Raw genomic sequence first — 98325 nt, 5'->3', positions numbered from 1 at the left:
TAGTTCATTCGGGCCTTATAAAAAGCGACTGTCGAAATGTCGAGCGGTTTCCTCTGATTATCGTAGAAATTTAATAGTTCACAAAATTGGGAGTTCCCCTTTTGCGCAAACATTTGAAGCATCAATGTGAGCGGGGTCGTTTTCCTTTTTCGGGTAAAAGCTTGTGGGTTCCCTTCGCGGATATCTTCCAGATAAATCGTTTGGGCTTCTTCAATATATTCCTGAAATACCGTCAGTTGGACCGTCATTTTTTAACCCTCCTTTTGATAAATGAACCATCCTCTTTACATTAAGTATAACGGGAAATATAAAGAGGAGGAATAATATCATCATAAAAAAAGCGAGAATGCATAATTTTGAATGCATTCTCGCTTTTTTACAGTTGTCAAATCGCTTAAGTTAATGACATTGCCCGAAATGGGGGTGCCGGCCTTTTGTTTATTGAAAAGATACACCAATCAGGATTATTTCGCGCCGTCGCCGAACTCCATAGCGACATCAATGAAGATATCATCGCCAAACTAGAAGTCGTTTATAGTCCTATACGACTATAAGCGTTGGGAATCATGCTGCCCATGGAATAATGTAATGACATTCGAAAGTAAACCGTCGTTTTCTGTTTCCTTGTATTTTTCAACAAAAAACAAATAGCGAGAAATCATTTAATGAATGGAGTGGAATGATGGAAAAAAAAATAAATCAAAAAAATCGGGCAACGCGGCGGAGAATCGCTAAGCTGATTGGCATCCCGGTACTGCTATTCGTATCCGGCATTACACTGCTTTCCTTGGCTTTTTTTGATAATGTCTCCTACGCTTTTTACATATCACGGATGTTTTTCCCACAAGAAGTCGCTATCGCTCAGACGAATCTAAACGATAGCAGCACGGTTGTGGAGAAGACAGCCGCAACGACCCAACTCTCTTTTCCGAAATATGGGGAGGAATACGGGACGTTGAGCGTGGATGCGGCAGGCATCGTCTCGCCTGTTTTTGTCGGCGACGATGCAACCCAATTGTTAGATGGTGCCGGCCAATATTATGGTTCCGTCTTTCCGGGGGATATCGGAAACACCGTCATCACCGGGCACACCAATTCAGTCTTCAAGACGCTGGATGAAGCGCAGATCGGTGATGAGATCCGCTTGGAGTTGAGCTATGGAACCTACGTGTATGAAATCAGCAACATCGAAATCAAGAGCAATACCGACGACAGTATTCTGGCACCTTCCGAAGAGCAAATTTTAACTTTGTACACTTATTATCCTTTCGACTACATCGGCAACACACCTGACAGATATGTCGTGACCGCAAAATTGATCGAAGGTAAGCCACTGTCGGAAATCAATTTTCAAGGAGCCTCGTGATGCGAAACATAAAAAAAATCGGCAGAGTGATCCTCAGCTTTCTCCTGATGTTTGTGGTGGTTGCCTTGATCGGAGTCATCTTCATGAAGCAAATCCTGATGAACGCAAGCGACCTCAATCAGCAGTTGGAAGACAGCTCCTACTACACTCAAATAGAGGAAAGCCTGTCCGCTAAATTCAAGACGTTGAGCTTGGAAACATCCATACCTGAGGAAATCTTCGTGGAAGCCGCGATGGACCAACATGGCCTGCAACAGCTTGCCCGCACGAACAATGAACAAGTGCTCAACTATCTGATTGACCCCGACGCAACTTACGCAACGACGACCGCTCGCAGCCTATTCGAGGAACCCGTGACGGCTTATGTTGAGAATTATGCCGCAGGCCACAACCAGCCGTTCGATGATAGCTTGCAAGCGCAGACTGTTGCTGTCATTGATGAAGCCACAGCCATTGTCGGTAGCCACACAATGCTGTTCAATCTGGATAACGTCATTTCTTTCCCGCAATTCCAGACCTTCCGGAAAATGCTGCAAACCGTTCTTGCTTATTTCTATCTCGTGCCGTTGACCTTCTTTTTGATCGCGGTGGCACTCGTCGGTTTGAGCAGGAGACTGCCTCACCGCTCCCTGATTTGGATCGGCAGCGGCTTAGTTTCCGGATCGGCCTTCGTCATCATCCCGGCAATCGTGGCATTGAGTCTTAAGATCCCGCAGCGCATAACTGTTTCAACGGATTATATAAACACCGCCCTGCGCACGTTGGCTATGCATTACACTACACTTTTGTTGGTCGCCGGGGCAATGGTCTTCTTTTTGGGGACAGCCTGCCTTGTTGGCTACAATCTAATCAGCAAAGCCAAGCAAGCGGCCTACTGGCAAAATCGCGACTATGCGACCGAAATGGAACAATACTGATTCATCATCGGGAGACCGATGTATTGAAAGGAGGTGAAAATAGATGAAAAAAGTTATTGTATCTCTTTTGTTTGTATTCGTGTTGTTCTTCGGAGCGCAAGCAAATGTTGCTGCTGCAACTGAAAATGATATCATCAAAACTTTGGTAGCCACCAACTTACCATCCAATTATGTGCAGCAAGCAAAAAATTATTTAAGGTCCAATGAGGTGACTGCTGAAGAAGCGGATCAAATCATTGTCCACATAAATAATGCACAAGCTATCGTGAATGCACGTGGAGCGAAAAGCATGAATCAACTTACGAAAGCTGATAAACAAGCCATCTTGGCTGAGCTTACTGCAACTACTGCTGTATTGGATATTACAGTTACTGTTACTTCAAAAAAGGTCGTGTTCAGTGATGCAGAAGGCACTGTTGTCGCTGCTTTCCCGACAAAGGGAAATGGCGTAAAATAGACTAGCAGCTTAAACGCACTTCGCCGAGTTTGCATAAACGCTTGTGAAACACCCCCGCATAGAACGGAGGCTCCATCATGGACCGCCGCTATGCAGGGGTGTTTTTTTTCGCGGTATGGTCCAGGCCAGGGTCGCAGCTCCGCGCGGTCAGAATAGCCCACTGGAAAAATCCCGGTAAGCTGCCTTCACCTCCGCATAGAGATCCGGGTAGGTCTCACTCAATGAGGACAGTACTCCGATCGCAAGCTGCGAGCTGTGGATAGTCTGGATTTTATGGACACGGATGTAGGAAACTTCCGCATTCAGGCTCAGTTTGGGGTAGCGCTGCTTTTCGACTTTGATGTCGTGGACGGGATCGATGTTCTGGCTGGCGGATACTTTCGAAATCGGAAAGGCAGTGAAATCGCACGGGACTTTATCGTATTCCGCACCGATGATCAGGAACGGGCGCGATTTGAAGGCGATTTTATCCGTTTCGAGATCATGATAGGCAAAACGGGTCTTCACGATGGCACCGATGTAGGCTCGCGTTTCGTTCATGGTTCCAGCACCTCCCCTTCGAATTCCTCCAGTTCATCCAGATAAACATCAAACAATGAATCATAGATCCGCACTTTTTTTGCATCCGCGCGGATATCTACAAGATCCAACAGTTTGGGTCCGGTTGCTTCTGCCGCTGGGATTGGTCTGCTGTTGCGCCAGGATGCTTCGTGGCGCGCCAAATCCGCAAGATACCAGCCTTCGTACTGTCCGTAGGCAAAAACAATACGGTCCAGGATGAATTGTTCGCGCTCCGTCAACTTTTTCATCTCCAATGGTTCGAAGGGATCGTAGCCTTCCTCGAAGAAGAAATGCAGTTCCGGCAGCACCGGTCCCTCTTCCCAGCCTTCAAAGCTTTCCTCGAATAGCGGCTCCCCTACCATAGCCAGACATTCCCGCTGCGCGAAATAAAGCATCGCCTGCAGCTTCAGCTCATTGTCGCCGAACCGGGCTGCCGTATGGTTTTCGTAGGAATAGACCAAATACTTCGCCAGCTGAATCAGCTTCGGCATAACGATTTCCCCTTTCCTGAATTCCCTTTTTGTTTCAGCACCCTTTTATTCATTTCTCAAAAAATTCTTGCCAGACTTCCGCCAAAAAGGCGCCCGCATCGGTCTGGACGGCCAACTGGAAGGACAGCGACTGCGGCACGGGCGTCCGGTTCAGCAGGACGGCGTAAGGGCCATTGAAATAATGGACGAAGCTCGCGGCCGGGTAGACGGCCAGCGATGTGCCGATGACGACAAGCATGTCAGCTGCGCCGATCGCCGCAGTTGCGCGCTCCATCGCCTCCTCATTGAGCATTTCGCCGTAGAGGACGATATCGGGACGCACCATCCGGCCTTGGGGATCGCGCTGGATGCCCTCTGCGTCCAACCTGATTTGGGAGGTGTCGGCGGGTTCGGCCGTTTCGAACGTCCGCCATCTCGTCCCGTTGCCGCGGAGCTCGATAACGTCACTGCTGCCGGCGGATTGGTGCAGATTGTCGATGTTCTGCGTGACGACGGTGACTTCTTTGCCCGTCTGCTCGAGCGCCGCAAAGAAGCGGTGCCCGGCGTTCGGGAGCGCCTGCGAAAAGTCGAAGTGCTCCGCATAATTGCGGAAGAATAGTTTGGGATACGTCTCCAGGAAACCGATGCTGAGCGTCTCTTCGCCGCTGAAATGGCGGCCGCTCAATCTGTCGAACAGCCCGCCCGCCGAACGGAAATCCGGGATTCCACTCTCCGTGCTGATGCCCGCCCCAGTGAAGGCGACGATGCGCTGGGATTTGCGGATCATATCCGCGAAGCGTTCTTTATCGTTCATGCTCGGGCTCCTTTCTGTTGTTGTTCTTTCTGCTTTTATTATAACTTTCGGGAGGGCTGAACGGGTACTATTTCGCATTACCTGCGGGGACGGTTACGCCCTGTCTCGGCTGTTCGGCATGCATTCTTTACGTAATCGCCGACAAACCCTTCCCGCCCAACAGCATCCTCTTCTTATTGGCCGATATATTATTACAAACGCATCCCCATCCATCCAAACAACGTTTTCATCCATTTCCAAAATACAACGTCCCGGCTGTTCCCCTTGATTTATCCGGTGAACAGAATTAACATATATGGTATGAGAAACAAAAATACAGCACAACATCTAGTGTTTTCGCCATAAATAAGGGAGTGATTACTGTGGATGCAACAAAGACCACATTTAAAGCAGGATTCGAAAAATTGAACAAGGACATCGAGCGGTTCCCGCATGTGTTTCCGATCACGGAAGATATGCATGTCACGTATGAAGGCGTGTCCCGCCTCGTCATGCTGGATCGCTATTCCTACAAGGATGCCACCAAAGAAACCTTGTCCGAAGGGGATTTGGTGATTTTGACGGTCAAGGAGGATCCGAAATATCCGGCCCGTGGAACCGGCACCGTCCTTTCCATCAACCATAAGGATCAGACTGTCCGCATCAAGGTTTCCGAGGAATACCAGCACAATATCGACGATTTCGAAGTCGAGGAAGGCGGCATCGTGACGCGCCGGATCCTGACGTTGGACAAACCGCTGGAGCTTTTCTACGAGCAGATCGCGATGCGCAACGCGCATGGCCTGGCCGAGGTCGAAATCACGCCGGAACTGCGCCATGAAGCGTTCCTGAAGTTCTACGAAGAACAGAAAGCCTTGAACTTCATCCCGGCCGGGCGCGTGCTCTACGGCGCCGGCTCCGGTACCGATGTCACCTATTTCAACTGTTACGTCATGCCTTTCGTGCCCGACTCGCGCGGCGGCATTTCCGATCACCGCAAAAAAGTCATGGAAATCATGAGCCGTGGCGGCGGCGTCGGTTCGAACGGTTCGACGTTGCGTCCGCGCCACACAATAGTGAAAGGCGTCAATGGACGCTCTTCCGGCTCTGTTTCCTGGATGGACGACATCGCCAAGCTGACACATCTGGTTGAACAAGGCGGTTCGCGTCGTGGCGCCCAGATGATCATGTTGGCCGACTGGCATCCGGATATCTTCGAATTCATCATTTCGAAGATGCAGAACCCGCGCATCCTGCGCTACATCATCGAAAATTTCGAGGATGAGCAGATCCGCATGCTGGCGAAGGAAAAGCTGCATTTCACGCCTTTTTCGCCTAGGGACATCAATATGTATACAGGCATCGTCAACTACAAGCACATTCCCGGGCATGGCGGTTTTGACGCATCGGTCATCCATGAAGCCGAGAAAAAACTGCGCGATGGCGGCACCTACACCGTCAACAACCCTGAGTTCCTGACCGGCGCCAACATTTCCGTCTGCATCACCGACGACTTCATGGACGCCGTGATGAGGGATGAAGCATATGCCCTGCGATTCCCGGATGTCGAACATTATGACGCGGACGCGATGGCGCACTACGATGCCGAATGGACCAACTGCGGTGATGTCCGCGATTGGGAAGCTGCAGGCAATGCCGTCCGCACCTACCGGACCGTCAACGCGCGCGAATTGTGGCGGCTGATCAACGTCTGCGCCACTTACGCGGCTGAGCCGGGCATCTTCTTCATCGACAATGCGAACAAGATGACGAATGCGATCGCCTACGGTCAAAAAGTAGTCGCGACCAATCCTTGCGGCGAACAGCCATTGGCAGCCTATTCCGTCTGCAATCTGGCCGCCGTCAACTTGGCCGAAATGGTCAACAAGGACCTGCAGATGGTCGACTTTGCCAAATTGGAACAGACTGTCCGCACCGGCGTCCATATGCAGGACAATGTCATCGACTCCACTCCTTACTTCCTGGAGGAAAACAAAAAACAAGCGCTCGGCGAACGCCGGGTCGGCTTGGGGATCATGGGCTTGGCGGATATGCTGATCTATTGCGGCATCCGTTACGGTTCACTGGAAAGCCTGCAGCTGATCGATCAAGTTTTCGAAACAATCGCTGTGGCGGCCTATGAGGAAAGCATCGAGTTGGCGAAAGCGCGCGGCAGCTTCCCGTTCTTGGTCGGACAGACCGGCAAAGAAACGCAGATCCTTCGCGAGTGTTTCATCAACACCGGCTACATGAAAAAAATGCCGGAGCATGTCCGCGAAGGCGTCCTGAAATACGGCATCCGCAACTCGCATCTGTTGACGGTGGCACCTACCGGATCGACAGGCACGATGGCCGGCGTTTCCACCGGCTTGGAGCCATACTTCTCGTTCACTTATTACCGAAGCGGCCGTCTCGGCAAATTCATCGAAGTGAAGGCGGAAATCGTCCAGGAATACTTGGATCGTCACCCGGGTGCCGATCCGAACCAATTGCCGGATTATTTCGTGGCAGCCATGACGCTTTCCCCTGAAGAGCACGTCGATGTGCAGACGACGATCCAACGCTGGGTCGACAGTTCCATCTCAAAAACGGTGAACGCACCGAAAGGCTACACCGTCGATCAGGTCGAAAAGATCTACGAGCGCCTCTATCTGGGCGGGGCCAAGGGCGGTACCGTCTACGTGGATGGCAGCCGCGATTCGCAGGTGCTGACACTGAAAGCCGAAGAGAACGTTTGGGACGAGGAAGCCAAGCTTGAGGAAGAGAAAGAGCACATCAAAATCAACAAGGACAAAACTTTCCTGGTTGATTCGATAGCCAACCTCGCCTCAACCGATGTCACGATCGGCAACGAAATCGGCGACACTTGCCCGATCTGCCGACAAGGTACGGTCGAAGATCTTGGCGGCTGCAACACGTGCACGAACTGCGGCGCGCAACTGAAATGCGGATTGTAATCACATAAAAAAACCGAGCGAGGCCACCCGATTTGGATGAGCTGCGCTCGTTTTTTTTTTGTTCAATTGATTACTCTCCGTCCAACGGTTCAGGTTTGCCGGCCTCCAACAGTACCCGGTCACGGATTGCGAAGAAGGCCACGACCATCAGCAACGCGCCTGATACGGCCATCAGGATTTCGATCGCCATCCGGTCCGCAAGCGGTCCGAAGATCAGCATCCCCAACGGCATCATCGAACTGGAGACCATGCTTTGGACACCGAAGACCCGGCCGAGGAAATCTTCCTCGACCTTTTCCTGCAGCAGCGTCATGCTCGGCGCGTTCAGCAACGGGATGACGAGGCCGACGAGACCCATCAGGAAGAGGTAGATCCAGAAATTCGGGATGACACCCATCCCGAAAGTGCACAGGCCCATGGCTCCGATCGCAAAAGCGATGGAATGGATCCGGTTCTTGAAGCCGCCCCATGACGCGATCCAAAGGCCGCCGCCTATCATCCCGATGGAAAAGGCGATTTCGATCGCCGTCAAGCGCCAAACATCCTCGCCGAACGAGCGCGCCACCTGCAGCGGGGAAAGGAATGATACAGGAGCAGCCATAAAGAAAGCCAAGGAAAAATACAGGAACAGTCTTTTGATGAAGGCGTGATTTTGGATGTAGCGGAAGCCGAGCTTCATGTCCTGCAGGTAGTTGCTGACCTGCTCGTGGCTGGCTTTTTCATGCGTCGGGACCTTCAGCAGGAACACGAGGATGGCGATCGCCAGAGCCGCCGTCACGATATCGATCATGAAAATGCCCTCCATCGGCGCAAATTGGTATAGCGCGCCGCTGATCATCGGTGAAACCAACATGACGACGGCCTGGATGCTGCCGTTGAGCCCGTTGATCCGGGTCAACTCCTTTTCCGGCACGATCTGCGGCAGGATGGCGCCGACCGCCGGCATCTGGATTCCCGCCCCTATCGCGCGGATGGCCGATGTCGCCAGCAGGATCCAGATCGAGCGCTGCCCAGCCAAAAACAGCAGGACCAGCACCAAGGTCGAGAGCGCGGTGATGCCGTCGGAAAGGACGATCAGGCGCTTCCGGTTATAGCGGTCGGCCCACACCCCGGCGAACGGCGAGATGAAGAAAGTCGGCAGAAAGCCGAAGATGGTCGATAGGGTCATGATGACGCCGGACTGCGTTTCCAAGGTCAGATACCAGAATATCGCGTATTGGACAAGCGATGAGCCGAACAGGGAAATCGTCTGGCTGCCCAGAAAGAGAGCCGTTTGCCGCTGCCACTTTTCATATTTCATATTCTTTATCACACTATTTCCACTTCCTTGCTGCGGGGACGGTGATGTGTCCCCAAAATGACTGCGTTCACCTTCATTTGGAATCAAACGGCTGAACGTATGTTTCCATTCATGTTATACTATTCTCAACTAAAAGTAAAAGGATTGAAACGGATGAGCAGAGAAGAAATCAACCAAAAATTGGCGCTGCTGCCCGACTTGCCCGGCTGCTACATCATGCGGGACAAGGATGACGAAATCATCTACATCGGCAAGGCCAAAAATCTGAAGAACCGCGTGAAATCCTACTTCCACAGCAAGCACGAAGGCAAGACACAGCTGCTGGTCGAGGACATCGATCGCTTTGAAACGATCGTCACGAAAACGAACAAGGAATCGCTGCTGCTGGAGATCAACCTGATCAAGCGTTACCAGCCCAAATACAACATCAAGCTGAAGCAAGGGACAATGTATCCTTATCTGAAGGTCACGAACGAAAAGGATCCGCAGCTCATCATCACCTCAACGGTCGAGGATGACGGCGGCATCTACTTCGGACCCTATCCGCACGTCTACGCGGCCACGGAGACGCAGGAATTCATCCAGAAGATCTACCCGTTGCGCAAGTGCGCCAAGAATTCCAAACGCGCCTGCCTTTATTACCATATGGGCCAATGCATCGGCTGTTGCGATCACGAGGTATCGAAAGAGGAGTATGATGCCCAGATCAAACGGATTGCTGCTTTCCTGAATGGCGAGGTCAAGGACATCAAAAAGGACCTGCGGGAAAAGATGCACCTCGCCGCCGACAGCCTGAATTTCGAGCAGGCTGCCGATTACCGCGACCAGATCAGCTACATCGAGGCGACCGTCGAAAAACAGACGGTCATGTCCCGCGACTACACGAACCGCGACGTCTTCGCCTTCCATATGGACAAAGGCTGGCTGTCGATTCAGGTCTTCCTGTTGCGCCAGTCCTCGATCATCAAACGCGAAGCCGCCCTTTTCCCCTGCTACGACACGCCGGAGGAAGAGCTGGCTTCCTTCATTATGCAGTTCTATCAGGATCCCAACCATATCCTGCCGCAGGAAGTGCTCGTCCCTAAAGGCGTCGACACGGAGCTGCTGCAGGAAGCGCTCGGAACGAAGGTGCACACCCCTGTCCGCGGCAGCAAGCGCAGCATCCTCGAACTTGCGATTACGAACAGCGAACTGGCGCTGACCGAGAAATTCATGCTGATCGAGCGCGACACCCATAAGACGGTCGGCGCCATCCAGGAACTTTCCGAGGCGCTGGGCATCGAATATCTGGAGGTAATCGAGTCGTTCGACCATTCGAACATCCAGGGAACCAATCCGGTCTCGGCGATGGTCGTCTACAGGGACGGCAGGCCGGAACGCAAGAATTACCGGAAATACAAAGTCAAGACTGTCGAAGGCAGCAACGAATTCGCGACGACGCAGGAAGTCATCCGCCGCCGCTACAGCCGTTTGCTGCGCGAAGGACGCGCAATGCCGGATCTGATCCTGATGGACGGCGGCAAAGTCCAGGTGCATGCCGCCAAGGAAGTGCTTGAGGATGAGCTCGGACTGGACATCCCGGTGGCGGGCATGGTCAAGGACACGAAGCACAAGACATCCTCGCTCATCTTCGGCGAGAAGGATGAAATCGTGGAACTCAGTCCGAACAGCCAGGCCTTCCATCTCGTGCAGCGGATCCAGGAAGAGGTCCACCGCTTCGCAATCACCTTCCACCGCCAAGTGCGCGCCAAGAACAGCATCGCTTCCCAACTGGACCAGATCGAAGGCGTCGGGCCGAAAACGCGCACAAAAATCCTGAAGCATTTCAAGACGATGAAGAACATCCGCGAAGCCAGCTACGAGGACATCAAGGCGTTGGGCATCCCGGAAAAGACGGCGCTGCTGATCAAGGAGGAACTCGGCGAACTGAACGATTGACCGTTTTTTTGGCATCCAATCGCCCTATTTAAGGCAGTTGTTGCGCTGAAATTTTCCAAATGGACGAAACGTGCTATACTGTAGAGTAGTCCACGGAATATCCCGTGATAGAACTCGCGCTAGAGGAGGCGTTACTAATGAAAATATTTACCGATAGTGCTTGTGATCTGGCCTATGCCTATCTGCAGGAGAATGATGTGGAAGTCTTCCCGCTGACCACGCTGTTGGATACCGGCGAATACGAAGATATGATCGAAATCCAAGCCGATAAAGTCTATGAAATGATCGCTCGCGGCGGTCACCCGAAAACGAGCCAAGTATCCTTGGAAAAATTCCTTTCCGGTTTCCGGAAAGCGGCCGAAGCCGGGGAATCGGGCATCTATATTTCCCTTTCCGCCAAGCTTTCCGGCACCTACCAAGCTGCTTATCTGGCTTACCAGCAACTGAAAGAGGAATTCCCGGACTTTGATCTGCGGTTGGTCGACTCCATGAGCGCTTCGGTCGGAGAGGGCTTGTCTGTCGTCGAAGCGATCGAAATGCGCGAGGCCGGCTTCACTTTGGACGAAATCGAATCACGTGTCCGTTTCACGGCTGCGAACGTCGTGTCCCTTTTCACCGTCAAGGATCTGAATTACCTTGCGGCAGGCGGCCGGCTTTCGAAGTCCAGTGCCTTTCTCGGGGGATTGCTGAACATCCAACCTTTACTGGAAGTCATCAACGGTGAACTGATTCCCGTCGAGAAACTGCGCGGGCGCAAAAAAGTCATGAACCGGATGTACGAACGCTTGCGCGATGAAGCGGATATGATCCAGGAACAGAACGTTTTCCTTTGCCACAGCGACGATCCCGAAGCCATCGAGGAAATGCGTCAATACATCGAAGAGCATTTCCATCCGCGCCGCATCTATGTGAACACGATCGGTTCCACGATCAGCTCGCATACCGGACTGGGGACGCTGGGATTGTTCTTCCTGAAGAAATACGAATAACAGCTTTTGTAAAAAAAGTGGGGCGGATAATCCAAATCGGATTTTCCGCCCCACTTTTTATTGCTTATTTGTTGATATAGGTGCTGATGATCCGGACAAAGATCGGCATCAACAGGATGACCGAGAACAGCCGAACGAGATGGATGGAGGAGACGACGATCGTGTCCGCCTCAAAAGCCGCAGCCAAGATGGTCATGTCCGTCAATCCGCCTGGGGAGGTCCCCAGCAAGGCCGTGATCAGATCGATTCCGGCCACTTTATGCAGGATATAGCCCGCAATCACTCCGACCGTCAACAAAATCAGGACGGAAGTGACGGCAGGGAAAAACACCTGTTTCATTTCGGCCAAGCTGCTTTTCGTGAAGTTCATGCCGATGGTTCCGCCGATGATGATTTGGCCGATGATCTTCAGATTGGCCGGCATGTAGCCCATCTGAGAAAAATAATTGTAGATGGCTACTGCGACCAGCGAACCGATCATCCCTCCGGCCGGCACACGAAAGCGGATCCCTGCCCAACCTCCGATGAAAGCCACAATCAATGTACCCAATAGTTTCCCAAAATTCATATGTTTATGCTCCCTTATGTCAGAATGACTCTCTCCTTTCATTTTCGACTTTCCTCCGAAATAGTCAAGTTCAATTCCGCGCAAAAAGAGGAACACCGTGTTCTTTCGATGTTCCTCTCCGTTTTTTGTAGAATAGTATAAATTTTTCTGAACTAAAAGTGCTTCACCGCAGGTGTTTCACAGGATTGCAAAATATTTTGTGCATCCCAAGACGTTGGCTAGCTGCACGGGTTAGCCCTTCGGAAAGGGATAAAGGAACCCCTTGTCTCTACCGAGCCAAGGATACTATTCGACTAACCTGCTGACGCAGGAAGTCTCTCAGCAATTGCGCTCTATGATGCTCATTCAGGGCCAGATTTCCTAAATTTCTTTCAGGACTGAACGAACCCGTTCCGCTTTTCTTTTTCTTATTCATATTTCTTTTTCTTGGGCGGCGGGAACGGCAGGATGATGCCTTGGCCCTGCTCAGTCGGTTGCGCCTGGAAAAAAGTTCGTTTCAGGACGATGGTGATTTTCGGGCGTTCCATCTCGACTGTCGGCGATTCAAGGATTGCGTACAGCCGCTCTTCAGCATCGATCAATTTGGCCAGGACGGGATTCTCCGACCGCGGCACATACCCCAACATGTAGCCAGCTTGCGTCGCAACGGCGATGGCATTGGCGTCATAAGCATTGTCGGCCTCGCGGACAAGCTGCAACAAATCCCCCTGTTTCAGGAAATCGGCGACTCCGCTCAACTCATGGAACTGGGTGCCGGCGATGTAGGTATGCAGCAATTCCTTGTCCGTATGGGCATGGCTCAACGGCGGTTGCTTCATCTTCAGATAACGGCTTTCTTTTTGGTTCTTCGGATTTTCCGGCTGCAACAGTCTGTCGATTTGCCGCTTCAGTTTGATGTTCGGCTCCTTCTCAAGCGCGATTTGGAGTTCGTGTTTCACCTGATCGGACCATTTTTTTCTGTGCTGCTGCAACACTTGAACTGCCTTTTTGCGCACGCCGGCATGGCGGTAGTGGATGCCGCGGATGCACCATGCTTCATTGTATTTACGTTTCTCGCTCATCACTTCGAACAGGCGCAGCAGCCATTCATCCGCGCGCATCAGATCGGTAACGCTCGGATTTTCCGGCTCTTCGGTTTCCAGAGGGAGCGCGTAAAGATCAGGGTTCAGGATTGATTCAAGATATTCGCAGACATCGTCGAAATAGAGTTCGGGATTGATTTTCAGGAAAAAGTCGAGCATATTGAAGCCCAAAGGTTGCCGACTCAGCACTTCCATGAAGGCCGGAAAATCGGGATGCATGTTCAGATAGACAAGCACTTTCATGATCAGTCTATCCGATTCCTTCGGGGATGAAATTTCCTGATAAACGATGTGGCGCCATTTCGGCTGATGAAGGTAGCTCTCAACTTTGTGCACCAACTTTTCGTAGCGGGAGATGCGGGTATCCCACATGGTTTTGGTGCGGCGGTATTTCGTTTCATTTTGACTGATGTAGTCGTAATCCTGCTGCCAATAGTCGACTGTCTGATACCAGATGCTGACGAGCGCGCCGAGATCGATGAAGTTTGCCGCGTAGTCGCGCTTATCGATGAACTTGTACAGGAAGTCCAGCTGAGCATCGATGGTCACGCTGTCATTATTGTAGTCGGCATAGCAGATCAGGTAAGCGAAATCCGTGAAATTGGCGGCCGTGATCTCGGTCTGCTTGAAATAGGCGCGCATATCCGTTTTCTGGATGCAGAGATTGGCGTAGATGTTGGCGAGAAAATCGCTCTTGATGCCTTCATGCATCATCCAATGCTGCTGTTCCCACCTGACCGGCTTCAGCAGGAACATGGCCGCCAGCTTCCCGTATCCGACCGTGTGCTTGGCCAATTCGAAGATGAAATTGTTCTGCAACGGGAAAACGAACTGGATGCTCTCGAGCACGTACAAAGTGTACTCACTGTGGTAACCCAGTGTGCGCATGATCTGTTTGGTCGTATCATATGGAAAGAAACCCAAAAGGATGATGCCCAGTTTCACCTGTTCCGGATCGGCGCCGCTCCGTGCGAGCCGCATGCCGAGATGGTACAACCGCTCCCGTGCTCCTGATTCTGCTTCCAGAGTAATCCGCACTCTTTCACGCAATTCAAGGAAGTAACTGCAGATCGGGTAATGCTCCAGAAAATGGCGCAGGACGGGGTCTGTCAGGATTGCTTCTTCTTTGTTGACGAGGTCCTTGAGGATGCTGCAGCACTCCTTCGCCAAATCCTCTTTCCGCCAAAAAGGGATCCCTTCCGATGCAAGGACATAAAGCACATCTTTTTGCCCAGCCGTCCACTCATCCTGGAACCGATAAGGCAGACCAGGCTGCTCATCCCGCAGCCGGCAAATTGTATCAAAAATGCTCTGGTTATTTTCCAAATGGCAACCCTTCTTTCCCGTTGACTCCGATGCTCTCTTTCTTCAATATTACCATATATTATAGGGTGTCACTATGTTAGTTTTAAAAATTATTTAATTAACACGAGCAACATGCACAAAAAAGCGCTCGGTTTTATCCCCCGAACGCTTCCATTCATTCACTTTATTATTGTTGAAGCTTAAAGCGGCATGACACCTGTGATGCCGTAAACGATGATGTAGATGAACAGGATCGGCCAAGCAAACTTGATGTAGCCTTTTTGGAAGTCGACGAAGTTGATCTCCGTGTATTCGCAAAGCATGTACAAGGCCGGGATGACCGGGCTGATCAAGCGGAATGCTTGCCCTACCATTGAAGCGACGGCAGCCTGATCCGGTGTGATGCCGAACTGGCCCATTACGCCTGCCATTACGCTGGCGATTCCGAAGTAGAAAGCATCCTGCGGCAGGAATGTGATTGCTGGTGCAGAGATGATGGCATAGATCGGTGCCATATGCGTACCCAACGCTTCAGGGATGATTTTGGTGATCCCTTCCGCCAAAGCAGTAGCCATTCCGCTTCCTGTCAAGATTCCTGAGAAGACACCGGCTGCCAAAGTAGCCAAGGCAGGCGCCAAAGAATCGGCAGCAAGTGCATCCAAACGCTCGGTAACCAGTTTAGAAGAGCGGTAATTCGCAGTCAAAGCGATTGCGGCTCCCAGCATGAACAGGATACCACCGTGGGCAATATCCATGATCAGCATCGCCAAAATCGCTAGCGTCATGATCAGGTTGAACCACCACATTTTAGGTCTTTTCAATTCAGGTTCGTTATCGCGGATTGCGTTCAACATGCCTTGAATCGTTTCAGGTGAGACATCTTTGGCATCTTTCGGATCAAAGTTCAGGCGTTTTCTTTCCTTAAGTCCGATGATGTAGGCCATGATTACTGCATACACAGCTGCAACCAATAGCCCTGGCAACAAAGCCGCAAACAAGGTGCTGATTTCCACGCCCATTGCTGTGCTGGCCGCGATTGTCGGGCCGCCCCAAGGCAATTGGTTGAAGATACCGATCGGCGTAACGATGATGACCGCTAAGTAAAGCAGGTTCATCTTCATCTGTTTCCAAAGTTCGATGAAGGCTGCCACACAGATGATGATCGTAGTTGTCGTATCGCCGTTCATGGTTACGACCAACGAAGTCAAAACAGTAGCCACCGTAACTTTCAACGGGTCACCTTTGGCTTTTTTGATGAAGAATTCGCACAACGGATCGAACAGACCGACATTCAGCATGACGCCGAAGTACAGTACCGCAAACAGGATGACGATTGCGGGAGAGATTACACCCATTGATACTTTCCCTGTTTCAGCATTGACGCTGTAGAATAGCCCTGTCTTGATCCATTCGAACATGTCCGTCAAAGGCACCTTGTTCACGAAAGTAGCGATAATACCGAAAATCAATGGGATTAAGGTCAAAGCCCCAAAAATGGAAAGTTTCTTTTTCGCCAGTACGACAATAAAGATGGTGATCATTGCGATCGCAAGGAATGTCAATATCATAAATAATTATGTCCCTTCTTCGTTTGAGTTGTTGACTCGATTCAAAATGAATGAGCCTATCAAAAAGCGCTTACAAATTATAAGAATACGCTACTCCACTCAAAAACTGGGTGGCTTTCCCATTTTATAAAATACTAGCATAATCTCGTCTCATAAAAAAGATTATGCTAGCATTTCCAGTAACTTTAAGGAAGGATGATCGTAACGTTTTGGATCGGCACATCGTAAAACGGATCTTTCTTTTTGCGCAGAAACGGTTCAGCCAGATTCGGGAACAATGCGTAGGTCAAGACATCTTCCGTCGTCTCTGCGTACGCTTCCGTTTCCTTTTTGAAGGCTGCCATCCCCGGTTCAATCAGGTCTGCCGGCCGTACCGTGCAGGTTTCCTCATCGCCGATGATTTTTTGTTTGATTTCTTCGGATAGCGGCGCCGGCGATTTCCCATAGGAGCCTTTCACATAATCCTTGATTTCTTTCGGCACCATTTTGTAGCGTTCTCCGCTCACCACGTTCATGACCGCCTGTGTGCCGACCATCTGCGATAACGGCGTCACAAGCGGCGGATAGCCCATGTCTTTCCTTACTGCCGGGATTTCCTTCAGCACCGCTTCATATTTGTCCTCCTGGTGCGCCTCTTTCAGCTGCGAAAGCAGATTGGAAAGCATGCCCCCGGGAACTTGGTACAACAAGGTATTCGGCTCGACATCCATCACTTTCGGATTCAAAAGACCCTTGCTGCGGAAGTCTTCTTTGATCGGACGGAAATGATCCGCAATCTCCTTCAGGACTTCCAGATCCAAGCCGGTGTCATAGCCCATCTCCTCCAAGGCGATCGCCATCGATTCCGTCGCCGGTTGGCTGGTCCCGCCGGAGAACGGTGAGATGGCGCAATCGATGCCGTCCGCGCCCGCTTGGGCAGCCATCAGGTAGGTCATTTCGGCAATGCCGCTGGTGCAGTGTGTGTGGACATGGATCGGCAGCACCGTGGATTTTTTCAGCGCGCTGACCAGTTCGAAGACAGTCTTCGGCGTCAGGATGCCCGCCATATCCTTGATGCAGATCGAATCGGCCCCCATCGTTTCCATTTGCGCAACCAGTTTCAGGTAATAATCATTGTTGTGCACTTCGCTGGTCGTATAACTGATGGTCCCTTGACAGTGTCCACCATATTTTTTGATGGCTTTGAAGGACGTCTTCAGGTTCCGCAGATCATTCAGCGCATCGAAGACCCGGATGACATCGATACCGTTTTCGATTGCTTTCCGGATGAAGGATTCGACGACATCATCGGGATAGTGTTTGTAGCCCAACAAGTTCTGCCCTCGCAACAGCATCTGCAGCTTCGTGTGCTTCACTTCGCTGCGGATCGTGCGCAACCGTTCCCATGGGTCCTCGTTCAGGTAGCGCAGGCAGGCATCGAAGGTTGCGCCGCCCCAGACTTCAAGCGCATCATAGCCGGCTTCGTCCATTTTTTTCAGGATCGGCAGCATTTCCGGGGTCGACATGCGGGTCGCCACCAGACTTTGATGCCCATCCCGCAGGACTGTTTCCATAAAACGGATTTTTTTCGTCATTTTCATCAACTCCATCATTTATCGGCCGGGAACCGTTTAATCAGTACAATACAAACCACATACAGGAGGAAGAGGACGAGAAAGATCCCTCCCATCCCAAAAAGCATCAGTTCCAGGGCGATCTGTAAATTTTCAAAAGTGCTCATGTCAATCTCCTTTCAAAAGAATAATAGGTTAGCTGAAGAAGCCAAGCACCAATCCACCGGCGATAACGGATGCGATCTGTCCGGAAACGTTCGATCCTACCGCATACATCAATACGAAGTTCTGCGGATCTTCTTCCGTTGCCATCTTTTGGATGACCCGGCTGGACATCGGGAAGGCAGAAATACCGGCACCACCAATCATTGGATTGATTTTTTGGGTGCGGAACAGGTTCAGGAATTTAGCGAACAACACCCCGCCGATCGTATCCATGATGAAAGCGACAAGACCAAAGGCGATGATCATTAACGTCTGCAGATTCAGGAACAGTTCAGCCTGCATTTTGATGGAAATCGTGATCCCCAACAGGATGCTGATGATGTTGACCAACTCGTTTTGAGCCGTCAAAGATAGACGGTCCAAGACGCCGCATTCGCGCAGCAGGTTACCGAACATCAGGAACCCGACCAGCGGCAAGGAGATCGGTGCGATGAAGCCTGAGATCAGCGTGATGATGATCGGGAACAGGATTTTTGTCATCTTCGAGACGCCTTCTGCTTTATAGGTCATGCGGATCTGACGTTCTTTTTTGGTCGTGACGGCTTTAATGGCGATCGGTTGGATGATCGGAACCAAGGCCATGTAGGAATAGGCTGCGACGGTGATCGGTCCCAAGAGATTAGGCGCCAACTGATTGGATACGAAGATGGCTGTCGGGCCATCGGCAGCGCCGATGATGCCGATCGAAGCGGCTTCCCTGATGTCGAATCCGAAAAATACGGCTACCGCAATCGTGAAGAAGATCCCGAATTGGGCAGCAGCGCCGAATAATAGCATGAATGGGTTCTGTAGGAGCGGGCCGAAGTCGATCATGGCCCCGATGCCGATAAAGATCAATAACGGGAACAGCTCAGTGCTGATACCGGCTTCGAAAAGAACATCCAGGACGCCTTCCGATTCGCTTCCGTTGACCATCTGCGTCAAGACGCCGGTCCCCGGGAAGTTGACGAGGATCGTTCCCAATCCCATCGGCACCAATAAAGTCGGTTCATATTCTTTCTTGATCCCCAGATACATCAGCACGCTGCCGATGACCATCATGATCAGTTGGCCGGGCGTGACGGATAAGATTCCTGCAACAATTTGTTCCAATTTTTATTTCCCTCCAAACGTTGTTTTTATTGAATGATTACGATTGTTTGTCCGACGTCGATCGGTGCTCCTTTTGTGGCAATGACAGCCGTGATGGTGCCTGCCCGTGGCGCAACGATTTCATTTTCCAGTTTCATCGCTTCCAGTACGGCCAGTACTTGGTTTTCTGCCACGACGTCGCCGACGTTCACTTTGATGTCCAGGATTTTCCCGGGCATCGGCGCCGTGATCGGGTCGCCTTCGCCACTTCCGACAACCGGTGCGGGTGCTGGCGCTGTTGGAGCGGCTATGGGTGCTGCGACTGGTGCTGGCGCGGCTTGTACGGGTGCTGCTTGAGCAGGTGCCGCGGCTACAGCCGGTGCTCCGAACTCTTCCATTTCCACCATGTATTCTTTTTCGTTGATTTTGATGCGGAATTTCCTTAACATTCTTTTTCCCTCTTTCCGGCTAATCTATTCTTGCGATACTCTTCAACCTAAATTGCGAAGCAGGATGATCTCCTGCAGCAATTGCGCCAATGATGGCCGCAGCTATTTCTTTTTCCAGATCGATTTCTGTGATGTTCTTCACTTGGACAGTAACATCCGAATCGTCATGAACAAGTATCGCTGAGGCGATCGCTGCAACCAATTCTTTGTCCTCCTGCGAGACAGACAAGGAAAAATCGACTGTTTCCAATGGTTTTGCTTGGGCAACGGGTGCGTTTGCAGCTGCTGTCGGCTGCACAACCTCACTTTTACCTGAAAGAAGTCCACGTAATTTTGATAGTAGGGTCATAACTCTTCCTTCCTACATCCTTCGATGTGCAGTTCTTCACTACGCTCACAATAAGTAAGGGAGCCCGAAAACCTGGTTGAGATTAGGGACTCCCGCTCATTGCAGCTGACTGTTACTTGATGAAGCTTACTTGTTTGCTGATTTCTTCGATTGCTTTGTCTTTTCTTTCATTGAAGATCACTTTGTTTTGTTCGAACAGGTTTTTGCCATGGGTATCGATCGAAATGATCAGCGGTCCGAATTCCTTCACGCGGCACACCCAAAGTGTTTCCGGCATACCAAGGTCACGCCAATGCGCTGCTTCGATCTCTTCCACTTCCGTAGCCGCCAACACTGCGCAGCCGCCCGGGAAAACAGCGTGGACAGCGCCAAATTCTTGGCAGCCTTCCATTGTTCTCTGGCCCATGCCGCCTTTGCCGACGATCAGTTTGACGCCTGTTTCTTCAATGAACTCTTTTTCGAATCTTTCCATACGCATGCTGGTTGTGGGGCCAACCGCAACCATTTCGAATTTGTTGTCACCCAGATCACGGACAATCGGGCCGGCATGGAAGATCGCTCCGCCGTTCAGGTCCACCGGCAACTCTCTTTTTTCTTCGATCAATCTGCGGTGGGCAACGTCACGGCACGTAACGATGTGGCCGTTCAAGTAAACGATGTCGCCGATGTTGATGTTCTCTAGGTCTTCATTTGTGATTGGTGTTGTCAGAATTTTTTTGCCGTTCATTTCGCTCACGCTCATAGTGATACCCCCGTATGTGAAGTGATTTCATAGTTCAGATTTTTATCAAAGATGATGTGTCCGCGTCTGTGCGACCAGCAACCTGTGTTGACTGCCACACCGATAGTGGATGGGTGTCTCGCAGTGTTTTCGATATGAACGCCCATGACGGATTTCTTGCCGGATAAGCCTTGTGGTCCCAAGCCGATTGAGTTGATGCCGTCTTCCAATAATTTTTCCATTGAAGCCGCGCGCTCATTCGGGTTGTGGCTGCCGATCGGTCTCATCAAGGCTTTTTTGGATAAAACGGCTGCTGTTTCGACGGAGGTAGCGACGCCGACACCTACCAACAACGGAGGGCAAGCATTGATTCCGTATTCAGTCATGACATCCAATACAAATTTCGTGATGCCTTCGTATCCAGCAGATGGCATCAACACCATTGATTTACCCGGCAATGTGCAACCGCCGCCCGCCATGTAGACATCCAATTCCAATTTGTCGCTGTTAGGAACGATATCCCAGAAGATGGATGGTGTGCCTTTTCCGATGTTTTTTCCTGTGTTGTATTCATCAAATGTTTCTACGCTGTTGTGACGCAATGGCGCATTTTTTGTAGCTTCAAGTACGGATTCGGTCAATGCCTCTTCCAAGTCTCCGATGAATGGGAAATTTGCTCCGCATTTGATGAAGAATTGAATAACACCTGTATCTTGACAAGATGGACGGTTCAGTTTCATCGCTTTGTCTTGGTTGTCCATCATCGATTGATATACAACTTTGGATAAAGGAGCAACTTCTTCTTTCTCCAACTCGACCAGTCTCTTGCCCACGTCATCCGGTAATCTTTTGCCGATCAAACCTATAAATTTACCTACTGTTTCAGTGATTTTCTGTTGCGCTGTCACTTCATTGTTAAGCGTTTCCATTGTTCTTCCTCCTCGTAATCGGTAACTGAAGCAAAACCAAGTTTTCCTTCGTTCCACTGTGATGCGGTACTGCTAGATTAAAGTCGCACACTCCGGATATCATTTATATTTGATATCTGATAATGTATCCCTTTTACAAGTAGAAATTTACCATATCCTTTTTTCGTTGTCAACAGTAATGTGAATTTTTTATTATGTTTTTTGAAGCGCTTTCATTATTTTGCGCGCCATTACGGGATTCTGCTCGATTATCTTCGACAAAAAAAATAAGTCCGCACTCCCTGTTGTTCAGGAGTGCGGACCCGATGGCCCATTGTTTTTTTATTGTGTAGGTTCTTCTATTTGAACCGCGTCAGTACATTTTCCATGCTGCGGTAGATATGCTTCAGCATGAATTTGCGGGACTGTTCCTCGTCCCCTGCGATGAGTGCATTCATGATATCTTCATGTTCCTGGATGGAAATTTGGGCATACTGCTCTTCCGTTTGGAGGTCCCCCATCGACAAGCCGTTCCAAAGGTTGGAGGCCATTTCGATCAGGCGCGCATTTTCGCTGGCGTTCCAGATGGCAAAGTGAAAGGCCTGATTCAGGTCGGAATAGGAGCTGACATCGCCCGACAGGATACTTTCTTTCGCATCTTCATGCACTTTGATGATTTCGCTGATGTCTTTTTTCTTTCTGCAGATGATGGCGCAGGCTTCGCTCTCAAGGGATGCCCTGATTTCATAGTGGTCCTCAAGGAAAGTCGGGGTGATGCCCATTACGATGGCTCCCTTATTGGGGCGCAGTTGGATGAAGCCTTCCCGGGACAAAATCTGAAAAGCTTCGCGGACAGGCGTAACGGAAACGCCCAGCATCTTCGCAACAGCATCCAGCATCAATTCATGGCCCGGCTCGAATTCCTTCAGGATAATCGCTTTTCTCAGGGAGGAAGCGACCCTTTCTCTTGCAGGCAATAGTTTGATCGGTTTAAGGATGCTCATGGTTCATTCCCTCCAATTCTTTCTTTAGGATCTCAACATAATATTGAAAATAGTCTTCAAATCCAGCCATCAATTTAGGCAGGTCATTTTCCGCCAGGTGCTGGCTGATTTTTTCAATATGCTTGCAGTTTGCTTCAAAATCAAAATCATAATTTCCGAGCACGAAGGTGAAAAAGCCGCTCAAAAGTTGCTCATGTGCCCGCTTGATGGTCGGAATGCCGGTCGCTTCCGACAACAGCTGATGGAATTCCAATTCCAGCTTGCGACAATCTTCACTATCTTTGGCGACCATTTTTACTTTGTATTCGTCCGCAATTTTCAGGAATGGCTGCGCGTCAACTTGCTTCTCGGAAAGGATCAGACAAATTTCTTTTTCAAGCGCTTTGATTATCCTGAATTGGGCTTTGGCCGATTCGAAGGAGATCCCGTTGACTTTCATGTGTCTGTTTTCGAGCCTTTCCAACACGCCTTCCATTTCCAGCATCTGCAAGGCTTCCCTTACGGGCATTCTGGAAACGCCCATTGCGGCAGCGACTTCGGATTGTTTCAGTTTCTCGCCATCCTTGATGTTTCTTTTGAAAATTTCATTGCGCAGGATTTCCGCAATATAATCCTTTGTTTGTGTTCTCTCTAATGATTCCAAAGACTACAGTCCCTTTAAATTTTATAGGTCAGTGCAAGATTATGACAATAGCAGTCTTAAAGTTTATAGTTACGCTACTTGGCACTGATAATTCCTTGTCTTTTCTTGCTTCATTTATAGTTTACATGATTTCCTTCATTTTTCAACCTGTTTCTTTTTTTGATGGACAAAATCCGTCCCTGCCCTTTCAGTTGATGCCTAAAAAAAATCCTCCCCGGATCGGGAAGGATTGCTGAACAAGATCGTTATTCCATTAAAGTGCGGCTGTATAGACTGCTCTTGCATCCTCGGTGGTGAAGTCGCCGCGTTCGGAGATGTTCTCTTTCTTGTGGCGGACGAGTGCTTCCACCAAACCCGGAATGTCGGTTTCATCCAGGTCAACATCGGAGAAACGGATGGGTGCCCCAAGGCTGGCGAAGAAGTCTTCGGTCTTTTTGATCGCAAGATCGATTTTTTCTTCATCGGTCAGATTGGAATCGCCGCGGATATCCCACACGCGTTCCGCATACTGAAGCAGTTTATCCCATTTCTGCTGCTTGCGGACTTTCATCATGGCCGGAAGGACAATCGATAAGGTACGCGCATGGTCGATCCCGAATGCCAACGTCATCTCATGGCCCAGTTGATGCGTCGCCCAGTCTTGGGGAACACCCGGGGAAATGAAACGATTGAGCGCATTCGTCGCTGTCCACATGAAATTGGCGCGGGTCGCATAGTCATGGTTGTCCTCATCGACTACGTCCGGGCCGATTTCGATCAATGTCTGCAGCAGCCCTTCCGCCCAGCGGTCCTGCACTTTTGCGTCAACCGGATAAGTCAGATATGCCTCCATCACATGGATGAAGGAATCGATGACACCGTTGGCCAGTTGGCGTTTCGGCAACGTGTAGGTCGCTTCTGGTTCCAGTATGGAAAATTGTGGATAAGTATGTGGACTGGCGAAACTGATTTTCGCTTGTTTTTCCACAAAGGTCACAACCGAGTTGTTGTTCATTTCCGATGCCGTGGCCGGCAACGTCAATACCGTTCCGAAAGGCAGAGCCTTTGTGACCGGCAAGCCCTTGCCTACGCCGCTGCCGAACATATCGACAGGATCGCCATCGAACACCGCACCTGCCGCAACGAATTTCACGCCATCGATGACACTGCCGCCGCCGACCGCCAACAAGTAGTCGTAGCCTTCCGCTTTGATCTTGTCGACTGCTTGTATCAGCGTTTCGTAGGTCGGATTCGCCTCGATGCCGCCGAATTCAGCCCACTCGCGGGTGCCCAAGGCTTCGACGACGCGGTCGAACATGCCGAATTTTTTGACGCTGCCGCCGCCATACAAAATCAATACTTTCGCGTCTTGCGGGATCAAACTGTCGATGCGTTTGATCTGGTCCTTGCCGAAAACAATCTTTGTCGGATTTTGAAACTCAAAATTACGGATACCCTTTTCCAACCTCATCACTCACTTTTCGTATATTATTTTTTCATTGTAGCACAGCTGCGTGGATAAACCGCTTGGGACGCTTCGACAGGCGCGGACGCCAGCGTCAGCGTCGACTTGCCTGAACTCCGGGAAACGGGGCCTCGCCGGAAGACAGAAGCCCAGTCAATACTCCAACTCCGATGAGGACAGCTTCTCCGGAGTTCAGCAAAATTTGCTGCGCCACGTTCGATGAGCCACACGCTCATCGGAGCTGACGCCCTTTTGCAACACTGTCCTCTGGAGGACACCGGAGCGGACAAAAATAGGGGCCGCTGGCGGCCCCCACATACTAACGATCATTTCTTCAGAATCCGGATGCTGTTCAGGACAGCCAATACGGTCACGCCGACATCGGCGAAGACGGCTTCCCACATGGTGGCGACGCCGAACGCGCCGAGGATCAGGAACAGCCCTTTGATCGCCATCGCGAAAATGATGTTTTGCCAGACGATTTTGCGTGTTTCCTCAGCTACGGTGATTGCGGTCAAAATCTTGGATGGCTGATCGTCCATGATGACGATATCGGCAGCTTCGATGGCGGCGTCGGATCCCAAACCGCCCATCGCCATCCCGATATCGGAACGGGCCAACACTGGCGTATCGTTGATGCCGTCGCCCACGAAGATGACTTTTTCGCCCTTTCGTTTGCTCGCCAACACTTCCTCCAGCTTCGTCACTTTGTCCTGCGGAAGCAATTCCGCATGGACTTCATCGATGCCGATTTCTTTGGCGACTGCTTCGCCTACCGCACGGGAATCCCCGGTCAGCATGATGGTGCGGATGCCTCTCGCTTTCAACCCGGTGATTGTGGCCTTCGCATCAGCCTTGATGGCATCCGCAATCAGGATATAGCCCGCATATTGTTTATCCACAGCGATATGCACAACTGTCCCGGTTTCGGGAACCGAAGTATGTGCGATGCCGAATTTCTCCATCAGTTTGGCGTTGCCGACCAGGATTTCTTGCCCATCAACTACGACCTGCAGACCATGACCAGGGATGTCATTTGTGGCGGCAATACGTTCTTCAGCTATCGTTTTCCCGTAAGCCTCCTTGATGGAATCGGCAATCGGGTGGCTGGAATGCAGTTCCGCATAGGCGGCCAGTTCCAGCAAACGCTCCTCAGTCAGCTCACCGGCGCTTTCGATCCGGGTTACGGCGAATTTGCCCTCCGTCAACGTTCCGGTTTTGTCCATCACGACCGCTTTTACATCATTCAGGCCTTCGAGGAAGTTGCTGCCTTTGACGAGGATGCCTTTGCGCGAGGCCGAACCGATGCCGCCGAAGAAACCGACCGGAATCGAAACGACCAAAGCGCACGGACAGGAGATGACCAGAAAGATGCTGGCCCGGTAAAGCCATTCATTGAACCTTTCGCCCGGGAACAAGAGCGGCGGCAGCACCGCCAACAAAACGGCCGCGATGACGACAACCGGCGTGTAGTAGCGTGCGAATTTGGTGATGAAATTTTCCGTCGGTGCTTTTCGGCCACTGGCGTTCTGCACCAAATCCAAAATTTTGACGACTGTTGACTCAGCAAACGGCTTTTCGACTGTGACTTCGATGACGCCGTTTTTATTGATGAAACCGCTCAAGATGCTGTCGCCGACTTTCACACCACGCGGAACCGATTCTCCGGTCAATGCCGAAGTGTCTACTGCCGTGGTTCCGCTCACGACTTTCCCGTCCAACGGCACTTTTTCGCCGGGCCGGATCAGGATGATGTCGCCGATTTTGACGGTTTCCGGTGCCACTTTTTCGATGCCGGCAGCTGTTTTTACGTTTGCGTAATCAGGCCGGATGTCCATCAATTCGGCGATGGAGCGGCGGGATTTGTCGACCGCGATGTCCTGGAAAAGTTCGCCCAGCTGATAGAACAGCATCACGGCCACCGCTTCCGGATACTCCTGGATGTAGAAGGCGCTGAGTGTGGCGATCGTCATCAGGAAGTTTTCGTCAAACAGTTGTCCATTCTTGATGTTCAGGAGCGCGCTCCAAACGATGTCATAGCCCGCAACCAGGTACGCGGTCACATACAATGCCAGCGCAACCGTTCCGCTGCCCGGGGCGAAAATCGCCGCCAGCAAAATCCCAAAGCCGACGATCAGGCGGATGACGGCTTTCCGGATTTCGTCCTTATCCCCTTCGCCGTGCGCATGACTATGACCATGGCTATGTTCGTGGGTGTGCCCTTCAGCATCCTCGGAATCAGGGCCGTGATGGTCGTGGACATTTTCCGGAGATTTTGCTTCAGCGAATTGAACCGCAACTATCGGTAGCCCATCCGCTCCGATTGGTGCACCGCTTTTTTTCAGAGTCGGATGGATATCCGGCTCCAGTACACTGAGTTTTTGTTTCACTTTCGGCAAAATCTCGGTCTCTTGATCCTCTTCTATTTCAATCCGCAATGTCTTGGTCATGAAATTCACATTGCTTTCGAGGATCCCTTCTATTTTCGCGATTCCGGTTTCAACTTTGTTGGCGCAATTGGCGCAATCCAATTCGTCCAAATACCATTCAATCTGCTTTACTTTCTCAGACATTTCTATCCCTCCTTAGTCCTAAGCATTCGTATTATTTATCAGAAAACGGAATGATTCCGCATTACATATGAACATCCATTCATGTGTTAACCGTATTATAATCCTTATGCCTGCTTGTGTCAATCGGATGAACCAGCAGGCTGCTGTTGCCCTGTTGAATGCAAAAAAGCCTGCCGCAGCGCGACAGGCTTAACCAACTTCATCATAAATTAAAGTTCATCATAAGAGATATTGAACGTATCCCCACCGCTCAGATTGCCGGTTTCAAAGCCTTTCGTGAACCAGCGCATCCGTTGTTCGGAGGAACCGTGCGTAAAGCTGTCCGGTACGACATAGCCTTGGTACTGTTTCTGCAAAGTATCATCTCCTACCGCGAATGCAGCCTGCAAAGCCTCCTCGAAGTCGCCTTCCTCCAAGACACCCTGCTCCTGGACATAATTTGCCCAAACACCGGCCAGATAATCGGCCTGCAGTTCCAAACGCACATTCAGCTCGTTGTATTCCGTTTCGCTGACTTGTCCACGGTAGCCTTGCACTTGTTCCATGATGCCCAGCAAGTTCTGGACATGGTGCCCGACTTCATGCGCGACGACGTAGGCCATCGCAAAGTCTCCGGACGCGCCGTACTCCTGCGAAAGCTGATCGTAGAAACTCAAGTCGATGTATAATTTTTGATCGGCTGGACAGTAGAACGGTCCGACTTGGGAACCGGCCACACCGCAGGCTGATTGCACCTGTCCGCTGAAGAGCACCAGTGTCGGTTCGACATATTCCAGGTTGTTGTTCGCAAATTCTTGTGTCCAAGCATCTTCTGTGTATGCCAGTACGACGGATACGAATTCAGCCATCTCGTCCTCGGTCTTATTGCTGGTTTCGGTGATGCCGGTCTGTGGCGTTTCTGTAGGCGTGCTGCCACCACCCCCGCCAAACAGGTCGCCGCCTCCGAATAGGGCGATGATGATCATGATGATGATCCCGAAAATTCCGCCGCCTGCCATGCCGCTCATGCCCAGTCCGCCGCCACCCGTTGAAAACCCGCCACTGCCGCGTCGGTCTTCAACGTTGGAGCTTCTCCTTCCGCCTTTCCATTTCATACGAATACCTCCAATATCCTATTTTTCGCAACGTTGGTTCTGGTTCTGCCAACCCGGCCAGATCTTTACCGCAATCCGAAAATCGATTTCATGCTTACCTTTATTATATAGTATTGACTGATAATTTAAAAAAAATACACCTGAGAGCGGTCTGCCTCGATTCGCATCCATCGATCGATCGGCGTTCCTGAATCCAGACAAGCACTTATGCCGCTTGTTCCGATTACGCACATATTGATAAAAACATTCCATGCCAAGATTTTGAAAGGCTTGTTCATTTTCTGTTCAAAATTCCCGGAACTCCAAATGCCGCATTAATATGGCATTGTTTACCGCAGTTCATAGACTTCACCAAGACTGCCCGCTTGTGAATATATACATTTGATAGAATAATATTGATTCTGATTGGTTATAGGAATAACATGACTGTAAGCCTATACAAGTAATCCCTAACATGATGGGAGCGACAAAAAAAGAATCCAAAGGAGCGATGCGGAATGGGTAAATTGGACAACAAGGTAGCAATCATAACTGGGGCAGCACAAGGAATGGGTGCCATGCACGCCCGCAAATTTGTGGAGGAAGGCGCCAAAGTAGTGGTGACTGACATCAATGAAGCAGCCGGAAAAGCTTTGGTTGAGGAAATCGGCGAAAATGCCGTATTCATGAAGCTCGATGTGTCAAAATCAGCCAATTGGGAAGAGGTCATCGCGCAGACCGAGGAAAGATTCGGTCCGGTTACGGTACTTGTCAACAACGCGGGCGTCGGCATCTTCAAGACATTGGACCAGTTGACGGAAGCTGATTTCCGCCTGACTTTCGAAATCGATGAACTGGGCGTATTTCTGGGCATGAAAGCCGTTGTGCCTTCCATGAAAAAAGCAGGTGTCGGCTCAATCGTCAACATTTCATCAGTCGATGGCCTCGTGAGTGCACCTACCGCCATCGCCTACAGCGCGTCCAAACACGCAGTCACCGGGATGACAAAGGGAGCAGCTACTGAACTTGGCCAATTCAATATCCGCGTGAATTCCGTCCACCCAGGCATCATCGAAACGCCGATGGCTGAACAGGGTGACGTCTATGAATACATCAAGCAACTGGAAAAGGATATTCCATTAAGAAGGACTGCAAAACCTGAGGAAGTCTCCAATCTGGTCATTTACCTTACATCAGATGATTCGAGCTATTCGACCGGCTCGCAATTCGTCGTCGACGGCGGCATGATTTCTGATCTGTAGTATTCTTTTGCGCAATAAAAGTTTACTGACATCGAAAAGAAACGCGCAAGCAGCTTCCGGGACAGTCCCGGAAGCTGCTTGCGCGTTTTTCAATAGGTCAATCTCTATGATCTTCCAAGTCTTCGACTTCTTCGATAGTCATGCCTTGATGCTCCTGCATGTAGCGCTCGCGCTCTTTATTGCGGTACTTGTCCATCTTGCGTCGGAACAATTCGCCGTTGGAAGGCGGTGTCCAGCTGATGGCATTCGCGCCGGCATTGATCGCATCGAGGATCGTTGCATCCGTCGGCCCGCCCGTTGCGATGATCGGAACATCCGGGAAATTTTCGCGGATGCGGCTCACGATGTAGGCCGTATCCTTCCCTCCGCTGACGTTCAGGATATCGACGCCGGCATCCAGCCTCGCCTGGATATCCATGTATTCCGTTACGATTGTGCAGACGATTGGAATATCAACCGCCTCTTCGATCTGTTTGATCGTTTCGATCGGTGTCGGCGCATTGACGACGACAGCCAAGGAACCTTGAGCCTCCGAAAACAAGGAAATGTTGGCGCTGCGTTTGCCCTGGGTCGTCCCCCCACCGACACCGGAAAGGATCGGAATCGTTGAGACGTTGGCAATGCTTTGGATGACCGCCGGATGCGGGGTAAATGGATAAACCGCGATGACAGCATCTGCATCGTTATTCAGGATGATGGCGATATCCGTCGTAAAGATCAGGGATTTGATCCGCTTCCCAAAAATCCTGATTCCGGAACAGTTCCGGATTACGCTGGGAACTTGGACGGTATCACTGCGCAGATCGGTTGTGATGCTCGGTGCTTCTCTTTTGATTCTTGGTTCCATTATTCCGCTCCTTTTCTGGAAAATTCGATTGTAAGGTATAGAGAAATCAACCGACGATGAGGTTTTCTTCCTTCAGCACTTCCGAATAGAAGACCGCACGCGCCGCTTTTCTTCTTGGCTCAACGATGAAGGTCAGGATTCCGAAGATGGCGAATGCAGCCAGCATCAATCCCACTAGCAACAACGCTTGGTACAGCAACGCATCTGAGTCGGCGTTCGCCGCTCCGGCATACATCGAAAACGCGGAAACCCCGATACCCAGGAACAGCGCGACCGGGATCAGGTAGACAACAAAATAAGTCAGATCCAATTGGAAAAGTCGCATCTTCTTGCCTTTCATGAAGGCTTCGCTTTGTCTCAGGATATCCGTCGTTTTCATATCCGGGTTATCGAAATAAATGAAGTTCGATAATGCCAAGGAATACAGCTTGATGATGCCCGGTATGATCAGCAAGACGGACCATAAAATAACGTAGACGGCTTGCAGCGCAAGAACGCCGAGCGTCTTGGACAACTGATTTTCAAACGGTTTGAGCAGGTGGCCTGATGAAAGAGGCGTGCCGTCGAGCATATCCAGATATCCCCATTCATTTCCCATCTGCATGGAGCCTATGATCAACGCCACGATGATCGAAAGGACGACATTCAGTGTTGTTTGAAAAGGTGAGTATTGCATCGAAAAGACAGAATCCCAATTCGGCAAAGTCTCCCCTGTCATCCGCATGTTCAACGCGCTTTCGCCAGTCAGCGTTCTGATTACCGATTGCAGCACGCTGTTCGCGATCGTGATAAGGATCAGGTTGATGACCGCCATTTTATAATTGCCGCGTAGATATTCTCGAGCAGTTGATCTGATTTCTTTATTCGTTAACATATGATTATGACCACCCCTTACAAATTTCGATAATTGTAGTATACCATAATTGTGCAATTTGCAACGCTTTCAGTTAATTGTCTTTCATTTATTTCGTCGGCATTCTGTCAGCGTTCCTGTTCGTCCACTTTCGCTCCGCAATTCGGGCAAAAATGCGCGCCTTGAGGATAGGATGCCCCGCAACTGGGGCATCTGCTTTCAAGCGGTTCACCCGTCTGATACATCTGCAGATCGCTGTCCCGGATCGATACAGATTCTTTCCGTTCGATCGCTTTGCCTACATCAGGATCAAGCAGGTACCAAGTATCGCAACAGGTTGTGCGGACGAGATACTTTTTCCCGAATGTGATGATCGGGATGAAAAACAGGCGGAAACGATTACCCACGAGATAAACCTCGTAGCGCCCAAAGTGGCCGCATCTGCTGCACGTGATCGTCTGGTTGTATTCAAGTTGCTTGCGGAACGGCAATACGTCAAAAAACAAAAACATCAATCAATTCCCCCTTTCCGATTCTTCGAATGCCTGCTCATATACATGCACTGTCGCATCATCGAAGCAGACAAACGTTATTTCTTTTAAGATTGTTTGCGGATGATTTTCCAGATATTTCCGGACGGTTCCGACAGCGATGGTTGTCGCCTGGTCCAGCGGATAACCGTAAATGCCGGTGCTGATCGCCGGAAAGGCAAGTGTCCGGATTCTGTTGGCGTCAGCCAGTTCCAATGATTTTTGGTAACAGGAAGACAGCAAATCAGCTTCTCCGTGCGTTCCGCCCATCCAGACTGGACCGACCGTGTGGATGACATAAGCGGCTTTGAGTCGGAAGCCTGGCGTGAGTTTCGCCTCGCCGGTACGGCACCCGTTCAACAGTCGGCAGGCAGCCAACAGTTCCGGCCCGGCGGCACGATGGATAGCGCCGTCGACTCCTCCTCCGCCAAGCAGGCTCTCATTGGCGGCATTGACGATGGCATCAACTTCGCAACGGGTGATATCGCCTTTTCTCAAGCGCAAAATGGTTTGATTGAACTGCAACTTTTCCATTCCGATTCCTCCCTAAAGACCTGTTCAGTCCGGACATTTCAACAAGTACACTTTACCAAAATTCCGGCTGATTATCCATTTGTCCGTACCGCGCGGGATGGGTGTGCGTGCGCGGTCGCTCTGCTAGACTTTTGGCCGGAAAAGGAATTAAATGGAGTTGAAGAAATAAGCGGAAAGAAGGTTTTCGGGATGGCGAATAATCAGAAAAAGAAAAAGCGGATCCTCGGCGTCGAAAGCAATATTTTCTTTGTCGGCTTGACCAGTTTCCTGACGGATACGACGACTAAAATGGTGTACAGCATCCTGCCGTTGTTCCTGACGACAATGGGCGCTTCGAAAACGGAGATTTCCTTGATCGAAGGGATTGCCGAAAGCACCGCCTCCGTCCTGAAATCACTCTCCGGCTGGTGGAGCGACAAAATCGGCCGAAACAAGCCTTTCATGGTCATCGGCTACGGCATCACCGCGCTCCTTTCCCCGTTGTTCGCATTCGTGACGACACCGCTGCAGGTTCTGGCGATCCGTTTTGTTGAACGCGTCGGCAAAGGCATCCGCACCGCTCCCCGAGACAGTCTTGTGGCAGGTTCTTCGGAGGAAAACAACAACGCCGGCCTGAATTTCGGTTTCCATAAGGCGATGGACAACAGCGGGGCCATTGTCGGGCCGCTGATTGCCTTTGCCGTATTGGCAGCTTTTCCCGGCGATTACCGGCGTGTCTTCCTGTTTGCGGCCATCCCCGGATTGTTGGGGCTATTGTCGATCATCTTTTTTGTGAAGGAAGCCAAGCGCGCCAAATCGGAGCGGCTCGGCAAACTGGCTTTCCGTGATTTCCCTAAGGATTTCTATCTGTTCCTGCTCATCGTCTTTCTTTTCACGTTGGGGAATTCGACGGATGCCTTGCTTTTGATCAAGGCGAGTGACGTCGGCGTCCGCGATGCCTTCATCCCGATCATGTATCTGGTGTTCAACGCGGTTTCGGTCGCCTTTGCCGTTCCGCTCGGGAAACTGTCCGACAAAATCGGCCGCAAGCGGATCATCATCGGCGGCTATCTGGTGTTTTCGCTGATTTATTTCGGCTTCGGAAAGGCTGCGACGCCCTTCGAAATTGTCATCCTGTTCGCCTTCTACGGACTTTACAGCGCCGCGACGGACGGCATCCAGAAAGCTCTGGTATCCGATATCATCGGCAAGGAAAAGAAAGGCACTGGGCTGGGCCTCTACAACGCACTCTTGGGGATGACGCTGCTGCCGGCCAGCCTGATCGGCGGCTGGCTCTATGACACGTTCAATAATCAGGTGCCTTTCTATTTTGGTTCCTTAACGGCCCTGCTTTCGGCCTTTTTGATGTTTCTTTTCTATAAGCGCGGGAAACACAATGGCACAAGCCATGCTTAACACAACGTTGCATTCTAAGTCTTCGGATTAGTAATGGAATTCCCCGCCAAGGTGGTTTTTGACGGGGAATCTCGTGGTATCCACGGTTATTTTTCCCCGCCATGCCTATTTTGGCGGGGAAACTGAATAGGATTCAAACTGATTTTGCCCGCCAATAAGGTTTTGGCGGGTTATTCTTGCGCGTTCATTCGTTCCCATTCCAAAAACGAAGAGGCTGCATCAAAGCCAGAATTGCACATTCTGGCTTTGATGCAGCCTTTCTGGTTATTTCAGGAGTGTGGCGAGTGCGGCCATCTCTTCTTCGCTGAAGGTCAGTCCTTTGCCCATCTTTTCGTGGCCCGGGCTCCATTCGCGGATGTCGTATTTAGGCGGTCTGCCGTTCCAGCTGACCAGGTTCAATTCTTTCGTCCAACCTTTTGCGGATGTGGACAGGACGCCGAGTTCTTCGACGATTTCAAAGGTGATGTCTGCCATAGGGATGATCCTTTCTTTCTGGGAATTTGGGTTCGCTGCCTGAATGCCTTTCGGATCGGCAGCTTGCCCCCTTATTATAACCTAAACGATGGTTCATTTAAAATATCCGCTGACTTTTGAAAGATTCGTTTTTTGGAAAGGCCGAAGCTGGAAAGCAAAAAATCTTCACCAGCATGCAAAAAGAGGAGCTCCGAACAGCAGTATGTTCCGGGCTCCCTTTTGCATGCATCAAAGCAATTCCTCCAACTCACGCAAGCTGCTATTCTCCAGACCGCGGATTGCCTGCAGGATCCGCTCAGCTACTTCCAGATCCGGCGCTGATTCGCGCCATTTGCTTTCCAGTTCCGCATCCGACAAGGGAGCTTGCGGAGATCCCTTCGGCACGCACACTTCGCGGCTGTGGACGGAACCATCAGCCAGCGCAATGCGGACGATCGTAAAACGCCCTTTCGGGATGGCCTGCGGGTCCGGCTTATGATCTGCATCATTGCTGCGGAACATTTTCCTCATCAGCTTTTCGGCATCTGCCGAAACAGCGGCGGATCCGAAATTTCCGAGCGTAAACGGCTGTCCCAGCAATGCCAAAGCGACAACATACTCGATGCTGAAACGGCCCTGTTCACCGGTCTTCGGGCGTTTGTGGATTAGAGCCGCATCTCCGCCAGGCGGAAATACGATGTCTATCTTTTCGATAGCTTCGGCATCCAAGTTCAGTTGCGCCAATGCCAACGCGGCATCCGCGCCATGGGAGGCAGCGGAGCAGAACGGATTGCGTTTGAACCAGAGACCGGGCTCGGCTATCCGCCACGACTTACCCCAGCCTTCGGTCAAGGCCGCCCGGACGGCTTCATCCGCTTCTTTTCCGGCATAGACATGCAGAAACCCGATTGCTGAATCAAGCGCCATTTCAGTACCATGGAAATCCTGCTGGGTCCACTCGATGGACTGGACCGCTTGCTGTGCCGCTAGTCCGGCATGCAACGGCTTCATTTCCGTGCCGAACTGCACCCGCAGTCCGCTAGCCTGACTGACGGCGATTCCGACAGCGTTCCGCATTTGAGCAACCGTGAATCCAAGCAGCCGCGCACCTGCGAAAGTAGCGGCAACACCCCCGAGCAATGAGGTGTTGTGCCATCCCTTCAGATAGCTGCCCGTTCCGATCGCTTGGCCAAGCCGGGCCATCACTTCGACACCGATGATGTACGCATCCAAAAAACTTTTACCGGAGATTTCCCGACCGGAAGCCAAAGCAAAGAGCACAGGCAAAATAACCGAGCTGGGATGGCCGCGGACGTCGGAATGGACGTCGTCGTAATCCAGCGCATGGCCCATGAACCCGTTCACGAGAGCCGCTTGGCGCCGGTTCGCCATTTTACCTTGAGCTATCAAAGGTGTAATGGGGTTACCCCCTTCTTCTTCGATGGCATGCAAAAGCTTGGCTATCCCGGCATCCTCCCGGCCAGCAAATGCACTGGCCAGAAAATCAAGGATGCCCCTTTTTGCTTCCCGCAAAGCAGCTTGATTGTCTGTCGGAGTTGACTTCAAAACTTCCTCAGCCATTGTTTCAGTGAATACCGTCAGTCTTCCCATCGATCCAGCACCTTGATCGCCAAAGCCGAGAAGTAATCAGCGGCGACCGCCAAGGCTTCCTCTTTGAGATTGAACTCGGGATGGTGCCATTCGCGCGTACCTTCGACGCCCATGAACACGAAGAAGCCGGGGATGAGCGTCTGGTAATGCGCGAAATCCTCCCCGCCGGCGACCGGTTTCGGCTCCAAGAAAAGGTAGCCTTGTTCGGCAGCCGTTTCTTCCATGATCGCCTTGAATCGGGCATCGTTATCCACGATGGCAACGTAAGGGTGCCAACGGAAATCGGCTATAGCGCCGAACGCGGCTGCGATCCCTTCGGCTGTCCGGCGCATCAAGGCCGGGATTTTCTCGCGGTCTTCCTTTTGGAAAGCGCGGACGGTGCCTTCCATGTAGACTTTCTCGGGGATGACGTTCCATGAATTGCCACCGTGGATCTGCGTGATGCTGATGACAGCGTTGTGGAACGGACTCGTATTGCGGCTGATGATCGTCTGCAGGCCGGTGATGATCTGGCTTGCGATGACGATCGGATCGATGGTCGAGTCGGGAATGCCGGCATGGCCGCCGACTCCGTGGATTTCCAGTTCGAAGCGATCCGCGCTGGCCATCAGTCCGCCTTCACGGATTCCGATCGTGCCGACCGGAAGATCCGGTTTGTTGTGCATCCCGAAGATGGCGGAAACGCCCTCCAGAGCACCGGCCTCTTCGACCCACTTCGCGCCCTGCGCAATCTCTTCGGCGGGTTGGAAAATGAAACGGACGGTTCCTTTCAATTGTGCCCTTTTCGCTTGCAACAGGAGCGCTGCCCCGATCATGGAAGCCGTATGATAATCATGGCCGCAAGCATGCATGAGCCCTTCCGTTTCGGAAACGAAAGGCAAACCGGTAGCTTCCTTCACCGGCAAAGCATCGATATCCGCACGCAAAGCGATGGTCGGGCCCGGCAGTGCACCCACTACCTCCGCAATCAGGCCGGTCTCCAACGGATAATCCAGGACAGTGATCCCTTCTTCTGATAGCCAGTGGCGGATGCGCTCCGTAGTCGCAAATTCCTTTCGGGACAGTTCCGGATGCGCATGCAGTTCGCGCCGATAAGCGACCAATTTTTCGTATAGTCCCGTTTCGATATGTTTCTCCGTTTGTGTTTGCGTTTCAGTCATGTTTCCAATCTCCTTTTCATGTTTCAATGGCGGTATTGAGAATGTTCTATCCGCAGGTAGGGGTGTCGACTCGGATGATGCAGTCTTCAATTCTGTTTTTTAATGCGTATTTTTTCTGCAACTTTTTCAGATTGTCCAATACACCGCCGCCTATTTCTACTCCAAATCTTAAATTTTCTTCCTTGCGCAAGTATTCTAATTCTCCAGGCATAAAGATATTCTCACCATCTTCATTACGACCGGAAGCTTTCAGTTCATCCACCATCAAATCAATTGATGCTTTAAATATAGCAACATCTTGGAATTTTTCAATGTCGATGGCACTGAAATAAAAACCTACACTTTTCGAAGTCTCACCTTTTTTTGTTTCATCACCATGGGCATCAAGAAAAGCACCACTTAGGACAGTTGTTAAGATATTCACCATAACAGCCAAGCCGGATCCTTTGTATCCTCCAAAAGGAATCACAGCTCCTGATAATGCTTCCTTAGCATTTACAGTAGCCTCACCATTTTTGTCAATCGCCCAACCCTTTGGTATATCTCTCCCTTCGATATCTGCAATGCGAATTTTGTTAAAAGCCGCTTCACTTGTTGCTGCATCAAAAACAATCGGATACTTTTCATTGGCAGGAACCGCTATACTTATTGGATTTGTCCCAAGCACCCTTGAAGTCCCTCCGTATATTGTCATTACATTTCCGCTATTGCATAATGCAATTCCAATCATGTTCTCTTTTAAAGCCAGCATTGAATAAAATCCCGCAATCCCAAAATGACTTCCTTTTGAAACTGTAGCCGAAGCTATACCTGATATCTTTGCCTTCTCAATGCATTTTTCCATGGCAAATTTCCCAAGTACAGCACCCATTCCATGATCACCATCTATGGCAATCGTTGCATGACTCTCTCTTAATATTTTTATATCAGGTTTTGTATTGAATATGCCCTTTTCGATATAATCGGCATAATTTATCACCTTCGCTATACCATGGGACTGTATGCCTCTTAATTGTGCCTCAATAAGATTATCAGCAATTGTTCTTGCTTCAACGTCTGATATACCCAATTTCCCAAAGATTTCTATACAAAATTCTGCTAGTTTTTCACTGTCCAATCTGCAATCCGCCATCGCCATCGCCTCCTGATAATGAACCCAAATAATGATTTATGTTCACCCGAATGATTCATGAAATCCAAAATGAACTATTGCAAACATCGCTGCAGCAGCACTCCCCATTGCTCCGAAAATAACTTTCCGGATGTACAAAAAGAACCCCAATCCGACATGGTTCAATCACCACCACACAATCACAGAAAAGGGTTCCCTTGATGGTCACACTACAAAAAAGTGCAATATAACTCGCACGGGTTCAACTAAATGATTTTATCAATCTTTTTTTGAAATAAGCGGTGATGTGCCCCAAACCGAGATCGGTCTCCGCAAATTTTTCGTAGCCTCTGTTTTCATACAGCTGCGGCAGCCATGGATGCTCGACTGCCGTGCCCAAAGTGACGGCCGGGCATTTCAATTTGTCCCGGGCGATGTCCTGTTCGATGAAATCCAACAAAAGGCTGCCGATTCCTTTTTTCCCTGCCGTCGGTGAAACAGCCAGCCAGCCGATATGCGGCAACCCTGCCGGGCCCGGATTCGGTCCCCAAGGCATCCGCAGCGAGACCGTCCCCAACAATTGCCCTTCCTCCTCCAAAAGGTAGCAGACATTGTTGGTTATGTGTTTTTTTGCGGCTTCATTGTCCGCATGCGCGGCGGCAAAATGGATGCCCAGCTCTGTGTTGGAAACGTAAGCCTGCCGGAGCAGTTCAGCCAATGCCGGCGCATCCGCTACCTGCGCCAAACGGAAAATCTGCGTCATTCTGCATCCGCTCCTTTTGCGCTGCTGTTCAAACCGGTTGCTTCGAATCGTTTCAGCACTTCGTCGACTTTTTGAGGAGCCGAGCCGAGATACGTTTCCGGATCAAGCAAAGTATCGATATCATCTTCGGTCAGATGCTGGCGGACCGTTTCGTTTTCGACAAGCACGTCGCGGAAGGAACGTTCCTCCTCGACCGCCGCCATCGACAGTTCATAGACAAGATGATGCGCCGTCTGTTTGCCCAATTGTTCGGACAAAACGAACATGACCCGTTCCGACAGCAATAAGCCGCCCTGCAGGTTCAGATTGCGCAGCATATGCTTCGGCTTCACGACCAAGCCTTTCAGGACGGCCTTCGTAGTGGTCAATTGCGATGAAAGGTAGATGCAGATTTCCGGCAGAGCGATCCATTCGCCCCTCCAGCTCATCGCATCGCGTTCATGTTCGACAATTGTGGATTGCTGGATCAACGAGACATTCGCCAAAATCGGGCGCGTCAGGCTGGCGATGCCTTCGAATGCCGCCGGATTGCGTTTGTGCGGCATCGTTGAGGAGCCGATTTTGCCTGCCGAAAACGGCTCTTCGACTTCATCGATTTCGGTCCGCATCAAGTTGTAGAATTCATTCCCGACCTTTCCGAGCGTTCCGCTGATGAGGCCGATGATGCTGGCATATTCCGCGATCCGATCGCGTGAGGATTGCCAGCAGATGTCCGGTGTGTTCAGGCCCAACCGCGTCAATGCGGCGGCTTCGATAGCCGGACCTTGCTCACCGAAAGAAGCATACGTTCCGACCGCTCCAGCGATGCCGCCCACGAAAATCCGCTCCTCGGATTCCTTCAAACGATCCAGATGACGCAAAACTTCACTGAGCACGACCGCCATCTTGAAGCCGAAGGTCGTCGGCAAGCCCTGCATTCCGTGCGAACGTCCAGCCATCGGTGTCGTGCGATATTCAGCCGCAAGCCGGGCCAATTCACGCGCGATTTCCTCCAGTTCGCTGATGAAAATCTGGTGCGCTTCCTTCAGTTGCAGCATCGTCCCCGTATCCACGATGTCCTGTGTCGTCGCGCCGAAATGTACATATTCGCCGTCTGCCCCGCTCAACTCCTGCAAGGCATTGATCGTCGGCATCAACGAGTGTTTCAACTTCGCCCCGCTGGCCGCCAACGCCTCCAGATTGATGTATTCGCTCTTCGCTTTCGATGCGATCGTCTCGGAGGCGGACTGAGGTATCAAGCCCAGTTCCCCTTCCGCGAGCGCCAACGCCGCTTCGACATCCAGATGCTTCTGGAGCCGATTATCCTCCGACCAAACCCCACGCATTGCTTCCGTTCCGAAATTGTTCCTCATCATGATCATATCTATCACATGTGATGCCATTTATCTGATTCCTCCCCCAACTTATACCCGCAATTCTGATGCTGTGCATGCCTTTTATAAGGCGGCACAGGCATTATGTCCCCGTTCAAATGAACAGAAAATAGCTTATGTTAGCTTATCATTTCATAGTGAGTTGGGATATCCCGCATTTCCGAACACGTTTGATAGGAGAAAGCGAACACCCCGGCCAAACAAAAAAAGCCGCAAAACACTTTTCTTCAGTGTCTTGCAGCTTTAGGATCATTCTATTTTTCTGAACTTTTCAGAAAAAGCACCGTTTCTTTGTCGGAGGAAGTCGGCAATGCATAAGCGGTCTTATATTTTTCATGGCCTTTACCGGTCACCAAAATCCAATCCCCTTCCCGAGCCTCGTTTACTGCTGCTTGTATGGCCAGTGTCCTGTCCATCATGACATCGACTTTGTGCATCCCAGCAAATTTATGCTGATAAGCTGCATATTCCTGCTTCATCATCTCTTCCGGAATGCCGTTCAGATCGTCAGTCGTCAAAATTACGCGCGAACTCTGTCCAGTCGAAGCCGCAATCATTTCATCCCGCTTCGACGCATCCCGGTCGCCGCGGAAGCCGAAAATATGCGTGATCCGCTCCGCGCCGTCCCTGCGCATCGAAGTCAAAATCGAACTGACCGCTTCCGGCGTATGCGCGTAATCGATGATGCAGTGGACCCCATCCTTCAGATGGACAAACTCGTAACGGCCCGGCACGCCCGCAAACGAACGCATCTGCTCCGTCACATCCGCCAACGGATAGCTAAGATCCTGAATCACCGCACCCGCCATCGCGATGTCGTAAAGGTTGTGTTCACCGGGCATATGCGGATCCAACGCCGACGTCTCACCCGAAACAGCCAACGTGACCACCTGATTCGTCATCTTTTTGATCGAAAGTACAGCATCATCCTGATGACCCACGGTGATGACCGCTATCCCCTTGGCGACGAGACGCTGCGCCAGTTTCAATCCCCAGATGTCATCGGTGTTGACGACCGCTTTCCCATTCGGCTTCAGCTTGTCGAACAGCATAGCCTTGGCTTCGAAATAAGCCTCCATTGTCTTGTGGTAATCCAAATGGTCGTGCTGCAGGTTCATGAACAAGGCGTAGTCGAATGCGACGCCCTCCAGACGGTATTGCGTCAGGCCATGCGAAGAGACTTCGATGACGACAAAGTCATCCTGTGACGCCGCAATCAACTCGTGCACCTTTTCGGCATTCGGTGTCGTGTTCGGCGTCGGATATTGGATACCGTTGATTTCGTTGTAGATGGTGCCGATCAGGGAAACGCTAAACCCTTGCTGCTCCAGCAAATGCTTGAGGAAAAAAGCGGTCGTCGTCTTCCCGTTCGTACCGGTTATGCCGATTACGTGTTTCCTTCCGGAAGGATGCTGATAGAATTTATCCGCCAACTGTCCCAGTGCCTGGCGGCTGTTGGCGACTTTTAGGTAAGGAATCGGTAATGCCTCTGGGCAATCACGTTCGCCGACGATCAAAGCGGCCCCTTGTTCGATTGCATGCGGGATATAATCATGCCCATCCTGTTCAAATCCAGCGATGGCGACAAATATCATTCCGTCCGCGATGTCCCTGGAACTATCGCTAATGCCGGTGATTATTTGCTCTCCATCCCACTTCGGCTGCTCTCCCAGCTGATAATCAGACAGCATTTGTTTCAGTTTCATCGAATTGCTCCTTTAATGATGTTTCTAGCGGGTTTCAGTATACTTTTCAATTGCGAAGTTTTTATGAATTTTTGTAAGAAACCCGCATTGCTTTGTATAGGATAAACCATCATGATGATTTTCTGTACTGTTATGTTGCAGAATTCATTGACTGAGGCTGAAAATATTATGATAATCTTCGGCTTTCCAAGTATACCTACCCTACTTCGAAACACATACCCTTTAGGATTTTTGCGGACTCAGGATTTCCCAGACGACCGTAACGGTATCGCTGTTGCTGATGTCTTCCGGCTCAAGATCGATCATCGGAGCACTATCATAGACCATCTTCGATGAAGCCGCATAGACGCGGGAGCGCACTTCGATTTCGCCCCAATCGTAATCGATCGACAAGATTTTCCCGAGCATGACGCCGCCCGCTGCTGCCAGTATCTGCGCCTTCGCCTTGGCGTCGCGCACGGCATCCTCCAACAAGGCTTGCTCGACCGCCTGACGATCCTTCAGGAAAAAATAGACCGAAAATTCCGGATCCGCTTCGCAGGTCGACAAAGCCAACAGGATTTCGCCAAGGCGCTTGCTATCATTTCCGAAGGTGATCTTCAGGTCATTACTGTAGCGGTAGCCCAGGAAGTAGCGCTTGTTTTCGCCGCGGAAGTCGTTCCTGTGCTCATACGCGCTGTCGATCGAAAAGTGTGTGGAGCGGATCTCCTTTTTCGGGAATCCGAGCGGCAGCAACGTTTCCCGGACTTGCTCCAGCGCCAAGGCGGCATGCTGCATCGCCAATTCGTACGTGTCCTTGATGTCCTCCAACTGCAGCGAAATGGCGATTGCATCAGGTGGTGCGCTGGCGAAACCTTTGCCTTTGACAGTCATTCTTGAAATTCCCATGTTGGTCGTCTCCCTTTTTGAATGGCTCACTTGCTTTTGCTTTAAGACTAGCACGCAGAAAGCGGTTTCGCAAAAATCAAGGACCGATTACCGGAAAGAACTCTGGGTGGCGGTGGCTTGATTGCGTATGATGGCGGGATTGTGGATAGCTGTCGGCTGTTGTACATTCGGCTCCTCTCTAACAGCCGACATCAATGGCTTTTCTCGACTGTTCCGCATTCCGTTTGTCTCTATCAGTCGACACATAAGACTTATCTCGGCTGTTCTGTCTTCGGATTATCCGCTGATATGATCATCAATACAAAACAAAAAACAGTCGTTCATGACGACTGTCCGGTTTCTTCCGTATTCTGTTCCTTTGCCGAGAGCCAATCGACAAATGCACGCACACCATACGTTAAAGGGATCGAAAGGTGCAAGGCTACCTTCAGACCGTGCATCATCACAAATTCCACCGTATTGATCGGATCAGGGAGATCCATGCCCAGTTGATACAGCTGATAAGCCTGCTGCGCCTGCAGCCCGGCCATCGCTAAAAAGAAAGCGTTGCTCCAAAAAGGCCGGCGCGTATATAGGTCAAAAAAGGCGTTTCGATAGACAACGTTCACCAAAAAGAATAAAGCCGTGATCATGATGATGATCATAATTGCGTTTCGATAAGAAATCCCGCCAAGGCTAGCATCCGGTATTGCGATATAAACAAGAAGCAGCGTTGCCATCAGCAGCATACTGTAGTAGCCAAATTGATACCTTATCTTTTTCTGTTGCTCGTCGTAAAACTTCAAAATCATCCCTCCCTAGTTTCCGCAAAAGATCTTACCAGCACGTTCATTTCATTTTCCAGCATATCGATTTCGCAATAGGCGAGCTTCGGATTGTTTGCCGCGAAATAGCGGTAAACTTGGTTCACGCGCACGCGGAATTGTTTCGGGCTGATCGGCAACTCGTTCGCGCGCTTCAGTCCGCCCTTCTCGCTCAGGAGAAACTGTTGGTTCAATGCATGGATGACCTGAACCCAGGAACAAGCAGCCTGGAAGAAACTGCCGCTGGCGTAATGGATCCCCCCCTGCATAGCGGCACTATGGCCATTTCCGAGCGACAGTGCTGCCTCTCTCATGAAATATGCAATCGTCGCTTGGCGCAGCTTTTCCGGATAGGGTCCCTCCATTGCAAGCTTTTCTTTCAACGTCGTAATCGGATGATTTGTCGATTCCCAGAGAATTCGGCCATAATGGATTTCAGCCGCATAACTGCTGTTCACGATGCCAAAAGGATGGCCGCTCGAGTGTTGGATTGTTATCCTCCCCTCGAGGCAATCCGCGATGGCCAGATCCACAAGTCTGATTTCCCTTAAACTGTATTCGATCAGCAAACCGGCATCATCCACCCGGCTGATCGTCTGATCCAGCTCCTGAAAGAAAAGTTCTTCGGGGACATAATACAGCAAAATCGCCGATTCCGTGATGTTATATCCATCTCCGCAAGCCACAATGCCTTTCAATCCTGGAATGCTTTTCAGTTCGCTCACAATCTTCTCTCTGTTCACTTCGTTCACACGCATCACCTCTTATTTTTCTGATGAAAAACCTTATTGGAGCGGCCGGTCGGGAAATGACAGAACGTCCGTAAACACTAGTCGTCAGCCTCAATTGTGCAATTTGATTATTTTTATCCTATCATTTTTAGCAGATTATCGCAATTTTGACAATTTTCGTCTGATCAGAGTAGCGTTAGCTGTAAAAATAGATCCAAAACAAGGCAACTGAGGCCGCTTCCCCTTGTCTGCCCTCCGAAAACATGCTATGATTTTATTTATAAATGAGGGAATGAATGTCTCCCCTAGCCAATCGCTTAAACCGCTTATCAAAGCTGATGACTTCTGCGCAATAGGCGCAGTCCGTCATCAGCTTTTTTTGGCGGCAACCATTTGGAGGTGCAACTATTGATTTACAGTATCGCGCTTATTCTTATTCTAGGTTTTCTGCTCAGTTCGCTCTTCACCCGACTCCAGCTGCCCGGCTTGTTGGGCTTGATTTTGACCGGCATCCTGTTGGGACCCTACGGAATGGATCTGATGGCACCGGAATTGCTGGCCATTTCAGCGGATATCCGGAAGATCGCCCTGATTGTCATTCTGGTGCGCGCCGGGTTGACAATGGAACTGGGCGATCTCAAAAAAATCGGCCGGCCTGCCGTTCTGATGACTTTTTTGCCGGCGACCTTCGAAATCCTGGCGGTCACCCTGTTGGCGCCGAAACTGTTGGGCATCACACTGTTGGAGGCCGCTATCCTCGGCACCGTCCTTGGGGCTGTTTCTCCGGCTGTCGTCGTTCCGCGCATGATCATGCTGATCGAGAGCGGCTACGGCAAAGCCAAAGGGATTCCGCAGATGATCCTGGCCGGCGCTTCCGTCGATGACGTTTATGTCGTCGTGCTTTTCACTTCTTTTTTGGGGATGTATACAGGCACCGGGTTCCAAGCCATCACGCTGCTTTCCGTCCCGGTCTCAATCGCTTTGGGCCTGCTTGGCGGATTGTTGGTCGGCTTGGGTCTGGTTGTCCTCTTCAGGGCATTCCATATCCGTGACACGATGAAAGTCATGCTGGTGCTGAGCGCTTGTTTCCTATTGGTGACCGTGGAGGATTCATTCGCCAAATTCATTCCGTTCTCCGGCCTGTTGGGCGTGATGGCGGTGGGAGCGACGTTATTGAAAAAACGTCCGGAATTAGCTAAACGTCTCAATGACAAATTCTCGAAAATCTGGTCCGGCGCCGAAATTTTCCTGTTCGTATTGGTTGGTGCGGCCGTTGAGATCACGTCCTTGGGCGGCGCCGGTTTTGCAGCTGTCGCCTTGATCTTCGGAGCTTTGGTTTTCCGGATGCTAGCGGTTTTCCTGGCTGTCTCCGGAACAAACCTGAATGCGAAGGAACGCATCTTCTCTGCGATGGCGTATACGCCGAAAGCAACCGTCCAAGCAGCCATCGGATCGATTCCTTTGGCTGCCGGAGTCGAAGCGGGCAGCATCATTTTGAGTGTCGCCGTCTTGGCGATTATCCTGACCGCACCGATCGGAGCCACCTTCATAGATCGCACCTACAAGACTTTCTTGACGAAGGTGAACGGATTTTAAAGCAGACTGAACAAAAAAATCGAGGCGCCCTGTCCATCCAACGGACAAGGTGCCTCGATTTTTTATCGTTTCTGCATGATGTAGAAAACGTAGTTGTAGTAGGCACTGTATTTTTCGAAATGCTTCATTTCCTGGCGGTTCTCCTCCACCAAAGCTTTCGCGTCCTCGCTGTGACCGTGCCTTTCCAGGAAGGCCGCTTCATTGGCCTCGTAATAATGGTAGTAGTGGCTTGTCCAATCCGATTCGGGCAGGACGAAATGAGCAACTGGAATGTACCCCGCATCCTCTACTTGGGCAATCTTTTCCGCGATCGTCCCCATTTCCGGGTAGACTTCGGTCCAATATTTGTCCACAATCTGCGGACGTTGCGGCGTCAGCCAAGAGATTTCGGAAACGACCAGATAACCGTCCTTTTTCAGCAGCGGACGCCATTCCCGGATGCCTCTGGAAAAACCGATGTTATAGATGGCGCCTTCCGCCCAGATGACGTCCAAAGATTCGGGAGCGAAGGCAAGCTGCTCCATATCCATTTCCTTGACCGTCAAGCGGTTCGTGATGCCTTGCTGCAGGACTTTGTGCTTCAGTATGCTCGAGAATTCCTTGCTGCTGTCAACCGCAGTGATATGGGCCGGCGTCTGTTCGCTCAGCACCATAGTCTGTGCGCCGGTTCCGCAACCTACGTCCAGCAGTTGCGCTTGCAGGGTCAATTGCGGCAGAAACTGAAGCGCTTTGATGGTGCTCTGTTGGCTGCCGGGACCTTGGCGCGGGTTATTTTTGTGAAAATCGATGATCAAATCCAATGTTTCCATGATTTCCCCTCCTGATCTTCGTCCTCCGTGGCTGTCAGCAACAGGATTTACTGCCGCTCGCCGACGACTGTGTAGCGTTGCCTTAGATGCCGTTTTCTTTCGATTTCATCCACAAGCGCGATCGAATAATCCGCGTAACTGATGTAACTCTCACCCTCGCTGTTCAGCAGTAATGTATCTGCACCTTCCGCGTATTTCCCGGTCCGGTTGCCGTTCGGGTCAAAAAAAGCGGATGGCGAAAGATAAGTCCAATTCACAGTGCTTTCCTTCAGGATATTGAGAGCTTTGGCCATGTTCGTTGCAGTGGGCTTGTAGGCCTCGGGAAAATTGGCCGTTTCCATGACGCGGATTGTCTTTCCCGGATCGGCGTAAAGGCTGCCGGCACCACCTACAACAATCAAACGCGTTTCCGGCAGGTGCTCCAGTTCGTCGATCAATGACTGCAGCGAGGTGACGTGTTCCTCTTCCATCCCCGCCGACGCATTGAACGCATCCACAATCACATCGAACCCTCTCAGATCCTCCACCTGCACATCGAAAATATCCCGCTCCATAATGGTTATTTGTTTGTCCGCAAGCTTGGCGGGATTCCGGATGATGGCGGTCACCTCGTGTCCCCGGGCATGCGCTTCTTCCAAAATCAGCCTGCCCTGTCTGCCTGTTGCTCCGATGATTCCGATCTTCACTGAAATCCCTCCGTTCTGGTTTCAAACGTCCTTCTGTCTCTTTCATTTTAGGATTCCGGGGAATAAAAGTAAAGCCGGACACTTATCCGGATCCGAAAACACCCGATCCCGCGAATCAATAAAAAAAGCCTTGCAGAACCGCTATACGGCTCTGCAAGGCTTTCATTTTTATTATTGTTCCGGAACAGCGTCTCCGATTGTATGCGGATAGATATTCGCGATGACTTCTTTGTCGATTTTTTTGTTGAAATAGATGCTCATGACCAATGCGAAGACTTCCGCGATCGGAAACGCCCACCAGACAAACGAAACGTTCCCCAACAAAGAAAGCAGGTATGCTGCCGGCAGCAGCACCACGACCTGGCGGATCATGGAGACCCACAGACTCAGGCCGCCTCTTCCGAAGGCTTGGAACACAGACCCGGAAACGATGTTGTAGCCTGCAGCAACATAGCAGAGACTGATGATCCGTAAAGCCGGGATACCGATCTCCAGCATTTCATCGGATGCATTGAACAATTGCAGAAGTGTTCCGGGCATCAGCAAGAAAATGGCAGCACCGATGAACATGATCGCCATCGCATATCTTTTCGACAAGGTGATGGCCTGCTTGATCCGATCTTTTTGGTCGGCGCCGTAGTTATAGGCGATGATCGGAACCATTCCGTTATTCAGGCCGAAAACCGGCATGAATATGAAACTCTGAAGCTTGAAGTAGACACCGAAAACAGCAGTCGCAGTAGGTGTGAAACGGATCAGAATATTGTTCAGGCTCAAATTCAGGAAGGAGCCGACAGCTTGCATCAGAATCGAAGGGCCGCCGATGGAATAGATTTTTTTGATTGTTTGCATGTCCGGGCGGAACCCTTTAAACGACAAGGTGATTTCCTTGTTGAACCGAACGTTGAAAAAGAAGGCCAATGAAGCCGCGGCTATTTGTCCGATGACGGTTGCGATCGCAGCGCCTCTTGTCCCCATCGCCGGAACGCCGAACCAGCCGAAAATGAAGATCGGATCGAGGATGATGTTCAGGATCGCACCCGTCGCTTGGGTCGTCATCGTGAACAGGGTTCTGCCGGTCGACTGCAACAAGCGTTCCATACTGACCTGCATGAATACTCCAATCGAGAAGACGCAGATGACTTGCAGATAATCGATTCCGTAGGCGATGATTTCTGCATCCTTCGTTTGGAATGAGAAATAAAGCGGGATGAAGAACAATCCCAATGCCAAGAACAACAGGAAATGCACAGCATTCAGGAAAATGCCGTTATCGGCCGTGCTGTTTGCCGCCTCGTAATTTTTTTCCCCGAGGCGTCTGGAAACCAAGGCATTGATCCCGACCCCGGTACCGACCGCCAAAGCGATCATCAAGTTCTGCACCGGGAATGCCAAGGATACGGCAGTCAGGGCTTTTTCACCAATTTGGGCCACAAAGATGCTGTCGACGACATTATATAAAGCTTGCACCAGCATGGAAATCATCATCGGCACGGACATCGAGATCAGTAATTTGTTGACGGGCATGACACCCATCTTGTTTTCCGCCATTGCTGGCTGTTTGTTTTGTTGCATATTTTCTTCCTTTCCAAAAAAGTGGAGCCGTCTATTCGACGGCTCGCTCTTTTGTAGCTATAATTTTTAATTTTCATCTGCCTCTTGGATAGGCAATTCGATTTTGGTCAAATATTCCTGCGGCGTGAAGCCTTCACCATTGTAGTAGGTTTCATAGGAGATGCCGTTCGTTTCGAAATCATGGACTTCCATCCACTGATCCATCTCCTGGTAAAGTTTCGGGATTTCATTATAAGGGCCGATATTCAGACAGGATACGCGTTTCCCTGCCGGAATGCTGGACATGCGGATATCATCCTGCGGCGGCAACATCTTCGCGATTGGATAGCCGACTTCGATTTCGACATTTTGCTTCGTGAATGAGTAATAGATCGTTAAACAGGGACCTGCAGGCAGTTCTTCCAACAGGTTCAGATAGGTCAGGATCTTTTCGCGGCAATCCTCTATCTTCGTCTGCATATTTTTCAACGTCGTTTCCGTTTTGATGGAAATGATGCGCTGTTCCGGTTGATTGGTCAATGTGATGTCTGAAATTCTTCCCATTTTACAGAACCCCCTCTATCAAGGCTTGCGAAGCACCGACTTTTGAAAACTTCAATATAAGGATAGCATACTTTTCAGAAAAAAACTTTTCTGATGCATCAAATGTCGGAAAGTCGTCTTATTTCCAGTTGTTTGAGTTCTTCCTTAACAGTTTTGGCCAGTCCCAGATCAGTCAAAACATGCAACACATCCCCCGTTTGCATAACGGTCTTCCCTGTAGCCACAACATTCTGTTGGCCTCTTCGGATCGAGGTCACCAATACATCTTCAGGCCACCGTACGTCACGGATTTTTTTTCCAGAGAAATGGCTTTCGGCTATGACCGGGAGATCAAATAGGTATTTTTTCCCGATGCGCTTGCTGTCGTGCGAAGCGATAAGCCTTTCCAAAAGGCTTTCATAGATGGGATCCACACCCAACAAATCAGCAGTGATATAGGCGCTGAATGAACAAATGGCAAGCGGCATCAACTGATTCATCCCACCAACCATCTCCGTCACCAGAATGATGGCAGTCAAAGGTGCTTTTCCGATGGCTGTGAAATAACCCGCCATCGCAAAAATGATGAAATGCGGCAAATATTGCGGATCGAACGAAAGCAGAGTCAGAGCCGCTTTTCCGTAGATGGCGCCCAATATCGCTCCCAATGATAAGATCGGCAGAAAAATGCCGCCGGGAACATTCGCGCCGTAAGAGATCATCGAAAATACAAAGCGCAGAACCCACAAGCCAATCAGCATACCCAAAGAGAGTTGCCAATTGCTCAAATGCAGGATCAGCTCGCTGCCTCCTCCGATGACCTGGGGAAGAAAATAGCCGATCGGGATAACCAGAATGAATGGCAAGATTGCGTTGTACCGCGCCGGGATGAATGGGAGTTTGCCATAGAGTTTTGGCATTGACAGGACTACTTTGGTGTAGAGCCAGCCATTCAATCCCAGAAAGATCCCCAAACCAATAACCAAGCCGTAGTAGGCGATTGGGATCGTGTTCATCATGCCGATGTCCAACGCCGGAGTCAAACCGAAGATGTTCAAGGACACGAAATTTGCCACGAGCGCGGAGGAAAAGGTCGTGATGGCCAACAAGGGGGAAAAATTGTGATGAACTTCCTCAAGGACAAACATCAAGCCTGCCAAGGGCGCATTGAAAGCTGCCGCCAAACCGGCGCCAGCACCGCTCGAAAGCAGGATTTTTTCTTCCACGTCATCCCCTTTTGTGAGACTGCTGATGCCTTGTCCCACTGCGGATCCCAATTGGATGGAAGGGCCCTCCCTTCCTAAGAAGAGGCCCGATCCGATCGCCAGCAGGCCTCCGACGAATTTTTTCCAGAGCACGGGCCACCAGTTGAGCTTCATAATCCCTTGGACTTGCCCTTCCACTTGTGGGATGCCGCTGCCCTTGATGTTGGGTTCGCTTTTGACTAGCTGGCCAACAATGATGGCAGCCACTATTGAAAATAGCAGCCAAGGCAAAAGCCAGATGGGTCGTTCTTGCATATAATGATAGCTTTCAACTACTGTTTCTAAAATAAATTCAATTCCTAATCTGAAAAGACTGATAATAAAACCTGCTGATAAGCCCACAAGTGTTCCTTTCGCAAGGTAAACGACGCGCTCATCAGCCATAAGTTTCCTGTAGATATCCACAGGTTATCCCTTCTTTCTGTTTTTATTGTTCAATGAAAATCAAAAAACCTAAAACTATATGCATAATTTTAGGCGGTTTTGATTTTGAAGAAGGACGAATCATCTCATCCTACGCAAACGCGTTCTGAATCCCTAACAAACGGTGCGTCATTAGGTTCAGCACAAACATTGCGAAAGACCTCAAACGTCGCACTGTGACGTTTGAGTGCCTAACGCTATTTAGGCCCATCCAGCCAAAACCAGGCTGGTTGTTCCTAAATTTCGTTAGTGCTCGATTCCTAGAGCGGGATTCATCTCGCTCTACATAGTCGAGTTCTGATTCGCAGAGTTCTCCGCCTAAGCTGACAACCACACGCGGACAAAAAGCGTCCGCTTTGTGTTTGTCCTCTTAGTGCTCGAACTCTAACCGCGAATCATCTCATCCTACATTTTTTCTGGGGATTGGACTCCTAGGAGTCTTAGGCCTTCTTGCAGGACTGTGGCTACGGATTGGACTAATGCCAGGCGGGCGTTGCGTTTATCGTCTTCTACCAGCACTTTTGTGTTGCCGTAATATTTATTGAATGCTTGGGACAAGTGGAGCGTGTATTTCGCGATCACCGATGGCTCGAATTTTTCGTAGGCTTGTTGGATGATTTCAGGGAAACTGTTCAACAGTTTCACGACTTCCCATGCGTACGCGTCATCCAAACCAAGATCAGCAGCTTCGGTCGTGTCCAGTTCGACTGCCGCTTTGCGCAAAATGCTCAAGCCGCGTGCATTTGTGTATTGTACGTATGGGCCTGTTTCGCCTTCGAATTGCACGACTTCCTCCAAATCGAAGTCGAAATTGTTCAGACGGTCATTTTTCAGGTCATGGAAAACGACGGCGCCGATGCCGACTGCTTTGGCGACTGCTTCTTTGTCTTCCAGAGTCGGATTCTTCTCGTTGATCTGTTTCAAGGAAAGCTCGGTCGCTTCGTTCAGTACTTCCTCAAGCAGGATGACTTTCCCTTGACGAGTCGACAGTTTCTTGCCGCCTTGCGTGATCAGACCGAATGGGATGTGGTGCATGTTTTCTGCCCAGTCGTAGCCCAACTCTTTCAATACGGCTTTCAGTTGTTTGAAATGATTGCTTTGCTCATTGCCGACTGCATACAGGGACATCGCAAAATCATAATTGCGTTTGCGGTAAATCGCCGCAGCCAAGTCGCGGGTGATGTACAGCGTTGCGCCGTCCGATTTCTTGATCAAAGCCGGATTCAAGTTGTATTTTTCCAGATCGACGATGGTTGCTCCGCGGTCCTGGGTCAGGATGCCGGCTTTGTCCAACAGCTCAACGACTTCATCCATCTTGTCATTATAGAAAGCTTCGCCGTTGAAGGAATCGAACGTGATCCCCAACATATCGTAGATTTTCATGAATTCCTGCAGCGATTCGGAACGGAACCACTCCCAAAGATGCAAAGCTTCTTCATCGCCGTCTTCCAATTTCTTGAACCAGGCGCGGGCTTCGTCGTTCAAAGTATCGTCTGTTTCTGCTTCCGAATGGAAACGCACGTACAGAGTCAGCAATTCGTTGATCGGCTCAGCTTTGACTTTCTCCTCATTGCCCCACAATTTGTAGGCGACGATCAACTTGCCGAATTGCGTTCCCCAGTCGCCCAAGTGGTTAATTTTGATCGGGTTGAAGCCGACTTTTTTCATGATGTTGGCCAAAGAATTTCCGATTACTGTTGAACGCAAATGGCCCATCGAGATCGGTTTCGCGATATTCGGCGAGGACATATCGATCGGAACATTGCCGCCTTTGCCGATATCGGCTGTTCCGAATGCATGCTTCTCGGCAGCAATTTCATGCAGGACTGCATTTGTAACGGCTGCTTTTTCAAGGAAAAGGTTGACGTACGGGCCTACTGCTTCCACCTTCGCAATGTAAGGATGGTTCAGTTGTGCCGCCAAATCTCCGGCGATTGCTTGCGGTGCTTTGCGCAGTGCTTTCGCCAGTGCGAATGCCGGAAATGCAACGTCCCCGTGTTCTGCATATTTGGGTACTTCCAGCAATTGGTACACTTGGTCGTAGCTTAAATGCTCCGGTACCAGCTTTTGAATCTCTTCAGCAACAATCTTTTTATAATCCATATTTTTCTGCTCCTTTATTATATGCCTCTGCTAATCCACACAATGAATGGATCACGTATCTTCTCTTAGGGATCACAATGCGCGATAACGATAAAAAAAGCCCCTATTCTGCCCTGGCAAAATAGAGACGAACATCCGTGGTACCACTCTAATTCGATAAAGCAACACAGATGGGCTCTGATTAGTTTATCCTTTTGAACCGCTAACGGGGCTAAACCGAATGACGCTACTCACAAACGTTCCTTACGATCTGTCCGATGAACAGAGGACTGCGCTTGTTTTCGAGTCATTTTCTCTGAAGTGCGTTTCCTTCTTCGCTCCATTGCGGGCTTCCACCTTCCCCGCTCGCTGTGAACATTGCTCGAAGTACTTTCTTCATCAATGAATGTGGTTACTATCTGTATCACTATATCAAAATTGGCGCTGTTTGTCTAACTGATTTTTTGCTGCCCCGTTATTCCGGTACTCCCGGCAAATGCTTCGGACGGCTCATCCAAATGCTTTCCGAGTAGTCCATGAAAATTTTTCCGATCCAGGATTTTTTCCGATGCATTTCGCGAAAGCCGATCCGTTCATAAACACTTTGTGCCCGCCCGTTGCTGTCGACGACATCCAAAGCGAAGGTTTTGTAAGGTTCGGTTTCGATCAGATTGAGCAGCATCTGTCCGGCAACGCCTTGACGCCGGTCTGCCTCATTCGTCGCCACGCATTCAAAATAGAGCGTGTCATCGTCGATGGCCAGTGGCTCGCCGTATTCTTTGCGAAAACTGAAATAACCGACATGTCCCCAGATAAATCCGAAGTTGGACAAGAAATCCTCTTTGTTCACTTCCATCGCACGGCGCTTGTTGGTCGAACAACCCACCATCGCGACCGGGCGATCCCCGTCCATCGCAACTCGGATCAGGTCCTCCTGCAGCAGTCTGCGGAATCCGCCAAGCAAGCGCTCGGTATCGCGATGCAGCGTCTTCATGTCCTTATAGTAGCTGGTGACGAAAATTTTTCTGACTTCCTCTTTTTGTGTTTCCGATAATTGGCTCATTTTCGCCATCGTTATTTCTGTCATATTTGTCTTCCCTTCATGCAAATCTCACGTATTGTTTGATCCGCTGCATTATTGCTGGTGGCTGTTTTCGATGAATGCTGTGATGGCTTCAACCGTCTGCTTTTGCTGCTGAACGGTGGAAATGGTTGCTGTTCCATCGCCTGATTGTGATCCGTAATCGCCAAACTGGCCATGATTGCCGCCAGCCAGCACGATTTCCGTGTAGTCATCCGGCAGCTTCCCTTGCGCTTCGTCGTAGCTTTCGCGGTTCAGGACTTCGTCTTCCGATCCATAGATGGAAAGGACCGGAAACGGTACGTCGATTAAATCACCGGACGGATAGGATGCCAAGAAAATTAGGCCAGCAACTTCATCAGATTGGTCGGCCGCAAAACTGGAGGCCATGACGCCGCCCAAGGAATGCCCGGCGAGATACCAATCCTCGACCCCATTTTCCTGTGCCATGATCGCTTCAGCCGCATCCGCATCAAAGACCGCCAAATGGAAAGGCATCTTGACGATTACCACCAACAAGTCCGCTTCGGCCAACCTGCGCAGCAAAGGCGCATAGGCTTCTGCTTCCACTTTTCCGCCCGGATAAAAGATGACGCCTTCTTCCGGATCTTCTCCATTCGGCGCAAAGGTGATCGCGTCATCGGTTTCGGTGATGGTAACCGATTCATCCGACTGCAGCGCCTCGACCGCATCCGTCGTTGCTTGGTAGTAATCATTCACGTACCAAAAGAATGCACCTGCAGCAATCACTGTAAGCACAGCCAAACCGATCAGCCATTTTCGGAGCCAGCTGGATTTTCTGTTATTTACCATAGTATCCTCCTTTGGATCCAGTTTGCACTTTTCTGGAAACTATTCTAAAGTAATCATGATGAGTGACTTATGAGTCGCATCCACCTCAGAAAGGCAGGTTAACACCATGTGGTATGATGGCATTTTTGAATCTTTGCTGGCGTTGCGCGATGAAGAACGCGCCCCCCAGATGTCTGCCTATATGCGGAATCAATTCCCGTTCCTGGGTATCCCAACGGGTCCGCGGAAAGCAGCCTATAAAAAATTTCTTGCGACCGCAAAAAAAGAAAAAATCGTCGACTTCGATTTCGTCGACCAATGCTTCAAGCGAGATGAACGTGAATTCCAGTATGCCGGTGTCGACTATCTTTTGGCGATTCAGGCTTGCCTCGGTCCGGAAGACTTGCCTAAATTGAAGCAATACATCCAGACAAAATCTTGGTGGGATACCGTCGATGGCTTGGACGGGGTTGTCGGATCGATTGTCCAACGTTATCCGGAATGCAAGCCGATCCTGTTGGAATGGAGCGAGGCGGATGACATCTGGCTGCGTCGAGTTGCCATCGATCATCAACTCGGCTTCAAAGAAAAGACGGATACCGCGTTATTGGAAGAAATCATCAAAAATAATCTTAACCAAAAGGAATTCTTCATCAATAAAGCCATCGGTTGGTGCCTGCGCGATTTCAGCAAAACGAATCCCGATTGGGTGCGCGCCTTCCTTTCCGTACATAAGAATGATCTTTCCAACCTGAGCATCAGGGAAGGCAGCAAGTATGTCTGAGCTGGTAAGCTCTTATCCATTGATCGGTTCGTAAGTGAGCTGAACCAAACCTGAATCGAATGTGGTTGCTTCCACCAGTTTCAAAGGTTGCTCCTTGTCGTTCTCTTTGAACAACGGAATGCCTTCGCCGAGCAGCATCGGGATGATGGATATGGTGTAGCTGTCGATCAGCCACTTTTCACGGAACAGGGCGATCGCTTCGGACCCGCCATCGATAAAGATGTCCTTGCCGGGTTTGCTCCGGATCTGATCCAACAGCTCTTCTGCCGGTCCGCTGTAAAAATGGATCTGACCATCAGGAGTGCGTTCTGCCCGGGAAAGTACATAGCATTCCCGGCCTGCATGCGGGAACTCCCCGCCGAAAGACAGCACTTTTTCGTAGGTCTTCCGCCCCATGATGACTGTGTCTATCGTTTCGATGAAAGCGGCATAACCGTAATCTTCATCCGGTCTGGCGACACTTTCGAGCCAATCGATATTTCCGTCCGAATGCGCGATGTAGCCATCCAGACTGGCTGCGATGTAGACTCTGACTTTCCTTTTTTCCATCTGATCACCCCATTGACTTGTCTAGCCATACAGTCAACTATACGCCTGGTTGACAATCAAGGAAAGAATTTTTCGTTCGGAAATTGACAAAACCGCAAAAAAAGACGATTCTGTACGAATCGTCTTTTTTTGCTTTGAGCCTTAGTTTTAGGTTGACAATCGGGTATTGCCCAGCTCGTTGGTTTGGATCAACTTCGGAGTGGGTAGGCCAGGATCAAACGGATGGCGGAGTTGGTTGCGGCAACTTCCTTGAACAAGCTCACCAAGGAGTATCCGTAGTCGCCGAGTTGGCTTTTAACGGTTTGCGGATCATTCAGGATGATCATTTTCCCGGAAAAATCGGTCGTCAGACAATCCCACAAGGCATCCAGGTTATTGCCGTAATATTCGGGGAGGTGCAATTTCTTTTTCAGATAGGCATGCGTTGCTTTTCGGCCGGTCATTTCCCTGCCTTCCAAACGGATGATTTCCATCTTCAATCAATCCCCCTCCCCGTAAAGCTGTTCGAACGATTCATAATGATTATCCGTGTAAAAAATCAGTCCGTCATTCGAGTATACGATGCGCTCCGCCCCGCGGTAGCCGCCGTCATAATCGATGTCGGCCTCGTAATAGGTCCTGCCTGATTTCTTCGGAAGCAGTCCCTCCCGATTGCCGAAGAAATCACCGCCGATGGACATCCCATCCGTCACTTCCCACAAGTTGCCTTCAGAGTTGTCCCAGCCCAATGCTTCGGCTTCATCCTTCGTCAGATAGTTGGGCGGCAGCTCGTTGAACTGGTGGATGTAGGCCGCCACTTCGTCTTTCGTGGAATAGGGCTGCCCTTCCGTGACACTGTTGCTGGTTACTATTTCGGCCGATTCCTGCGTCTCATTTTGTGGGCTAGTTTCTTGGATGCCTTCTTCAATTGCTTGCGAGCTGCTGGAGGCGATGCTGATCGAAGAGTCAGGTGTTTGATCCTCGAAAAGCGAATCGACCCCATTGACCGATACGGCCAAAATGATTGCCAAGAGTGCGAACAAGCCCTTCATGACGCTTCTTAAATTTTTCATCCATTTATCCCCTTTTGCTAAGTGTGTTCCCCCGATACGATACAAAAGGAACACCGAATTGTCCAGTATTTACTTGGTAGACTCCTGATCCGTTGCGACCCGCACCATGATTTCGTTATGCCGGAACATCGGCGGCACGAACGGGGCGTTGAAGGACGCCAGCATATAGTTCGAAGCAGGCTGGTACTTTTTCTCCTGCACCCACTGCGCCAGCTTCTCCAGCATGTCACGCTCTTTCCGATCATTCGAATAACCGCCGTATTGGATGACCGCAAAAAGGCCGTTGGCGAATTTTTTTACGGTCAGCGCAGGACTGTTGGGCTGCGGAATATCCTCCCATTCCGCCTTAGGGACAACAAATGCCATCTTCGTGCGTTCTTCCGACATTTCCTGGATAACCGGTACAGTCATGCTGATTTTTCGATTGGCCTGATTGTCTTTTGAAATGTAGCGGAACAAGGTGCCGAATCCGCTGTCAACATCCGGATCATTGGCGTTTTCGTATTCCACGATGTAAAAATCGCGGTATTCCCGCAATTCGAATGGCTCCTCAGACAGCAGTACTGTGTATTCCGGGCGTTCATATTTGGCCATGACTTCCCTTCCCCCATTCTGTTCTCTATAGCTGAATTTTACCATGATTTTCTTTTTTCCCGAAAAGATAGGCTGCTTGACTGGTTTGGGGCTTGTGCTATCACCCAACAACTGATATAAATAAATTACAAGCAAATGAGAGCGTTATCAACTTTTATGATCGGAGGCGGAAGCCATGTTGAAAAGTTTTTCGTTGCAGGAAAAAAGTTGGATCATGTACGATTGGGCAAATTCCGCCTACTCCATAATCATCTCCTCGGTCATTCTGCCGCTTTTTTATAAATCGATCACTACCGGCGTAGGCATAGCCCCGAATTTGGCGGATTCCTATTGGGGCTATGCGACATCTGCCGCGACTTTGGCTATAGCAGTATTCGCCCCGATCCTCGGTACGATCGGTGATTATCCGAAATGGAAAATGCGGCTGTTCAAAAGTTTCTTCCTGATCGGCGTTGTCGCAACCGCCGCACTGAGCTTCACGGACGATTGGCGCCTGCTGCTTGCCTTTTATATGCTCACGACAATCGGCTTTTCGGGCGCTAACATTTTCTATGACGCCTTTCTGGTGGATGTCGCGACAGAGGATCGGATGGATCGGGTGTCCACTTACGGATTTGCGATGGGTTACATCGGGGGCAGTACGATTCCGTTTGTGCTTTCGATCCTGCTGATCATGTTTGGAGAGAAAATCGGCATTCCCAGGACGACTGCCATCAAAGCCTCCTTCCTGTTCACAGCTTTTTGGTGGATCGTCTTCACGATCCCGATGCTGCGCAATGTGAAACAGCGCTATTTTGTCCCGGCCAGCGAACATATCATCCATGACAGTTTCGCCAGGCTTTTCCAAACGCTGCATCAGATCCGCAGCCACAAGAAAATGTTCCTGTTCCTGATCGCCTACTTCTTTTACATCGACGGGCTGAACACAATCATCCACATGGCAGCTGTCTTCGGCGACAGTATCGGGGTCGTGTCTGATGTGCTGATGATCGCCGTGCTGGTGATCCCGATCCTGTCTTTTCCTTTCACGATCCTCTACGGAGTACTGGCCAAGCGCTTCGGCAGTAAAAAAATGATTTTGGTGGGCATCGTCATTTATCTGTTTGCCTGCCTGCTGGCTTTCCGGATGACCACTGCTGTCGAATTCTGGATCCTCGCTGCGCTGGTCGCAACTTCGCAAGGCGGTATCCAGGCACTGTCGCGTTCCTATTTCGCCAAGCTTGTGCCGAAGGAGAACGCCAATGAATATTTCGGTTTCTACAATATCCTCGGCAAATTTGCCGCCATCATGGGTCCGGCGCTATATGCGCTCACGAGCCAATTGACCGGCGACTCGCGCAACGGGCTCGCCAGCATTTCAATTCTCTTCATCATCGGAGGCGTGCTGATGCTGCGCACGGAGGACAATTGATCCGATGTTTTTTCTGTTCCCTACCCAAAAGGCTGACTCCCACACGGAATCAGCCTTTTTGATGTTGAATGAAAGTATTCAATAATTTGAATATAAAAGTGCATCATCAAAAGTGATTTACAAGTTTGCAAAATGTTCCATGCATCCAAAATGATGGCTAGCTTCACGGGTTAGCCCTTCGGAAATTAGATAAATCTGACCCATTGCGCTCTACGATGCTCATTCAGGGCCAGATTTCCTAAATTTCTTTCAGGGCTGAACGAACCCGTTCCGCTTTTCTAATCTTCTATTTCAGGATGATCTTTTCAGGGAACGGCTGGAGCCTTGAAATATGCCACATCTTATCGATGTAGGCTGTCGTATACGCCTGTTCGACATCGTGATAGAGATAAGCGGCCTTATCGGTCAGCTCGTAGACGCTCCCTTTCTTCCTGAGATAGCCCAGCTTGGTCGCCAAGAACAGTTCCAGACCGAACATCCGGTTCAAGGGGGTGCCGATGAGTTCCTCGAATCTGTCGGCATCGATCCGCATGGCATAAGCGCTCCAGAACAGGTAATAGACTGCCCGCTGCCTTTTGGTGAAACGGAGCGTCAAGGAGGTCGGCAAAGCATCGCCTTCGATCCGCTTGATGTATTCGGGAATCGAAAACGTATTGATTTTGAAGATATCCTTTAGCAGCGTGGTTGCGGAAACACCGAATCCGAGAAAGGCATCCCGCGTGACGGAAGAATATTTTTCGGTTTGCCGCTGCGCGAATGTCCATACCGATGTCCGCTCGATGCCATTTGCGTGGCAATAATCCGTCAAATGCTCCAGCATCTCCCGCTTTACTTCTTCGCTCATCGGCTTGTAGGCATTGTCGGCGAAAGTGAAGTCGATGAAGGGATACGTCGAAACCTGCGTCGCCCCGCTGGCGAAGGCCGTATGGATGTCATTCGCCAGAATCGCGTCGGTCTGACCGGGAATGGCAAATATCAGGTCCACATCGACTACGTCAAAGCCGGAACTTCTCACCAAACGGATCTTTTCGACGAATGAGTCGTTTCTTCTCCCGATTTTCCGTAGGCAGTCTTCCTGGAAGGATTGGATGCCGATGCTCAACATCGTCACCCCCGCATCCCTCAACTTCTGCAGATTCCTTTCGGTGATGTCGCTGGGGTGGAGTTCCACACCGATTCCGCCTGTCAGTATAAAATTTTCTTTCAGCTTCGCGATGATGTCCTTCAGATCGTCCAACATCATGGCAGGCGTTCCTCCGCCGAAATAAAGACTGGTCGCCTGCTTTTTGCCGGACATTCCCTTGCAGACCAGATCGATTTCCTTCAGCAACGCAACCTTATAGGCATCCGCCTGCGGTTTATTGTGGACCACTTTGCAATAAGGGCAGAAACTGCATAACGAGCGGCAGAACGGGATGTGCACATACAGCCCCAGATTATCCAGTTTTTCAAAATCCAGTGTATTCTCATGGGTCCCTTCAAATACGAAAGGCTTGAACGAGCGGGTAAGGTATATCCGCAACAATGATGTCCAACGCATAACTTCACCTCCTAAATATATTTCAGATAGGTCCTGAACAGATCCAGCAATACTTTCATATTCCCTTTGAAAAGCAGCGAAAATTCAGCGGCGAAAAAGAAGCCGCATTCTGCGCAGAGCCCTTCGATGTCGATGCAACGCCCGCATACCCATTTTTCTCCATTTTCCACAACAATGCATTGATAGCAAGGTGTCGGAAATGTATTGTTCACGATATAAGGCAACGCGCTCTTCAGATTCAGGATCGGATAGTCCGCATCGATAAGCTCTTCAATTTGGTTGGCGCAAGCCTGCTTTTCGGTCCGGCTGAGTTTGAGTTGCTCCGTCCCGGGATAAGGCGTGTGGAAGTTGAAAGAAACAGCCTTGACGTTTTTCGTACGCAAAGCCGTTTCGCAGACTGCCCTGATATCGCCTTTGTTGATCTGGTTGATTGCCATGTAGAGGCAGACATTACCCCGGGAAGCTTTCTCGATATTGGCGATGATGCGGTCGTAGGTGTCTCCTCTGATATCGTTGTGCTTTTCTTTGCCGCCGTCGAGGCTCACCATCACCAGATCGGCTTCCGGCAGATCCACCTGAATCGTTCCGTTGGTGACCACATTCACGAGCAGAAAGCCGATCTGCTTTGCTTCGATGACCAGATCCTGCAGCGTGTGGCCCTGATTTCTCCAAAGGAAGGGTTCCCCTCCGTAAAAAAAGAGTATCCTGACGCCTTCTGCGTACAGCCACTGCATCTCAGCCCTGATCTGCGGATAAGGATAAATGATCGAGGTGATGTTGCTTACGGCACAGTGTTTGCAGGCCAAATTGCATTTGTCGGTCAGGATGATGGAACCCACCAGCGGCCGTTTCCTTTTGAATAAAATCGTCGTGGCGCCAAAGTACGCCAACTGCAGCAACGAACGCAGTTCCATGATGCACCCCTTTCAGACCAAGGCTGTTCCTTGTTACTTCATTCCAGCAAATCGCTTTTCTTCTGCTTGAATTCCTCGGCATCGATTTCCCCGCGCGCATACCTTTCGCGAAGAATCGTAAGCGCCGAATCCTCCTTTGTTTTGGGTGGAATCTCCCTGTCGGCAAAATATTTCTTGAAGAGCTTCACCGCAAAGACGATGACGACAGCCCAAAAAAGCAGATACAGGACCATCGACAGCAAGCCTATCCACCAATACCCTTCCGCAAAAAATTCGCTGACGGCGCCGTAAAATGGATGCATACTGTTCACCTTCACTTTCAAATTACTGGCCTATTCATGCATTGTCCAACAGCTCATTTCTTTTTGACGAAACTGGACAACGGACGCTTGACGAGTTCCGTGACGACAAGATAAGCGAAAGCGATCCCCAAAATGACCCCCAGATGCGCCCATGTCGGCGTTTGGAATTCAAAAAAGGCGGCAGTAGCAGGGATCATCGGCAATCCGACGGCAAGCACCATGGCGATCACCGATAGGATAATGATCGAAGGCGCCGGCCAGCCTGCCTTGGTGATCGGCGCCAAGGAGCGGATGGAAAGCATCAATAATATCTCCGTCAATACACTGGCGATGAACCAGTTGGTCTGCAGCACAGCCGGGGAAATCCGATAGAACAGCCCGAAGCAAATGAAATCAAATACCGTGCTCACGAGCCCCATTGTGACAAAAATGATGTAGAGGGAATGCAGATCATACCGCTGCGGCCGCTCCACTTCCTGAGCCGGTACCCGGTCAAAGGCGATGGCCATCATCGGAAAATCGGAAAGCAGATTCAGGAGCAGCAGCTGCTTCGGCAGCATCGGCAAAAAGCTGATGAAGAGCGAGCCGATGGCGACCGCATAAAAATTGCCGAAGTTTGAGATCAAAGTGGCGCGGATGTATTTCATCGTATTGGCGTGCGTTTCCCGCCCGAAGCGGATGCCTTCGACGATCACCCGCAAATCGTTCTGCAGCAAGACGATGTCGGCGGTCTCACGGGCGACATCGGCCGCGGATTGCACAACCATCGAGACATGGGCAGCCTTCAAAGCCGGTGCGTCATTGATCCCTTCACCCAAGTAACCGACCGTGAACTGTTCCTTCAGCAGTTGGATCACTTCCAGTTTCTGCTCCGGCGTCGTCCGGGCAAAGACGCGGATCGAGGACAGGCGTTTCTTCCTTTCAGCGGACGGCAATGCCAAAAAGGCTGCCGCTTCCGTAACTTCGGCGCTCTCCGTCACCAGACCGGCTTCCCTTCCGACTGCCTCGGCCACCTTCAGGGCATCGCCGGTGATGACCGTGATCGCGACATTCATCTGTTTTGCGGCTGCTACGGTCGCAATAGTGGATTCCTTGATACGGTCCACAAATGAAACGAATCCTCCGAAATGTGCACCGGTGCCGTCATCGTAACTCACACCCAGTACTCGGTGGCCTTTTTCTTCCTCCGACTGCAGCCAGTCCGCGACTGCATCATGGGAAATTAGCCCCTCCCCGAAAAAGTATTCCGGGCTCCCGCGGCGGATATGCAGTGTTGTTCCGTCTGACTGTTTCACGACTGCACCATTGCTGCGCAACGCCGGATCGAAAGCCTCCTCCTGCACAAGACTGTAGCGGTTCACAATCTGCCGCTGCTCGTGTGTGAGGGCCTCATCGCTTGCATGGTCGAAAGGTTCCGGTATCCGCTCATGCAGATTGATTGCGGCCAAGCGCGCCAAGACCAACGGATCATAACGCGAGCCGTCCATCGGATAGAGATTGTTGAAAACTAGATGGTTTTCCGTGATTGTGCCGGTCTTATCGGTGCACAACAGGTTTACGGATCCCAAGTCCTGGACCGCGGAAAGCCGCTTGACGATGACGTCGCGTTTGGCGAATTCCAAAGCTCCCCGTGAAAGGGAGAACGTCAGCACCAACGGCAAAGCTTCCGGTATGGCCGATACGGCCAGCGCAATCGCAAAAATCAGTAAACCCGTGACATCCGCCTCCTGGCCTTCGATCAGGATGTTGGCCACCACGACGAGTCCGAGCGTCAGCAGCGTCACTTTCATGATAAAGTTGCTGATTTTATCCACGCTCTTGACCAATTCACTCTCCGCCTGGACGGTTGACGCCGTCGCAGCGATATGGGCCAACTGCGTTTCCTGACCGATTGCGGTGATTTCAGCCAATGCATTTCCCCGTACGATCACAATCCCTTGCAGCAGGCGCTCGCCATCTGCGGCAACCGGAGCCTTTCCGGAAGCGGCTGCGCTTGACGCAGCCGCACTTTTCGTAACTGGAATCGACTCTCCCGTAAAGGTCGTTTCATCTACCAGCAGATCGCGGGCAACGCGGACAATTGCATCTGCCGGCACGATATCGCCCGATTCGAGCTTCAGGATATCGCCGGGGACCAATGTCTCGGTCGGCACCTCCTTTTCCAACCCATCCCTCATCACCGTGATCGTGCTCAGCAGGTAGGCTTTCAGCTTGTCGGCGGCTTGATTCGATTTATGCTCCTGATAGACGTTGAGCGCTGTCCCCAGGAACACAAACAAAAGGATAAAAGCGCCGTCGATCGGCTCACCCAAAGAAAATGTCACGCCCGCCGCAATCAGGAGCATCAGATTAAAGATGCCGCGGAATTGCCTTGCGATCAGCTTCAGAAGTCGATGCCTCGGTACCGGCAATGCGTTCGCTCCGTATCGGACTCTCCGTTCAGCCGCTTCTGCTTCCGATAATCCTTTCCATTCAGTCCAATCATTTTTGTTTGTCATAGCTCATCATCGCAGCTTTCGCATCAAAGTATGTGAAGTCCCCTTCTTCATAATGCCAGACCGCCTTCAGCTCAGTCGGCTGGCGGATGCCGTTGATTTCCTTGTACCCGCCGCAGATGGCTGACCATCTGACTTTTTCGCTTTTCCCATCCATCGTCGTGGCTTCCCTGTCATCGGTCGTGAAAGCTACCATCTCATCATCTTCATTGAAAGTGAAGATTCCTTCCGCACTCGTTCCGTGCGCCGTGATCACCGCTTTGGCGTGGTGCGCATCGATGGCTTCCCAGCGGATGTAGTCCTGCAGCGCTGCGTTCGGAACGAAGAGGCATTCGGACAGGAACGTCACCAAGCTGGCCTTGTCCATCGCTTCCCCGTCAATATCGAACAGGGTGAAACGCTTCGCCACGATCCCTTTCATCGAACCCTTGCCGTCGACATAGGCATCCACGCCTTCGAATGGTACGCCGTAGATTGAACTGTCGATGTAGGCGATGCGGTCGGGCCCGTCCACAAAATTATATTGCGTGTAGGCAATCTTGATGCTCTTTTTTCCCTTTCCGAGCGAAAAGGCCACATCCGGAAAAACGATCTTCATGTAGGCCATTTTCGGTTTCCCAAGATGACCGCAGCGGCGCAGATGACGCCGGACAGGGCCTGGTAAAGTGGCAATGTCAGCTTCCGTGAAGCGGCCTTTGACCGCCTCTGTCTCCTTCAATAAATCCTCAGCCAAATCGGTAAATTCCCTGGCGGCTTTGGAAGGCGCCGTGCGCAGATAGGCATGCACAACTCCGGCAGTCCCGAGCAGAACCCCACCGACCGCAATGATTTTCTTTATCGCTATCATTTTCTCTCCCACCCTTTCATAATCCTCAAAATCGTTTTATTATTTTCTCTGCAGAATCACTTCTTATCAACACTTATATGGAAAGAACGCTTTCATTCAGGCGTGCTGGCCGTCGTATTAAAAATGAACTTTAGGTGTACTTTTCCCGAAACACATTGACGACAGCAAGCAATATGGATATAATCACCCTGACATTATTTTCAGATTTGAAATCAAAGGAGAACGAACTACTAATGAAAAACGCATCAAACACACAGAACAACACAATCGTCAGCTTGAAAGAATTCACTGCTAATCCAGCGCCGCTTGGCTTGATGGGCTTCGGCATGACTACTGTCTTGTTGAACATCCACAATGCAGGTTACTTCCCGATGAACACGATGATTTTAGCTATGGGTATTTTCTTCGGCGGCATGGCGCAAGTTGTTGCCGGCATCATGGAATTCAAGAAAAACAACACTTTCGGTGCAACTGCATTCACTTCTTACGGCTTCTTTTGGCTTTCCCTTGTCGGAACAATCGTGATGCCTGGCCTTGGCATGGGCGAAGCGGCTTCAGCTCAAGCGATGGCAGCTTACCTGTTCATGTGGGGACTATTCACGTTGGGCATGTTCGTCGGAACATTGCGCATCAGCAAAAACCTGCAGATCGTCTTCGGTTCTTTGACACTGCTTTTCTTCCTGCTTGCTTTGGGAGACTTCACAGGCAATGAAATGATCGCTACAATCGCGGGTTACGAAGGCATCTTCTGCGGCTTCTCAGCAATCTACGGCGCTTTGGCACAAGTTTTGAACGAAGTCTACGGCGAAGAAGTTCTGCCGTTGGGCAATGTGACGACTGCAAAGAAAGCAGCAAAAGTCGAAGTAGCTACTAGTAAATAAACGACTGAATCAAATAAAACACGGGCGCTATGCAATCCTATTGCATAGCGCCCGTGTTTTTGCTTTTTCGGTGGCGTTCCCCGACCATCCGTCGAGGAGTGTCATTCGAAGTCAGCAGCAATCTTTTTTACGGGCTGGCTTGTGCAACCTGACCTGAGAATTTGCCTACTGCTCTGTTCTGGATAATGACTGGTTTGATTGACTGCTGCTGACTGTGTCTTGATGGTCTATCTGCTGACGATTCGGCAGCAATGGATTCGGGCGGCTTTCTTTTTGCCCTCTTCGATTTCCTGATCGAAGGCTGCCCTTTCCTCCGGCGTCAAGTCGTTGATCGACAGGAAACTCAGGTTGGACAGTCTGTATGTTTCCTTCACATCGCTGTCGTTTCCGAAAGCCGTCGCTTCGATGTTGTTCAGCACCTTCTCCGGATTGCCGGCTCCCATCGTCTCGAGGTTTTCTTTATCCTGCTCGGAGAAACGCATCGCCAAATCGAGCGTCGTCTTCTTGTAGACGGTACTGCCCATGAAGGTGACGCGCGTCAGATATTCGTTCGTGACCTCGTTGTAAAGGATGTATTCTTTAGCTGTTGTCTGTTCCATTGTTAGGTTTTCCCTCCAAAAATACCGGTCCGCCGCTCAGCGTGAACCTGTTCTGTTTGCAATTCCATTATAGACCATCCGCTCCGCATTTCACATACCTGCATTACCGTTTGCCGTTTCAAGCCGGCTTTTTGCTGTTTTTGTAGGCATCACGGAAGCCTTCGAACGAGTCCAATAGGAAGATGAACAGAAAAACGGCTTTGATCGAGTTGAATGCAGTATTGAGGACCCGTTGCCCATCCGTGGCTTCAGCGATTTTCGCGACGAGCTCCGGATTCAGGACGGCTGTATCTTGAAGGATGAACCACAACAATACAAACGAAAGCACATTCAAAATCAGATTTGCGGTCGCGACCGGATAGGTCCACTTCCTGAAAACGAGTTTGCTGGCGGAGAACAGCAATTGCAGCACCAACATGCCGTTGATGTACGGCAGATAACTGCGGAACACTTCCTGATTCAACATCGGAATCATTTCCCTGCTGCCGTCCAACGTATAGTAGAATCCCAACAGCTGGCTGTATTGGTTGACCAAGATAAGGAAAAGTACCGTAAAGATGATGCCTATGATGACCCCGACCCTGCTGAATGGTTTCTGCGGGACTTCCTTCTCGGGCAGATCAGCCAGACTCCAGTCTTCCTGGATTTCCGTCAGGATCTTCTCCTTTGCCGTCCTTTCCATGATGGCGAACACAAGCGTCACCCATCCGAAGGCGCCGATTGCCGCACTGAGCGCTGTCGCAAAACTCTGCGCAAAATATCCCAGCAGCCCCCCGCCATTGACGATGAAATCAACGGTATTCCCGATCAGCGTACCGATGACCGCCACCGTCATGACGATTTTCACGATCAGGAGATAGGTGCCGTACAGCTCTGGACCGATCAAATGGGGCGGTTCCCTCAGTTGCTTTTCAGCCAGAAGCCTCGGACTCCCCAATCCTCTCAACACTTCGCGTTCCGTCTCTTCGGAAGGATCGCCGCGTCCCTCCAACCGCTCCGCGATGATGCGGCGCATGGCCTTTTCAACTTCAGCTTTTTCGGTCGGCGGGATATGTTTCAGGCCGGCCGCGATGTACCTTTCCTGCAGTTCCATTTTTGTACCTCTTTTCTTTTCAGCCTTTGACTACAGCGACGGTCTTGAGGCGGCGGACCGGTTCGACGAGATCCAGTTCCTGGGAAAGCACAAAATCGATGGCCTTGTATGCAAAGCGGGATTCCGTGCCGACATCGGTCCGTTTGGCTTTCGCCAGAAAGACACCCAATGCCCTCAAGTCAAGGATTGTGTCCTGGACGCTGAACTGTTCTCTGGCATCCAAGCGGCTCATGCGCCTGCCCGCCCCGTGCGAGCAGGACAGGAAACTTTCCGGATTGCCTTTGCCTCTGACGAGATAGGAATAGGTCCCCATCGCGCCCGGAATGATGCCCATTTCGCCCGCTCCGGCACGGATCGCCCCTTTGCGGTGGACCCAGACCGCTTTGCCGTAGTGTTCTTCCAGCGCGGCATAATTGTGGTGGCAATGGACGGCATCCGACAAATTAACATGGTTGATGCCTGCATATTTTTTCACCCAGAGTCGGACGGTATCGAGCACCTTCTCCATCATCTGGTTGCGGTTTTCCTCGGCGAAGTCCATCGCTAATTTCATCCAACGCAGATACAGTTTCCCGAGATCACTTTCGGTTGAAAAATAGGCCAGATCCCACTCGGGAGGGACCGGAGATTGGTCTTTTTTGTTCAATTCCTTGGCCAGGTCGTTGAAATAATGGCAGATCTTGAAGCCCAGATTGCGCGACCCGGAATGCAGCATTATGCCAAGCTTTCCCTGATCGTCGGTCTGCAGTTCGATGAAATGATTGCCGCTGCCGAGCGTGCCGACCTGATAGGCGGCATCGTCCAGCTCCTTCATCAATTCCTGCGGCATCGTTTCCTTTTCCTCGGGCGTCATGCCATCAAGGAAGCGGGTTACCGATTCACATTGCTGTTTTTTCTTATGGTGTTCGAAGCCGGTCGGGATATTCCGTAGGATGTCGCCCGCGATTGCCTGGGCGAGTTTCCCGTTCGGCGTCTCGATTTCGATCAGCCGTTCGACCGGGATGTTCGTCTGGACAAAGCTCATACCACAGCCGATATCCACGCCGACCGCATTCGGAATGATGACCTTTTCGCAAGCGATGACGCCCCCGATCGGCATGCCGTAGCCGGAATGCGTATCCGGCATCAGCACGACCCATTGATGCAGAAACGGCAGATTCGCCAGATTCTTCGCTTGTTGCAGACAGTCCTCACCCATTTGTTCCTCATTCTCCAGCCAGACCTTGATCGGCCACTTCTGTTCCTCGGGATTGAAGATGGTAATCATCTGATGACGCTCCTTTCCGGATATCTTGCGCAGCGCAGCTATTTGATTTTTTGATCCATCCGCGCAGCCAACTCGCTGAATTGCTGCAACAGATCTTCAATCTGCCTTTCGCGGCGCGGATTCTTCCAGTTGATGACGCCGCTGCCGATGACGTCGGCGCCGTGTTCTTCGCAAAGTGCCGTCATCTGCTTCAAGGCATTTTTGCCGCCCATCCACGGGAAAGGGAAGAATTCGGTCACAAAAAGGAGTGTCGGCTTGTTCTCAAATTGGCTGACCTGCGAAAAATAATGCTTCAGGACTGGTGATGCAGAAGCGCCTCTGACCGGTCCGGCGATGATCAGGAGATCGTGCGCCTGCGGATCCGGATAGGACTTCAGTTTGATGTTTGCGCTGTTGTTTTCGTTCGTGTTTTCCTCTCCGATGGTCTTGATCTGTTCGATTTCCACGTCGTGCCCGTCAGCCGCCAGTCTTTCCTGCAGCCGCTCCGCTACCGACAAGGTATTGCCGGTCAAAGAATGGACGATGATCCCGATTTCCATAGCCTTTCCCACTTTCTGTTGTTTAAATTTTCGCCATTAATGGATGTGTTTCGTCTTCCCTGTAGCTGAGGCTCATTTAACCACTTTCTTTCGAGTGCACATCTTCGCTTACAATTCAGAAGCTGATTCTTTGTCCGTTGCGATCAAGTTTGTTATAGTCAATCTATCAGCAATACTCAACTCGTCTGCATAAATTTAATCAGAACGAAAAATCGGAGGAAAATATGAAACTCAGCATCTTGGACCAAGTCCACATCACAGCAGGCGGCAACGCCGAGCAGTCCCTGCAGTACGCCAAAGAACTCGCCCGTTTAGGGGACAGCCTCGGGTTCGAACGCATCTGGTTCGCCGAGCATCACGGCAGCCAACTGATGGCAAGTGCGGCACCCGAAATCATCGCCGCCTTCATCGCGGCCGCGACGGATCGGATCCGTGTCGGAACCGGCGGCGTCATGATGATGCACTACTCCCCTTTGAAAATCGCAGAAGTCTTCAAAACTTTATCTGGCTTTGCTCCGGGCCGGATCGATTTGGGCGTGGGCCGTGCTCCCGGAGGCGATCGCCAATCCATGTACGCATTGGCACAAGGCAACCCACCCCAATTGGACAATCATTACGAAAAAATGCAGACGATATTGGATCTTTTGGAAGACCGGAAACCCCAGGATCCACTTTACCGGGACACTCCGGCAGCTCCGGTAGCCGTATCGATTCCGCAGACTTGGTTGCTGGGTTCGAGCGGCAACAGCGCCGTCCAGGCCGGAAGAATGGGCGTAGGCTATTCCTTCGCGCAATTCTTCACCGGGACGCTCGACAAGAGCATTTTCGACCTGTATAAGCAGTATTTTGTTCCATCCGCAGCCATGCCCGAAAAACAGATCAACGTCGCCTTCCATGCCATAGTGGCGGATTCTCGTGAAGAAGCACTCTACGAAGAGTTGCCGTATGCGATTTTCAAGATGCAACTCTACCGCGGAATGATGCGCAACCATCTGATGACCCCAGAACAAGCCGCCGCTTACCCGCTGACGGAAATCGAGAAGCAGCTTATCAACGACATCCGCAAGACGCATATTCTCGGGACCGCCACAGAGGCAGCCGAAACATTGCTGAATCTGCAGGAACAATACGGTTTCGACGAAGCGATGATCATCAGCATGCCCCACTCCCAACAAGCGCGGCTCAAAACCTATTCCTTATTGGCTCAGGAATTGCTTTAATTAGATTTACGCATCAAGCTCGGCCATCCTCTTCACGGGGATGGTCTTTTTGCTTTTGCCCGTTCCAATGTTTCGGCGATCCTTTTTTGGCGGGTATCCGCACGTTTGGCTTGGGCAATCCAGAAAAGATAATGGGCCTTTTTGCCGGTCGGCCAGCCTTCGAAACTCTCGCGGGCAGCCGGGTCATCTCTGAAGGCCTGCTCCAATTCTTCGGGCAGCTCCGGGACTTCCTTCGAGGAATAGGCCGCTTGGATGGCCGCAAAACCGGCTTCAGTCATCCTCCCAGCCTCAATCAATGCTTCAGCGCGCCTCCGATTGATCAGCGCCCAGACACTTCCGGATCTGCGAGGCGTGACGCGAATGATGAAGCTTTCTTCATCCAAACTGTACATCTTTCCGTCGATCCAACCAAAGCAGAGCGCCTCTTCGACCGCTTCCGCCAGCAGGATGCCCTCGCCTGAAGCATGGGCTTTTTTTATTTCCAGCCAAATTTGATCCTTTTGATCATGGTTATGTGCCAGCCAGTCATGCCATTCCTGCGGATTTCGGCAGCTGAGCCAGGTTTCGGGCATTTTCGGTTCGGACATCAACAACCCTCCTTGTGCTTTTTCAGTAAAGCCGCAGCCTTTTTGGCTACTTGCTTGCGGGGATTGTGCGTTTGCGCAGACGCAAAGGCCAAGATTCCATTTTTGTCATGGGCAACCTCGAAGTATTTGTCGAAACAATCGATTGCGTGCCCGCAAAGGATGTTCCTGCATTCCGGGGACGGTTCCCCTTTGTAAAGGTAGGTGTTTTGTGGAATCCGCAACAGGCGCTTCGTTATATCCTGTTCATATTCCGGCTTACTCAGGATGATTTTCCAGGCGTTTCCGATGACGTTCGCTGCCGTCACCATCGCGTCTGCAGCAATCAAGCCGAAATATTTTTCATAGATGGAGGCAAATTTATTTTCTGTGTCCACAGCCGCCAGATTCGACAGCGTGATGATCGCTCCCCATTTGATGAAGCTGTTCGGGCTCCCAATCAGCGCCGCCACTTCTTCGAAATACGGATAGACGAGTTCGGGATGCCTCTCGCTCACGATGCGGATAACCTTCTCGCAATAAAATTTCGCGCTGCCCGGATCGTTCTTGATGAGCGCAAACAGCACGGGTATGTATTCCGGTTGCTGCAGCACCTCCCTGACGAATGCCTCCAGATCAGGTTTGCCTTGAATCTTTTCGAGCAGCTTGTCCTTTTCTTTTTGCTCCATCCAAATCATCCCCGAATTCCATTTGCTGTTTCAGCTTGATGATAGAAATCCAATACCCGCAGACATCTGAGCGTATTCCATCGGCTCGGTTTTCCGGCCTCTTCCATCATGAAATGCACTTCGCCCGGATGATGGGCCTGCGTTTTCCAACGTCCGTCCGGCAGTTGCTTTTCCTTCAGAACATCCAAAGCATCCTGCAGCCTTTCATCGTATGGGTAACGGACACTTTGGAAGTAATCGAGCGCGCGCAGAATGTCGTAGCGCCAACGCGGCGGATAGACCAATCTCAAAAAACTCGGATGGATGGTTGCGCCGGTGTGGTCGGATTTGTACAAACGGTGCCGCAAAAGGAATTCCTGTGCTTCGCTTTCGATCCGCTTCAATTCATCCAAACGATAAACATACCCGGCTACAGCATATTCCCGAATACCTTCAAGCACACTGAGCGTGGAATGCACCGAACTGTGCCGGGCACCGGACCGGTTGAGCCGGCAATTGAAGCCGCCATCGGCCAGCTGCTGGCTAAGGATGAAATCGACCACCGTCTGGAGCATTTCTTCTTCCGTCCCGAAGTAGCAGGCATAGTTCAGGAACATGCCATTGACGCAGACATCGCTCTGCTCGATGCCTTTTGCCGGATTGATGCCGCCATCAGTGGCGATGACGGTCGCAAGGATGAGATCCAGCGCCTTTTTTATTTCCGGGGTCGCCGGCATGCAGAGGTTGCGCAGATCCAACAAGGTGTAATGGCTGCTTGTCCATTTCGGCTGATAAAACCAACGTCCCCAGTGCCCATCAGGCTGTTGCCGTTCCAGAAAAGCGAGACCCCAACCTTCCTTTGCTATCCTGTTCCGCAGGTCAGCCAACGCAGCCTGGTCTTCATGCAACAGATCGCGTCTTGTCTGATATTGGATGGCTGGATCGCCTTCCAGAAGCCATGCGATGATTTCCTCCCGTTCCATTTCCATCGGCCCTTCCTTTTTCGGCTCAACCCTGACTGCTCCCCATGGATAAATCCAGGGGGTTCCAAGGGCGGTTGGGACGTCACGGACCGTACTGGCGACATTCCCACAAAAGTGGAAATGTCGTTTTTCTATTTCCGTTCTATTCCCAATAGCCCTTAGACTTTCTCAACAAAGCGCCCAACGGCACCATTAACGTTGAAGGCTCACAGCTGAACCTTTTGGTTGTTATATACATTTGTTAAGCAAATTGAAAGTCTCGCAGTCCGAAATTGCGGGACTGGCGTTCGGTTGATTGGCAGAGCGTCTGGATGCAGGTGTCGTGGTGTGCCATGAAAGTGGCGAACGTCGTGCTACATTTTGTGCGGTCAGTTTCGTTGCGTGTCGGTTGGCTATTTTTCAGGAGGAATGCACTGTACAGATCCCGTTGGACAAGCTGCCCGCCAACAAGGGTCGTACGTTCATCACGTGTCTTCTTAATGTAGGTATCGTTTACGTGGTTATACTGGCTGGCACGGAATTTAAAGGTATCCACCTCGTACAGCGCACCCCCTTCTTGGGGTGCTTTTTGCTTCACGATGCCGACCAACATAGCCGGCGCGTGATAGCCGATGGACTTGCCGTAGCGCCCCTTACGATTGAATCGCCCGCCTTTATTGACAGTGGTCTCTTTGGCCCGCTTCATCAATGCGCGGAAATCCATGTCCTCCACATAAACTTGATTACCCAGTGCCAGGATGGCATTGGCGGTTTTGTTGTGAGCTTCCTTTAAGGCCACCGCCCGACGGCGGTAGAGGTCCTTCAAGTGAAACACGATTTTCATGTAATTCTTGCTCCTTACCCAGGTCAACTTGACACCCCGCTTGACGGTGCCGTCGACGTTAAAATTGGTGGGGTTGGTTGCGCGGCGACTCCGATCCAGTTTTCGTTGCAACAGATGAATCGCGCGGTCATAGGACTTCCCTTCTGGAAACAATTCCTTCAAGATGACGCCGTCATCACCTGCCACCGCCACCGTAGAGGTGCCGATATCGATGCCCACTTCCGCATTCGGAGCGGGTTTTCGGCGGGGCATACCCGTATTATGGTTGCGTTTCACTGGCGGGATGCCTTCCAACACCAGTTGCAGGAAGTACTGATTGCCGCTCTTGAACGCCTTGCGTACGATGCGGCAGTATTTCACCCGGTGCAAGGAAAGGGATTCCTGAACAAATAAATCGTTGGCACGAATATTGACGGGCAGAACCAGCCCATTCCACTCCAAACGGTCGCTTTTGAAGCGCATACCTGTAGCGTTCGACTTGCCTTCCAACGATTCCAGCTGTCCGAATTTTTTGAAGCGTACCTTTTTTCCTTTGCCATACAGAAGGGAGGACACACTTGTCCAGACCGTAGAAGCGATTTTCTGTGCTGTGAAGCTGTCGATATGCTTCTTATACGCCTCGCGTATCCGTCCGATGTAGGCATGCAAAGCGTATTCGGTCATACCGAAGGTCTTTTGGATAGCTTGCAACTCCTTGTTGCAAGCCATCACACATTTCTTGTCCTTTGCTTTGATGGACAAGCGGCGTTCTGCCAGCACGTCTTGGTATCGACGGTTCTTATACAACTCTGTCAGCTGCGTCTGCGCATGATACAAGACCTTGTTATACAGTTTTTCAGCGATTTTGAAACGCTTATCCAGCACTGCTTGTTCATTTTGATGTGTAACAAGTCCCAGCTCTACGACGAATGAAGCTGTTTTGCTTTTAGCCATAGGTGTTCCTCCGTTCTTGATGATTGCTTTGCATTTACTGGCGTTGGGAGGTCTTTTGGCTTTGAATGTATTGCTTCATCATTTCAAGCGGTGCCCCACCCACCGTGGAAACGAAATAGCTATTCGACCAAAGCGTGGGTAGCTTCGTCGTCAGCTCTTTAAACTCCTGTCTCAGCACGCGGGAAGAAGTTCCTTTGATGCGTTTGACTGCTTTGTGAACCCCGAATTGTGGGTCTATATCCAATAGGAGGTGAACGTGGTCAGGCATGATCTCCATTTCCTGAATTTCGACGGATAGAGCGGTGCACGTTTCTACAATGAGCTCCTTTAAGCGTGCCGCTACCGCTACTGGTCCGACAAGGTCCTTTCGCCGATGCTGCAGGATGGCATCCGCGATGATGGAAATTTCCTTTTCATGCAAAGCTTCGGCGATGCTGACCAATTTCATCGTGCGCCCGGATCGGATATAGTCATTGACGTCTTGGACCTGTTCAATGTTGATATTATCCATCCAGCGTTGATTCTTTTCGAACGCAGCTGATAACTGCACAGGCGGAATCAGCGGCCGCTTGCTGCCTTTGTCAATATCCCCGAAATCCACGATGAACCCATAGGAAAATGGAAGAATGGTGAACGGTTCGACAAGGTGGGGCTCCGTCAAAGCCGGATAGACGGCCTTCACGATGATGTCCCCCACCTGGTAATGGTAATAACCGCCTTCTTTTCGCAGCAACACGATGCTGCTGTCCTTTTCGACCCACTCCCTCAGTTTCAGTTCGATCTGCTTCACTTCCCTTGTCGACAGGATCGATCCGTACAGGTTGCAGAAGACCCCTTCCAGAATGGAATAGGATGTTTTCAGCGTCTCTTCCGGAAAAAGGTCATGCACCACCTTGATCAACCCTAATTTGACGGTCTGGCGCCCTCTGTGCAAATGTGTCTCACTCATAATGGGTTCCCCCTTGCTCTTGCTTTGCGGCTGCCTATATATTTGAAAAAGGCTCGCGTCCGCGCGTTTCCGAGAATCGGTATGCTTCCCGAATCCAGACATCGAGGACATCAGTCAAATCTGCTTCTTCCGCTATGATGACATGGTGCGTCCATCGGCCAGGGTACGGTTCGATGGCTTCGACAATTTGATCATGCACAATCTGGCGCCCGCAGCCGAAACTCAGCACTAGGCTGTGCAGCGGCCGCTTTCTGTCTGTCGGTTGTGGCATCCAGACCCATGCGAATTGCGTCCGCGTAGCGAAGGAAATCTGAGTCTTGCTCACCTTGATGATGGCAGGGCCGATTGCCCGGATTTTCTGCTCCACAATCTGGAAAAGCGCCTTGGCTTCCGGTTTCCCGGCAAAAAATGCCTCTATTTCTTTGTTCGTCATTTCGTCTGTCATAGCTTTCGCCTCATTTTTTCTCGTGTCAGGACTTCGCCCTTTGTCACTCCACCAAGAATACGATTTTCGTCAGCAGTTCGCTTTCTGGCACTTCCTCTGGCGAATTGTAATAGTGTTCATAAACCGGACCAAGCGGCTTATAGCCATTATCCTTGATCCATTTCTGGATTTCCTCATATGCGGGTGGCATCTGCATATAAGGGCCTTTGTACATGCAACTGACCTGTTTCCCTGCCGGGATGTGTCCGGCTAGGATATCGCCTTTGCCCGGTAGCGCTTTGGATACCGGAAAACCGATTTCCAATTCGAGCCTTTCCATATCCATATTGAAATAACCGACGAAAGCCGGCCCAACCGGCTGTTCACCCAATTCCATGATGTGCGTGACGATGTCCATGAAGGCTTTCCCCAATATTTTCGGAAGCTCGCTCACAGGGGTAACCGTTTTCAAAACTAAAGTCGGTTGTTCCTGCGTTTCGATCATTTCAATAATGTAAGCCATCTTCTTCACTTCTCCTTTGCCGAAGCCTATTGTCTCATGCTTATTTTATCACTTCCCTAACCACACGACCATCAATACGATGGCTACCAGAAAGTGCCCGAAACTGAACAAAAACAGGTACTGACAACGATTTGGTTAAATCGTTGTCAGCACCTGTTTCGAATCAATAAAACTTACTCACTTTCAAAATAACAGTCATTTCAGTATAGGCGGAGCTTGTTTCTTCGCGAAGAGCACATAGCCGATCGCCACGCCCATCAGCACGATGCAGGCGATGACGGTCGTGATGATCCCCGAGTACTGCCCGGCAAACCCGTCCTCGGACATGTGTTTGATCAGGATCCCCGCATAAGCCCAAATGATCACGAGTCCGTATGCGATGTCCCGATTGCGGATCATCGTGACAGCTCCGATCGCAAGTCCGATCACGATAATCAGGATCGTCCACATCGACTCGGGAATCCCGAAGCCATTCCAGCCGATATCGACCAGAAGCGTGGTGATGTTCGCGATCGTCGCCACCGTTATCCAGCCAAAATAAACACTGAACGGCAGCCGGATGAACATTTTTTCCTTCTGCTCGAGTTTTTCCTTATGTGTCAGCTGGTTGATGTAGATCAAGCTCAGCAGAAGCACTAGCATCAGGATCACCGACAAACCGATCATGCGGTAATGCCAACTGAAGATCCAAGCGGCGTTCACCATTGAACTGGCCGAAAAGACGATGCCGACTTTCTTAAGCAGTTCCGTTTTCACCTTGCTCTTGTCCCCTTGGAATAAGCCAAATTGGTAAAGCACATGACCAGCCAACAAAAGGTAGATGACGCCCCAGATCGAAAACGTCAATCCGGCGGGTGCAAACAAATTCGGATAGGAATCAGATACCGCTCCTGTGTCGATGCCGTTGATCGGCAGGATGTTTGCCATTGCATTGACGGCGATCATGACAAGATAAGTCACAACCACCGCTATTTTGATGGGCGCTTCAGATAGTTTCATTCCCATTTTCGTTTCCATCTTCATTTCCTCCTCTTCCAATGTCCCAGTTAATAAAAATAATTGCATATGGATAGTCTGAGGCACAGCATTTTGCACAATAAAAAAGTATTCCCCTAAGTCAATAGTACTCAAAACAGCCTGCCTATGCAAATATTGAGACAGCCTTTGAATGCGAAATTTTGCAGTGTTATTTGATGATTTCTTCCAACTTTGAAATGGAATGACTAAATGGACGGTATAAGTTCTTTTCCCCACAAGGTGTCTTGACACCTGTAAAGTTACGTGATATAGTCATTTTCATTAAACTATCATAAAAAGGGGTCGCAAAAATGGATGAACTTACGGAAAGAATATTGCAGCTGAAAGCAGAAAAAGATGCCGTCATTCTCGCACACTACTACGTTCCTGGAGACGTTCAAGATATCGCAGATTTTATCGGGGATTCGTACTATTTGAGCAAAATTGCAGCACAGGTCACGGAAAAAGTGATTGTTTTCTGCGGCGTCGCCTTCATGGGCGAAAGCGCGAAGATGCTGAATCCGGATAAAGTCGTCCTGATGCCCGATCTGAAGGCGGATTGTCCGATGGCCCACATGGTCAAGATCCGCGATATCAAAAAAATCCGCGAGACTTACGAAGATGTGGCTGTCGTCTGTTACATCAACTCCACAGCTGAAATCAAGGCCCATGCCGATGTCTGCGTCACCTCGTCGAATGCGAAAAACGTCATCGCCGCCCTTCCCAATCGTCATATCTATTTCATTCCCGATGAGCACCTGGGCAGATACATTTCCCATCAGCTTCCCGAGAAAACGTTCCTCTTCAATGACGGCTACTGCCCGATCCATACCAGCATCCGCGTTGTCGATGTTCTGAAGATGAAACGCGACCTTCCGCAAGCCGAAATTCTGGCGCATCCGGAATGCAAGGAAGAGATCCTTGATTTGGCGGACTTTGTTGGCAGCACGTCGGACCTCGTCGCCTATACCGAAAAGAGCCCCTCCCAGGATTTCATCATCTGCACAGAAATCGGTGTCATCCATGAAATGGAAAAACAGTCGCCGGACAAAAGGTTCCACGCTCCTTCCGTCGGTCAGGTCTGTCCTGACATGAAGCTGAACACCGTGGAGAAAATCATCTATGCTCTTGAAACTTTCGAACCTGCTGTGGAAATGGATGAATCATTGCGCATTAAAGGACTGCAGCCGCTGGAGCGGATGCTGGTATTGGCCGAGGTGAAGACCCATGCACAACTATGATGTCCTTATCATCGGAACAGGTGTCGCCGGACTCTTCGCAGCCCTCAACATCAGCAAAGACAAAAAAATTCTGATCGTCACAAAGGGTACTTTGGAAGATAACGACTCCTTCCTTGCCCAGGGCGGCATCTGCGTTCAGCGCGACGAAACGGATTTCGAGCCTTTCATGGAGGACACTTTGCGTGCCGGCCATTACGAAAACAACGAAGCGGCAGTCGCAATCATGATCAATCAATCACAAGAAGTCATTGACGACCTGATCGGTTTGGGCGTCGCATTCGACAAAAAGGGAGACGGCTTTTCCTACACCAAAGAAGGCGCCCACTCCCGAGCCCGGATCCTGCACTGCAAAGATATGACAGGCAAAGAAATCAACAGTAAACTGATCTCTAGGATCAAAGAGCGGAAGAATGTCAGCATTCTGGAAAACAGCACGCTTGTCGATCTTTTGGTTGCGGGCGACCGTTGCCACGGCGCGGTGCTCCGCGATCAGTCCGGAAAGTTGTCCAACGTTTATGCGCAGGCCACCCTGCTTGCCACCGGCGGAATCGGTGGTCTGTTCAGCAAATCGACCAACTTCGCGCACTTGACCGGCGACGCCATCGCTGTTGCTCTGAAGCACGGCATCCGCGTCAAAGATATGAATTATGTCCAGATCCATCCTACCTCGTTGTATACCGGACGTCCGGGCAGAGCTTTCCTGATGTCGGAATCGTTGCGTGGGGAAGGCGCCATCCTCGTCGGCAAAGACGGCCAGCGTTTCGCTGATGAACTGTTGCCGCGCGACTTGTTGACGAAAGCGATCTACACCCAAATGGAAAAGGACCGCTTGCCTTATGTCCGGATGCTTCTGAAAGGCCACGTAGAGGGATCGATCGCCGAAAGGTTCCCGGGCATCCACGCCCACTGCCTGCAGGAAGGTTATGATTTGACTGAAGATTATATACCGGTCGTGCCCGCCCAACATTACTTCATGGGCGGCATCGAAGTGGATCTGCAAAGCAAAACTTCGCTGGCTAACTTGTATGCCGCAGGGGAAACGAGCTGCAACGGCGTGCACGGGAAGAACCGTTTGGCGAGCAATTCGCTGTTGGAAAGCTTGGTGTTCAGCAAACGTGCTGCCCAAGCAATCGAAGCGGAATTCCGGAATGAGCGGACGTTCCCGTTCCCCGAACCTGATGCCAGTTCCATTGCGGATGGCTTGAATGAAGCTACAAGAAATCTATTAGAATTAATCGGAATCGAGGAGAAAGCTCATGCAAAGTAATATGGATCGTCTGATTTTGGCGGCACTCGAAGAAGATATCCCAACCGAGGATCTCTCGACCAACGCCATCATCATCAGATGCACAAAAGGCCGGGCCGAGCTGCTGTGCAAACAGGACGGCATCATCGCGGGACTTGAAGTCTTCGCCAGGACCTTCGCCCTCCTCGACGACACGACCGAAGTGATTTTCCATTGCCAGGATGGAGATGCTGTCCAATCGGGAGAACTTTTGGCTGAAGTGATCGGCGACATCCGGATCATCCTGACCGGCGAACGCACCGCCCTGAATTATCTCCAGCGCATGAGCGGCATCGCCACGCATACCCGGAAAATCGTCGGCTTGCTTGAAGGAAGCGGCATCACACTGCTCGACACCCGCAAGACGACACCGAACAACCGGATTTTCGAAAAGTATGCCGTGAAAGTTGGCGGCGGACATAATCACCGTTTCAGCCTGTCCGACGGCATCATGCTGAAGGACAACCACATCGCTGCGGCGGGCGGCATCAAGCAGGCTGTCGCTGCAGCGCGGGAATATGCCGCCTTTGTGCATAAGATCGAAGTCGAAGTGGAAAACTTGGATATGGTAAAAGAGGCGCTCGAGGCGAGAGCCGACATCATCATGCTGGACAATATGACCCCGGCGGTTATGAAGGAAGCCGTCCGTTTGATTGACGGGCGCGCCCTAGTGGAATGCTCCGGCAACCTCACCGCTGAAAACATCGCTGCCTTGCGGGAAACCGGCGTGGATTACCTGTCTTCAGGCGCCCTGACCCACTCTTCGGCGATTCTTGATCTGTCTCTGAAGAACCTGGAACGGATCTGACGGAAAGTTATTCCCAATAAAACGCAGATAAGCTGTGGAAAAGCCATTAACAATGGTTTTCCACAGCTTATTCTTTTTCGTTATCCACAAACAAATTGATTTTTAGTTCTGGTTCATCCTCAGAAACTGATGATCGGTTTTTTGAACATGCCGTCGATCAGAGCATGTAGCAAAGTCAGCGGTAGATAGACGATGATGCTCAGCATCATTGTGATTTCATACAACAGACTGCTCTTTTTGACAGCTTTGCCCTTCAAGCGGCTCAAGAAAGCGCTGAATGCGATCCCATGCGCGTTGCCGACCATAATGGCTCTAGTGGCACCCAAAATCCCTTTCGCCTTGTCTTCCCCATAAAGCGAAACAATCCGATCCCAGGATTCCTCGGTCGGATATCCTCTCCGGTCAGCATAATGCTGGGCAAAAAGGTACGCCGGCATTTCCTCAACAGGGATTTCGTCAGCGGATCCGGCCAACAATTGCTTGATTTCTTCCGCAGCCATCCCTTGCTCGAGAGCCATTTTCGTGTGGGCATAGGAGCAAACTTCGCAGCCGTTGACTTCCGTCACCCCCAACATGATCCTTTCGATGAATTCCGGACTTAATTCTTTTTTCTTTTTGGCCTTGATCATGTATTTCATTGTGCGGACTCCTTCATACAAAATCGTATAAAATTCCCGCACCGAGTATATTTTCTTGTAGAATTCCTGCGCCATTGTTTTCTCCTTTACTCTGCAAGTCTTCGCCAGTTTTGTTAAAAACCATTATACCCCTATAGGTATGTATAGTAAAGAAGACAATTTGGCTGGCTTAGCCGTTTTTCCAGTTCCACCACTTCAGCTTTTCGGGATCCGGATTCGGTTCGGTCGCATAATAGACTGCGCAGCGGAAAGTATACAAAACGCAGGGATCTTGACGCTGCCCGGTTATCCGGTTCAGACGCTCATATAGTTCCTGAGGATTCTTGTCCCGCAGATCAGCGATTTTATTTATGCCCAACTGTCTCAACGTAGCCGCCATCTTTGGCCCGATGCCGGGAATTTGCTGCAGTTCTTTCATCTGATTTCTCCCTCCATTCAATTCCGGATTTACCAAAAAAATAGTTTCAGGAGCGCGTAGCCGATGCCACCACAGACAACTCCGCCGATCACCGAATAGGCACATCCGATCAGAAAACCCCGGAAATGGAAGTAGTAGTCCTTATAGGCTGGATGCCCCTCGGTGCCCGGCAGAATCATAAATTTCGGCTGGATTGTACAAAAAATCAGCCAATCCATGACAAGCAGATCGACACTATTCCAGACGATGCACATGACGAAAATATGCAGCATTGGTACCCAGAACGCAACTTCGGCAGCACCGTACGTTGCGATGACACTGATAAACAGATAACCGATCAAAATGACGAGTGCCGGAACGATGATCCATCTGTATACCTTCTTGTTTACGGGAGGCAGGATCACGAGTTCTTGGATTTCTTTGGGATAGTCATGCACTAGTTGCTGAGGTGCCTTCCAGATCGTCAATAAGATGACAGCAGCCCAAAGTAACGACCAGATAACTCCATCCACGAGGGCTTGATACATATCCATTGCGCTTCCCTTTCCTTTCTGACATTTTGAATCCGGCTGCGTTATTCCTCAGCACCATTGTAGTCCTTGTCGCAGGAGATTGCCAATGATGGCTTTTGGGTGAAAGCCGCAGAAAAACGGACAGGTTGGGCATCCATCAGAAGCTTTCTGGTGGACGCCCAACCTGTCCGGCTGAAGCATGTCATTCAAATATAAGCAAAAGCAGAAACAAGTTACATTTCCTCCACACATTCAATATACACCATCATTGTAAATTGCATCGAAAAATCCTGTATTTTTTTTGTAAACGACAGCGCCTAAAGCCTCCCTGAATTATGGCTGCATCGCCCCGAAAAGCACGAGCCAGGCAAGGATCGATTTCGCAACCAAGCTCAGCACAATATAGACCCGCTCCCCGTAGAGGTAGTCCGCCCATTTACCAATTTTCTTGTACTGCAAAATCATGTTGATCGGGAAAGTGTTGAAAGCAACGAAATAAGTGCCGACGATTGCCCAGACAAACCAAGGCACTTCACCGAAATTGCCGGTCCCGAACATGTAGAGCAAGATGGCGATCCATGGTGCAATTCCGGCAACCGAGCCCCAGATGAATGGTCCCCATTGGATGTTATCTTTTGAATGGCCCGCATTCAGCTGTTCCATCACGAGCCCAAAGAGATTCATGGTGGCATTCACAATGAAGATCAGAATGAGCGAAGCGATATCGTAGATGCCAAACAAAGTGGAGATCAAAACAATCATGATTGACGAACTGAGTGCATATTCGAACCAACGGAATTTGTTGATGCCCTTTTCCAAATCGGCATTGTAGATCGCATTCAGATTTTTCGGAATGGAAATCAAGGCATGCGCGATAGCGGAAATGAACAAGAACGAAGCAACCAGAACTCCGAATGGTAATTCAAAAAGGACACGCGAGGCCGTTTCCAGCGAGCGCGTTTCTGGATTGAAAGCCAGATAGAATTGGCTGATTTCAGGACTGAACTCGCCGATTTTCTGGATGACGTTCGTTGCCAAAAAGAGCATTGCAATGCCTTGGACCAGATGGAGTCCGCCCATGATCAAATTGAAGCGTCGTAGTTTTTCTGTGGTGATCTCTTTCATGATGATGTACCTTCCTTTCTATAAATAACTGTAAAATAATGACAACTAACCATTTTCATTCATTGAATCAAACTGTTCTTCAATCAGAATGCCTTTAACCATCCCCCATCTTTTCCATTTGGCTGTCGTGAAACGGGCCGAACACAAACACGGCCAGGCTCGCGCCGATCAATGCCCAAATCATATCCCAAAGGCTGTCGAAGGCGTCACCCTGCGTCCCCATGACGGCATCGGCGGGTACATCCATAATATTGACGATCGCAAATTCGCTCAGTTCATAGGCTGCACTGAACCCGAGACAGGACAGAATGACGATAAGCAACAGCATTTTTCCTTTCTTGACGTAACCGCCCCGCAGCAGGAATTCCTTGGCCATAAAAGCCGGCACGAAGCCTTGGGCGAAGTGGCCCACCCGATCGAAGTAGTTGCGTTCCCAATCGAACTGTTCTTTCCATTGATTGAACAAAGGATTCTGGGAATAGGTAAAGTGCGCGCCGTACACCAACAACAAAGCATGCAGAAAAGCCATCACATAGACGAAGGTGCTGAACCGGAACTTCCGATAAGTCACAACCAACAAGAAAACGAGCAGGAGCGCAGGCGTCATCTGACCCATCCAAGCCAGCCGATCCAATGGACGAATAGCCGAAATAATGTACGCTACAACGAAAAGCACCAAAAGGATTATGTGCAAGGGTTCCGCCTTTTTGCCATTTCCCGCCATCCGTTCCACCCCCTTTTATTTAAGTGACCGTTCCGCAACCTGATCCATATACAGCTGCATGTCGAACTTGCGCTTCAGGCCTTTGTCGTTCATGAAACGGACATTCCCGAAGATGGCCCGTTCCCCCCAAGGCCGGTCGTGTTTGCCGAAACACCAGCTCACTCCGGCGAAACCGTTCGGATCGCGGCCATCCAACAGATACTTGTTGTTCAGATAAATGGCTTTGCGATAGGCTTCTTCAGGTGTGCTGCTCCACTCAAGGATTTTCTTGGCCCAATACATCCGCATATACCCATGCATTTTACCGGTCAGGTTCATCTCCATTTGTGCTGTATTCCAATAGTCGTCGTGGGTCTTGGCCGCTTCCAATTCCTCCACAGAATACAGATATTCCCGTTCATCCGCCAAGTGTTTGGCCAGCGTCTTCTTGGCCCAATCCGGCACGGCTGCAAAGGAATCGTACTGTTCATTGTAGTAAACGAAATTGATGGCCAACTCCCTTCTGACGACAAGTTCCTCGAGGAAACTTTGCTGACTTTCACTGTCCATCCCCATCAGGCTGCGGTAAACATAGAGCGGGGAAATCTGGCCAAAATGGAGGTAGGGACTCAAGTTTGAGGAGAAGGATTCTCCAGGGCGATTCTTGCGTTCACTGTACCCAGCCAGTTTATTCTCGATGAAATCTCCTAGCCAGCGCTTGGCTTCACTTGTTCCGCCGATATAGTCCGATACGCGCGGGACACTTCGGTCGATAATCAACCTGGACAAGGCCTTTTCGGTATCCGAAACGTCATACGCCTCGAACGGAAGCTCTAATGCGAGTGATGGGTGCTGGCTGACTGTCTCCTCCAATGGCGCCAAACAAAGCGGCAGGATTTTTTTCAATTTTGAGCGCAGTGTCGCAGCGGAATACTCCTCTTTGGGAGAAGCCAGTTCGACCGGGACGACGACGTTGCTTTCGACCTGAACGACGGCACATTCAGCACCATTTGCCAAGGTAGCGCGCCATTGCCGCTCGATCCTCAGATATCCTCGGTCGACCACCAACAGGGCTGCCAATCCGGAAATCTCCAAAGCGCCTTGTTCCGGCGATATTTTCCGGATCAGCAGTTGGATGCCGCGTTGCTCCAATGCGGCCTTCGTTTCCTTCAGCCCTTCCAGCATGAACGCATAGTGGCGCTCATTGGCTTCCGGAAAACCGTCCGTGATGCCGAAGTAGACGACCAGCGGCTTCTCGAGTCGGTTGGCCTGACGGATCGCGTATTCCAAAGCATGGTTGTACTCCTCCCGCTGCGAACTCTGCATCCAGTAGACGACATACGGTTGCTCCACCACTATATTTTTATCGTTCAATTGTTTGATTCTTTCTTCCAGTATCATCCGTTTTCCCCCGTATTTCTGTGCGTTTGTTGTCATACTTATTATAGAACATCGCACCCCATCCGACTATTTTTGTGAATCAGGAAGCATCCATGATTGTCGCTATTTGCACCGACAGATGGCTTGAAATTCATGTATAATGGAACCTAGAATTTCTCTTCAGTTCAAAAATACAAATGGGCTATTAGCCTGAAAATCAATTTCCCCTTTTTTTACTTTGATCAACGCGAAAGGAATGGTTGTAAACATGGATAACGAAACAGCCAAAAATATCAGAGAAAGTTTAACTGCGGATTGTTCGCAGTGCTTTGGGCTTTGTTGTACAGCGCTCAACATTATAGCGTCGAGCGATTTTCCTATCAACAAACCGGCAGGCAGTCCTTGTGCCAATCTACAATCCGATTATGGTTGTAAAATTCATGCTAACTTACGAGAGAAAGGTTTTAAGGGCTGTACAGTGTTTGACTGTTTAGGTGCCGGACAAGTTGTTTCCCAAGTTACGTTTAAAGGTCTAAGTTGGCGGGATGATCCAGAAATTGGAACTAAAATGTTCCAAGTGTTTCCGATTATGGAACAAATCCATGAAATGATTGCGTACGCGGCGGAAGCCTTGTCTTATGAATTGCCCCCGGCTTTGTCCGAGAAATTGAACATGCAGCTCAATGAGTTGCAGAGTTTGACAAAACGCGATGCTGATCAACTGCTGTCTTTAGATATAGTGATGTACAGGTTCCCGTTAAATGAACTGCTTTCGGAAACCAGCAACTATATACGTGGAAAACTAATCCAAAAAATTTCCAGCATAAAAAAAGCTAAGGATTACAATCATGAGAGAGCCGACTGGATTGGGAAAAAATTAAGCGGGCAAAATCTGCAGGCAGTCAATTTGAGGGGAGCCTATTTGATTGCTGCCGATATGAGGAATGCGGATCTAAGAGCGGTTGATTTTATCGGTGCTGATTTGCGTGATGCTGATTTAAGGGGAGCGAACTTATCCACGAGTATGTTTTTGACTCAAATGCAAATCAATTCGGCTAAAGGCGATGAAAAGACATTGCTGCCCTTTTACATCCAAAGGCCCTCTCATTGGACTGCTTGATTTGTTGATAATTTGTTTGTTGAAGTGATTGGGACTCTTTTCTTTTGGGTAAAGCAAAAAGCTGACTCCGCCTGGAGCCAGCTTTTTTAGTTCGGATTCATCACGCTCTCTAAACGCGTTCTGATTTGCAGACACCACTGCCGTTTCGCAATCGGCTGTCGTCCACAAAAGAGGTGAACGGCAGCCGATTACTCCAACGTACGGGTGTCTAAACGCAAATCATCACGCTCTCTACTTAAACGCGTTCTGATTCGCAGGGGATTCCGCCTAAGCTGACATTACGTCACAGCCAAAAAGCGGCTGTTCTCGTAATATCCTCTTAGTGCTCATCCCCTCCCGCGAATCATCACGCTCTCTACATGTTTGTACGGATTTGTTCAGCCAATGCTTCGTACGTATCGTCCGTCAGGGTCACGCGGCCTGGGTTCATGTCGAAAGTCGAGCCCCATTCGAAGGCGTCGTCTTTGTATTTTGGCACCAAGTGGAAATGCAGGTGTTTGCCGGTATCGCCGTAAGCACCATAGTTCACTTTTTCAGGGCTGAAGGCTTTGTGCAACGCGTTCGCAACTGTAGCGATATCCGCGAAGTAGCCGTTACGCTCCTCATCCGTGATGTTCACCAATTCGCTCACGTGGTCTTTGTATGCAACAATCACACGGCCTTTGTGGCTTTGTTCTTTAAAAACATAGACTTTACTGTAAGGCAATTCGCAGCAAGGATATCCGAAAGCCAACACCATTTCGCCTTCCATGCAATAAGCGCAATTTTCATCTTTCATAAACACAGACCTCCTAGAAATATACTTCCGGTCCATTATAGCACTTTTAAGCGCCTACATTTTGTCCGGAATCCAACAGTATTGCGGACAAATTGTGAACACAATTACGCTGTATGAGGCGAAAGCTTGTATTTAGTCATTTTCTCCATAGCGCACATATGTATCCACCCCGTCTTGTTTCGGAAAGTTCCTTTTCCCTCTCAAGGGTAAACTCTTCCTCCTCCGCAAACGGCGAGATAAAAAGGCACGCCCCTGTTCCGACTAATTTCTCCGGATTCCACGCCTTCAAATCGTCGATGGTTTTGAAAATGGCGTAGCGATAGATCGAATTTCCCTGCATTTTTTTGGTTTGGTAGTAATCGCCCCAATCGCTGTCCGCATTGATGGTTCCTATCAGGAGCTGTCCGCTGTTCTTGACGACCCGGAACATTTCTTCCACTGCTCGAGCTGTGTCTTCGATGAATTCGACGGCAGCCATCGTGAGGACGGCATCAAATGCGCCATCTTCGAATGCCAAATCGGTCGCATCCATCTGATGATAGAAAATGGGCAGTTTCTTTTCGGCGGCTTTTTCACGGGCGACTTTCAGCATTCCTTCCGAAACATCGATTCCTGTGACAATGCAGCCTTTTTCGGCCAATTTCATGCTGAAAATTCCAGTGCCGCAGCCCACATCCAGCACTTTCATTCCCGACTCCAGCTTGAGCAGGCCGAATGCCAAATCGGTCTCGACTCTATCAACGAATGCACCTTTCTTTTGACTATACCATTCGTCGTACTGGTTTGCGATATTGTTGAAGACTGCCATCATTCCTGCTCCCTTCATTTCAGACTATCTCTCGCTGAACATAATGAACAGTGCTAAAGCGACACCGCACAGAAAAGCCAAGTACGAGTGCTCCTTGTCGTGCTCTTCAGCTTCCGGCAACAGGTGCGCGGCCGAAACATAGATCAATACCCCGACCGCAAAACCAAGGGCAAGTCCGAGTACGGCGTCATTCAGGCCGGTCACAAATTGGTAAGCGATGAAAGCTCCAAGTGGCGTCGTCAAAGCGGCAACCAGAAACGCATAGAGGATAGCCTTTTTCCCGTTAACCCCGGCTTTCATCAACGCCGAGAAAGTGATCGCACCCTCCGCAAACTCGTGCCCAATCAGACCGATCCCCGCCATCACGCCAGTAGCGGTGCTGATGCTGAAGGCAACGGCATAGATGATACCATCGACAAAGGAGTGGATGCCGATGCCTTCGAGGGCGACAATCCCGAAAGCCAGAGCTGTCTGTTGCGTTCTGTGTTTGATGTATTTATTGCTGAAGAACATGAAGATAAACCCTGTCAAAGCAGCCAGATCGGCATCTTTATTCTTTTCGAGCGCCTCCGGAAAGGCGATGATCAGCGGTGAAGCAACCAGGACACCAGCCGCAAAGCACATAAAATATTCGATATTCCTGTCTACCCATTGTTTATTTTTATAGATGACCCAAATCCCGATGCTGTTCACGACCATTGCGCTCAGAGCAAATAATGCAACGAAATAGAATGTACTGTCTGTAAACATAACTTCACTCCCTGATTCATCCATTCCATAAAAGAATCATTCTTCCGAATAGCCAAAATACGCCAGAATTTTCTCCAGCACTTGGTATTCAGGGACATAACCATACCCCGCGGATTGATCTTCACTGATGCTGAAAGGAGCCGATCCGATCATTGTTTCCTCATGGATGATGGTGCCGGCAGCCCTGTCCAGGATGGTTATTTGGACATAGCGCGTATAAGCAATCCCTTCATTGGAGTAGGTTCCCGTTTCCATGTAATAGCTGCGCAGCTTCACCAGCACGTTCATCTCGGCATCCGACTTGGCCTGCAATTCTTCCGGTAAATCGAAATAGTGCGGCGAATACACGTACTTTTCTCCGGCCCCTTCCTCAACAGATTCATCGTTTTCAATGATGAACACTTTGGCTGGTGTCGGAGCTGCTGATTCCGCTAGCACGCCTTGGATAGCCGCATACGCATCCACATTCCCGATCAGATCGCTGTTTTCCAGTTCGCTGATTTGGCTCTCCCTGATCGCTTCCGGATCCGAAGATGAGGCAGCTTCCTCGCTCGATGAACCGCATCCCGAAAAGATAAACAACAACACGGACATGATGAAGAAAAACGTGCATCGGCGTTTGTTATTTTTGATCATCTGAAGTCCCTCCTTGGACTAAAAAAACTGATGACAAAGGAAGACAATCGACTATAAAGCCTATTTTGTAACCGCTCTTTTTCGACTTCATTATAACATATCACGAGCACCTGAATCGCGTAAGGCTTCACCCTGATACAATGCAAAAAGACCACACAGAACTTCCATTCCAGAAGGTCTGTATGGTCTTATCTAAATTGTTTATTTACCTAAGCGGTCCGGCATCATGAATTCCATGAAGCCCCAGACGCCGTTCGCGAGGAACAGTTCTTCGCGGTCGTAGTTGGATATTTCTTGGCGGATCAGATCATCCTTTTTATCGAGGGCTTTCGCGCCCCAATGCGGATCGATCAGCAAAGCACGTCCAACGGCAACCAGCTCCGAATTTTCCAATACTTGCTCCGCATCTTCGCTCGTGAGGACATCGCCGACGCCGACCAACGGCACGCGTCCGTTAATTTGCTCATGGATGTACGCCAGCATGCTTTTCTCTTTATGATTCTCAGAAACGGAAACGAGTTGACGGTCTCTCAAGGAAATATGCAGATAATCCAAACCTTTGTCGGCCAATTGGTCCACAAGGAACAGTGTATCTGTAAAGCGGATGCCAGGATTTTCATATTCTTCAGGGGAAAAGCGGTAGCCAACGATAAAGTTCTCAGCACCCGATTCATCAACGGTTGCTGTCACTTCATCAACCAACTTGTCGATGAAACTGAACCGTTTTTCCAGCGTGCCACCCCATTCGTCGTCCCTCCGGTTGGAGTGCGGCGAGAAGAATTGTTGCAACAGATAAGTATTGGCACCATGCAGTTCCACACCATCAAAACCGGCTTCGATCGCGCGACGGGTCGCGGCTTTGAAGTTTTCGATCAAGTCCAGAACTTCGTCACCGGCCAATGCTCTCGGCGTTTCGGCATTCGGTCTTTCAGCAGCAATCGCACTTGGCGCTACTGGCTGAACGCCTCTCAATACGCTTGAATCCGTCATGCGTCCGCCGTGGAAAATCTGCAGGATGGCTTTGGTGCCGTTCTTTTTGATGGCTGCAGCTAGTTTGCTCAAACCAGGAATGAACACATCGGATGCAACGCTCAATTCGCCTTCCCAGCCTTTGCCGTCATTCTGAACATTTGCAGCGCCTGTGATGACCGCGCCTATTTCACCGGAACGAAGCGCATAGTAATTGATTTCGTCGGATGTCACAACCCCGTCATAAAAACTCATTTTCGTCGTCATCGGTGCCATCATGATGCGGTTCTTCAGTTCCAGGCCGCGTTTGAAAGTCAGTTTACTGTTCATTGTTGACATATTTTTTCTCTCCCCTTGGATCGCTTAGTTTTATTCTACCGAGCTTGCCGGAAATTCCCTAACAAAATGCTCGGCCGCCTCAAATTGCATGCGCATGCATATATTTTATTACAAGCACTCGCTTTTGGCAAGTTTTACACTGATCCGTCACGCAAAAAGACAGCGGAGGCAATCATGCCCGCCTCCGCTGTCTTGCATCATTTATTTTTTTATATTCCCAATAATCCGATCAGTAATCCGTTTGCGTACTGATGGCGCTCCAGTCCTCGATTTCCTGCAATCTTTCCTTCATCTCAGCAGACACGATTTTCACCGCATCCGAACCAAGCAACAACCGTTTCGGAAGGGTTTCTTTCTGCATGGTTTCGTAAATGACTTCGCCCGCTTTGTCAGGATCACCGGGCTGGTCCTGGTTGTCGACGATGTTCTCTTTTCTGGTTTTCCAAGCAGTGTCGGCATAATCTTCGATCTGCTTCTGGGTCCCTTTCAGGGAAGTGTCGTAGAATTTGGTCCGGAAAGCACCAGGTTCCACGGTCATCACTTTGATCCCCAACGGTGCGACTTCCTTCATCAGTCCGTCCGTCATCAATTCCAAAGCGGCCTTGGATGCTGCATAATAGCCGGAGCCGACACCTGAGCGGGCAGCAGCGATCGAGGAAACATTGAGGATGGCGCCGTTTTTCTGCGCCCGCATGTAAGGTAAGACTTGCTTGATCAATTCAATCGGGCCGAAGAAGTTCGTATTGAACAACAGATTCACACTTTCTTCCTCGCCTTCTTCGACGGACGAGCGGTAGCCGTATCCTGCATTGTTCACCAGAATGTCCACCCCACCAAAATTATCCGCTGCCGCTTTCACGGCGCCAGCGATACTTTCTTTATTTGTGATATCCAAAGGCACCGCGATAGCAGTGTCGGGATAATTCTCGACGATATCCGTCACCGTGGAAATGTTCCGTGCAGTCACTACTGCGTTATCCCCATGTTTTAAAACTGCTTTTGCGATTCCTCTGCCGATGCCGCTGGAACAGCCTGTAATCAACCATGTTGTCATATTGTTTCCTTCCTCTCCAAAGCCGTTTATTTTTATCACTGCGCCTTTTTAGAGACTCAAAATGGCGCCACCCGTATTACAAACAAAAGTATACACCTTGGAGTGCACTCTAAGGGAAGCGTTTTATTTCCGAAAATTACTTCTCCACGTTTTCTATTTTTATTTCCTGATCGGATGGCGGACGACTGTCTTCATCTTTTCCGGAGCGACTCTGCGCGGATCGTTCAAGTAAATTTCATGGTGCCTGCGGATTGTGCCATCCGGACTTACTTCCGAAATGGCATTGACGTATCCATTGGCCGCAGCAAAATCGTCGATAGCCTTGACCGTCACCGCTTCCGTATCATAAGGACCCATGTGCATCATCTGAACGCAAAGCCCTTCGGTGAACTCCGCCAACCTTGCCTTGGTGAGGTCAAGCGACGGTTTCTTTTTCTTCAATCCCTCAACGGCACGTCGACGATCACAGGGACCGCCTTGGGTTGGTAGAGATTCTTGTATTCCTTTTTGAAGTCTAACGGACTTGGCATTTCATCTTTCCTCCCTTAGCTGAGTGGGTTATAAATAAAATAATGCGGCAATGATGGAAATTGCAATAGCGTAGTAGTGATACCATTTCTGATTCGTTCTATGAAGCAGAAATGCACTTGTTGCAGCAACCAAAAACAGGACCAACCCCACTACAATGGGACTTTCGTACAATTGCACACCAATACCAACCATAAAAGTGGTAAGTGAAGCAGTCAGCACGCCGGCTTTGAGCCAATCGTATACCGTCGTACGGTATACAATCAAACACAGGCCAAGCCAAATAATCCCATATCCAACGCGCAATGGTGACACAAATCCATAGGAACCATCCTGATTTGCAAAGGATTCAAAAACCATGAAAATCAGAAAGTAGAGCATAAAGGCAACTGCCAAAATAAGTAAGCTCGCTATCGTAACAAGTATTCCTTCCTTAATAATTCCAGACTTTTTGCTCATATGTCATCCAGCTCCTTTCCTTATACCCGCTTACAATACTCCTTGAGGTTTATCCAGAACAGAAATGATATCCTTTACGAATGCCATCGTCTTCTTTTCAATCTGCCTCTTGAGTGCCTCTGGATGGTCAAAATCCGGTTCTTCAACCAGAGTTGATTCTATAATGGAATCCACTCCCGGAATAACCTGTGACAATTTATATATGCCAATATTTTCACTGCTCATCAACGCGATATACTCAGCCTGAATTTTTCTGTTATTCCCAGCCAACCAGACTTCGAACACGCCTTTTTCATGCAAATAAACTACGGCAATTTTCAGCTTCTTATTTTTTAAACCAACAGGCGTAAAAGCAAAATACGTCATATCCATGTAGCCAAAATATAAATTGCCAGCAGTATAATCTGGGTACTTGCTTTCCAGATAGGAGCGGAGTTCTGACATAAAAGTCATGATCCCTTTGTAGGCTTTCTGAATCTGCCCTTTGCTTAACTGAGCAGTATATTCCATTATGCATTCATTTATTGGTTCCATAATATTGCTCCTCATTTCGATTCAGCAGACTGAAAATTGACCGAAGATGTTTTTTTGTAACCGCTATTTTTCGGTATCATTATACCATACCGCCCACTAGCGATTGCCGTATATCTTCCCTTCGTAAAGCAGTGCAACTGGAAATAAAAAGACGTCCTGACTAAGGACGCCTTTATTCGATAGGATTTTCGGATAACAATTCATCAATGCGGGAAAGCAATCTCAGCGATTGTCCATGCGATGATGATTATCCCTACCGGAATGGACAACAACGTCAGCAAGGCTCTGTCCTTGTATTTGATGATGGCTATCAGCCCCATGATAAAGCCGATCACTCCCATCAACGCAAGCGCGGGGGTCGGTAGCGGCAGCCTGATTGTAGCTCCAAGTGCCGTCATTTTTATGGCCATCAGCACGATAAAGGCCAAAGTCAAACCTGCTGCCCACTGTCCGGCTTTTATTTTGGACCAAAACTGCATTTTCATGATACGTTCCTCCTGTTCATCAAAAAAAGTTCCACATCCGCTAAACTGTTGCCTGTTGCATCAGGCTTTTCCTCCAGAAATAGAATCAAAACTAGCTGTGCCTGCTTGTTTCATGTTCCAAAACATGATTTACGATTTGTTTATTGATGTATTGCATCGTAATAGGAACAACGGTATCTTCATCCCCCCAAGCAAGCATATGTCCCGCTCCCCGCAGAACGATCAATTCGGCGGAAGAAAAGCAAGTTGCAGCACGCTCTGAAAAAGCAAGCGGCACAAGTTTATCGGCATCCCCGTGAAAAATCAGCACATTTCGCTGGTATTCCTTCATCTGTTCATAAATATCCATTTCCCAAACATCCTCGCCGAATCTGCGGCCGATCGTCATATTATTGAGCAGTAAGATTGCCGGGATATTCTCTTTTCGCTTGAACTGCTCTTTGAACTGCTGTTGGATGACAAAAGCCGGGCACAATAGAATCAGGTCTCGAATATCATCCGGTCTTTGCGAAGCAACCACTGTCGAGACATAGCCGCCCTGGCTTATGCCGCAAAGAAACAGATTCGCACCATCCACAAAATCCTGTCTCCTTAAGGTATCGATAACTGCGTTCAGATCATCAGCCTCGGTCAGCGGGGACATCTCGATGGATTCTCCCTCACTTCTGCTTGCATAGGCTCCCCCGCAAAAATCAAAACAGTAGACTGCCACCCCCTGCTTCACAAGACATTCTATGTCAAAAGGTTGCGTGTTATCGCCGAGCCCATGTGCATAAATCACTGTTGGAAATGGCCCTTCCCCGTTATCAGGAATGTATATTTCTCCGTAGATCCGGCTATATCCATTCTTACAGCTGAGTTTCTTTTTCACTATTCACACCATCCAACTTCATTTCTGAATCAAGTTTATTTCATACATCCTCGGATTTCAATATCAAGCCATTCAAGAAAAATTTTTAATTCACTCATTCAAAAACAGTTGCATTTCCTTGAAGAATTGTTCGGGATGAAGCAGTATTTCACCATGCCCAAAGCCTTTGAACAAGGTATCCTTACCGTTCGGGAATGTTTTTCTGATTTTTTTCGCACCTCTCGCAGCCAACTTTTCCTTGCTGCCATACCAGCACGCTAACCGGACTGCATGATAGGGCTCCATTTTATCGATCTGATCGAACATGGAAGCCGCGTCATAGAAAGCATTTTTCATGGTCGTTCTGGAGATGCCGGGATATAGAAATGTTTGAAGCATCTCAGGGGTGATACCTCCAAGTTTCAGAAATCCATTCATCTTACCCGTTATGATTTTTTCACCAAACCAACCGGCTACTTTTGACGCTGGTTTATTGAATATGCCAAGCGACATATCGGCTGTACCGTCCAGGATAATATTCCTGACTGTCACTTTCCGGCGATAGGCAGTCAAAAGTGCAGTGATACAGCCCAGAGATGATGCATAAATCACGTCTATCTTTCCATCAAGGTGATTGTGAATATATTTTTCAACCTGTTCTGCTTCTTTTTCCCCATTTATATAATTGGATTCCTCTTCTGGATTATGCCCATCGAGCCCGACTGCGACAACAAAATAATGAGGCGTCAGCAAAGGAATCATTTTACCGAAACTCTTATCCCACGTAGTCCCAAGGCCATGGATAAGCATGACTGTTGTTTGGTTCCTATTCCCGAATTCATGAAATTTCATATCCAATACTCTCCCTATGGTCCCGGACGAAGGAAAGGCAACGATTTTACATATACGACATGGACCTATAAATCAAACCTAAGGTCACTCTTTACAAGATTATTATACCACCTCAGCTATTCAACCAGATAAATTATGGCAGAAAAATCTCCGCAACTGAATACAATGCTGTCTTTCCCGCAATCATAACGCGGTCCTTTCCCATGCGGCAATACAATTCGCCCGTGCGTTGCGAGGCTTGGAAAGCGCGGAATTCGGTCTTGTGCATTTTTTCAGCCCACAACGGAATCACATGGCAGTGGCCGGAGCCGCAAACCGGGTCTTCCCACACGCCCAGTTTCGGTGCGAAGCTGCGCGTCACGCAGTCGTAGTCCTTGCCTTCTGCGGTAAGCTGAGGACAAACTCGGCTATACCCAATCGGCCGTCAGTCAGATGATTGCCTGCAAACACTTCTTTGCCTTTTTGATGAACAACAGCGCTTCTTTGCCTTGACAAAAAAAGCCTGCAGATCAATTGAATGATCCGCAGGCTTTTAGTTCCTTCATAATTATTCAGCTTAGTCTTATCAGTCGATCAAGGTGCGGATGACTTCGGAAATTTCCGTGTTATCCAAGTAAGCGCCCCTTACAGTATCCGTTTCATCGGCAACTTTCTTGAAGATTTCTGCCCCAGCACCCTTCGCAAAGAAAGGAATCAATTGGTTGGTGTGGTTCCCGGAATTCCATGCCATCGTCGGCATCACGCCTGTTCCGTTGTTCACCACTTCATCATACACGCCTGCTGTTCCGGTCAGATAGCCGGTCTCGTGGTCGCCGGTAACGATCAGCAGCGTTTCGCCCCAATTGCTGTTTTCTTCCACCCATTCGTAGACTGCTTCTACGGAATCATTGAAGGCTGCTTGTTCTTCGATCAGGCGTCCGCTCTGATTGGCATGCCCTGCCCAGTCGATTGCGCCGCCTTCGACCATCAGGAAGAAGCCGTCTTCGTCATTATCCAGAACATTCAATGCGCCTGTCGCCATAACATCAAGGCCAGGCACGTTGCTGTTTTGCTCCACGGCATAAGCGTCGGCTTGGGAATCCCCTCCTCTGGCTTGCTGCAGGGTCGTATAGACTTCCGGCACGCCGATGACACGGCTTGCTGTTTCGCCGGTCTGAAGCGCTTCGAACTCCGCTTTGCTTTGGATCAACGTCCAAGCATCCTCGATTCCGTCGCCGTCCGCATCGGAAACATCCAATGAACCGTCAACTAAACCGTTCCAAGTGTCTGCTCCACCCACATATCTGTAGTTCGGTACGGCTGCATTATCACCATTATCGGTATACAATGGATTTCCGGCACCCATGATGACGTCGGTCGCGCTATCCTTGATCATTTCGTTCGCCAAAATGCTGTAATCATTGCGGCTCTCATGGTGCGCCACGAAACTTGCTGGCGTAGCATGGCTGAATTCCACGGAACTGACCACGCCAGTCGCCTTGCCCTGCGCTTCAAAATCTTGTGTCATATGCGTCAAATCTTCTGGTTGTTCATCGACACCGATTGCGGCATCATAGGTTTTAACGCCAGTTGACATCGCTGTACCCGCAGCGGCAGAGTCAGTAGGGTTGTTCATCAAAGTGTTGAAATTTTCCCAAACGGTAGCAGGATCGTATACGCCATCAGCGTTGTCCGTCGTCGTCAGATCTCCCAGCGAATAAGTGCTCAAAGCCAATTGTGTCGGGAAGTTTTCGTAGACTTGCGTACCTGCTTTCCCTTCGGTATAGTAATCCGTCGCTAAAATTTGGTTGTATCCCCAGCCATCGGAAATCATCAGAATGACATTTTTGACATCTTTGCCGTTGCCGGTCAAATTAGCATCGTTGTTTGAGGCAGCCATAACCGGAACAACCGTCGCTGTACTCATAACCCCTGCCATCAAAGCTGCCGTAATTGTTCTTCTGATTCT

97 protein-coding genes, 3 pseudogenes, 1 riboswitch and 1 other annotated feature (1 of these 102 cut by a window edge) are annotated in these 98325 nt (G+C 50.1%); of the genes and pseudogenes, 17 read left to right on the top strand and 83 right to left on the bottom strand.

Annotated features, from left to right (window positions below; genetic code table 11):
• Positions 1-248, bottom strand: a pseudogene (locus BM184_RS06775) (IS4 family transposase); the annotation flags it as partial.
• Positions 249-682: 434 nt separating this feature from the next.
• On the opposite strand from BM184_RS06775, the gene BM184_RS06770 reads away from it, so the two are divergent.
• The 3 genes from BM184_RS06770 to BM184_RS06760 are packed head-to-tail and all read left to right on the top strand — an operon-like array spanning position 683 to position 2740.
• Positions 683-1366, top strand: coding sequence for a class D sortase (locus BM184_RS06770; RefSeq protein WP_177208573.1), 684 nt, complete (start codon positions 683-685; stop codon positions 1364-1366).
• Entirely contained in the window at positions 1366-2283 is a 918-nt protein-coding gene (locus BM184_RS06765) for a hypothetical protein (RefSeq protein ID WP_086943103.1), read from the top strand. The genes BM184_RS06770 and BM184_RS06765 overlap by 1 nt, the downstream gene beginning before the upstream one ends.
• A 43-nt stretch (positions 2284-2326) precedes the next feature.
• Positions 2327-2740, top strand: coding sequence for a hypothetical protein (locus tag BM184_RS06760; protein WP_086628536.1), 414 nt, complete (start codon positions 2327-2329; stop codon positions 2738-2740).
• Positions 2741-2887: 147 nt separating this feature from the next.
• Here BM184_RS06760 and BM184_RS06755 read toward each other — a convergent pair whose 3' ends face one another.
• The 3 genes from BM184_RS06755 to BM184_RS06745 are packed head-to-tail and all read right to left on the bottom strand — an operon-like array spanning position 2888 to position 4663.
• Positions 2888-3280, bottom strand: a complete 393-nt coding sequence (locus tag BM184_RS06755; RefSeq protein ID WP_086943104.1) for a hypothetical protein — start codon at positions 3278-3280, stop codon at positions 2888-2890.
• Positions 3277-3792 (bottom strand): Panacea domain-containing protein, encoded by a 516-nt coding sequence (locus BM184_RS06750; RefSeq protein WP_086943105.1) that lies wholly within the window; start codon positions 3790-3792, stop codon positions 3277-3279. Before BM184_RS06750 ends, BM184_RS06755 begins: the two co-directional genes overlap by 4 nt.
• Before the next feature lie 49 nt (positions 3793-3841).
• Positions 3842-4663: an NAD-dependent protein deacylase gene (locus tag BM184_RS06745; RefSeq protein ID WP_086943106.1), complete on the bottom strand. Its 822-nt coding sequence runs from the start codon at positions 4661-4663 to the stop codon at positions 3842-3844.
• A gap of 284 nt (positions 4664-4947) precedes the next feature.
• Between BM184_RS06745 and BM184_RS06740 the strand changes: the two genes are divergently transcribed.
• The gene (locus BM184_RS06740; RefSeq protein WP_086943107.1) at positions 4948-7521 is read left to right on the top strand and encodes a vitamin B12-dependent ribonucleotide reductase; all 2574 of its coding nucleotides are present in this window, start codon (positions 4948-4950) and stop codon (positions 7519-7521) included.
• A 70-nt stretch (positions 7522-7591) separates the two neighbouring features.
• Here the strand turns inward: BM184_RS06740 and BM184_RS06735 are convergent, their stop codons facing one another.
• Positions 7592-8833 (bottom strand): MFS transporter, encoded by a 1242-nt coding sequence (locus tag BM184_RS06735; RefSeq protein ID WP_120488159.1) that lies wholly within the window; start codon positions 8831-8833, stop codon positions 7592-7594.
• A gap of 141 nt (positions 8834-8974) precedes the next feature.
• Between BM184_RS06735 and uvrC the strand changes: the two genes are divergently transcribed.
• Positions 8975-10759: an excinuclease ABC subunit UvrC gene (uvrC, locus tag BM184_RS06730; protein ID WP_086943109.1), complete on the top strand. Its 1785-nt coding sequence runs from the start codon at positions 8975-8977 to the stop codon at positions 10757-10759.
• 137 nt (positions 10760-10896) lie between these two features.
• Positions 10897-11748 carry a DegV family protein gene (locus BM184_RS06725; protein ID WP_086943110.1) on the top strand — a complete coding sequence of 284 codons (852 nt, stop codon included), beginning with the start codon at positions 10897-10899 and terminating at the stop codon, positions 11746-11748.
• Between the two features lie 64 nt (positions 11749-11812).
• On the opposite strand, the gene BM184_RS06720 is transcribed toward BM184_RS06725, so the two are convergent.
• The 15 genes from BM184_RS06720 to ypfJ form a co-directional block, all read right to left on the bottom strand.
• Positions 11813-12358, bottom strand: a complete 546-nt coding sequence (locus tag BM184_RS06720) for an AbrB family transcriptional regulator (protein WP_086943111.1) — start codon at positions 12356-12358, stop codon at positions 11813-11815.
• A 365-nt stretch (positions 12359-12723) separates the two neighbouring features.
• Positions 12724-14724 (bottom strand): HIRAN domain-containing protein, encoded by a 2001-nt coding sequence (locus BM184_RS06715; RefSeq protein WP_086943112.1) that lies wholly within the window; start codon positions 14722-14724, stop codon positions 12724-12726.
• A gap of 179 nt (positions 14725-14903) precedes the next feature.
• Entirely contained in the window at positions 14904-16271 is a 1368-nt protein-coding gene (locus tag BM184_RS06710; RefSeq protein ID WP_245830720.1) for a citrate:proton symporter, read from the bottom strand.
• 185 nt (positions 16272-16456) lie between these two features.
• Positions 16457-17845 carry an oxaloacetate decarboxylase subunit alpha gene (locus tag BM184_RS06705; RefSeq protein ID WP_086943113.1) on the bottom strand — a complete coding sequence of 463 codons (1389 nt, stop codon included), beginning with the start codon at positions 17843-17845 and terminating at the stop codon, positions 16457-16459.
• 14 nt (positions 17846-17859) lie between these two features.
• Positions 17860-17991 carry an OadG family protein gene (locus tag BM184_RS15515; RefSeq protein ID WP_086943114.1) on the bottom strand — a complete coding sequence of 44 codons (132 nt, stop codon included), beginning with the start codon at positions 17989-17991 and terminating at the stop codon, positions 17860-17862.
• Between the two features lie 28 nt (positions 17992-18019).
• Positions 18020-19090 carry a sodium ion-translocating decarboxylase subunit beta gene (locus tag BM184_RS06695; RefSeq protein ID WP_375152989.1) on the bottom strand — a complete coding sequence of 357 codons (1071 nt, stop codon included), beginning with the start codon at positions 19088-19090 and terminating at the stop codon, positions 18020-18022.
• Between the two features lie 77 nt (positions 19091-19167).
• Positions 19168-19569, bottom strand: coding sequence for a biotin/lipoyl-containing protein (locus tag BM184_RS06690; RefSeq protein WP_086943116.1), 402 nt, complete (start codon positions 19567-19569; stop codon positions 19168-19170).
• Between the two features lie 19 nt (positions 19570-19588).
• Complete coding sequence (locus BM184_RS06685) at positions 19589-19918, bottom strand: hypothetical protein (protein ID WP_086943117.1); 330 nt, start codon at positions 19916-19918, stop codon at positions 19589-19591.
• Positions 19919-20030: 112 nt separating this feature from the next.
• Positions 20031-20660 (bottom strand): L(+)-tartrate dehydratase subunit beta, encoded by a 630-nt coding sequence (gene ttdB / locus BM184_RS06680; RefSeq protein WP_245830722.1) that lies wholly within the window; start codon positions 20658-20660, stop codon positions 20031-20033.
• Positions 20657-21568, bottom strand: coding sequence for a L(+)-tartrate dehydratase subunit alpha (gene ttdA, locus BM184_RS06675; RefSeq protein WP_086943118.1), 912 nt, complete (start codon positions 21566-21568; stop codon positions 20657-20659). Before ttdA ends, ttdB begins: the two co-directional genes overlap by 4 nt.
• 338 nt (positions 21569-21906) lie before the next feature.
• The gene (locus BM184_RS06670) at positions 21907-22551 is read right to left on the bottom strand and encodes a GntR family transcriptional regulator (RefSeq protein ID WP_086943119.1); all 645 of its coding nucleotides are present in this window, start codon (positions 22549-22551) and stop codon (positions 21907-21909) included.
• Positions 22538-23194, bottom strand: coding sequence for a GntR family transcriptional regulator (locus BM184_RS06665; RefSeq protein ID WP_086943120.1), 657 nt, complete (start codon positions 23192-23194; stop codon positions 22538-22540). The genes BM184_RS06670 and BM184_RS06665 overlap by 14 nt, the downstream gene beginning before the upstream one ends.
• Before the next feature lie 253 nt (positions 23195-23447).
• Entirely contained in the window at positions 23448-24644 is a 1197-nt protein-coding gene (locus BM184_RS06660; RefSeq protein ID WP_310793416.1) for an iron-containing alcohol dehydrogenase, read from the bottom strand.
• Between the two features lie 320 nt (positions 24645-24964).
• Positions 24965-27211, bottom strand: coding sequence for a heavy metal translocating P-type ATPase (locus BM184_RS06655; protein WP_086943121.1), 2247 nt, complete (start codon positions 27209-27211; stop codon positions 24965-24967).
• A gap of 209 nt (positions 27212-27420) precedes the next feature.
• On the bottom strand, positions 27421-28305 hold the full coding sequence (ypfJ, locus tag BM184_RS06650; RefSeq protein WP_086943122.1) for a KPN_02809 family neutral zinc metallopeptidase: 885 nt from the start codon (positions 28303-28305) through the stop codon (positions 27421-27423).
• A gap of 497 nt (positions 28306-28802) precedes the next feature.
• On the opposite strand from ypfJ, the gene BM184_RS06645 reads away from it, so the two are divergent.
• A complete protein-coding gene (locus BM184_RS06645) occupies positions 28803-29546 on the top strand; it encodes an SDR family NAD(P)-dependent oxidoreductase (protein ID WP_086943123.1) in 744 nt (247 codons plus the stop codon).
• Positions 29547-29643: 97 nt separating this feature from the next.
• Here BM184_RS06645 and BM184_RS06640 read toward each other — a convergent pair whose 3' ends face one another.
• The 4 genes from BM184_RS06640 to BM184_RS06625 form a co-directional block, all read right to left on the bottom strand.
• A complete protein-coding gene (locus BM184_RS06640; RefSeq protein WP_086943124.1) occupies positions 29644-30393 on the bottom strand; it encodes a hydrolase in 750 nt (249 codons plus the stop codon).
• 46 nt (positions 30394-30439) lie between these two features.
• Positions 30440-31267, bottom strand: coding sequence for a DUF975 family protein (locus tag BM184_RS06635; RefSeq protein WP_086943125.1), 828 nt, complete (start codon positions 31265-31267; stop codon positions 30440-30442).
• A 107-nt stretch (positions 31268-31374) separates the two neighbouring features.
• The gene (locus BM184_RS06630; RefSeq protein ID WP_086943126.1) at positions 31375-31758 is read right to left on the bottom strand and encodes a zinc ribbon domain-containing protein; all 384 of its coding nucleotides are present in this window, start codon (positions 31756-31758) and stop codon (positions 31375-31377) included.
• 3 nt (positions 31759-31761) lie between these two features.
• Entirely contained in the window at positions 31762-32310 is a 549-nt protein-coding gene (locus BM184_RS06625) for an O-acetyl-ADP-ribose deacetylase (RefSeq protein ID WP_086943127.1), read from the bottom strand.
• A gap of 189 nt (positions 32311-32499) precedes the next feature.
• Here BM184_RS06625 and BM184_RS06620 point away from each other — a divergent pair, with 189 nt between their 5' ends.
• On the top strand, positions 32500-33705 hold the full coding sequence (locus tag BM184_RS06620) for an MFS transporter (protein WP_086943128.1): 1206 nt from the start codon (positions 32500-32502) through the stop codon (positions 33703-33705).
• Between the two features lie 264 nt (positions 33706-33969).
• Here BM184_RS06620 and BM184_RS06615 read toward each other — a convergent pair whose 3' ends face one another.
• The 10 genes from BM184_RS06615 to BM184_RS06570 form a co-directional block, all read right to left on the bottom strand.
• Positions 33970-34179 (bottom strand): YdbC family protein, encoded by a 210-nt coding sequence (locus tag BM184_RS06615; protein ID WP_086943129.1) that lies wholly within the window; start codon positions 34177-34179, stop codon positions 33970-33972.
• Positions 34180-34407: 228 nt separating this feature from the next.
• The gene (locus BM184_RS06610; protein WP_086943130.1) at positions 34408-35769 is read right to left on the bottom strand and encodes an MmgE/PrpD family protein; all 1362 of its coding nucleotides are present in this window, start codon (positions 35767-35769) and stop codon (positions 34408-34410) included.
• The gene (locus tag BM184_RS06605; protein WP_086943131.1) at positions 35757-36929 is read right to left on the bottom strand and encodes an amidohydrolase; all 1173 of its coding nucleotides are present in this window, start codon (positions 36927-36929) and stop codon (positions 35757-35759) included. Before BM184_RS06605 ends, BM184_RS06610 begins: the two co-directional genes overlap by 13 nt.
• Before the next feature lie 46 nt (positions 36930-36975).
• Entirely contained in the window at positions 36976-38061 is a 1086-nt protein-coding gene (locus tag BM184_RS06600) for an Ldh family oxidoreductase (RefSeq protein ID WP_177208571.1), read from the bottom strand.
• 241 nt (positions 38062-38302) lie between these two features.
• Positions 38303-38803 (bottom strand): GNAT family N-acetyltransferase, encoded by a 501-nt coding sequence (locus BM184_RS06595; RefSeq protein ID WP_086943133.1) that lies wholly within the window; start codon positions 38801-38803, stop codon positions 38303-38305.
• Positions 38800-40185, bottom strand: coding sequence for an adenylosuccinate lyase (purB, locus tag BM184_RS06590; RefSeq protein ID WP_086943134.1), 1386 nt, complete (start codon positions 40183-40185; stop codon positions 38800-38802). The genes BM184_RS06595 and purB overlap by 4 nt, the downstream gene beginning before the upstream one ends.
• A 245-nt stretch (positions 40186-40430) precedes the next feature.
• Positions 40431-41882, bottom strand: coding sequence for a UDP-N-acetylmuramoyl-L-alanyl-D-glutamate--2,6-diaminopimelate ligase (locus BM184_RS06585; RefSeq protein WP_086943135.1), 1452 nt, complete (start codon positions 41880-41882; stop codon positions 40431-40433).
• 222 nt (positions 41883-42104) lie between these two features.
• Complete coding sequence (locus tag BM184_RS06580) at positions 42105-42770, bottom strand: SIMPL domain-containing protein (RefSeq protein WP_086943136.1); 666 nt, start codon at positions 42768-42770, stop codon at positions 42105-42107.
• 320 nt (positions 42771-43090) lie between these two features.
• The gene (locus BM184_RS06575) at positions 43091-43555 is read right to left on the bottom strand and encodes a hypothetical protein (protein WP_143091118.1); all 465 of its coding nucleotides are present in this window, start codon (positions 43553-43555) and stop codon (positions 43091-43093) included.
• Positions 43556-43557: 2 nt separating this feature from the next.
• Entirely contained in the window at positions 43558-44325 is a 768-nt protein-coding gene (locus BM184_RS06570; RefSeq protein ID WP_086943138.1) for a hypothetical protein, read from the bottom strand.
• 258 nt (positions 44326-44583) lie between these two features.
• A riboswitch (Fluoride riboswitch) is annotated at positions 44584-44659 on the top strand.
• Between the two features lie 44 nt (positions 44660-44703).
• Between BM184_RS06570 and BM184_RS06565 the strand changes: the two genes are divergently transcribed.
• Positions 44704-45900 (top strand): cation:proton antiporter domain-containing protein, encoded by a 1197-nt coding sequence (locus BM184_RS06565; RefSeq protein WP_245830728.1) that lies wholly within the window; start codon positions 44704-44706, stop codon positions 45898-45900.
• 62 nt (positions 45901-45962) lie between these two features.
• Here the strand turns inward: BM184_RS06565 and BM184_RS06560 are convergent, their stop codons facing one another.
• The 8 genes from BM184_RS06560 to BM184_RS06525 all read right to left on the bottom strand — a co-directional run bounded on the left by BM184_RS06560 (position 45963) and on the right by BM184_RS06525 (position 55156).
• A complete protein-coding gene (locus BM184_RS06560) occupies positions 45963-46709 on the bottom strand; it encodes a class I SAM-dependent methyltransferase (protein ID WP_086943140.1) in 747 nt (248 codons plus the stop codon).
• A 47-nt stretch (positions 46710-46756) separates the two neighbouring features.
• Positions 46757-47395: an NAD(P)-dependent oxidoreductase gene (locus BM184_RS06555; RefSeq protein WP_086943141.1), complete on the bottom strand. Its 639-nt coding sequence runs from the start codon at positions 47393-47395 to the stop codon at positions 46757-46759.
• Positions 47396-47566: 171 nt separating this feature from the next.
• Positions 47567-48970, bottom strand: coding sequence for an MATE family efflux transporter (locus BM184_RS06550; RefSeq protein ID WP_086943142.1), 1404 nt, complete (start codon positions 48968-48970; stop codon positions 47567-47569).
• Positions 48971-49036: 66 nt separating this feature from the next.
• Positions 49037-49513, bottom strand: coding sequence for a GyrI-like domain-containing protein (locus tag BM184_RS06545; RefSeq protein WP_086943143.1), 477 nt, complete (start codon positions 49511-49513; stop codon positions 49037-49039).
• A gap of 98 nt (positions 49514-49611) precedes the next feature.
• Positions 49612-51141 carry a ClC family H(+)/Cl(-) exchange transporter gene (locus BM184_RS06540; RefSeq protein ID WP_086943237.1) on the bottom strand — a complete coding sequence of 510 codons (1530 nt, stop codon included), beginning with the start codon at positions 51139-51141 and terminating at the stop codon, positions 49612-49614.
• 444 nt (positions 51142-51585) lie between these two features.
• Positions 51586-53283 carry an arginine--tRNA ligase gene (gene argS, locus BM184_RS06535; protein WP_086943144.1) on the bottom strand — a complete coding sequence of 566 codons (1698 nt, stop codon included), beginning with the start codon at positions 53281-53283 and terminating at the stop codon, positions 51586-51588.
• A gap of 120 nt (positions 53284-53403) precedes the next feature.
• Positions 53404-53674, bottom strand: a binding site (T-box leader).
• 63 nt (positions 53675-53737) lie between these two features.
• Complete coding sequence (locus BM184_RS06530) at positions 53738-54349, bottom strand: GNAT family N-acetyltransferase (RefSeq protein WP_086943145.1); 612 nt, start codon at positions 54347-54349, stop codon at positions 53738-53740.
• Positions 54350-54397: 48 nt separating this feature from the next.
• A complete protein-coding gene (locus BM184_RS06525; RefSeq protein ID WP_086943146.1) occupies positions 54398-55156 on the bottom strand; it encodes an alpha/beta hydrolase in 759 nt (252 codons plus the stop codon).
• Positions 55157-55262: 106 nt separating this feature from the next.
• Between BM184_RS06525 and BM184_RS06520 the strand changes: the two genes are divergently transcribed.
• Positions 55263-55919: a DNA alkylation repair protein gene (locus tag BM184_RS06520; protein ID WP_086943147.1), complete on the top strand. Its 657-nt coding sequence runs from the start codon at positions 55263-55265 to the stop codon at positions 55917-55919.
• A gap of 12 nt (positions 55920-55931) precedes the next feature.
• Here the strand turns inward: BM184_RS06520 and BM184_RS06515 are convergent, their stop codons facing one another.
• The 4 genes from BM184_RS06515 to BM184_RS06500 all read right to left on the bottom strand — a co-directional run bounded on the left by BM184_RS06515 (position 55932) and on the right by BM184_RS06500 (position 58114).
• Entirely contained in the window at positions 55932-56468 is a 537-nt protein-coding gene (locus BM184_RS06515; protein ID WP_086943148.1) for a dihydrofolate reductase family protein, read from the bottom strand.
• 188 nt (positions 56469-56656) lie between these two features.
• Positions 56657-56941, bottom strand: coding sequence for a barstar family protein (locus BM184_RS06510; RefSeq protein WP_086943238.1), 285 nt, complete (start codon positions 56939-56941; stop codon positions 56657-56659).
• A gap of 6 nt (positions 56942-56947) precedes the next feature.
• Complete coding sequence (locus BM184_RS06505) at positions 56948-57520, bottom strand: ribonuclease domain-containing protein (protein WP_218150995.1); 573 nt, start codon at positions 57518-57520, stop codon at positions 56948-56950.
• Positions 57521-57589: 69 nt separating this feature from the next.
• On the bottom strand, positions 57590-58114 hold the full coding sequence (locus BM184_RS06500; protein WP_177208569.1) for an SOUL family heme-binding protein: 525 nt from the start codon (positions 58112-58114) through the stop codon (positions 57590-57592).
• A 175-nt stretch (positions 58115-58289) separates the two neighbouring features.
• Between BM184_RS06500 and BM184_RS06495 the strand changes: the two genes are divergently transcribed.
• On the top strand, positions 58290-59525 hold the full coding sequence (locus BM184_RS06495) for an MFS transporter (RefSeq protein ID WP_218150994.1): 1236 nt from the start codon (positions 58290-58292) through the stop codon (positions 59523-59525).
• A 286-nt stretch (positions 59526-59811) separates the two neighbouring features.
• On the opposite strand, the gene BM184_RS06490 is transcribed toward BM184_RS06495, so the two are convergent.
• The 5 genes from BM184_RS06490 to BM184_RS06470 are packed head-to-tail and all read right to left on the bottom strand — an operon-like array spanning position 59812 to position 65623.
• Positions 59812-61065 (bottom strand): coproporphyrinogen-III oxidase family protein, encoded by a 1254-nt coding sequence (locus tag BM184_RS06490; protein ID WP_086943150.1) that lies wholly within the window; start codon positions 61063-61065, stop codon positions 59812-59814.
• Positions 61066-61076: 11 nt separating this feature from the next.
• A complete protein-coding gene (locus BM184_RS06485) occupies positions 61077-61979 on the bottom strand; it encodes a radical SAM protein (RefSeq protein ID WP_086943151.1) in 903 nt (300 codons plus the stop codon).
• Between the two features lie 38 nt (positions 61980-62017).
• Positions 62018-62281, bottom strand: coding sequence for an SHOCT domain-containing protein (locus BM184_RS06480; RefSeq protein ID WP_086943152.1), 264 nt, complete (start codon positions 62279-62281; stop codon positions 62018-62020).
• Between the two features lie 53 nt (positions 62282-62334).
• Entirely contained in the window at positions 62335-64779 is a 2445-nt protein-coding gene (locus BM184_RS06475; RefSeq protein WP_086943153.1) for a cation-translocating P-type ATPase, read from the bottom strand.
• Positions 64763-65623: a DUF6544 family protein gene (locus BM184_RS06470; protein ID WP_086943154.1), complete on the bottom strand. Its 861-nt coding sequence runs from the start codon at positions 65621-65623 to the stop codon at positions 64763-64765. Before BM184_RS06470 ends, BM184_RS06475 begins: the two co-directional genes overlap by 17 nt.
• Positions 65624-65856: 233 nt before the next feature.
• Between BM184_RS06470 and BM184_RS06465 the strand changes: the two genes are divergently transcribed.
• Positions 65857-66504, top strand: coding sequence for an acetate uptake transporter (locus tag BM184_RS06465; RefSeq protein WP_086943155.1), 648 nt, complete (start codon positions 65857-65859; stop codon positions 66502-66504).
• A gap of 227 nt (positions 66505-66731) precedes the next feature.
• On the opposite strand, the gene BM184_RS06460 is transcribed toward BM184_RS06465, so the two are convergent.
• From BM184_RS06460 to BM184_RS06445, 4 genes are all read right to left on the bottom strand, one after another.
• Positions 66732-67103 carry a hypothetical protein gene (locus BM184_RS06460; protein WP_086943156.1) on the bottom strand — a complete coding sequence of 124 codons (372 nt, stop codon included), beginning with the start codon at positions 67101-67103 and terminating at the stop codon, positions 66732-66734.
• 118 nt (positions 67104-67221) lie between these two features.
• Positions 67222-68196, bottom strand: a complete 975-nt coding sequence (locus BM184_RS06455) for a hypothetical protein (RefSeq protein ID WP_086943157.1) — start codon at positions 68194-68196, stop codon at positions 67222-67224.
• Between the two features lie 19 nt (positions 68197-68215).
• Positions 68216-69463, bottom strand: a complete 1248-nt coding sequence (locus tag BM184_RS06450) for an RtcB family protein (RefSeq protein WP_086943158.1) — start codon at positions 69461-69463, stop codon at positions 68216-68218.
• Between the two features lie 38 nt (positions 69464-69501).
• Positions 69502-70002 (bottom strand): flavodoxin family protein, encoded by a 501-nt coding sequence (locus BM184_RS06445; protein ID WP_086943159.1) that lies wholly within the window; start codon positions 70000-70002, stop codon positions 69502-69504.
• 224 nt (positions 70003-70226) lie between these two features.
• Between BM184_RS06445 and BM184_RS06440 the strand changes: the two genes are divergently transcribed.
• Complete coding sequence (locus BM184_RS06440; protein WP_086943160.1) at positions 70227-71222, top strand: MsnO8 family LLM class oxidoreductase; 996 nt, start codon at positions 70227-70229, stop codon at positions 71220-71222.
• 32 nt (positions 71223-71254) lie between these two features.
• Here BM184_RS06440 and BM184_RS06435 read toward each other — a convergent pair whose 3' ends face one another.
• The 8 genes and pseudogenes from BM184_RS06435 to BM184_RS06400 all read right to left on the bottom strand — a co-directional run bounded on the left by BM184_RS06435 (position 71255) and on the right by BM184_RS06400 (position 78105).
• Complete coding sequence (locus BM184_RS06435) at positions 71255-71809, bottom strand: YdeI/OmpD-associated family protein (RefSeq protein WP_086943161.1); 555 nt, start codon at positions 71807-71809, stop codon at positions 71255-71257.
• Complete coding sequence (locus BM184_RS06430; RefSeq protein ID WP_143091117.1) at positions 71809-72474, bottom strand: hypothetical protein; 666 nt, start codon at positions 72472-72474, stop codon at positions 71809-71811. The genes BM184_RS06435 and BM184_RS06430 overlap by 1 nt, the downstream gene beginning before the upstream one ends.
• Positions 72475-72479: 5 nt before the next feature.
• Positions 72480-73442 carry a prenyltransferase/squalene oxidase repeat-containing protein gene (locus BM184_RS06425; protein ID WP_218150993.1) on the bottom strand — a complete coding sequence of 321 codons (963 nt, stop codon included), beginning with the start codon at positions 73440-73442 and terminating at the stop codon, positions 72480-72482.
• Between the two features lie 235 nt (positions 73443-73677).
• Complete coding sequence (locus BM184_RS06420; protein ID WP_086943163.1) at positions 73678-75192, bottom strand: transposase; 1515 nt, start codon at positions 75190-75192, stop codon at positions 73678-73680.
• A 34-nt stretch (positions 75193-75226) separates the two neighbouring features.
• Positions 75227-75571, bottom strand: a pseudogene (gene tnpA / locus BM184_RS15510) (IS200/IS605 family transposase); the annotation flags it as partial.
• A gap of 604 nt (positions 75572-76175) precedes the next feature.
• Positions 76176-76586, bottom strand: coding sequence for a DUF5655 domain-containing protein (locus BM184_RS06410; protein WP_086943164.1), 411 nt, complete (start codon positions 76584-76586; stop codon positions 76176-76178).
• A gap of 43 nt (positions 76587-76629) precedes the next feature.
• Positions 76630-77088 (bottom strand): GyrI-like domain-containing protein, encoded by a 459-nt coding sequence (locus BM184_RS06405; protein ID WP_086943165.1) that lies wholly within the window; start codon positions 77086-77088, stop codon positions 76630-76632.
• A 195-nt stretch (positions 77089-77283) separates the two neighbouring features.
• Positions 77284-78105, bottom strand: coding sequence for a tryptophan-rich sensory protein (locus BM184_RS06400; protein WP_245830725.1), 822 nt, complete (start codon positions 78103-78105; stop codon positions 77284-77286).
• A 311-nt stretch (positions 78106-78416) separates the two neighbouring features.
• On the opposite strand from BM184_RS06400, the gene nadA reads away from it, so the two are divergent.
• From nadA to nadC, 3 genes are read left to right on the top strand one after another with little or no spacing between them, the layout of a single operon-like run.
• The gene (nadA, locus tag BM184_RS06395) at positions 78417-79346 is read left to right on the top strand and encodes a quinolinate synthase NadA (RefSeq protein ID WP_086943166.1); all 930 of its coding nucleotides are present in this window, start codon (positions 78417-78419) and stop codon (positions 79344-79346) included.
• Entirely contained in the window at positions 79333-80613 is a 1281-nt protein-coding gene (locus tag BM184_RS06390) for an L-aspartate oxidase (RefSeq protein WP_086943167.1), read from the top strand. Before nadA ends, BM184_RS06390 begins: the two co-directional genes overlap by 14 nt.
• The gene (gene nadC / locus BM184_RS06385; RefSeq protein ID WP_086943168.1) at positions 80603-81439 is read left to right on the top strand and encodes a carboxylating nicotinate-nucleotide diphosphorylase; all 837 of its coding nucleotides are present in this window, start codon (positions 80603-80605) and stop codon (positions 81437-81439) included. The genes BM184_RS06390 and nadC overlap by 11 nt, the downstream gene beginning before the upstream one ends.
• Positions 81440-81558: 119 nt before the next feature.
• On the opposite strand, the gene BM184_RS06380 is transcribed toward nadC, so the two are convergent.
• From BM184_RS06380 to BM184_RS06355, 6 genes are all read right to left on the bottom strand, one after another.
• Positions 81559-82077 carry a carboxymuconolactone decarboxylase family protein gene (locus BM184_RS06380; protein ID WP_218150991.1) on the bottom strand — a complete coding sequence of 173 codons (519 nt, stop codon included), beginning with the start codon at positions 82075-82077 and terminating at the stop codon, positions 81559-81561.
• A 169-nt stretch (positions 82078-82246) separates the two neighbouring features.
• The gene (locus BM184_RS06375) at positions 82247-82495 is read right to left on the bottom strand and encodes a helix-hairpin-helix domain-containing protein (RefSeq protein WP_086943170.1); all 249 of its coding nucleotides are present in this window, start codon (positions 82493-82495) and stop codon (positions 82247-82249) included.
• Between the two features lie 29 nt (positions 82496-82524).
• Positions 82525-83028, bottom strand: a complete 504-nt coding sequence (locus tag BM184_RS06370) for a hypothetical protein (protein WP_086943171.1) — start codon at positions 83026-83028, stop codon at positions 82525-82527.
• Positions 83029-83340: 312 nt separating this feature from the next.
• Positions 83341-84132: a heliorhodopsin HeR gene (gene heR, locus BM184_RS06365; protein WP_086943172.1), complete on the bottom strand. Its 792-nt coding sequence runs from the start codon at positions 84130-84132 to the stop codon at positions 83341-83343.
• 94 nt (positions 84133-84226) lie between these two features.
• On the bottom strand, positions 84227-84856 hold the full coding sequence (locus tag BM184_RS06360; RefSeq protein ID WP_086943173.1) for a DUF2238 domain-containing protein: 630 nt from the start codon (positions 84854-84856) through the stop codon (positions 84227-84229).
• A 15-nt stretch (positions 84857-84871) separates the two neighbouring features.
• Complete coding sequence (locus tag BM184_RS06355; RefSeq protein ID WP_086943174.1) at positions 84872-86236, bottom strand: deoxyribodipyrimidine photo-lyase; 1365 nt, start codon at positions 86234-86236, stop codon at positions 84872-84874.
• A gap of 247 nt (positions 86237-86483) precedes the next feature.
• On the opposite strand from BM184_RS06355, the gene BM184_RS06350 reads away from it, so the two are divergent.
• Positions 86484-87335: a pentapeptide repeat-containing protein gene (locus BM184_RS06350; RefSeq protein ID WP_086943175.1), complete on the top strand. Its 852-nt coding sequence runs from the start codon at positions 86484-86486 to the stop codon at positions 87333-87335.
• 355 nt (positions 87336-87690) lie between these two features.
• Here BM184_RS06350 and BM184_RS06345 read toward each other — a convergent pair whose 3' ends face one another.
• The 14 genes and pseudogenes from BM184_RS06345 to BM184_RS06280 form a co-directional block, all read right to left on the bottom strand.
• Entirely contained in the window at positions 87691-88113 is a 423-nt protein-coding gene (locus BM184_RS06345; RefSeq protein ID WP_086943176.1) for an HIT family protein, read from the bottom strand.
• A 136-nt stretch (positions 88114-88249) separates the two neighbouring features.
• On the bottom strand, positions 88250-88939 hold the full coding sequence (locus BM184_RS06340; protein ID WP_218150990.1) for a class I SAM-dependent methyltransferase: 690 nt from the start codon (positions 88937-88939) through the stop codon (positions 88250-88252).
• A 6-nt stretch (positions 88940-88945) separates the two neighbouring features.
• Entirely contained in the window at positions 88946-89671 is a 726-nt protein-coding gene (locus BM184_RS06335; RefSeq protein WP_218150989.1) for a ZIP family metal transporter, read from the bottom strand.
• 36 nt (positions 89672-89707) lie between these two features.
• Positions 89708-90307, bottom strand: coding sequence for a hypothetical protein (locus tag BM184_RS06330; protein ID WP_086943178.1), 600 nt, complete (start codon positions 90305-90307; stop codon positions 89708-89710).
• A 201-nt stretch (positions 90308-90508) separates the two neighbouring features.
• On the bottom strand, positions 90509-91615 hold the full coding sequence (locus BM184_RS06325; RefSeq protein ID WP_086943179.1) for an NADH-dependent flavin oxidoreductase: 1107 nt from the start codon (positions 91613-91615) through the stop codon (positions 90509-90511).
• 229 nt (positions 91616-91844) lie between these two features.
• Positions 91845-92669 (bottom strand): oxidoreductase, encoded by an 825-nt coding sequence (locus BM184_RS06320; RefSeq protein WP_086943180.1) that lies wholly within the window; start codon positions 92667-92669, stop codon positions 91845-91847.
• 159 nt (positions 92670-92828) lie between these two features.
• Positions 92829-93110: a GyrI-like domain-containing protein gene (locus BM184_RS06315; protein WP_245830726.1), complete on the bottom strand. Its 282-nt coding sequence runs from the start codon at positions 93108-93110 to the stop codon at positions 92829-92831.
• A 117-nt stretch (positions 93111-93227) separates the two neighbouring features.
• Positions 93228-93656, bottom strand: a complete 429-nt coding sequence (locus BM184_RS06310; protein ID WP_086943181.1) for a hypothetical protein — start codon at positions 93654-93656, stop codon at positions 93228-93230.
• A gap of 30 nt (positions 93657-93686) precedes the next feature.
• Complete coding sequence (locus tag BM184_RS06305; RefSeq protein ID WP_086943182.1) at positions 93687-94190, bottom strand: DUF7000 family protein; 504 nt, start codon at positions 94188-94190, stop codon at positions 93687-93689.
• A gap of 203 nt (positions 94191-94393) precedes the next feature.
• Positions 94394-94675 (bottom strand): hypothetical protein, encoded by a 282-nt coding sequence (locus BM184_RS06300; RefSeq protein ID WP_086943183.1) that lies wholly within the window; start codon positions 94673-94675, stop codon positions 94394-94396.
• Positions 94676-94766: 91 nt separating this feature from the next.
• Positions 94767-95456: an alpha/beta hydrolase gene (locus BM184_RS06295; RefSeq protein WP_177208567.1), complete on the bottom strand. Its 690-nt coding sequence runs from the start codon at positions 95454-95456 to the stop codon at positions 94767-94769.
• Positions 95457-95636: 180 nt separating this feature from the next.
• The gene (locus BM184_RS06290) at positions 95637-96377 is read right to left on the bottom strand and encodes an alpha/beta fold hydrolase (protein WP_086943185.1); all 741 of its coding nucleotides are present in this window, start codon (positions 96375-96377) and stop codon (positions 95637-95639) included.
• A gap of 133 nt (positions 96378-96510) precedes the next feature.
• Positions 96511-96765 (bottom strand): annotated as a pseudogene (locus tag BM184_RS06285) (PhzF family phenazine biosynthesis protein); the annotation flags it as partial.
• Positions 96766-96942: 177 nt separating this feature from the next.
• Positions 96943-98325, bottom strand: partial view of an alkaline phosphatase gene (locus BM184_RS06280; protein ID WP_218150988.1) — the 3' portion only. It continues 12 nt past the right edge of the window; only the last 1383 of its 1395 coding nucleotides appear in the window; its start codon lies beyond the right edge, outside the window; its stop codon occupies positions 96943-96945.

The organism is Trichococcus pasteurii (genome assembly GCF_900112935.1).
Taxonomy (GTDB): Bacteria; Bacillota; Bacilli; order Lactobacillales; family Aerococcaceae; genus Trichococcus; species Trichococcus pasteurii.
Note: the sequence above shows the minus strand (reverse complement) of the source record. Positions and strands in the feature narration are given on the sequence as shown.

Coding starts and splice junctions, on each gene's coding strand:
- BM184_RS06300 (WP_086943183.1), bottom strand. CDS start 94,675: ATGAAAATGCAGTTTTGGTCCAAAATAAAAGCCGGACAGTGGGCAGCA.
- ttdB (WP_245830722.1), bottom strand. CDS start 20,660: ATGAGCGTGAGCGAAATGAACGGCAAAAAAATTCTGACAACACCAATC.
- BM184_RS06660 (WP_310793416.1), bottom strand. CDS start 24,644: ATGAGGTTGGAAAAGGGTATCCGTAATTTTGAGTTTCAAAATCCGACA.
- BM184_RS15515 (WP_086943114.1), bottom strand. CDS start 17,991: ATGAGCACTTTTGAAAATTTACAGATCGCCCTGGAACTGATGCTTTTT.
- BM184_RS06620 (WP_086943128.1), top strand. CDS start 32,500: ATGGCGAATAATCAGAAAAAGAAAAAGCGGATCCTCGGCGTCGAAAGC.
- BM184_RS06495 (WP_218150994.1), top strand. CDS start 58,290: ATGTTGAAAAGTTTTTCGTTGCAGGAAAAAAGTTGGATCATGTACGAT.
- BM184_RS06485 (WP_086943151.1), bottom strand. CDS start 61,979: ATGGAACTGCGTTCGTTGCTGCAGTTGGCGTACTTTGGCGCCACGACG.
- BM184_RS06765 (WP_086943103.1), top strand. CDS start 1,366: ATGCGAAACATAAAAAAAATCGGCAGAGTGATCCTCAGCTTTCTCCTG.
- BM184_RS06705 (WP_086943113.1), bottom strand. CDS start 17,845: ATGACGAAAAAAATCCGTTTTATGGAAACAGTCCTGCGGGATGGGCAT.
- BM184_RS06520 (WP_086943147.1), top strand. CDS start 55,263: ATGTGGTATGATGGCATTTTTGAATCTTTGCTGGCGTTGCGCGATGAA.
- BM184_RS06405 (WP_086943165.1), bottom strand. CDS start 77,088: ATGGCTTACATTATTGAAATGATCGAAACGCAGGAACAACCGACTTTA.
- BM184_RS06445 (WP_086943159.1), bottom strand. CDS start 70,002: ATGGAAATCGGGATCATCGTCCATTCTTTGACCGGCAATACCTTGTCG.
- BM184_RS06430 (WP_143091117.1), bottom strand. CDS start 72,474: ATGGAGCAAAAAGAAAAGGACAAGCTGCTCGAAAAGATTCAAGGCAAA.
- BM184_RS06410 (WP_086943164.1), bottom strand. CDS start 76,586: ATGACAGACGAAATGACGAACAAAGAAATAGAGGCATTTTTTGCCGGG.
- BM184_RS06745 (WP_086943106.1), bottom strand. CDS start 4,663: ATGCGAAATAGTACCCGTTCAGCCCTCCCGAAAGTTATAATAAAAGCA.
- BM184_RS06455 (WP_086943157.1), bottom strand. CDS start 68,196: ATGGAACTGCAGGAAAGGTACATCGCGGCCGGCCTGAAACATATCCCG.
- BM184_RS06460 (WP_086943156.1), bottom strand. CDS start 67,103: ATGGAACAGACAACAGCTAAAGAATACATCCTTTACAACGAGGTCACG.
- BM184_RS06545 (WP_086943143.1), bottom strand. CDS start 49,513: ATGGGAAGAATTTCAGACATCACATTGACCAATCAACCGGAACAGCGC.
- BM184_RS06610 (WP_086943130.1), bottom strand. CDS start 35,769: ATGGGAAGACTGACGGTATTCACTGAAACAATGGCTGAGGAAGTTTTG.
- BM184_RS06755 (WP_086943104.1), bottom strand. CDS start 3,280: ATGAACGAAACGCGAGCCTACATCGGTGCCATCGTGAAGACCCGTTTT.
- BM184_RS06475 (WP_086943153.1), bottom strand. CDS start 64,779: ATGACAAACAAAAATGATTGGACTGAATGGAAAGGATTATCGGAAGCA.
- BM184_RS06770 (WP_177208573.1), top strand. CDS start 683: ATGGAAAAAAAAATAAATCAAAAAAATCGGGCAACGCGGCGGAGAATC.
- BM184_RS06360 (WP_086943173.1), bottom strand. CDS start 84,856: ATGGCGGGAAATGGCAAAAAGGCGGAACCCTTGCACATAATCCTTTTG.
- BM184_RS06540 (WP_086943237.1), bottom strand. CDS start 51,141: ATGGCTGATGAGCGCGTCGTTTACCTTGCGAAAGGAACACTTGTGGGC.
- BM184_RS06435 (WP_086943161.1), bottom strand. CDS start 71,809: ATGTCCGAACCGAAAATGCCCGAAACCTGGCTCAGCTGCCGAAATCCG.
- BM184_RS06330 (WP_086943178.1), bottom strand. CDS start 90,307: ATGATCAAAAATAACAAACGCCGATGCACGTTTTTCTTCATCATGTCC.
- BM184_RS06345 (WP_086943176.1), bottom strand. CDS start 88,113: ATGAAAGATGAAAATTGCGCTTATTGCATGGAAGGCGAAATGGTGTTG.
- BM184_RS06605 (WP_086943131.1), bottom strand. CDS start 36,929: ATGACTGAAACGCAAACACAAACGGAGAAACATATCGAAACGGGACTA.
- BM184_RS06470 (WP_086943154.1), bottom strand. CDS start 65,623: ATGATAGCGATAAAGAAAATCATTGCGGTCGGTGGGGTTCTGCTCGGG.
- BM184_RS06440 (WP_086943160.1), top strand. CDS start 70,227: ATGAAACTCAGCATCTTGGACCAAGTCCACATCACAGCAGGCGGCAAC.
- BM184_RS06465 (WP_086943155.1), top strand. CDS start 65,857: ATGAAAAACGCATCAAACACACAGAACAACACAATCGTCAGCTTGAAA.
- BM184_RS06615 (WP_086943129.1), bottom strand. CDS start 34,179: ATGGCAGACATCACCTTTGAAATCGTCGAAGAACTCGGCGTCCTGTCC.
- BM184_RS06335 (WP_218150989.1), bottom strand. CDS start 89,671: ATGTTTACAGACAGTACATTCTATTTCGTTGCATTATTTGCTCTGAGC.
- BM184_RS06580 (WP_086943136.1), bottom strand. CDS start 42,770: ATGGGAATTTCAAGAATGACTGTCAAAGGCAAAGGTTTCGCCAGCGCA.
- BM184_RS06635 (WP_086943125.1), bottom strand. CDS start 31,267: ATGTTAACGAATAAAGAAATCAGATCAACTGCTCGAGAATATCTACGC.
- BM184_RS06690 (WP_086943116.1), bottom strand. CDS start 19,569: ATGTTAAGGAAATTCCGCATCAAAATCAACGAAAAAGAATACATGGTG.
- BM184_RS06720 (WP_086943111.1), bottom strand. CDS start 12,358: ATGAAAGGAGAGAGTCATTCTGACATAAGGGAGCATAAACATATGAAT.
- BM184_RS06760 (WP_086628536.1), top strand. CDS start 2,327: ATGAAAAAAGTTATTGTATCTCTTTTGTTTGTATTCGTGTTGTTCTTC.
- BM184_RS06305 (WP_086943182.1), bottom strand. CDS start 94,190: ATGGAACCAATAAATGAATGCATAATGGAATATACTGCTCAGTTAAGC.
- uvrC (WP_086943109.1), top strand. CDS start 8,975: ATGAGCAGAGAAGAAATCAACCAAAAATTGGCGCTGCTGCCCGACTTG.
- argS (WP_086943144.1), bottom strand. CDS start 53,283: ATGGATTATAAAAAGATTGTTGCTGAAGAGATTCAAAAGCTGGTACCG.
- BM184_RS06530 (WP_086943145.1), bottom strand. CDS start 54,349: ATGACAGAAATAACGATGGCGAAAATGAGCCAATTATCGGAAACACAA.
- heR (WP_086943172.1), bottom strand. CDS start 84,132: ATGAAAGAGATCACCACAGAAAAACTACGACGCTTCAATTTGATCATG.
- BM184_RS06370 (WP_086943171.1), bottom strand. CDS start 83,028: ATGGATATGTATCAAGCCCTCGTGGATGGAGTTATCTGGTCGTTACTT.
- nadC (WP_086943168.1), top strand. CDS start 80,603: ATGCAAAGTAATATGGATCGTCTGATTTTGGCGGCACTCGAAGAAGAT.
- BM184_RS06490 (WP_086943150.1), bottom strand. CDS start 61,065: ATGCGTTGGACATCATTGTTGCGGATATACCTTACCCGCTCGTTCAAG.
- BM184_RS06630 (WP_086943126.1), bottom strand. CDS start 31,758: ATGTTTTTGTTTTTTGACGTATTGCCGTTCCGCAAGCAACTTGAATAC.
- BM184_RS06420 (WP_086943163.1), bottom strand. CDS start 75,192: ATGGCTAAAAGCAAAACAGCTTCATTCGTCGTAGAGCTGGGACTTGTT.
- BM184_RS06325 (WP_086943179.1), bottom strand. CDS start 91,615: ATGTCAACAATGAACAGTAAACTGACTTTCAAACGCGGCCTGGAACTG.
- BM184_RS06710 (WP_245830720.1), bottom strand. CDS start 16,271: ATGATATTGACATTCCTTGCGATCGCAATGATCACCATCTTTATTGTC.
- BM184_RS06655 (WP_086943121.1), bottom strand. CDS start 27,211: ATGTCTGAGAAAGTAAAGCAGATTGAATGGTATTTGGACGAATTGGAT.
- BM184_RS06340 (WP_218150990.1), bottom strand. CDS start 88,939: ATGAAGGGAGCAGGAATGATGGCAGTCTTCAACAATATCGCAAACCAG.
- BM184_RS06640 (WP_086943124.1), bottom strand. CDS start 30,393: ATGGAACCAAGAATCAAAAGAGAAGCACCGAGCATCACAACCGATCTG.
- BM184_RS06450 (WP_086943158.1), bottom strand. CDS start 69,463: ATGATTACCATCTTCAATCCCGAGGAACAGAAGTGGCCGATCAAGGTC.
- BM184_RS06350 (WP_086943175.1), top strand. CDS start 86,484: ATGGATAACGAAACAGCCAAAAATATCAGAGAAAGTTTAACTGCGGAT.
- ttdA (WP_086943118.1), bottom strand. CDS start 21,568: ATGGAAACGCTTAACAATGAAGTGACAGCGCAACAGAAAATCACTGAA.
- BM184_RS06310 (WP_086943181.1), bottom strand. CDS start 93,656: ATGAGCAAAAAGTCTGGAATTATTAAGGAAGGAATACTTGTTACGATA.
- BM184_RS06600 (WP_177208571.1), bottom strand. CDS start 38,061: ATGGCGGATTGCAGATTGGACAGTGAAAAACTAGCAGAATTTTGTATA.
- BM184_RS06390 (WP_086943167.1), top strand. CDS start 79,333: ATGCACAACTATGATGTCCTTATCATCGGAACAGGTGTCGCCGGACTC.
- BM184_RS06670 (WP_086943119.1), bottom strand. CDS start 22,551: ATGAGCATCCTTAAACCGATCAAACTATTGCCTGCAAGAGAAAGGGTC.
- BM184_RS06290 (WP_086943185.1), bottom strand. CDS start 96,377: ATGAAATTTCATGAATTCGGGAATAGGAACCAAACAACAGTCATGCTT.
- BM184_RS06695 (WP_375152989.1), bottom strand. CDS start 19,090: ATGATGGTCATCGGCAGCGTGCTGATGTATCTGGGGATCAAGAAAGAA.
- BM184_RS06480 (WP_086943152.1), bottom strand. CDS start 62,281: ATGCATCCATTTTACGGCGCCGTCAGCGAATTTTTTGCGGAAGGGTAT.
- purB (WP_086943134.1), bottom strand. CDS start 40,185: ATGGCATCACATGTGATAGATATGATCATGATGAGGAACAATTTCGGA.
- BM184_RS06425 (WP_218150993.1), bottom strand. CDS start 73,442: ATGGAAATGGAACGGGAGGAAATCATCGCATGGCTTCTGGAAGGCGAT.
- BM184_RS06510 (WP_086943238.1), bottom strand. CDS start 56,941: ATGGAAATCATCCGTTTGGAAGGCAGGGAAATGACCGGCCGAAAAGCA.
- BM184_RS06595 (WP_086943133.1), bottom strand. CDS start 38,803: ATGACGCAGATTTTCCGTTTGGCGCAGGTAGCGGATGCGCCGGCATTG.
- BM184_RS06585 (WP_086943135.1), bottom strand. CDS start 41,882: ATGAAACTGAAACAAATGCTGTCTGATTATCAGCTGGGAGAGCAGCCG.
- nadA (WP_086943166.1), top strand. CDS start 78,417: ATGGATGAACTTACGGAAAGAATATTGCAGCTGAAAGCAGAAAAAGAT.
- BM184_RS06320 (WP_086943180.1), bottom strand. CDS start 92,669: ATGACAACATGGTTGATTACAGGCTGTTCCAGCGGCATCGGCAGAGGA.
- BM184_RS06375 (WP_086943170.1), bottom strand. CDS start 82,495: ATGAAAGAACTGCAGCAAATTCCCGGCATCGGGCCAAAGATGGCGGCT.
- BM184_RS06625 (WP_086943127.1), bottom strand. CDS start 32,310: ATGGAAAAGTTGCAGTTCAATCAAACCATTTTGCGCTTGAGAAAAGGC.
- BM184_RS06560 (WP_086943140.1), bottom strand. CDS start 46,709: ATGGAAACATTGGATTTGATCATCGATTTTCACAAAAATAACCCGCGC.
- BM184_RS06505 (WP_218150995.1), bottom strand. CDS start 57,520: ATGAAAAATTTAAGAAGCGTCATGAAGGGCTTGTTCGCACTCTTGGCA.
- BM184_RS06525 (WP_086943146.1), bottom strand. CDS start 55,156: ATGGTAAATAACAGAAAATCCAGCTGGCTCCGAAAATGGCTGATCGGT.
- BM184_RS06550 (WP_086943142.1), bottom strand. CDS start 48,970: ATGCAACAAAACAAACAGCCAGCAATGGCGGAAAACAAGATGGGTGTC.
- BM184_RS06685 (WP_086943117.1), bottom strand. CDS start 19,918: ATGACCCTACTATCAAAATTACGTGGACTTCTTTCAGGTAAAAGTGAG.
- BM184_RS06355 (WP_086943174.1), bottom strand. CDS start 86,236: ATGATACTGGAAGAAAGAATCAAACAATTGAACGATAAAAATATAGTG.
- BM184_RS06725 (WP_086943110.1), top strand. CDS start 10,897: ATGAAAATATTTACCGATAGTGCTTGTGATCTGGCCTATGCCTATCTG.
- BM184_RS06500 (WP_177208569.1), bottom strand. CDS start 58,114: ATGGCCAAATATGAACGCCCGGAATACACAGTACTGCTGTCTGAGGAG.
- BM184_RS06645 (WP_086943123.1), top strand. CDS start 28,803: ATGGGTAAATTGGACAACAAGGTAGCAATCATAACTGGGGCAGCACAA.
- BM184_RS06400 (WP_245830725.1), bottom strand. CDS start 78,105: ATGGAAACGAAAATGGGAATGAAACTATCTGAAGCGCCCATCAAAATA.
- BM184_RS06750 (WP_086943105.1), bottom strand. CDS start 3,792: ATGCCGAAGCTGATTCAGCTGGCGAAGTATTTGGTCTATTCCTACGAA.
- BM184_RS06515 (WP_086943148.1), bottom strand. CDS start 56,468: ATGGAAAAAAGGAAAGTCAGAGTCTACATCGCAGCCAGTCTGGATGGC.
- ypfJ (WP_086943122.1), bottom strand. CDS start 28,305: ATGAAATGGAAAGGCGGAAGGAGAAGCTCCAACGTTGAAGACCGACGC.
- BM184_RS06380 (WP_218150991.1), bottom strand. CDS start 82,077: ATGAAATACATGATCAAGGCCAAAAAGAAAAAAGAATTAAGTCCGGAA.